We start from the raw sequence: 112,597 nt of genomic DNA, 5'->3' as shown, positions 1-112,597 counted from the left end.
CCGAGGGTGATGAGATCGTCGGCTACTGCTTCGGCGAGCGCGAGACCGGCGAAATCGCCGTGCTGGCGCTGCTGCCGGAGCACGAAGGACTGGGTGTCGGGAAGACCCTGCTGAACCTGGTCGTCGCGGAATTCAGGGAGCTGGGTCTCGCCAGACTGTTCCTCAGCTGCTCATCCGATCCGGCCGTGCGCTCCTATGGCTTCTACCGGCATCTGGGCTGGACCTCGACCGGCACCTTCGACGACCGGGACGACGAGATCCTCGAATATCGCTTGATCTGAGCCGGTTCGATCGCCTCCCACATCGCGCCGGTCCGCTTTGCAACATCGGTGCTTGGAACGGCTCCACGCTCGTGGTCTAAGGAATGGAAGTCTTGCACAAGACTTCCATTCCTCCTGCCCGACCTTTTAGCCTTGTCACCGCTCCTCGGCATCAGCCTCAAGCTGCTTTCGGCCCTGTCGTTCACGCTGATGTCGGCCGGCATCAAGACGCTGGCCTCGCGCTATCCGACGGGAGAGCTCGTCTTCTTCCGCTCGTTCTTCGCGCTGATCCCGCTGATGATCTGGCTGGCCTGGCGCCATGAATTCCCCGAGGCGCTCAAGACGAGCAATCTGCGTGGCCATCTCAAACGCGGCGTCATCGGCTCGACCGGCATGTTCCTCGGCTTCGCCGCCCTGCATTTGCTGCCGCTCTCGGACGCCGTCGCAATCGGTTACGCCGCGCCACTGATCGTCGTGGTGCTGGCGGCGCTGATCCTGAAGGAGCGTGTCCGCATCTACCGCTGGACCGCCGTCGCCGTCGGCTTCGTCGGCGTGCTCTTGATGCTCTCCCCGCATATGGGCGCACAGGCCTTCGGCCATGGCCTCTCCGGCGGCCCGGCCATCGGCGCGCTGCTCGCGCTCGCCGGCGCCTTCTGCTCGGCCTTCGCCTCGATCGAGGTCCGGCTCCTGACCCATACCGAGAAGACCGGCGCCATCGTCTTCTATTTCATGTCGCTGACCTCGCTACTCGGTCTGCTGACGCTCGCACTCGGCTGGACGGTGCCCGACCTGAAGGACTTCGTCCTCCTCGTCACCATCGGCGTGCTCGGCGGCCTCGGCCAGATGCTGCTGGTCCAGGCCTATCGCTATGGCGACGCCTCGCTGATCGCCCCCTTCGAATATTCGACGATGATCTGGGCGACGGCGCTCGGCTGGTTCGTCTTCGGCGAATGGCCGGTGATTGCCGTGCTCATCGGCTCGCTCATCGTGATCGCCTCGGGCATCTACGTCATCCTGCGCGAACAGCAGCTCGGCCTGCTCAAGAAGGAAACCCGCGAGGCCGGCCCGACCCGCTCCGTTTGAACCCACTCGACTTGCCGCTTGGAGCGATCCAAGGCATTGTCCGCTTAGACAAACAATCGTTCTCTTTCCCAAACGGGCCAATTCCGAAACGGGCAAGAGGCGACGGCAGGCAAGAGTGCAATGGGTATCGAAACCAGGGAACGTGGCGGCCGCGAAATAGAATCCGGCGCCCAGGTCATCTCCGGCCAGCTCGGCAAGACGATCCAGCGGTTGCGCAAGGCCTATAATCTCTCGCTCTCGGAGCTCGCCGAGCAGTCCGGCGTTGCCAAGTCGATCATCAGCCAGATCGAGCGCAACGAGACCAACCCGACCCTGGCGACGATCTGGCGGCTGTCGCAGGCGCTCGACGTCTCGATCGAGCGTGTGCTCTCGACCAATGAGGAAGAGGCGTTCATCGAGAAGATCGCCCGGCCCGACACGCCGATCCTGGTCTCGGAGGACGGCAAGCTGCGCCTTGCCATCATCGGCTGGATCAAGACCGTCGAATGGCTGCAATGGTACGAGGTCAGCGCCGAGCCCGGCGGCGAGCTCGATTCGGAAGGCCACCAGCGCGGCTCAATCGAATCGCTCTCGGTCAGCGCCGGTGAATTCGAGGTCGAGGTCGGCGGCATCACCCAGCGCGCCAAGGCCGGCGAGACCCTGCGTTATCGCTGCGACCGCCAGCACGTCGTCCGCTGCGTCAGCGGCCAACCAGGCACGGCCTTGATGGTCTGCATCCTCAAAGCGGCGGTGATGGACTAACGGCTGTCCGTCGAGACGGCCCGCCTACCCACCCGCTGCCTTCTGCGGCCGCGGCGGCCCCTGCACCGCCGGCAGCGACTTCAGATATTCGGCCATCGCCAGCCGATCGGCATCCGATAATTGCGCCATGTTGCGCACTACCGCTGACATTGTGCCGCCGACACTGTCGAAGCTCGGCGTGAAGCCGCTCTTGAGCAACTCGGCGATCTCGGGCTTCGACCATTTCCCAAGGCCGCCCTCGGCCTGGGTGATGTTCGGCACCCAGCCCTTGCCCTCCGGATCGGGACCGCCGGCAAAGCGCGTCGCCTGGACGATCGCGCCGAACTGGTTGCGGCTGGAATGGCATTCGGCGCAATGGCCCGGACCGTTCACCAGATAGGCGCCGCGATTCCACTCCTCACTCTTGCTCGGATCGGCCTTGAACGATGTCCCGTCGAAGAACAGCAGTTTCCAGCCGCCAACGGCACGGCGAATGTTGTAGGGGAAACCGAGCTCATGGCCGGGCGCCCTGCCCTCAACCGATGGCAACGTCCGGATATAGGCGAGGAGATCGGCAACGGCCTTGGGCGGCATCAGCCGGTATGAGGTGTAGGGGAAAGCCGGATAATAGTGCTGGCCCGAAGGTGAGACGCCGGCGGTCATCGCCTGGATGAAGTCAGCCGTGCCCCAGTTACCGATGCCGTCGCGCGTATGCGGCGAGATGTTCGGCACATGGAACTTGCCGAAGGGCGAGTCCAGCACCAGCCCACCACCGAGCCGTGTCTTGTCGTCCTGGCCCGGCGTGGCATGGCAGGAGGCACAGCCGCCGGCTGCGAACAGCAGCTTGCCGTTCTCCAGGTCGGGAGCCGGCAACGTGCCGATCTCGGGACCAGGCGAGACCACACGCGGATCGGTGAGGACGAAGAAGCCGGCAGCGCCGAGCGCAATGAAGACCAGGAGCGTGATCAGCAGGCGGCGCATCGGTTCCTCATCAAGTTGTCCCTGGCAAACAACGCTCGTATTGCGACCCGGTTCGCTCCGGATGCCATCGACACGAATAGAGCGGGCCTCTGCAAAGAAGCCCGCTCCTTAGATCAGGTCAAATCGGCTGGCGTCAGACCGCCATCACTTCTTGATGCGGTAGGTCTCGTGGCAGCCGCCGCAATTCTTGGTGGCGTCGCCGAAGGCGGTGCGGAAGCCGGCGAGATCGGTCACCGCAGCGCCCTTGCCAGCATCGCCCTCGAACTTGGCGAAGGCGGCCTTGAAGCCGGCCTGGTCTTCCCAGATCTTCGGTGCCGCCGTGGTCTCGCCGCCGGTCTTGGCGGTGTCCGGATAGAGGCCCGGCATCTTCTTGGCGGCATCGCCATAGGCCTTGAACACCGCCTGCGCCTTGGCGGCGTCGAACGGCGCCTCGCCCTTGGCCATCGCCGCACCATCGCGTGTCGCGGCGCCGACGGCCTTCATCGTGTCGCGCCGCTCGGCGATCGGATTGGCCTGGGCCAGAACGGCAGAGACACCGACGGCGAGGCCGAGGGCGACGAAAGCAGAACGAAGCATGCGCGGGAATCCTCCGGAAGACAGGCGCCGAACAGGCGCTGTTTTGAACTCTTCCAGATCAACGTATGGGCACGACAGCGCCAAGTCGCATTGTCGTGAATATCATTGCAGAAGCGCAATCAGCGCCTTGCGTCAAAGCGGATAGCCCGCCTGCTTCAGCGTCGCGAACACCTTGGCCGGCGTCGCCGGCATGTCGATCGCCTTGACGCCGGCAGCCCGATCCAGTGCATCGACCATGGCGTTCATCACCGCCGGGCAGGCGCCGATCGCACCGGCCTCGCCCGCGCCCTTCACGCCGATGGCGTTGGTGACGCAAGGCACGTTGCGCGTCTCGAAATGGAAGTTCGGGATGTCGATCGCACGCGGCAGGGCGTAGTCCATAAAGGTCGCGGTCAGCATCTGACCGGAATCGTCGAAACGAATCTCCTCCATCAACGCCTGGCCGATGCCCTGCGCCGCGCCGCCATGAACCTGGCCCTGCAGCATGATCGGGTTCAGCGTCACGCCGAAATCGTCGACCACGACATAGTTCTGGATCTCGGTGCCGCCGGTCGCCGGATCGACCTCGAGCTCGACCACATGGGTGCCGTTCGGATAGGTCGCCTCCGGCGGGGTCCAGCTCTGGTTGACGCTGAGCTGCTCGGCCTTGGCGCCCGGCAGATTGGCGATCGCCTTGAGATCGAGCTTCTTGTCTGTGCCGACGATGCGGACCGCGCCATCGACGATCTCGAGGTCGCCGGGGCTGGCTTCGAGCGCCTCCGAGGCGATGCTCTTCAGGTTGTCGGCGAGGATACCGGTCGCCGCATTCAGCGCCGCACCGCCCACGGGAATCGAGCGGGAACCGCCGGTACCGGAGCCGGTGGCGACCCGGTCGGTATCGCCCTGGATGACCTTGATGCGGTCCATCGGGATGTCGAGATGCTGCGAGACAAGCTGCGAATAGGCGGTCTCGTGCCCCTGCCCGTTCGACTGGGTGCCGATCAGCACGGTGACGGTGCCGTCCTTCTCCAGGATCACGGTCGAGCTTTCCGGCCCGCCGCCGCCGCAGGCCTCGATATAGCAGGCGAGCCCGATGCCGCGGATCTTGCCTGCCTTCTGCGAGGCTTTCAGGCGGCTCTTGAAGCCCTTCCAGTCCGCCACCTCCATGGCGCGGCGCATATGGCCCTCGAACTCGCCGGAATCGTAGACCGGGCCGGTCTGCGTCTTGTGCGGCATCTCGCTCGGCTTGACGAAGTTGAGCGCGCGCACCGCATCCGGCGTCTTGCCGGTCTCGCGCGCGATCGCATCGACCAGCCGCTCGATCAGATACGCCGCCTCGGGCCGGCCCGCACCGCGATAGGCGTCGACCGGCGTGGTGTTGGTGAAGACGCCGCGGAAGCGGACATGCACCGCCGGGATATTGTAGCAGCCCGGCGTCATCGTCGTGCCGACCCAGGGGATGAAGGGCCCATACTGCGAGAGATAGGCGCCCATATCCGCGGCGAGATCGACCTTGAGGCCGATGAACTTGCCGCGCTTGTCGAGCGCCATCGTCGCGGTGCTGAGATTGGCGCGGCCATGGGTATCGGCAAGGAAGTGCTCGGTGCGGTCGGCGACCCAGCGCACCGGCCGCTTCAGCATCTCGGCCGCGACCATGGTCAGCGGGTATTCGCGGTACATGAAGATCTTGGTGCCGAAGCCGCCGCCGACATCGGGGGTGATCACCCGGATGCGGGCCTGGTCGACCTTGAGGATGTAGTCGGCGAGGATCTCGCGCGTGCCATGGCTGCCCTGGCTGCCCAGCGTCAGGGTCCAGCGCTTGGTCGCCTTGTCGTATTCGGCGATGCAGGCGCGCGTCTCCATATAGTTGGAAGCGAGGCGGTTGTTGACGATGGTCACCGAGACCGTCCTGTCGGCCTTGGCGAAGGCGTCTTCGGTCTTCCTGGCGTTGCCCTGCTCGGCCTCGAAGGCGACATTGCCGTCGCGATCGGGCCAGACCTGCGGCGCCTTGGCTTCGAGCGCCTCGGCGATGCCGGTGATCGAGTGCAGCGTCTCGAACTCGATCTCGATCGCCTCGGCGGCGTCGCGCGCCTGGTCGAGCGTCTCCGCGACGATGAAGGCGATGGCTTCGCCGACATGGCGCACCGTGTCGGTAGGCAGCACCGGCACCGGATTCGGTTTCACATCCTCGCCGGCGATGTCCTTGATCAAGCCCTTGCAGGGGATGTCGCCGAGATGGGCGACATCCTCACCGGTCAGGATCAGCTTGACGCCCTTGCGCTTCCTGGCCGTCTCCTTATCGATGATCTTGAAGGTCGCATGCGCATGCGGCGAGCGCAGCACATAGGCGTGCAACGCGCCCTCGACGGCAGTGTCGTCGGTATAGCGGCCGGTGCCGGTGGTGAGGCGCTGATCCTCGACCCGCCGCACCGGCTGGCCCATCCCGAACTTCATCGGACGCATCGGCAAACTTCCTTCGGATCACTCGAATGAGAAAGACTGGCGCAGGATCGCCGCGCCGTCATCCCCGTCCACATATAGGGGCCGGGCTGCGCGGAATGCAGATGGATGGGTCTTGAAACTCAGCGGATCATGCGCGCTGCGCTGTCCGCCATGCTGACCATCATATTGTAGCTGGAGACGATCCGGTTGGCATCGCTCGCCGCCCCCTTGCGGACATCGCCCTTCGACTTGCCGAGCTTCTCGCGGAAGTCGCGCAGCGAGCCGAGCCAGGAGCTGGCCGAGGAATCGATCATCGGCACACCGGACGGGTTGCTGTCCTTGAAGCGATCCATCTCCTTGATCGCCCCGGAATAGCCGGCCAGCGCCGTGTCGAAGGCGGCGAGATCGACGATCGGCCGCTCATTGCTCGGCATCAAGTCCATCACGGCACGCGCATTGATCATGATGTTGCGCAGCTGCCAGCGGGCAAGGCGGCCCTCGCTCGCCTCGATCGCTGCGAGCTCGCGGGCGTCGATACCCTTCTTGTAGGCGTTGAGCTGCGCGTCGAACTGGGCCCGCTCGCGCAGGAAAGCCTCCGCCGCCGGCACCATCTTGCTGTGCAATTCGCGGCCCTCGGCGGCATTGTCGTCGCGATAGTCCTTGCGCTCGTAATAGCGCTCGGCCCGGGTGATCAGCGGCGCGAGCTCCTGATAGGCGGCGATGAAGCGCTTGACCGCGCCGTCGAGCTCCGGCTGAGCCGGCGCCTGGGCGGTAGCGGCCTCGGCCTTGGCGATCTCGTCCTTGACGTCATAGAGGCTGTAGAGCCCGTAGGAGATATAGCGCTCCTTGCCGGTCGGGCCCTTCTTCATGTCGACCCAGCTCTTGTAGCGATCCCAGGACTCGATCGCCCTGAGCGTCCGGTTGGCGAGCGAGGTATAGGCATTCGACTTGGCGATCGCCGCCTGCAGCTCCGGATCCTGCGCCGGTCGCTTCGCTCCGGTCTGCGGAGCAGCCTGCGCGAAGGCGAGCGGAGCTGCAGAAGCGGAGCAAAGCAGGGCTGCGAGAGAAAGGCTCAGCAGGCGGGAGGCCTTCATCAGGACACCTTCGGTCGATCGCGGCCGAGTTTGAGGCCGCGCCACGTTATCGGCGCTGGCGTGGCGGACTGCAACCGCAAGACGCGCTGGAAGCGCCTTAGTACTCCACCGGCTCGCCACGCATGGCCCAGTCCTTGAAGCCGCCGAGATAGTGGCTGTCGACGTCGAGCCCGGCGGCCTGCGCGAATTCCAGCGCCCGCAGCGAACGCACACCGGCAGCGCAAGAGAGCACGACGCGCTTGCCGGGCTCGTCCGGCAGGTCGGCCGGATCGAACTGCGACAGCGGCCGCGACACCGAGCCGGGGATATGTCCGGCTGCGAATTCGTGCGGCTCGCGCACGTCGACGAGCAGGATCGAGCCGTCGGCGAGCCCTGCCTTGACGGCGTCGATATCGAGGTCGTGTACGATCATGCCGGCTCTTCTCGTGCAGCTAGTTCAGGAGCTTCACCAGATAGAGGCTCAACGCCGGAAATGCCACGCAGATGCCGAGCCGGATCACGTCGGCGGCGACGAAGGGCAGCACGCCGCGATAGATCCGCGTCACCGGCACGTCGCGCGCCAGCGAGGCGACGACGAAGACATTGAGCCCGATCGGCGGGCAGGTCATGCCGATGCCGACCACGACCAGGACGAGGATGCCGAACCAGATCGCGATGTCGTCGCTCGGCATGCCGAAATCGAGCGCGGTCACGATCGGGAAGAACACCGGCAGCGTCAAGAGGATCATGGCGAGCTCGTCCATGACGCCGCCGAGCACGATGTAGAACAGCAGCAGGCCGACGAGCACGGTGTACGGCGCCCAGCCGGAGGCCGCGATCATCTCGGCCGCCGCCGTCGGCACCTGCGTCAGCGCCAGGAACGCGTTGAACACCTCGGCGCCAAGCAGGATCGCGAAGATCATGGCCGAGGTCTCGGCCGTCTGCAGGATCGCTTGCTTGATCTCCGCGAGGCCGAGCGTGCGCCTGAACAGGCCGATCGCCAGCATGATGAAGGCGCCGACCGATGCCCCTTCCGTCGGCGTGAAGACACCTCCATAGATGCCGCCGACCACGATCACCGCGACCGCCATCGCCGGGATGACGCCGACGAGCAGCGGCCAGCGCTCGCGCCACGGCGTGCGCTCATGCGCAGGACCGAGCGTGCCGTCGAGCCGCGTCATGATCGCGATGGTGATGCAATAGAACGCCGCCGCCATCAGCCCGGGGATCAGCGCCGCCTGGAACAGTTTGGCGATGTTCTGCTCGGTCGAGATCGCATAGACGACGAGGATGACCGAAGGCGGGATCAGGATGCCGAGCGTGCCGCCGACCGCGGTGACACCGCAGGCGAAGCCGGGGTCATAGCGGTAGCTGCGCAATTGCGGCAGCGCAGCGCGGGCGAAGGTCGCGGTGGTCGCGACCGAGGAGCCGCAGATCGCGCCGAAGCCGGTGCAGGCGCCGATCATCGCCATGCCGAGGCCCCCGCGGCGATGGCCGACGAAAGCCGAGGCCGCCTTGAACAAGTCGCCCGCCAGCCCCGAGCGCTCGGCGAAGGCGCCCATCAGCACGAAGAGCGGGATCACCGAGAGCGTGTAGTTGGCGAAGATCTGGTAAGGCGTGGTGCGGATATAGTTGAGGAAGGGCTCGAGCCCGTTGAGCTGGATGTAGCCGGCGCTGCCGACGACCAGCATGGCGAGGCCAATCGGAAGGCGCAGCGCCATCAGCGCCAGCATGACGGCAAAGCCGGCGGTCGCGAGGGAGAAGCCGCTCATTGGGGCTGCCTCAGCAGGCGGCTGGCGCTGACGAAGGCCGCAAGCGCAACGAAGCCAGCGAGCACCGCGCAGAGCGCGATCGGCAGATAGCTCGGCAGCTGCAGCACCATGGTGTTCTCGCCGCTGGCGAGCGCCGAGCGTGCCCCTACGCCGAGCCGCCAGGCGATCAGCGCCATGGCGAGGCCGTAGACGACGTCCCAGAGCGCATCGAGCCCGTCACGCCAGCGCTGCGGCAGCTTCAGCGTGAAGGTGTCGACGAAGATGTTGCCACGCTTCAATTGGCAGAGCGGCAGGAAGCAGAAGGCGGCAACGGCCGTCGCCATCTGCACCAGCTCGAAATCACCCGGCACGCCGGCAGCGCCGACGAGATCGCTGCGCAAGGTCACGCTGACGACGACCATGGTCGCGAGCGCGATCAGCAGTATCCCGCCGATGAGCGCGACCGTCTCCGCCACCGCGTCGATGCGCGATGGCGGCCTTTCCCCCATGTTCCCGGTCATCGCGGCGATCAGGCGGCGTTCTGGTGCTTGGTCAACGCGGCGCGGGCGGCGGCGAGCAGCTTGTCGCCGTCGAGGCCCTTGTCCTTGGCGGTCTTGATCCAGCCCTCGATCACCGGCTCGGTCGCCTTGCGCCAGCGTGCCGCTTCCGCCTCGTCGATGGTGGTGATCGTGTTGCCACGCTTCTTGACCATCTCGGAAACGACGACCGCCTGCTCGTCCCAGACCTTGCCGGCCATGGCGGAGGCGGCGGCGCCCGAGTTCTTGTCGATGATCGCCTTGAGGTCGGGCGCGAGGCCCTCATACTTCGCCTTGTTCATGGCGAGCACGAAGGTCGCGACATAAAGGGTCGGCGAGCCCGGGATCTCGGTATGGTTCTTGACCAGCTCCTGCACCTTGATCGAGGGCACGACCTCCCAGGGCACGACGCAGCCATCGATGACGCGCTGGGCCAACGATTCCGGCACCTGTGGAATCGGCATGCCGATGGCGTTGACGCCAAGCGCGCGCAGCGCCTCGCCGGCGAGCCGGGTCGGGAAGCGCAGCTTCAGACCCTTCAGGTCCTCCATCGTCTTGACCGACTTGTTGGCGTGGATCAGGCCGTGATCATGCGCCCAGAAGCAGATCGGATGGATGTCCTTGAATTCGTCCTTGAGGTGCTCCTTGGCGAAGTCGGTCAGCGCCAGCGAGTTCACCAGCGCCCGCTTGTTCGCGACGAAGGGCAGTTCGAACGCCTCGATGCCGGTGAAGCGGCCGGGCGTGTTGCCGGGCAGCGTCCAGACGATGTCGACGACGCCGTCGCGCGCCTGATCGTAGAGCTGCGGCGGGGTGCCACCGAGCTGCATCGACGGGAAGATGTCGATCTTGATCCGGCCGTTCGATTCGGCGCCGACCTTGTCGGCCCAGGGCTTCAGGAACTTGGAGTGCCCGTTCGCCACCGGCGGCAGGAAGTGGTGCATGCGCAGCGTCACTTCCTGCGCATTGGCGCGCGTGGCGCGCAGTACTGCCGGAGCGGCCACGGCCGAACCGGCCAGTGCCAGGAACTTGCGGCGATCAAAGCTCATTTGGGTCCCCTCCCCGGGAATTCTGCGTTGTGTCGTTCACCCTGCCGCGGGCCTTGCCGGCAAAAGGCCGGCTGGCCCGTCTCGCAAAGACGCAAGATGGATCAAACCGGCCCCGATGCAAACTGGCCGGAAGTCTCACGCCTTCCAGCCTTATAGTTTCATTCGTAACTAATTCGCAAGCCCGCCGGAACGTGCTCGGCGGGCTGCTCTCGCGAGCGTGATCAGGCCAGCGGCGGAATGCGCAGCACCCAGCCTGGCTGGATCAGGTCGGGATCCTTCACCGGCGGCGTGTTGGCCTTGACGATCTCGGTGTACTTGGCGCCCTTGCCCTTGCCGTAGTTCTCCTCGGCGATCTTCCAGAGCGTGTCGCCCTTCTTCACCGTGTAGAACACGGCAGCCGCCGCCTCCTTGTTGACGATCAGCTCCGATTCGACCGAGCCGACGCCGGCGGTGTTGCCGATCGCCAGGATGATCTTCTCGGCCTCCTCGGTGCTCAGCGCCTTGCCCGAGACTTTCACCTTGTCGCCCGAAACGTCGATCTTGACGTCCGAAGGCAGGCCATGGCCGGCCAGTTCCTTCTGCAACTGATCTGCCGTCGCCGCATTGGCCGAGCTCGAGCCGAAGATCTTGGCGCCGGCTTCCTTGATGAAACTGAACAGACCCATAGCATGTTCTCCTGACGCACTCGCCGTCCCGCCAGGATTGGCCGAACGATCGGGCTTCGCGTAGCTCCACAGCCTTGGAGCATGTTCTGGTCGCAAAAGTGGCGTCACCTTGCGGAACACATTCCGAGACGGGCAATCCATGAAGCCCATTCGGAACAACAACTGCAAGACGAAAACCTGCGAGCCTGCCCTTCCCTCGCGCTGCCGGCGCTGGCAGAACGGGGCCAAGCCCAAAAAACGCCCGTCATCGACACCGCGAAAGGCCAGCCATGACCGCACTTACCCTCGAACAGGCCAGCGTGATCATCGACGGCGCCCTGAAATACGCCCGGGACAATGCCCTGAAGCCGCTCGCCATCGCCGTGCTCGATGCCCGCGGCGCGCAGAAGTTCTTCCTCGCCCAGGACGGCACCAGCCTGAAGCGCGGCGAGATCGCGCTCGGCAAGGCCAATGGTGCGATCGCGCTCGGCGTCGGCCCGCGCACCCTCAACAAGATGGCGCTGGAGCGCCCGCACTTCATCAACGGCGTCGCACTCTCGGTCGGCGGGCCGGTGGTGCCGGTTCCCGGCGGGGCGCTGGTTCGCAATGCCGATGGCGACCTCATCGGCGTCGTCGGCATTTCCGGCGACACATCCGACAATGACGAGGCGGCGGCGCTCGCCGGCATCGCCGCGGCCGGCCTCGTCGCCGAAACCGGCGGCTGAATTCTGCTATCGTCGCATGCGACCCTGCCTGCCCGGCCTTGCGCCATGTCGCATTGCAAGGCCGGCGGATTTCCGGCAACGGGTGCGTGATCGGCGGCCCTTGAAGCCGTCTCAGGAACTGCGACCATGAACATCGCCGCCGCCATCGAGGGCGAAACCGTACAGACCGACGTGCTGATCATCGGCGCCGGGCCTTGCGGCCTGTTCGCCGTGTTCGAGCTCGGCCTGCTCGACATCAAGGCCCACCTCGTCGACATCCTGCCCAAGGTCGGCGGCCAATGCGCCGAGCTCTATCCGGAAAAGCCGATCTACGACATTCCCGGCTTCCCGCTCGTCACCGGCCAGGGGCTGGTCGACAATCTGATGGAACAGATCAAGCCCTTCGGCGCGACCTTCCATCTCAACCAGATGATCGAGCAGGTCGAGGTGCTCGGCACCGCGGAGGCCCCGCGTTTCCGCCTGCGCACCGATGCCGACACGGTTTTCGAAACCAAGGCGATCCTGATCGCCGCCGGTGGCGGCTCCTTCCAGCCGAAGAAGCCGCCGATCCCCGGCATCGAGGCCTATGAGGGCCGCCATGACGGCGGCGGCGTGCACTATGCCGTACGCAAGATGGAGGTCTTCCGCGACCGCGAGATCCTGATCGTCGGCGGCGGCGATTCGGCGCTCGACTGGACGCTGAACCTGCAGCCGATCGCCAGGCGCGTGACGCTGATGCATCGGCGCGATGATTTCCGCGCCGCCCCCCATTCGGTCGAGCAGATGCGCGCCCTCGTCGCCTCAGGGGCGATGGATCTCAAGCTCGGCCAGGTGCTGGGGCTGAAGGGCGAAGGCAACGACCTTCAGGGTGCGGTCTGCCGCGATAATGCCGGCGCCGAGTTCAAGGTCGCCTGCAATACGATGCTGCCCTTCTTCGGCCTGACGATGAAGCTTGGGCCGATCGCCGACTGGGGCCTGAACCTCCACGAGAACCTGATCCCGGCCGACACCGAGAAGTTCGAGACCAATGTGCCGGGCATCTTCGCCATCGGCGACATCAACACCTATCCGGGCAAGCTGAAGCTGATCCTGTCCGGATTCCACGAGGCGGCGCTCGCCGCCCAGAAGGTCCACCGCTACGTCTATCCGGAGAAGCGGCTGACCTTCCAGTACACGACCTCCTCGACTGCCCTGCAGAAGAAGCTCGGCGTGGCTTGAAGCTCCCGCGTCATTCTCGGGCGAAGCGAAGCGCAGACCCGAGAATCTCAGGACGAGAAGCCGCCGATGCGTGCCTCCTCCGACCTCAGATGCTCGGGTCAAGCCCGAGCATGACGTAGGCGGCCCTACCGCACTACCGACATGGCCGACGAGGCCGACATGTCGTGCGCGGCCATGTCCGGTGCCGGGCGCTTGACCGGCTCGGGCAGCACGGGCTGGAGCCGCGTCGCCAGAGCGCCGGACGGGCCGCTATGCGTCGGCGCCTCGGCGACGACGCCCTCTTCTTCCGGCGGCGTCACGCGGTCACGCAACTCGGCGATTGCGCCGTCGAGCGGGTGGAAGCTGAAGCGGATCTTGTGCGTGCCGGCCGGGACCTGCACGGCGCGGAACAGGACGTTGGCCTTGAGGATCTCGACCTCCTGCCCGTCGAGCTCGGCCTTCCACCAGGGATGCCAGATGTCGTTCAGCACGACGAAGCCAGGCTGCGCGGTCGTGACCTCGATCTCGACCACCGTATTGCGGTAGCGCTTCAGCTTGACCTCGGCATTGGTCGCGACCGGTCCATCCGGCACGCCCGGCTCGGGCTCCTGCTCGAGCAGGACGACGCGCTGGGGATCGGCCTCCGGCCATTGCCCGGCCGACTTCATCCCCTCGAAATCGGCGAGTTGCCAGCCGCCGACGAACATGACGCGCGGCAGTGCCCGCGGGTTCTCGTAGATGTAGCCGTCCTTGGTGTAGGCGACGAGCTTGAGATCGCCGGCGCGCAGCGAGCGGTCGACCTCGCCGATCGGCACCCGCGTCGCGATGTAGCGCAGGCCGAGGAAGTCGGCGAGGCGGCAGCGATAGGATGGGAACAGAGGCGTGAACACGCGCTCGCTCGGCGCGGCGATCGAGTCGCGCGTGCCGACCGCGTCGGAGAAGTCGGCGAGCCGCAGCGGGTTGTAGCCCAGTGTGTGGTCGAAGCCGTGGATCATGCCGGCATTGGGCCATTCGAAGCCCATGCCGAGCAATTCGACCCGGTCGCGCCGCGGTGAATCCGGCGGCTGCACGGTGAGCTTCTTCAGCACGGCGACGGTCTCGTTCTTCGTCTCCGGCCGCAGCACGTCATAGACCTCCGGCGCCAGCGCCGTGGCCTCGTTCGGACCGTTATTGGCGGCAAGGTCGGCAGCGACGACGCCGGTGACGATCAGGCTGGCGACCAGCGGAGCCGCGGCGCCACGCCAGCGCGTCAGCACGACGAGAAGCAGGAGCGCCGTCACGAACCAGGCCGCCGCCGTGGCGCTCGGCAACCAGGCCTGGCCGAGATGCCCGGCCTGGCGCGCCACCAGCAAAGCAAGGACGATGAGCAGGGCGATCACGCCGGCGCCGATGCCGAGATCGCGCCAGAGCGCGCCCGGCTTCTCCTCGCGGAGGATGCGGTGCAGCAGATAGCCCGAGAGCACCGCCCCGAGCCCACCGATCAGGAAGGTCGCATCGGCCGGCCGGCGGAACACCTTGACGCCTGGCAGATACTCATAGGCCAGGTGGAACAGCGGCGTGTAGCGTCCGAGCGCGAACAGCACCATCAGCACGAACAGGATGGTGTAGGGCCGGATCGCTCTGTCCCAGAGCCAGCCGCGCGTCAGCCCCGGTACGATCAGGAGCAGGAAGGGCAGCGCCCCGACATAGACCTGCCCCATGTTCTTGGAGAGAAAGAGCTCCTTGGCATTCCATTCCGGGCTGTAGGGGCCCCAGAATTCGATCGACGGATCGCGCACGCCGAAGAGGTCGCCGACGAATGCCGTCAGCAGCGAGGCCGGATGCAACGAGCCCCTGCCCGCCTCGACGAGATCGATCGCCGGCCGCGTCGTCGCCTCGGCGAAGAGCCAGGTCCAGAGCAAGGGCACGGCGATGGTGATGATGCCGGCAAAGCTCGCCGCCGCGATTGGCGCGAGGCTGGCGCGGAACCCCGCCCAGCCTTCCGAGAGCCAGTACGCCACCACCATGCCGATCAGGATATAGGCGCCGAGCAGCGCGACCTGGTCAGGCTCGAGCACCATCATGCCGGCGGCGAAGCCGGCGAGCAGCCCATGGCGCAGCGAGGCACGCTGCAGCATCCGCGCCGTCAGCCAGAAGGCGAGGCCGAAGAAGGCGAAGCTCGCGATCTGCCCGACATGCTGGATGCGCCACGCGGCCGAGGCGCCGAAGGCGAAGACCAGCGCCGCCAGCAGCGCGCCGGCCGGATGCCAGTTGCGATCGCGAAAGAACATCAGCATGGCGAGCCCGCCGACGAGCAGATGCGCCAGCACATAGGTGTCGACTGCGCGGAAGCTTGGCGACGAGTTGAACAGCGCCAGCAGAATCGCCGGCGAGAAGATCAGCGATTGCGGATCGGCGACTTGGGGTGAGCCGGCAAAGACATTATGCGTCCAGAACGGCGACTGCCCGGAATGCAGTGCCTGCGCCAGGAACTGGATCTGCGCCTGGAAATGCGCCTTGGCGTCGAACGGAATCGTCACCGCCCCCGACAGCCAGGGCCAGCACAGCGCCACCCAGGCGCAACAGAACAGCGCGGCCGCCAGCCAGTAGCTGGAGCCCGATCTCCAAACCGCTTTCAACTGGACCCCCAAGGCCCCTGGCGCTCCCGGCGCGCATGATCACGCGCCGATCACGCCGATGTGATCACGGTCGACGATGATGGTTCCGCGATGAACCGAAACTGAATGAAACTGAATGGCGCGGATCACGCGCCTGACTGTGGCATGGCAGCGTCACCATGCCGCTGTCGGCAGCGCGGAGTCAGCGCTTCTGCGCCACCCAGGCGGCGAGCACGCGCCGCTCGCCCTCGGTCATGCCCGAGAGGTTGTTCGGCGGCATGGCGTGGGTCAACACCGCCTGCATGCCGATGGCGCGGCGCTGGCGGGCGATCAGCTCGGGTTCGTGCAGGAAGACGCCTTTGGGCGCGATCCCGATGCCGGGCCAGGACGGCTCGGGCGCATGGCACATGGCGCAGCGCCCGGTGACGATGTTGGCGACTTCAGGCGTCGGCGGCACGAGCCCGACGAGCATGATCGGCTTCACCGGTTCGAGCGGCTTCAGGCCAAGCCGCTCGCGCCCGCCGGGCGAGGATGCCATCGCCACCCAGAAGGCGAGCCAGAGGGCGAGGGCCGCCACCGCCCAGGTCCACCAGGGCGATTTCGCATGGTCGGCATGGCGGACATTGTAGAAGTGCCGAATCAGCGCACCGGCGACGATGATCAGTGCGACCAGAGCCGGGATCACCGCCGAATTGGCGTAGGTCACCGGGTAGTGGTTCGCGAGCATCAGGAACAGCACCGGAAGGGTGATGTAATTGTTGTGCAGCGAGCGCTGCTTGGCCTGCTTGCCGTATTTCGGATCGGGCACCTCGCCCGCGACCATCGCGGCGATGGTCTTGCGCTGGCCCGGCATGATCACGAAGAAGACGTTGGCCGACATGATCGTCGCCATCAGCGCGCCGGTATGGATCAGCGCGCCGCGTCCCGAGAACACGCTGGCGAAGGCCCAGCTTGCCGCGACCACATAGCCGAAGCCGAGCAGGCCGAGCACGACGTCGTTCTTGCCCAGCGGCGACCTGCAGAGCAGGTCATAGAACAGCCAGCCTCCGGCCAGCGCCGCGATGCCGATCGCACCCGCCGCAAAGGGCGAAAGCGCCATCACAGCGGGGTCGATCAGATAGAGCTCGGACTGGGCGTAATAGACCCAGACCAGCAGGAAGAAGCCGGAGATCCAGGTCCAGTAGGCCTGCCATTTGTGCCAGGTCAGCTCCTTCGGCAGCACCTCCGGAGCGACCAGATATTTCCGCATCGCATAGAAGCCGCCGCCATGGACCTGCCAGGCGAGGAACTGCGTCGGCTGGCCGGCTTCGGTCTTCGGTGCGTCAGGCGCTGCCCGGAGCGAAGCGTCGAGATGGATGAAGAAGAAGGACGAGCCGATCCAGGCGATCGCCGCGATGACATGCAGCCAGCGCAAGAGCTGGCTGCCCCATTCCATCAGATAGGCCTCAAGCACGGACGGGCTCCAGGCAGAGCCGCATGCGGGCGAATTGACAGGGCGGAATCCGGGAGGGAACTTGCATCGCCTTCAAGACTAGGTTCGCGCCCTCGGAAGGCAAGCGGCATTCCGGCCGCACGGCGCGGCTTCAACGAGAGGTTCAAGGCATGGGGCGCCTGTCGACGCATGTGCTCGATACGGTCCACGGCAAGCCGGCCGCGGGCGTCGCGATCGCGCTCGATGCGCTGCTGCCAGATGGCAGCCGCGAGCGTGTGGTTGACACCGTGACCAATGCCGATGGCCGAACCGATGCGCCCTTGCTAACAGGCACGTTGCCGGTCGGCAGCTATGAGCTGACCTTCGCGATCGGCGACTATTTCCGCCATCTCGGAACAAAACTGCCCGAGCCCGCCTTCCTCGATCTCGTGCCGATCCGCTTCGCCATCGCCGAGCCGCAGGGGCATTACCATGTCCCCCTGCTCGCCTCGCCCTGGAGCTACTCGACCTATCGCGGCAGCTGAAACGACCCTGTCGCCAACGGCTTGCGAGCCGCACTTGAATCACCGTCGCATGGACTTGAATCGATCGATGAACACCTCCCCCTACCCACGCGATCTTGTCGGCTACGGCCGTAATCCGCCGCATCCGCACTGGCCGGGGCAGGCCCGCATCGCCGTGCAGTTCGTGGTCAACTACGAGGAAGGCGGCGAGAACAACATCCTGCATGGCGATGCCGCCTCGGAAGCCTTCCTTTCCGAGATCGTCGGCGCGGCACCCTGGCCCGGCCAGCGCCACATGAACATGGAGTCGATCTACGAATACGGCTCGCGCGCCGGCTATTGGCGGCTCTGGCGCATGTTCACCGAGCGGAACATGCCGGTCACGGTCTTCGCCGTCGCTTCGGCGCTGCAGCGCTACCCCGAGATCGTCGCATCGATGCAGGAGGCCGGCTGGGAGATCGCCACCCACGGCCTGAAATGGATCGACTATCGTGACCTGCCCGCCGAGACCGAGCGCGCGCATATCGCCGAGGCGATCCGCATCCAGAGCGAGATCGCCGGCGAACGCCCGCTCGGCTGCTACCAGGGCCGCACCTCGCAGAACACCATCCCCCTTACCATGGAGGAAGGCGGCTTTCTCTACACCGCCGACGTCTATGCCGATGAACTGCCCTACTGGCTCGAGGGCCCGCACGGCCCGCAGCTCGCCGTGCCCTATACGCTCGACGCCAACGACATGCGCTTCGCCACGCCGCAGGGCTTCAACGCCGGCGACCAGTTCTTCGCCTATCTCAAGGATTCGTTCGACACGCTCTATGCCGAGGGCGAGGCCGCGCCGAAGATGATGTCGGTCGGCCTGCATTGCCGGCTCGTCGGCCGGCCCGGCCGCGCCGCCGCGCTTGCCCGCTTCCTCGACTATGTCCAGAGCCATGATCGCGTCTGGGTCGCGACCCGGCTCGACATCGCTCGCCACTGGGTCAGGGCACATCCGCCTGCCGGCGGCTACAAGCCGTCGCGCCTGCCACAGGCGCTGTTCACCGAAGTCTATGGCCGCGTCTGGGAGCACTCGCCCTGGATCGCGCAGGAGACTCATGCAGCCGGTCTCTCGCCAGCGCAGGACAATGCGGAGGGCCTGCACCAAGCGATGGTCGCGGTGATGCGCAAGGCCACGCGCGAATGCCAGAAGGCGCTGCTCGACGCCCATCCCGACCTTGCCGGCAAGATCGCCGCCGCCGGCGAACTGACACCGGAATCAGCCAATGAGCAGGGCTCGGCCGGGCTCGATCGCCTGACATCGGACGAGCGCGCCCGCTTCACCGCGCTGAACGAGGCCTACAAGGCGCGCTTCGGCATCCCCTTCATCCTGGCGGTCAAGGGGCTGACGAAGGCGGATATCCTCGCCTCCTTCGAAGAGCGGTTGAAGAGTACGCCGGAACAGGAATTCGCGACGGCGCTGGCTGAGGTCGAGAAGATCGCCCTGATCCGGCTGAAGGACTTGCTGCCCGCCGGCTAGGATTTGTTCGTCCGCCTCCGCCCCTCGGGATCGACCTGCCGCGCCAGCCACCAGGTCGTCCCGGCCGGGTCCTTGACCCCGCCGCGGCGGTCGCCGTCGCCCTTCTCGGAGGGCGCCTGCACCAGCGTGCCGCCGGCCGCTACCCCCTTCTCGATCAGGGCATCGGGATCGGCGACATAGACATGGACATGGCACTCCAGCCCGCCCGGCGCCTGCCCGAGCATCACGATCGAATCGTCGATCCTGAACTCGGCATGCATGATCCCGCCATCCGCGCGCCGGGCGATGAAGCTCGGATCGCTGCCGAACACCGCCTTGGCGAAGACGAGCGCCTGTTCGGCATCTGCGACAAGGAGATAGGGCGAGACGGCGTTGTGCCCCTCGGGCTTGTGCATGGCGTCCTCCTGCTTCTTGCGAAGAAACGTAGACCGACTGCCGCTGTTCCTGCGCCGCCTACAGCCCGCTGACCAGATGGCCGCCATCGACGGCGACCACCGCGCCGGTCATGTAGCGCCCGGCATCGGAGCAGAGCAGCAAGAGCGGCCCGTCGAGATCGTCAAGCTCGCCGGCCCGGCGCATCGGGATGCGCTTCTTCAAGGCCTCGCCCGCCTCCCCGGCGAAGAACTCGCGGTTGATGTCGGTGACGATATAGCCCGGCGCCAACGCGTTGACCCTGATCGCATGCCGCGCCCATTCCAGCGCCAGCGCCTTGGTCATCTGGATCAGCCCGGCCTTGGAGATCGCATAGGGCGCGACCCTGCCCGCGACGCGCTCGCCCAGGATCGAGGCGATGCTGACGATCGCCCCACCGCCTTCCTGCTCCGCCATGACCTTCGCCGCTGACTGCGCGGCGAAGAAACAGCCCTTCAGGTTGACGTCGAGCTGCGCGTCCCATTGCGCCTCGCTGACCGAAAGCGCAGCTTCCGTCTCGCCGACGCCGGCATTGTTGACGAGCACATCGAGCCCGCCGAGCAGCTTGGAAGCCTCGGTGACGCCAGCCTCGATCGCCGCGACCGAACTCACATCGAGCGCAAGCGGCACAACTCGGCCCAGCAGTCCCTCGCATTCACGCGCAAGCTCCTGAAGCCGCTCGGTCCGACGCGCCGCGGCGGCGACCAGTGCGCCTTTGCCCGCAAGCAGCCGGGCGAAATGCGCGCCGAGCCCTGAGGAGGCGCCCGTCACCAGAACCCGCTTGCCCTTGAGATCGTCGAACATCCGATGCGCCTCCCCGCCGGTGGGAAGGGACAATGCCGCGCAGCAGCGGTCAACCTCGCCACGTCGGAACCCCGCCCCCGCCCGGGCGTTCCCTGCCGAGGGCCATTTGGACGGGGGATTTCCCATGTTTCGCATTCTGCTGGTGATCGCGGTCATTGCGATCGGCTACGACGCCATTGTCCATCAGGGCGCCTATACGCGCGACCTCTGGTACAAGGCGGTTGGAGCGACCGAGCGTGTCGTCGACCAGGCCAAGCGCGTCGGCGAGCGCACGCCGGACGAACAGCCGCGCTCGCAGATGAATTGAACGATCAGCGCTCCCACACCGTCATGCTCGCCCTTGTGGCGAGCATCCACGTCTTGAACACCGCACTTGATCAGCGAAGCGAAGACGTGGGTGGTCGGGACAAGCCCGACCATGACGGATAGAGCCGCGGCTAAGCCGCCTCCCGCGCCAGCGCAGCCCGCTCGACCTCCCCCGCGATCGCGTCGAGCATTGCGGTCTCATCGCCGGCAAGGCCTTCCATCGCCGCCATGCGGGCGAGCACGGTCGCGGCGACCTTCTCTTCCACCGTGTCTTCTGCATAGGCGTAGAAGATCGTCGCGTGCTGGCCGTCGCGATGGCAGCGACCCTCGATCTGCTGCAGCTGGATCGCGCTGTGGCGGAGGTCATGGACCACGAGCGCCCGCTCGCGCTCGCCGCCGGGAATCTCGGCCTTATGCAGCGAGATCGACTCGGTCACGGTGAAGACGACGGCGTCGAGCTTGCCGGTCTGGAAGGCGAGGCGCGTCGCCTCATTGGCTTCGCCGGAATACTCGCCGGTGATCGAGCCGACGCGCCAGCCCTTGCCTGAGAGCTTCTCGGCCAGCATCGCCCCGGTCTCCAGGAAGGCGACGGAGATCGCGACCTGCTCGTCATTCTCCAGCAGGTCCTGGCAGAACTCGGCCGTGCCGGCGGTGCGCAGCAGGCTCGCCTTCTGACGGAAGCGCAAATCGGCAGCCCAGCCGGCCGGCTTGCGGGTCGAGCCGCCGGCGAGGCCGAGTTCGCGCCGGAACTCACGCCATGTCGCCTCATAAAGCTTGCGCTCGGCGCTATCGAGCGCGACCGGTGCGAGCTCGCGCTGCACCTCCGGCCAGCCGGCGATCTCCTCCGGCCGGCGCCTGAGCCCGATGGCGTTGACGCCGCGATAGAGCAGACCTGCCATCACCTTGCGATCGCTCTCGTTCGGCTCCCAGCTCCAGTTCTTCCAGCGCCCCTTGGCCTTGCCCATCCTCAGGCGCTTCATCAGCGCCCGGAAGCCGTCGAGATCGCCGCCGGGCGCACCTGTCGCACCGGCGAGCAGCCGTGCGAGATAGGAAAGCTCATGCGGCGCCTGCCCAGCGGTCGCGCTCATATAGATCGTGAACTGCGCGGAGGCCGCCATCTGCCGGCAGACCAACCCCTGCTGCGAGTTCGGATTGCGGATGCGATGGGCCTCGTCGATCACGACCAGCGGCCAGACCCGCTTCGGCGTGCCGTGCTTGGCGAGTTCATTGTTCTTCGCCCGGGTCGAGCGCTTGCTGCTGGCCGGCGGCGGGGCGAGCAGCGACTTGGTCCGCTCGAAGTTCATCAGGGTGAGCTTCTTCGCCGGCAGTCCGGCATGGGCGATGGTGCGCCGCCATTGCGGGATCGCGCCCTTGGGGCAGATCACCAGAACCTCCTGCTCCGGCATCGCCGAGATGGCGAGCCAGGCCGAGAGCGTCTTGCCAAGCCCGGTCAGGTCGCCGAGCAGAAAGCCCGGCTTGCCCGCCGCCCGCGCCGCCAGGATCGCATCGCGCGCGACGAGCTGGTGCGCATGCGGCACCATGATCTCGGGCGCATTGCCCTTCGCTGGAACGCTCATGCCTGCCGGGCCTCGGGAGCCGCAGCCGGCTCGGTCGCCATCGCCGCGAGCACGTCGGCGCGCTGCAGTTCCTCGATCAGCACGCTCATGAAATTCGTCACCACCTTGGGCAGCGCCCGGCCCGACATGGTCTGGATCTGCAGGCTGCGCGGCGGCAGGTCGCCATCTCGCAGCGGCAGCGCCACCACCGAACCGTCTCGGATCGAGGCGCCGAAGGTAATCGAGCTTGCGAACATCACGGCGCCGCCGAGTTTACAGAAATGGCGCAGGCTCGCGACATTGGTCGAGGTCAGGACGGCGTCGACGGTCAGCCCGCGCGCTGAGAAATAGATATCGACGATCTTGCGCACCGTCGCCTCGCTGTCGAGCACCGCGACCGGGTGAACGAAGATGTCCTCGATCCTGACCGCGTCCTTGCCTGCCAGCGGGTGGTGCGGCGCGACGAAGGCATAGGTCCGCGCCGCGCATTGCCAGTTGATGGTGACGCCGCGCTCCTGCTGCAGCACGAAGGTCAGCCCCAGATCGATCGTGCCGGTGCGGACATGCTCGGTGACCACCTGCGGCGACATCACCTTGACGTCGAAGGCGACGTCCGGATGCTGCTGGCGGAAGGCGAAGATCACCTCGGGGATGAAGCTGACGGCGAAGCCCTCGGTGACGCCGAGGCGGATCAGCCCCTTGCTCGCGCCGCGCAATTCGCGGATCTCGCTGACGACCTGCTCGCTCTCCAGTTCGAGCCGCTGGGCATAGGCCGCAAGCGTCTGTCCGGCCTGGGTCAGGATCATGCCGTGCGAGCGCCGCTCGAACAGGGCTGCATCCAGCTCCTTCTCGAGATTGGCGATCTGGCGGCTGACGGCGGAGGCGGCGACGCGCAGGCGCTGCGCCGCGGCGCTGACCGAGCCGGTCCGCACCACCGCCAGGAAATACCGCAAGGCCGGAGTCTGCATGGGCGTGCAGTAGCCAACCATTGCCGTCCCGGCAACGATCCTTTCGATTCATTCTTATGGCGGCAAGCACGAAGCTGTGCAGAGTTTGTGTCGCCGGCGTGACGGTGGCCCATGGCTGCCCGCCGAAAGAAACAAGCGACAACGCTGTGAGGGGAAAACATGCGCTTCTTCGACAAGGCCTCAACGGCCCTGGCCGCAACCATTCTGGCTGCGACCGCTCTGGCGACGCCCGCCTTCGCCCAGAAGGCCGCCAACACCGTCCGCTTCGCCTATGACCAGGCGCCGGAAAGCGTCGATCCGTTCTTCAACAATGTCCGCATCGGTGTCATCATCGGCGCCAATGTCTGGGACACGCTGATCTACCGCGACCCGAACACCAACGAGTACAAGGGTCAGCTCGCCAAGAGCTGGAAGCAGGTCGACGACAAGACCATCGACTTCGAGCTGCGCGAAGGCGTGAAGTTCCACAATGGCGAGGAGTTCGACGCCGACGACGTCGTCTACACGCTGAACTTCATCTCCAAGACCGAGAACAAGGTTGTCACCCAGGGCAACGTCAACTGGATCGCCAAGGCTGAGAAGCTCGACAAGTACAAGGTCCGGCTGACCACCAAGGATATCTTCCCGGCCGCGATCGAGTATCTCGCCGGCCCGGTCGTGATCCATCCGAACGAGTATTACGAGAAGGTCGGCCCCAAGGGCCAGAACGAGAAGCCGGTCGGCTCGGGCCCCTACAAGGTCACCAACTACGTGCCGGGCAAGTCGATCTCGCTTGAGCTCAACAAGGACTATTTCAAGGATTCGCCGAAGCCGCAGCCCAAGATCGGCAAGTTCGAGATCCGCTTCATCCCGGATCGCCAGACCCAGATGGCCGAGATGCTCTCGGGCGGCGCCGACCTGATCATGCACGTGCCGAAGGACCAGGCCGACCAACTCCAGGCCGTGCCGACGCTGCAGGTCGTCTCCGGCGAGACGATGCGCATCGTCTTCATGCAGATGAACATCCTCGAGAACGGCCCGGCCCCGGCCCTCAAGGACGAGCGCGTCCGCAAGGCGATCATCCACGCCATCGACCGCGAGGCGATGGTCAAGAACATCGTCGGCACGGGCTCGCGCGTCATCAACACGATCTGCTTCCCCTCGCAGTTCGGCTGCACCGACGAGGGCGCGGCGCGCTACGCCTACGATCCCGCCAAGGCCAAGGCGCTGCTGGCGGAAGCCGGCCATCCCAGCCTGACCATGGACATCGTCGCCTATCGCGAGCGCAACCAGACCGAGGCGCTGATCGGCTATCTCCAGGCCGTCGGCATCAAGACCAATCTGCGCTTCCTGCAATACGCCGCGATGCGCGAGCAGATCGCCAGCAACAAGGCGATGCTGACGCACCAGACCTGGGGCTCGTTCTCGGTCAACGACGTCTCGGCCGCGACGCCGAACTACTTCGCCTTCCGCAGCGAGGACATCACCCGCGATCCGCAGGTGCGTGACCTGCTGGAGAAGGGCAACAACTCGGTCGATCCGGCGGTGCGCAAGGAGGCCTACAAGGCCGGCCTGAAGATCATCGCCGACAAGGCCTATGCCGTGCCGCTCTATTCGCTGCCGGTCTACTACGTCGCCAACAAGGACTTGAACTTCAAGGCCTATCCGGACGAGCTCGTCCGCTTCTGGGAGATGGGCTGGAAGTGACGCGCAAGCGTCATTCTCAGGCGCAGCGAAGCGCAGACCCGAGAATCTCCTGAAAGAGATGGTCGGCTCAAGGCCGACCATGACGCGCGGGCCTTCTCTTTGGCCCGCGTCGGCATAACCTCACATTTGGAAGCAAGCCAATGCTCGGCTTCATCGTCAAACGGCTCGGCCTGGCGCTACTCGTCGCGCTCGCGGTCTCGGCCATCGCCTTTTTCCTGTTGCGCCTTTCCGGCGACATCGCGGTCGCGATCGCCGGCGAGGGTGCGCAGCAGGCCGATCTCGACGTCATCCGCGAGACCTACGGGCTCGATCGTCCGCTCGTCGTCCAGTACCTCGACTGGCTGCTGAAGACGCTCTCCGGCGATTTCGGCACCTCGATCTACTTCAAGACCGACGTCGCCACGCTGGTCTTCGCCAAGCTGCCGGTGACGCTGATCCTCGGTGTCTCCTCGCTCGCCTTCGCGCTGGCGATCTCGATCCCGCTCGGCGTGCTCGCCGCGATCTATTCCAACAGCTGGATCGACCGGCTGGCCCTCGCCATCGCCGTCTTCGGCCAGGCGATGCCGAACTTCTTCTTCGCGCTGATCCTGGTGATGCTGTTCTCGATCACGCTGCGCTGGCTGCCGGTCTCCGGCTCGGGCAGCTGGCTGCATTACGTCATGCCGACGATCGCGCTCGGCTACTACACCGCGCCACCCTTCATGCGGCTGATCCGCGCCGGCATGGTCGAGGTGCTCTCGGCCGACTATATCCGCACCGCCCGCGCCAAGGGTCTCTCGCCCTATGCCGTCGTCATCACCCATGCGCTGCGTAACGCCGCCGTGCCGGTCGTGGCGCTGACGGCGGTGCAGCTCGGCCATCTGCTCGGCGGCTCAGTCGTCGTCGAGACGATCTTCGCGCTCGATGGGCTCGGCTACCTCGCCTATCAGAGCATCACCTACAAGGATTTCCCGGTCATGCAGGTCATCGTCCTGCTGCTCTCGGTCGTCTACGTCCTGCTGACGCTGCTTGGCGACATCGCCAATGCTTGGCTCGATCCGCGCATCCGGGTGGCCTGAGATGAGCGACGCGACCTCACTCCCCCTCGCGGCCAGCGACATCACCGGCGGGCGCCGTTTGCTGCGCCGGGCGCTGGCCCAGAAGTCCTTCCTGTTCGGCTTCGGCCTGCTGCTGCTGTTCGTGGTGCTGGCTCTGCTCGCGCCGGTGCTAGCGCCGCACGATCCCTATCTGCAGAACCTGACGGCGCGGAACGTCCCGCCGTTCTGGTACGAGAAGGGCAACTGGATCCACCCGCTCGGCACCGACCCGCTCGGGCGCGATTATATCTCGCGCCTGCTCTACGGCGCCCGCATCTCGCTGCTGATCGGCATCAGCGTCGTCGCCATCGCCGGGCTGATCGGCACGACCATGGGCCTGCTCGCCGGCTATTTCGGGGGCCGCATCGACATGGCGATGACCTTCATACTGACGACCCGCCTCGCCATGCCGGTGATCCTGGTGGCGCTCGCCGTCGTCGCCATCATCGGCTCCTCGCTCTGGATCGTCATCCTGGTGCTCGGCCTGTTGAAATGGGACCGCTTCGCCGTGGTGATGCGCAGCGCGACGCAGCAGGTCCGCTCGCTCGACTACATCACCGCGGCGCAGGCCTCGGGCGCGAGCACGACCCGCATCATCCTGCGCGAGGTCCTGCCCAACATCGCCCCGCACCTGATCGTGGTGGCGACGCTCGAAGCAGCAAGCGCCATCCTGCTCGAAGCCGCGCTCTCCTTCCTCGGCCTCGGCGTCCAGCCGCCGCTGCCGTCCTGGGGCCTGATGGTCTCGGAGGCCAAGGCCTACATGTTCTTCTCGTTCTGGCTGATCGCCCTGCCCGGCACGGCGCTGGCCCTGCTGATCTTCGCGATCAACCTCGCCGGCGACGGCCTGCGCGACGTGATCTCGCCCGAAAAGCGCAACTGATCCTGCAACGGAGTGACCACCATGACTCGCGCCAAGGCCATCGCCCATGCGCTCGACTATTTCGACTCCGGCAGCTTCAAGAGCGACCTGTCGCGGCTCATCGCCATGCCGACCGAGAGCCAGAATCCCGAGCGCGCCCCGGTGCTCACCGAGTATCTGGAAAAGGAAATGCAGCCGCTACTGGAGAGCCTCGGCTTCTCCTGCCAGACGCTGAACCACCCCAAGGCCAAGGGCCCATTTCTCTTCGCTCAGCGTATCGAGGCTGAAGGCCTGCCCACGATCTTCGGCTACGGCCATGGCGACGTCATTCGCGGCCTCGACGCGCAATGGGCCGAGGGTCTCTCGCCCTGGACCCTCACCGAGCGCGGTGACCGCTGGTACGGCCGCGGCGTCGTCGACAACAAGGGTCAGCACCTGATCAACATCAGCGCGCTGAAATCCGTGCTGGAGACGCGCGGCGGCACGCTCGGCTTCAACGTCAAATACCTGATCGAGATGGGCGAGGAATGCGGCTCGCCCGGCCTGCGCGAGCTCTGCACCGAGCAGAAGGAGCTGTTCAAGTCGGACGTGCTGATCGCCTCCGACGGGCCGCGCCTCAATGCCGAGCGCCCGACCATCTTCTTGGGCGCCCGCGGCGGCGTCACTTTCGACCTCACCATCAACGCCCGCGAGGGCGGCCACCACTCCGGCAACTGGGGCGGCATCCTGTCCGACCCGGCGATCCAGCTCGCCCACGCCATCGCCTCGATCACCTCGCCGACCGGCCAGATCCGCATCCATGAATGGGTGCCGAAGGAATTGCCGGCGGCTGTGCGCAAGGCCCTTGCCGATTGCGAGATCGACGGCGGCCCGGACGGCCCGACCATTGATCGCGAATGGGGCGAGCCCGGCCTGTCGCCGGCGGAGCAGGTCTTCGGCTGGTGCTCCTTCGACGTGCTGGCGATGAAGTCCGGCGTGCCGGAAACCCCGGTCAACGCCGTGCCGCCTAGCGCCTGGGCCCGCTGTGCGCTCCGCTTCGTCGTCGGCATCGATCCCGACGACGTCATGCCGGCGCTGCGCCGCCATTTCGACCGACACGGCTTCGGCATGGTCGAGATCACCAAGGCGCGCGATGCGGTCTTCAACGCGACGCGGCTCGACCCCGATGATCCGTGGGTCGAATGGGCGCTGGCCTCGCTCCAGAAGAGCACCAACAAGAAGCCGGCGCTTCTTCCCAATCTCGGCGGCGGCCTGCCCAACGACATCTTCGCCGATATCGTCGGCATGCGTACGATCTGGGTGCCGCATTCCTATCCCGGCTGCTCGCAGCACGCCCCGAACGAGCACGTCCCGGTCGCGATCCCGCGCGAGGCGCTGGGCCTGATGGCCGGGCTCTACTGGGACCTTGGCGAGAGCGACCGACCGGCGCTCTGAGGCGCGGCGGCCTGCCGGTCGCCCTCACCATACTCCCGATCAAAGACGGCAGCGTCCGGACGCTGCCGCTCCAGGCTCTCGCGATAGTGCAGGCAGCCGCGCAGAAATTTCGGCCAGGGCGGCACCGCGATCTCGGGATCGATCTGCTCGGGTAGCAGGCCCCAGAGCTGTGGGTGGTGCCAGCAGAGATCGTGCCCGGATGAATCGCGATGCGCGCGGATGCCGGCGCGCAGGCGCCTGACCTCCGCGATCAGTTGCTCCGGCGTCATGCCGGCGAGATCGTCATCCATAAAGCGCTCTCCTATCGGCCAGACTCCTGCGGCTCGCGCGGATCGCGCGCCGGCGGCAGATCGATCGGCGTCGCTGGCGGCCCTTCGGGCGGCGCGTTCGGCGGCAGTTCCGGTGGCGGATCGTTCGGAATGCCGTTCGGCTCGTTGTCCGGCGGGTTCTCGATCGGTGGCGCCGGCGCCACCTCGCCCGGGTTCATCGGCGGCAATTCCGGCGGCGGCGTCGGGCTCGTCGGCGCGCCGCCCGGCTGTCCTCCGGCCTGGTGAATAGCTGTCATCGCGTCATCCTCTTAATCTCTGAGGAAACGCTTGCGCCCCGCAAAGGTTCGGTCCGGGCTCAGACCACCGCAATGGCTGAAGCAGGCAACCATGCCAAACGTCAACAGATCGGATTCGTCGATGCAGATCGCCGCTTCAATGCTCCGGTTCGCGGCTCTTGCCCTGATCGCCGCGGCGAGCCCTGCTCAAGCTCAGACGGCCGACCTTCTCGCCTGCAACGGCCCCTTCGCCCGCGATGCCGACGAGGCGGCCTTGATCAAGGCTTTTGGCGCGGGCAACGTCCAGCGCGCCCGCATCGAGATCGGCGAGGGCGAGAAGGCGACCGGCGCCATCCTCTTCCCAAAGGACAAGAAGCGCCGGCTCGAACTGATCTGGCACGACGGCAAGAAGCGCCGTGGACCCGGCACGATCTATGTCCGCGAGGGCTCAGGCTGGGCGGTGGCCGGACCGGCGGGTGAGCGTCTCGGGATCGGCAGTGCGCTCGCGGCGGTCGAGGCCGCCAATGGCAAGCCCTTCAGCATCCTCGGCTTCGACTGGGACTATTCCGGCACCGCCGCCGACTGGCAGGGCGGCAAGCTCGCGAAGGCCTTCGGCGGCTGCAAGCTGACGATCCGCTTCGGCTATCCCAAGGGCGCTGATGCCAAGGCGCTCGACCGGCTCTCGGGCGACAAGGAATTCTCCTCGTCCAACCCGGATATGCGCCTGGTCAAACCGACGGCCTACGAGATCCTGCTGTCCTGGTCGGACTGAGCCCGCGCCTCAGTCCTCGTCTTCGCGTGCTCTACCGGCTTCGACGAGGATCTCGCGTTTGCCGGCGTGGTTGGCGGGGCCGACGATGCCTTCGTTCTCCATCCGCTCCATGATCGAGGCGGCGCGGTTGTAGCCGATCTGCAGGCGGCGCTGGATGTAGGAGGTCGAGGCCTTCTTGTCGCGCAGGACCACCGCGACCGCCTGCTCGTAGGGGTCGTCGCTTTCGGCGCCCATGGCGCTCTTGTCGAAGACCGCCCCGTCCTCGTCCTCAGCCGTGCCGGCCTCCTCCTCGGCGGTGACCGCGTCGAGATAGTCAGGCCGCCCTTGCGTCTTCAGATGCGCCACCACCTTCTCGACCTCGGCGTCCGAGACGAACGGGCCGTGCACCCGGGTGATCCGGCCGCCGCCGGCCATGTAGAGCATGTCGCCCTGGCCGAGCAGCTGCTCGGCGCCCATCTCGCCGAGGATGGTGCGGCTGTCGATCTTGCTGGTGACCTGGAAGGAGATGCGCGTCGGGAAGTTCGCCTTGATCGTGCCGGTGATCACGTCGACCGAAGGCCGCTGCGTCGCGAGGACCACATGGATGCCGGCGGCGCGGGCCATCTGCGCCAGGCGCTGGATCGTGCCCTCGATCTCCTTGCCGGCGACCATCATCAGGTCGGCCATCTCGTCGACGATCACGACGATATAGGGCAGAGGCGACAGGTCCATCGCCTCCTCCTCGTAGATCGCCTCGCCCGAATGCTTGTCGAAGCCGGTCTGGACCGTGCGGGTGATGACCTCTCCTGCCGCGGCCGCCTCCGCCACTCGTAAATTAAACCCGTCGATGTTGCGCACACCGAGCTTCGACATCTTCTTGTAGCGCTCCTCCATCTCGCGCACCGCCCATTTCAGGGCGACGACCGCCTTCTTCGGGTCGGTGACGACGGGGGTGAGCAGATGCGGGATGCCGTCATAGACGGAAAGCTCGAGCATCTTGGGATCGACCATGATCAGCCGGCACTCCTCCGGCTTCAGCCGGTAGAGGATCGACAGGATCATGGTGTTGATTGCGACCGACTTGCCCGAGCCGGTGGTGCCCGCCACTAGAAGGTGGGGCATACGTGCCAAGTCCGCGATCACCGGCTCGCCGCCGATGGTCTTGCCGAGGCAGAGCGCGAGCTTGTGCTTGGTGCCCTCGAAATCCTGGCTGGCGAGCAATTCGCGCAGGAAGACGGTCTCGCGCTTGGCGTTGGGCAGCTCGATGCCGATCGCGTTCTTGCCCTGCACCACCGCAACACGCGCCGACACCGCGCTCATCGACCGCGCGATGTCGTCGGCAAGCGAGATGACGCGCGAGGATTTGGTGCCGGGGGCCGGCTCAAGCTCGTAGAGAGTGACGACGGGGCCGGGGCAGGCCTGAACCACCTCGCCACGAACGTTGAAGTCCTCCAGAATCCCCTCGAGCAGTCCGGAATTCTGCTGGATGAGCTCGATCGGGATCGTTGCCGCGATCTGCGGCGGCTCGGCCAGGAACTCGATCGGCGGCAATTCGAAGCCATGGAATGCGGCCGGCCGCGGCTGCAGGGCGACGGCGCGCAGCTTTGGCGCAGAAGGCACGACTGAAACCTTCGGCTGCACGGAAGCGGGCACAGCCTCCGCCGCGACCGCCTTCGGCACGGGCGCTGCGGCTGGCGCGAGCTGCCCCATGATCCTGCGGCGCGGAGCCGGCGCCGGAGCCAAGGCCTTCGACGCGCGAACCGAGATCGCCGGCGCAGGAGCCGGTGCAACGACCTGTAGAGCAGGCGGCGTGAGGCTCAGCTCAAAACGATAGGGCTGCGTCCAGCCGAAGGTCATCGTCGCCGAGGCAGTCGCGGGAATCGGAGCAGGCGCCGGGCGCGCCGACTCGGCCACTGCCACCGGCGCGATAGGCTGGGCCATCGCCAGCGGCGCCCTGGATGCGCGGACCGGCGGCGCGGTCTCGAATGTTGCCTCGTCCTCCTGCTCGGCGTCCGGGATGAATTCCCAGAAGGCAGCGTCGGAGAGGAAGGCGAACGGGGTCGTGACCGCCTCGGCCGGGCTCTCATCCGGCAGCGGTACATCGACTGCCGGAGCGATCAGGGCATCCTCGCCCTCCTCCGCCATCTCGGCTTCGACCTGCGACGTGGCCTCGGGCAGCGGCGCCTCGGGCGACCCGCCTCCCCAGACCTGCTGGAGCATGTGCCGCGGGGTCCGCCAATAGCGGACGCGGTCGGGATCGACGGGCGCTTCCGGCGCAGGTCCTGGCAGCGGAGTCGCCGCCTCGACGGCAGCGCTCTCGACCTCCTGCCGGCGAACCTTGTCGGGCGTGCGCCCGAAGCGCACGAGCCCTGGCACACCCGGTGCTACGGATGTCCGGCGATCGACCGGAGCCGGCTCCGGAATGTCAGCGAAATCAGCGAGTTGATCCGAAATTCGGGCAGCGGGAGAGGCGCTGTTCGTCTGGAGATTGCGATGGATTTTACGCATGGATCAACGCTGGCCCGACACTCACTCGACTGAGCATCGAGAGGTACCGGCGCAGGGTTAACACCCCCTGAATCCGCGCCGGAGATAGCTGTGGATCGTGGCCTGCGCCCTGCCCTCTCAGTCGGCCTGGAAAGCCCCGATCATGTAGCTCTCATTGCCGATTTCGGTGACGCGGCCCTTCACCTCATAGCTCGCCAGATCGACGATCCAGACGACGCTGGAGTTGGATTTTCCCTTGGGCGCTCCGGTGATCGCCGCGTATTTTCCATCCGGCGTGATCGCGATGCCGCGCGGCCGCGACGGTTCACCGCCAGGCGTCTTGAGCTCGATGCGCTTGATCGTCGCGGGCTGCTTTGTGAGCGCCTTGGCGACATCGATGATGTCGATATTGTTCGAGCGGAACTGGGTCGAGAGGATGCGCTTGCCGTCCGGCAGGAAGGCGGCGACGAAGGGCCGCGTCGGCGTCTTCTCGTCATCGGTGCCGACGAGGACGCGCGCAACCTCGGCCTTGCCGGGATCGCTCAGCGCCTTCTCGACATCGACGATCGTGACGGTGTTGCCGGGCGTGTCGGTCTGGGCATTCTCGCGCGAGGCATGGGCAACGAGCTTGCCATCCGGGCTGGTCGAGATGCCGAAGCCGCCGGCCTGGACCGGGATGCGCGCGAGCTCCGCCCCGCTCTCGCCGGCGATCGCCTTGCTGAGGCTCATCACCGTGATATCGTCGGTGCCGCCATTGGCGCCGAAGATCGTGCCGCCGCCGAGCGGGCTGATGGTGACGCCATTGGTGTCGGGGAAGCAGCCGAACTTCGGATCGGGCGCGCGATGCGGCACCGGATTGGGCGGACAGGGGAAGCCGGGCTTGCCAAAGGCCTGCTCGACCTTGCGGATCACCTTGTTGGTCGCGAGGTCGACGATGCTGAGATGGCGCCCGCCATCCTCGTCGCCCTCCTGCTCGGCATGGGCGAGGACCGCATGCTTGCCGTCGGCGGCGATGGCAAAACCGGTCGGGCCGAAGCCGCCGGTCTCGATATAGCCTTCGACCGCACCGAGCGTGCCGTTGCTCGCCGGATCGAGCGCCTTCTTGAGATCGATGACCGTCACCGTGCCGGCATGGCCATGCTGGAAGGCGGCGGCCGCCTCGGGCGTCGAGCGGCCGGAATGATTGACGACATAGGCGCGGCGATGATCCGGCGCGATCGCGATGGAGATCGGCTGGCCGCTCGAAACCACGGTCTTGCCGTCGACCTGGATATCCGGGGTGACGCGCAAGCGATTGACGACCGCCTTCGCCGTGCCGTCATTGGCCGGGTCGATCGCCTTGTCGAGATCGATGACCAGGACGACATTGTCCCAGCGCCCGCTCGCGAGGAAATAGTCTTTCGCCATGGCCTGGTGTGCGCCTCCGATCGCGCAGAGCGCCAAAGTGCCGAGAAGCGTCGTCCGTAGCATGATCGTCCTCCCTCGGTTGTCCCGTTCTCCGGGTTTGTCGTTCTCTATGCCGGTGTGCTGTGCTCCTTCAGCGCGGCATCCAGCACCCTGACGACATGCACGGCCTCGCGGCCGGCGCCGTCATGGATCTGATGGCGGCAGCTGGTGCCGTCGGCGACGACGAGATCGTCAGGCCCAGCCTTGCGCACCGCCGGCAGCAGCGAGAGCTCGCCCATGGCGAGCGAGACATCGATCGTCGCGGCGCCATAGCCGAAGGCGCCGGACATGCCGCAGCAGCTCGATTCGATCGGCTTGACCTCGAGCCCCGGCACCGCCCGCAAAGTCTTCTCGACCGCACCCATCGCATCGAAGGCCTTCTGGTGGCAGTGCCCGTGCAGATGCGCGACGCGCCCGCCTTGGTCGCGCAACGGCAGGCTGGTCCGGCCCGCCGCCATGTCGCCAGCCAGCAATTCCTCGACCAGCAGCGCCGCCTTGGCCAAGGGCTCGACCTCGGCCTTCGGCAAGAGCGCGCCGAACTCGTCGCGAAAGCTCATCAGGCAGGACGGTTCGAGTCCGACGATCCGCGCGCCCTTGGCGACGAAGGGTGCGAGCGCATCGAGCGTGCGGCGCGCCTCGGCGCGGGCCTCCTCGACCAGCCCGGCCGAGAGGAAGGTGCGCCCGCAGCAAAGCGGCCGGCCTCCCCCCGCAGCTTCGACGCGATGCAAGCGGTAGCCGCCGGCCTTGAGCACGCGCTCGGCCGCTTCCAGATTCTCGCGCTCGAAATAGCGGTTGAAGGTGTCGCCGAAGAGCACGATGTCGCGGCCATCGCCCCGCACGGCGGACAGGTCTGACCGGCCGGCCGTCTCGCGCCAGGGCGTGCGCCAGACCGGCAGCGAGCGCCGCGCCGAGAAGCCGAGCCAGCGTTCGCTGAGCTTGGCCAAGAGCGGGATGCGATCGCGCAGGTTCATCAGCGGCGCGAGCGTCGCGGCGAACGGCGCATAGCGCGGCAGATAGGCGATCAACCGCTCCTTCAGCGGCAGGCCGTGCTTCGCATGATAGTGATGCAGGAACTCGACCTTCATCCGAGCCATGTCGACGCCGGTCGGGCAATCGCGCTTGCAGCCCTTGCAGGAGACGCAGAGATCGAGAGTTTCCTTCATCTCGGGCGAGGTGAAGGCGCCCTCGCCGAGCTGGCCGGAGATGGCGAGGCGCAGCGTGTTGGCCCGGCCGCGGGTGAGATGCTGCTCCTCGCGCGTCGCGCGATAGGACGGGCACATCGTGCCGCCGGCCATCTTCCGGCAGGTGCCGTTGTTGTTGCACATCTCGACCGCGCCGCCGAGGCCGCCCCAATCCGACCAGTCGAGCGCGGTCTCCATCGGCACCGGCGTGGCGTAGCCCGGCGGAAAACGCATCAGGCTGCGATCGTCCATATGATAGGGCCGGACGATCTTGCCGGGGTTGAGGTGGTTCCCCGGATCGAACCCGTCCTTGACCGCCTCGAAGGCGCGGGTGAGCGGCCCACCGAACATCGGCTCGACGAAATCCGAGCGCGAGATGCCGTCGCCATGCTCGCCCGAGAACGAGCCCTTGAAGCGCCGTACCAGCTCGCAGGCCTCCTCGGCGATGCCGCGCATCGCCTTCACGCCAGCTTCCGTCTTCATGTTGAGGATCGGGCGGACATGCAGGCAGCCGACCGAGGCGTGCGCATACCAAGTGCCGCGCGTGCCGTGCCGCTCGAACAGGGCCGTGACCGCGTCGGTATAGTCGGCGAGATGCTCGAGCGGAACGGCGCAGTCCTCGATGAAGGAGACCGGCTTCCCGTCGCCCTTCATCGACATCATGATGTTGAGGCAGGCCTCGCGCACCTCCCAGACCGGTTTCTGCCGGGCCGGCTCGATGACCTCGACCACCGCGTCAGAGAAGCCGTGATCGGCCATGCACTGGTCGAGCCGCCTGAGATCGGCCTTCAGCGCGGAAAGATTGTCGCCGGCGAACTCGACCAGCAAGAGGCAATTCGGCTTGCCCTTGGTGATGTCGGCGAGCGTGCGCACAAAGAGCGGGATGTCGGCGCCTAAGACCAGCACGTTGTTGTCGACGAGCTCGACCGCAGCCGGCCCGAGCGCGACGAGATGCTGCGTCGTCTCCATCGCCGCGCGGAAATTCGGAAAATGGCAGACGCCCATGACGCGGTGCTGCGGCAGGGGCGAGAGCTTCAGCGTCGCCTGCGTCGTCAGCGCCAGCGTGCCCTCCGAGCCCACCAGCAGATGCGACAGGTTCGGCCGTGGCACGATCAGCTCGTCGAGATTATAGCCGCCGACGCGCCGCTGCACCTTCGGGAAGATCGCCTCGATCTCGTCGCGATGCCGGTCGGCCAGCGCCAGCATCGTCTCCATCAGCGCTCGCGCCCGCGGCGAGGCATTGTCGTCGACCGGCCCCTCGCCGAGCGCGAAGGGCTCGCCGTCATGGAACAACGCTTTCAGCGCAACGACATTGTCGACCGTCTTGCCATAGCGCAGCGAGCGCGCGCCGGAGGAGTTGTTGCCGACCATGCCGCCGATCGTGCAGCGGCTCGCCGTCGAGGGCTCGACGGGGAAGAACAGCCCATCCTTCTTCACATGCGTGTTGAGCGCTTCCAGCACGATGCCGGGCGCGACCGAGACCGTGCGCGCGGCCGGATCGTAGTCGCGGACCGCGTTGAAATGCCGGCTCATGTCGAGGATCAGCGCATCGCCGATCGGCTGGCCGTTCTGCGAGGTGCCGCCACCGCGCGCGATCACCGGCACGCCGTGCTCGGCGGCGATCGTCAGCGCCGCCGCGATGTCGGCCTCGCTCTTCGGGAAGGCGACGCCCTGCGGGACGATCTGGTAGATCGAAGCGTCAGTGGCGTAGCGCCCGCGGGTGAAGGCATCGAAACGCACCTCCCCTTCCAGCGCCTGCGACAATTTCCGTTCGAAGCCGAGATTACGGCTATGCGGGCGCGGCAGCGCGGCCTGCGTCATCTGGTGGCCTCTGCGGTATCTGAATTTGGTCGGCCGCGCCCGCGCAGGGCGGCAATCGCATCGCTGGCCGGCCCCCAGCATAGCAGCAGCAGAGCGAGCACGACGAGCGTCGCGACCAGCCCATTCGCCCAGAAGACGCCGAGCGAGCCACCGGAGCCGAGCAGTGCCTGACGGAAGGCGTCCTCGGCCCGGTCGCCCAGCACCAGCGCCAGGATCATCGGGGCGAGCGGATAGTCGAGCTTCTTGAAGACATAGCCGACGACGCCGAAGATCAGCATCAGCCAGATGTCGAAGATCGAGTTCGAGATCGTGTAAGCACCGATCGCGCAAACGATCAGGATCACCGGTGCGACGAAGGAGAACGGAATCCGCATGATCGCGGCAAAGAGCGGCACCGTTGCCAGCACGATGATCAGGCCGGCGAGATTGCCGAGATACATCGAGGCGATCAGACCCCAGACGAAGTCCTTCTGCTCGACGAACAGCATCGGCCCGGGTTGCAGCCCCCAGACCAGGAGGCCACCGAGCAGCACGGCCGCCGTCGCGGAACCGGGAATGCCGAGCGCCAGCATCGGCAGGAGCGCGCTGGTGCCGGCCGCATGCGCGGCAGTCTCCGGCGCCAGAACGCCCTCGATCTCACCCTTGCCGAAGTTCTTGCCCTGCTTCGAGAACCGCTTGGCGAGGCCATAGCCCATGAAGGAGGCGGCGATGGCGCCGCCCGGCGTCACGCCCATCCACATGCCCACGACCGCGGAGCGCAGCAGCGTCGCCCAATAGCGCGGCAGGCCAGCCCAGGTCCGCAGCACGACCTTGAGGTCGATCTTCGCCTGCTTGCCCTTGAACACCAGCCCTTCCTCGACCGTCAGCAGGATCTCGCTAACACCGAACAGGCCGATCACCACGATCAGGAAGTCGAAGCCGCGCATCAGCTCGGTCGAGCCAAAGGTCATGCGCAGGTCGCCCGAGATCGAATCGAGGCCCACGGCCGCGAGCAGGAAGCCGATGCAGAGCGAGGCGATGATCTTGGCGCGGTTTTCCCGGCCCATGCCGATGAACGAGCAGAAGGTCAGCAGGAAGACCGCGAAGAACTCGGCCGGGCCGAATTTGAGCGCGAACTGGGCAACGAGCGGCGCGACGAAGGTGATCAGTACCACGCCGGAGAGCGCGCCGATGAAGGAGGCGGTGAAGGCAGCCGTCAGCGCTTCCGCCGCCTTGCCCTGCACCGCCATCGGATAACCGTCGAAGGTGGTCGCGACCGACCAGGCCTCGCCCGGGATGTTGAACAGGATCGAGGTGATCGCCCCGCCGAACAGCGCCCCCCAATAGATCGACGATAGAAGGATGATCGCCGAGGTCGGATCCATGCCGAAGGTCAGCGGCAAGAGGATCGCGACGCCATTGGGGCCGCCGAGGCCGGGCAGCACCCCGACGATGATGCCGAGGATGACCCCGACGGCCATGAAGCCGATATTGTGCCAGGACAGCGCGACCTGGAAGCCGGCGATGAGCGAGGAGAGGTCGTCCATCGTTTACCCTCAATAGCCGAGCGCAGCTTCCAGCGGGCCCTTCGGCAGGGGCACGCGGAACTGCAGTTCGAAGACCCAGAAGCAGACGACCGGTACGAGCAGCGCAGTCAGCCCGATCGACCACCAGCGCGAAGTGCCGACCACCGCCATGAAGGCGATGATGAAGACCGCCGAGGCGACATAGATCCCGAGCGGCTGGATCAGCGCCACGAACAGGACGAGCGGCCCCAGCACCCTGACGACCTGGCGCAATTGCTCATAGGTGACGAAGACCCCGTCCGGTCGGCGGAAGGACTGCCAGAGGATGAAGAGCGAGGCGGCGAGGAAGATCCAGCCGACGCGAGCCGGGAAGAAGCCGTTCTGCGGGCCGCCGTCCCAGCCGGCGCCACGCCCATGCGAGTCGTAGAGCACGATGCCGGCGAGGCCGATCAGCAGCAGCGCCGTGGCGATTTCGACGGGCCGGCGCGAGATGCCGGGCTCGGGTGTTTCGGTTTCGCTAGGGCTCGACATTATCCGTCCCCTCCCATGTCATCCCGGACAAGCCGCGTCAGCGGCGCTGATCCGGGATCCATGCCTGAACCGTTCCGGCATGGATCCCGGGTCTTCGCTTCGCTACGCCCGGGATGACCCGGGCTGGTGTCGGCAAAGACTCAGGTTCACTTCGCCATGAAGCCGGCTTCGGTCATCAGCTTCTCGTGCTTCGCCTCGTCCGCCTTCAGGAAGGAGACGAAGGCTTCGCCGTCGCGGTAATCCGCCGCCAACGCGTTGCGGGCGAGGTACTCTTTCCATTCCGGCGTCTCGGAGACCTTCTTGAACAGGTCGACATAGAAGGCCTGCTGCTCCTTGCTGACCTTGCCGGGCATGAACATGCCGCGCAGCATCTGGTAGCTGACATTCAGCCCCTGCGAGGCGCAGGTCGGAATGTCGGCCCAGGACTGCCCGTCCGCGACCTTCTCGGTATAGGCCATCTTCTGCTCGGCGAAGACGCAGAGCGGGCGCGTGGCGCCGCCACGCCAGTTGGCGAGATCCTCGGCCGGATTGTTGGTGGTGGCCTCGACATGCCCGCCCGAGAGCTGGGTCGAGGCCTGGCCGCCGGAGGTGTAGGGGATATAGGCGAACTTGGTACCGCCCTGCTTCTCCATGGCGAAGACGAGCAGGTTGTCCTCGCGCTTGGACGAGGTGCCGCCGATCTTCATCGCCGGATTGGCGCTCTTGGCCGCCGTCATCAGGTCGCCCGCGTTCTTGTAGGGCGCCTTGGCGTTGACCCAGAGCAGGAAGGAATCCTGCGCCAGCATCGCGACCGGAGTGTAGTCGGTCCAGTTCAGCGCCAGCTTGGTCGCCATCGGCGTCATGAAGATGCCGCTCGAGGTGGTGATCAGCTTGTGCGGGTCGCCAGCCGATTTCTGGATGTCGAGCATGCCCTCGGCGCCGCCGGCAGCCGGCTTGTTGACGACGATGATCGGCTGCTTGGTGAACTGCTGCTTCTGGATGATGCCCTGGATTGTCCGCGCCATCTGGTCGGACGCGCCGCCCGCCGAGAACGGCACCACGATCTCGATCGGCTTGTTCGGCTCCCAGGCGGCTGCGGGTCCGATGCCGGCAGCCATAATTGCGGTCGCGGCCAACCAGTGCTGCTTCATGATCGCTCCTCCCGATGATTGCGCTCTGACGGCGCCGTGGAGGAATCTTAGATCAAAAAATTTTGCATTCAATCCAAAATTTCAGAAATAAAAAAATGACCACGATTTTTGCAGTGCGGTCGTCGGCGAGAACTGGGCTGCCTCGTCATCCACTGCCGGCAACGCGGGCCCGGTAGCAATCAAGCTGAAGCCTGCGCCGCCTTCTGCTTGTTGCGCAGATGCACGAATAGAATGTCAGACAATTCCGAGCCGGCACGCCGGCGCAGCGCATCGAGGATCGCCTCATGCTCGCGCATGGCCTCGCCCCAGCGGTCGCGATCCTTGGCGAGATTGGCAGAATAGCGCACCCGCCGGATCCGCCCGGCCAAGCCGGCATAGGTCGCAGCCAACGTCGCATTGCCCGCAGCGGCAACGATCAACTGGTGGATCGCCTGGTTGCAATGGAAGTAGCCATGCATGTCACGGCGCAGGTAAAAACGGTACATTTCGTGGTGCACCTGCTCGATTTCGGTGAATTCAGCCTCCGAAATCCGCTCGCAGGCCAGCCGCCCGGCCAACGCCTCGAGCCCGCCCATCACATCGAAGAGCTCGCGGATATCCTCGGGGCTGAGCTGGCGCACCCGTGCCCCGCGGTTGGGTAGGAGCTCGATCAGCCCTTCCGCCGCCAGTACCTTGAGCGCTTCACGCAATGGCGTGCGCGAGATGTTGAAACGCTCGCACAGCGCCCGCTCCGGGACGCGTGCGCCATCGGCAAGGTTGCCCTCGACGATGAAGTCGCGCAGTGCGACCAGCAGCCCTTCATGCAGGGACGCAACCGGCTTCGCAGCCTCGGCTGGCACCGGGCCCTGCTCATCAATGGTATCGAGAAATGGCTCGTTCATGCATCATCGCTAAGTCGGCTTGAGCCCGCTGTCGAGCCCGATTGCACGTAATCAGTATACCAGAAGGCGATTGATCTTTCAAAAAATGAATGCAAAATATCAACCAGCGGCGCAGTAGCGCCCGGCCCCCTGGGAGGAAAAGAACATCATGCAAGGGCGTCACTTCCTGCACATTCCCGGCCCGAGCCCGATTCCGGATCGGATCCTGCGCGCCATCGCGATGCCGATCATCGACCATCGCAGCGCCGAGTTCGCCGCGCTTGGCAAGGCAGTGCTTGAGGGCAGCAAGGCCGTCTTCAAGACCAAGCAGCCGGTGGTGATCTACCCCTCCTCCGGCACCGGCGCCTGGGAAGCGGCGATCGTCAACACGCTCTCGCCGGGCGATACCGTGCTGATGGCCGAGACCGGCCATTTCGCGACGCTGTGGAAGAACATCGCCACACGCTTCGGCATCGAGGTCGAGTTCATCCCGGGCGACTGGCGCCGCGGCGCCGATCCGGCCGCGATCGAGTCACGCCTCTCCGAGGACAAGGCCCGCAGGGTCAAGGCGGTGATGGTCGTCCACAACGAGACCTCGACCGGCGCGACCAGCCGCGTCGCCGAGATTCGCAAGGCGATCGACGCCGCCGGCCACCCGGCCCTGTTCATGGTCGACACCATCTCCTCGCTCGCCTCGGTCGACTATCACCATGACGAATGGCAGGTCGACGTCACGGTTTCGGGCTCGCAAAAGGGGCTGATGCTGCCGCCCGGCCTTGGCTTCAACGCCGTCTCGGAGAAGGCGCTCGCAGCTTCGAAGACCAACACCCTGCCGCGCTCGTTCTGGGACTGGGAGGAGATGATCAGGATCAATGCCGGCGGCTTCTTCCCCTACACCCCGGCGACCAACCTCCTCTACGGGCTGAAGGAGGCACTCGCCATGCTGCAGGAGGAAGGGCTGGGCGAGGTCTTCGCCCGCCATCAGCGCCTCGGGAGCGCCTGCCGCGCCGCGGTCAAGGCCTGGGGTCTGGAAGTGCTCTGCGAGAACCCGGCCGAGCAGTCGCCGGTGCTGACCGGCGTGCTGATGCCGCCGAGCCATGACGCCGACCGCTTCCGCAAGATCGCGCTGGAGAAATACAACATCTCGCTCGGCTCCGGCCTCGGCAAGGTCGCCGGCAAGGTCTTCCGCATCGGCCATCTCGGCGAGTGCAACGAGCTTGCTTTGCTCGGCGCCCTCTCCGGCGTCGAAATGGGCCTTGCCGCAGCGGGCGTGCCCCATCGCAGCGGCGGCGTCGCGGCGGCGATGGCCGATCTCGAAGGCGCCGAGCCGAGCAATGAAGCGAAGGTCGCGGCGGTGGCGTAAGGGGTAAAAGCAGGCCCAAACTCTCAACGTCATGCTCGCCCTTGTGGCGAGCATCCACGTCCTGAACACCGCGTTCGTCAGAGGAAGACGTGGATGGTCGGGACAAGCCCGACCATGACGGCCGTACAAGGCTGAGACCTACTCGGCCTCGACCACTTCAACTGCTTTCGCCCCCTGCCCGCGCGCTGCTTTGAGCAGGTTGCTCCGCAACCTGACCACCGCCTTCTGCACCACCGGGAAATCCTCGCCGAGCCCGGCTGCCGCGACCAGATTCATCGGCAGTGCCTTCTCGCGCAGCTTCCGGCCTTCCGGAGTCAGGCTGACGCGCACCTGACGCTCATCGGCCGGGTCGCGCTGGCGGCGGATATAGCCGAGCGCTTCCAGCTTCTTCAGGATCGGGGTCAGCGTGTTCGATTCCAGGAACAGCTTCTCGCCGAGGCCGCCGACACTCTGATTGTCCTCCTCCGACAGCGCGATGATCGCGATGTACTGGGTGTAGGTCAGCCCCAGCTCGTCGAGGATCGGCTTATAGGCGCGGCCATAGGCCAGATTGGCCGAATAGATCGCAAAGCAGAGAAAGTTCGCCAGCTTGGGCACGTTCGGATCGTTCGGGGTCGGAGCGGGCATGGCCAGGCCTCGTCGTGAGCGCGTCATCGTCGCCCCAATATATATCGCATCCGATTAAATCGGAAGGCTTGACATCGAGTAAGTGGCTTACATATAAGATCGCATCCGATTAGATCGAACGCGATCTAAAAACATAAGGATGCTCGACATGTCCTCCACCGACAAGGTTCTCTACACCGGCCGCACCCACACCACCGGCGGCCGCGACGGCGCCGCCCGTAGCTCGGACGGCCGCCTCGAGGTCAACCTGACCTCGCCCGGCGCACCTGGCGCCGGCACCAATCCCGAGCAGCTCTTTGCGGCCGGCTGGTCGGCCTGCTTCATCGGCGCGATCGGTTTGGCGGCGCGCGAGCGCAAGGTCGCGGTTCCCGCCGAGACCGCTGTCGATGCCGAGGTCGACCTGCGCCATGGCGAGCGCGGCTATTTCCTGCAGGCCCGCTTGAATGTCGCCCTGCCGGGGCTGAATCGCGACACGGCTCGCGCCCTGGTCGATGCAGCGCATCAGACCTGCCCCTACTCCAAGGCGACCCGCGGCAACATCGAGGTCGAGATCAACCTCGTCTGACCCTACCGGACGGCGCCGCGCGGAGATTTCCGCCGGCGCCTCCCATTCTCCGTCACGTCTCCCGCGCAGAAGGCATCCCACCATGGACAAGACCAAGGCCCACGAAACCATCGACTCCAGCCGCCGCCTCTTCGTCGGCTCCGTGGCCACGGTGATTGCCGCGGCCGGGCTCGGCCTGAACCGGGCGGCTTTAGCGGCACCGACAGCGCTGTCCTCCTTCGGCCCGCTCAAGCAGGTCGATGCCGGGGTGCTCCGCGTCTCCTATGCCGAGCAGGGCCCAGCCGACGGCCCGGTCGTCATCCTGCTGCATGGCTGGCCCTATGACATTCACACCTATGTCGATGTCGCCCCGCTCCTGGCGGCCAAGGGCTATCGGGTGATCGTGCCGTCCCTGCGCGGCTATGGCGAAACCCGCTTCCTCTCGCAGGAAACGCCGCGCAACGGCCAGCAGGGCGCGCTCGCCGTCGACGTGATCGCGCTGATGGATGCGCTCAAGCTCGACAAGGTGCTGCTCGGCGGCTGCGACTGGGGCGCGCGCACGGCCTGCATCGTCGCCGCGCATTGGCCCGAGCGCGTCAAGGGCCTGGTCTCGGTCAGCGGCTACCTGATCGGCAGCCAGAAGCTGAACGAGGCCCCGCTGCCGCCCAAGGCCGAACAGCAGTGGTGGTACCAGTACTATTTCGCCACCGAACGGGGCGCGGCCGGCTACGCGAAGAACACCCGGGATTTCGCCCGCCTGATCTGGGAGACCGCCTCCCCCAAGTGGAAATTCGACGACGCGGTCTTCGCGCGCTCGGCGACAGCCTTCGACAATCCCGACCATGTCGCGATCTCGATCCACAATTACCGCTGGCGCCTCGGCCTGGCGCAGGGCGAGCCGCAGTTCGATGCGCTGGAGAGCAAGCTCGCGGCGTTCCCGGTCATCACCGTGCCGACATTCACCCTGGAAGGTGATGCCAACGGCGCGCCGCACCCCGATCCCTCAGCCTATGCCAGGAAGTTCTCCGGCTGGTACCGGCACCGGACCATCGATGGCGGCATCGGCCACAACCTGCCGCAGGAGGCGCCGGCCGCCTTTGCGGACGCCATCATCACGGTCGACCGCGCCTGAAAGCGGACTTCGTGGACATCGGCTCGGGATGGTTACCCGAGCCGTTTCCAGATGCCGACAAATGTGAGGGATTTCCGAAGGGCCGGCTTTACCCCTCCTCCCCTATGATCCACGCGATTTTAGGGAGGGATTGATGGCCTTGAAGATGATGCTCGCCGGCGCGGCCGCGATGATGCTGCGGCAGCTTCCGCTCGTCGCACCGGTCGAGCAGGCGCCGCTCGTGTCGGGGGCGCCAGACGACTTGCCGATGACGCCCGCCCCGATCGAGCCATCCTGGATCATCGCCGGCGATCCGGTTGCGCGCGTTGCCCTGCATTCACGCAGCAAGGACGAGGCGGCCTCGACCGCTCTCTGGGACTGCACCGCCGGCGAGTTCCGCTGGTTCTTCGACTGGGACGAGACCGTCATTATTCTCGAAGGCGAGGTCCACGTCACCGCGCAGGACGGCTCGCAGCGGACCTTGCGCAAGGGCGACATCGCCTATTTCGCCGGAAAGACCTGGGCGACCTGGCGGATCGACAATTACGTCCGCAAGATCGCCTTCTGCCGCAAGCGCTTCCCGGCGCCGGTGGCCCTGGCCTACCAGCTGCGCAACATGCTGCGCGGCGACAAGCCATCGCAGGGCGGCCTCGCCGCCTGACGCGGTCGGGACGCGTCCGCTTCCTGTACATCGACACTTGCACCGAGCCGGCGCGCACCGCCAGCTCGCTTACGCGTGCTCGCGCCTCAGCCCTATATTACCTAACGTCAGATAGGCAAATTCAATCCAAGAATAAACAACCGAAAACCCCAAATCAAATGAAAACATAAGCATGAGCTGTATGCGTAGGTTCTCATAAAACGAATTGCCTCATGATAACCATTCGTTAACCGCGTTTGCCCATTCTTGGACCTTGAGCACGCGCAATGAGAGAGACGGCCACGACTGACCGCCGCTGACGAAAATGGAGGGAAGCATGCGCTCCACGTGGATCTTGCTGTTCATCGGCATGCTGGCGGGCGACGCGAATGCCGCGACCGCGACGGGCACCTTCCAGGTTCAGATCAACATCCAGGCCGCCTGCACGATCGCCAGTGCCACCGACATGAACTTCGGAAACGTCGGCGTCCTCGCCACGAACATCGATAGCACCAGCACGATAACTGTGCAGTGCACGGCAACCACGCCCTACAATATCAGCCTCAATGCCGGCCTTACTGGCGGCGCCGTGACGACACGGCAGATGAGCGGTGCCGGTGGCACGGTGAACTACTCCCTGTTCCGCGACCCCGCCCGGACGCTGAACTGGGGCGAAACGATCGGCACCGATACCTCGGTCGGAACCGGATCCGGCTCGACGCAAGCCTATACCGTCTATGGCCGGGTGCCGGCACAAGCGACACCGAGCCCGGCTCTCTACACCGATACGATCACCGTGACCGTCACCTACTGACCGCTGCCAGCATTGCCGGCGCCAGGAGCTCTTCACGCATTCAACTCGGGCAGGCCACGACCCCGTGGCCAACGGCGAACTGCGCCCGTCGCCATCAACGGAGGACGCGATGAGATATGGCTTCGCCTTGGCCATCGCCTGCTGCCTGCCAGCACCGATGGCTTCTGCCGCCTCCCTGCAGGTCGCTCCTGTCCTGCTGAGCGTGCCCGCTCCGGGCGCCGCCACGACGATCACTTTGCGCAACACGGACACCCAGCCCATCACGGCGCAGATCCGGGTCTATCGCTGGGTTCAGGCCGACGGCGTGGAGCGGCTCGAACCGACCAATGACATCGTCGCCAGCCCACCGCTCGTCGATCTGCGCGCGCGCCAGGATTATACGGTGCGCGTCGTCCGGACCGCAAAGCAGGCCGTAACCGGCGAGGAGGCCTATCGCCTCGTCATCGACGAGTTGCCGAAACCGCAGCAACGCACCGGCACGGTCTCGCTCGTGTTGCGCCATGTCGTCCCGGTCTTCTTCGCTAGCCGCGGCACCTCTCCGCCGGACGTGACCTGGAGCATCAGCAAACAAGGCCAGCGCCTTGTGCTCAGCGCCAGGAACCGCGGCGATATCCATTTGCGGCTCTCTGCCGTCAGCATCCGCGATACGTCAGGCAACCTCGTCGGCGCCAACAAGGGGTTGGTCGGCTATTCGCTCGGACAGGGCACGATGAACTGGTCAGTGCCGGCCTCGGGGGCCCTGCCACGCCCGGGCAGCAAGGTCTCGATCAGCGGCACCAGCGAAATCGGTCCCTTCAATGCGACCGCGCTTGTTCAAACGGCGCCTTAGCGGCTGGCTGGTTGTCATGCTCGTCAATGCCGGCTTGCTCCTGGCGTTTCACAGCGAGGCGGCGGCAGAAGGCCGGGCACGGGAGCTTCAGCTCGATGTCTCCATTGGCGGCTATTCCGTCGGCCTCATCGGCGCTTTCCATCAGAGTGAGACGGGTGCCCTGTCGGCCCGTCGCAAGGAGCTCGAGGAGCTCGGCATCAAGGTCCCGCAGCATTTCCGGCCCGATGATGACGTGCCGCTCTCAGCCATCCCCGGTCTGAGCCATCGCTACGACGAAGCCGCACAGCGGATCGATTTGAAGGCGCCCGTGGGGCTCCGGATGGCGAAGATCTACGATGCCACGCCGCAACCGGACACTGCGCCCGGCGCAGGCCGGGCGGCAACCGGCGCGGTGCTCAACTACACCCTCTTCGGCAGCTCCAGCGGGGCGCGGTTTTACGATTTCTGGCGCTATCCCAGCCTCTCGGCCAATCTGGACGGGCGCATCTTCAGCGACTTTGGCGTGTTGTCGCAGACCGGGATCGTCGCCAACCGCTCGCTCGCCACGGACAAGGCCGACATCCTGCGGCTCGACACCAGCTGGAGCTATTCCGATCCGGCCACGCTGCTGAGCTATCGGGCCGGCGACACCATTTCCGGCGGCCTGCCCTGGACGCGGCCGATCCGCCTCGGAGGCTTGCAGATCCAGCGCAATTTCGGGCTGCGGCCCGATCTCGTCACCCTGCCCCTGCCGAGCATCGACGGCAGTGCTGCCGTGCCTTCCACGGTCGATGTCTTCGTCAACGGCATCCGCACCGTTTCACAGGATGTCGGCTCGGGGCCGTTCCGGATCAACAATGTCCCCATCCTCTCCGGCAACGGCAACGCCAGCGTCGTCGTGCGCGATGCCGCCGGCCAGCAGACCGAGACGACCTTACCGTTCGCGGTCTCGAGCAAGCTGCTGCGGCCGGGCCTGAGCGATTTTTCCGCCGAGATCGGCATGCCGCGCCTGCAATACGGATTGCGTTCGAGCCTCTATGCCGAGCAGCCCGCAGGCTCGGGCAGCGTACGCTACGGGCTGAGCGACCGCGTCACGCTGATGGCCCATGGCGAGGGCGCCCGCAGCTTCGGCAACGCCGGGGCCGGCGCCGTGCTCGGTCTCGGATCGCTCGGCATCGTCAGCGCTGCGGGTGCCGGCAGCTGGCGGAACGGCGCGACCGGCGGCCTGGCCTACCTGGCCTTCGAGACTCGCCTCGGCGGCATTTCCGTCTTCGCCTCGAGCCAGCGCAGCTTCGGCAACTATCACGACCTCGCCTCGGCGACTGCTTCGCCGACGGCGCTCGGCACGCTCGCCTTCGACCTGCCGAGCCGCATTGCCGCCTCCGCCACCGATCCGCACGCCTGGTCCTGGCTGCAGCTGCCGCCGCGCGCAGTCGAGCGCATCTCCATCGGCCTCCCCGCGCCGTGGCTCGGCGGCGGACTCAATCTCGGCTTCGCCCATCTCAAGGAGGCCAGCGGCCGCTCGAGCCGGATCGTCAATGCGAGCTACTCGCGCCCGCTGCCGCTGGGCGGCTCGTTCTACGCCACCGTCTTCGCGGACCTGGCGACGCGCGGAACCGCGGGCATCTTCGCTGGCCTGTCCTTCCCGTTCGGCGGCAACATCACCGCTTCATCCGGCTTCACCCGGTCCGGCGGCGCCTGGGCGCTCGCCGCCGACATCGCCAAGCCGATCGGGCAGGAGCCGGGCAGCGTTGGTTGGCGCCTGCGTGACGTCGAAGGCGCCAGTTACCAGCGCCGCCGTTCGGCATCCGTCGCTTATCGTGGCAACTACGGTCAGGTCGAAGGCGGCGTCGAGCAGGGTGCGGGGCGCGTCTCCGGGACGGCACAGCTCGACGGCGCGCTGGTCGCGGCTGGCGGCGGCCTCTTCCTCGCCAACCGCATCGACGATGCCTTCGCCATCGCCAGGGTCGGCGCCCCCGATGTCGATGTGCTCCATGAGAACCGCGTCGTGGCGCGCACGGGCGCCAACGGAACGGCCCTGATCCCCAATCTGCGCTCCTACCAGTCCAACCGCATCTCGATCGACCCACGCGGACTGCCGGTCACAGAGCTGGCGGAGACGACCCAGGAGGTCGCGGCTCCACCGGACCGCGCTGGCATCGTTGTCGATTTCGCGGTCCGCTCGGCGGTCACCGCCGCGATCGTCATTCTCCACGGGCGCGACGGCAAGCCGCTGCCGGCTGGCGTGCCCGGCGCACTCCAGCCGGGCCTGCGCGGCGTCACCAGCCCGGCCCCGGATTTCATCGTCGGATATGACGGCCGCGCTTTCGTCGAGCATCTCGGCGCCGACAACGAAATCCGCATCCGCCTGCCTGGTGGCGAATGCAGCGCGCGCTTCCCCTTCGCGCCCCAGGAGGGAACTCAGATCACGATCGGGCCGATCCCATGCCGGTAAGGTTCCTGCTCTGTCGCATGATGGCCTGCGCCATGCTCATGCTGGCCGGCTTGCTCGCCGCAACCGGGCATGTCGCGGCCCAATCCTGCACGCTCAGCGTCACGCCGATGATATTCAACCCGATCGACGTCACCGCCAATGCCCAGGTCGATGCCACGGCAACCGCGACCGTCAACTGTTCCGGGCTGCCGCTGCAGCTCGTCGGGGTCTGCATCGACCTCGGCCCGGGCTCTGGTGGTGCGACCGATGCGACGAGCCGCTTCATGGTCAATGGCGCCCAGCAGCTGCGTTATGGCCTTTACGCGACCGGCATGGTGCCGTGGGGCTCGAGCACCTGGGCCGGCGGCGCGGCCAATCCGGTAGGCTTCAACATGGTGCTCACGGCCGGGGGAACCGGCAGCCGTGCGGAAATCATCACCGGCCGCGTCTATGGCGGCCAGCCGACCGCGGCCCCGCTGGCCTATGCGAGCACCTTCACCGGCCTTGAGGCTCGCATCCGTTACGGGCTTTTGTCATTCCTGCTCGGCTGCAATCTCCTGACCAGCTCGCAGACCACGACGTTCACCGTGACCGCCAACGTCCCGCCGACCTGCCGGGTGACGACGAACCTGCTCGACTTCGGCTCGGCCGGCATTCTCGGCAGCAATCGGGACGTCGCGAGCAACCTGACGCCGACCTGCACCAATGGAACGGCCTACCAGGTCGGGCTGGACGGCGGTCTTACTGGCGCAACCAACCCGGCGCAGAGGCGGATGTCGAAGGGGGCTGAATTCGTCACCTACGGGCTCTACCGCGATGGCGGCCGAACGCTGCCTTTTGGCAGCACAGCGGGGGTCGACACGCTGGCCGGGACAGGCACCGGCCTGGCTCAGGCCGTCACCATTCACGGCCGCGTCCCGTCGCAGGCGACACCGTCTCCCGGCCTGTACACCGACACCATCGTCGCCACTGTCGTGTACTAGGTGAAAGCGGCCGCGTGCGCCGAACAAGAGCCCGTCCCCGAGCTCGGCACCGTGCCAAGGCGAAGAGCGAAAGCCACCCCGAGCGCGATCAAGCACTCAGGTCCAGGCATCCAACGATTTCAAGGAGTTCCGTGGTGGGTGATGTAGGGCTCGAACCTACGACCCGCTGATTAAGAGTCAGCTGCTCTACCAACTGAGCTAATCACCCATACGCCACGAAGACGTTGCCGAGGCGACGGAGCGCGTCGGCAGGCGGGCGTATAGCAACCGCCCCTGCCCCTGTCCACCTGTTTGCGACAGAAATATGCAAACTGGTCTCGCGGTCATCGGACGGCCTGTGTGCAAGGCCCTGAAAAGGCCTGCCGCGAGGCGTGCGGCAGGCCCTTTTCCTGCCCTCACGCAGCGGTGCGGCGGTTGAGCAGATGGTAAAGCGCGATCGCGGCGAAGGTCGCCGTGCCGATGCCGCCGAGCTCGTAGCCGAAGATCGGCAGCTTGAGATCGCCGGCGCCGAGAATCAGCGCAGTCGCCACCGTCAGCAGGTTCTTCGGCTCGGAGAAGTCGACCTTATTTTCGACCCAGATACGGCCGGCGGTCGCGGCGATCAGGCCGAAGACGACGACAGCGAGGCCACCCAGCACCGCAACCGGGATCGTGCCGATCACCGCCCCGAACTTCGGCGAGAAGCCGAGCAGGATGGCGATCACACCGGCGGCGACGAAGACCAGCGTCGAATAGACCCGCGTCACCGCCATCACGCCCATGTTCTCGGCATAGGTCGTGACGCCGGTGCCGCCGCCCGAGCCCGCGATCATCGTGCCGACGCCGTCGGCGAAGAAGCCGCGCCCGATCAGCCCGTCGAGATTGCGCCCGGTCATCACCGAGATGCCCTTGATGTGTCCGAGATTCTCCGCGACCAGGATGATCGCGACCGGCACGATCAGCGCGATCGCCTTCGGGTCAAACACCGGCGAGACGAAATTCGGCAGGCCGAACCAGGCCGCGGCCGCGACCTTGCCGAAATCGACCGGCGGCGCGCCGAAGCTCGTCGCCGTCGCGGCATAGAGGATGTAGGCGGCAAGCCCGCCGATCAGCACCGGCAGGCGCTGCACCAGGCCGCGGCCATAGACCGCGATCAGAGCGACCGCCACGACCGTGAACAACGCGATCCACTTGGTGTAGGGGCTGGCCGAGATCATGTTCATCGCCACCGCGGTCAGGTTGAGGCCGATCGCGGCGACGACGGCACCGGTCACGACCGGCGGCAGCAGCGTCTCGATCCAGCGCGTGCCGACGCCCTGAACGATGAGGCCAATCACGGCATAGACCGCGCCGCAGGCGATGATGCCGCCGAGCGCGACCGGCAGGTTGGCGTTCGGGCCGGTGCCGGCATAGCCGGTCGCAGCGATGACGACGCCGATGAAGGCGAAGGAGGAGCCGAGATAGCTCGGCAGCCGCCCGCCCGTGATGACGAAGAACAGCAGCGTCGCGATGCCGGAGAAGAGGATCGCGACATTCGGGTCGAAGCCCATCAGGATCGGCGCCAGCACGGTCGCGCCGAACATGGCGACGACATGCTGCAAGCCGGCGATGATCGTCTGCCCGGTCGGCAGGCGTTCATCCGGCATCACCTCGCCCGAGGTCTTCAGCGTCCAGTTCGGAAAATAGCCAGCCATCGTCCCCGCTCCCAGCCACCGCGCGCATGCGCATCGGAAGCGAATAGTGGCAAGAATCGGGCCTGCGCCAAGCGAACAGCGCGCGCCGTCCACCGCAAACAGCGCAAATCTACGCTTGATAAGCTACCCGCGGAGAAACCCGTCCGTCAGGGCGCCATACCGAAGGCGCGGTAGCGCTCCTCGGCCCGCGCATCGAGCGCCTTTGCCTTAGCGAAGTCGGCCGCCGCTTCGGCCGCGTCGCCGCGGCGCTGATGCGCGATGGCGCGGCCATACCAGGCCTGGCCGAGGCGGGCATCGAGCGAGAGCGCCCGGTCGAAATCGGCGATCGCCGCTTCGTTCTGGCCGAGTGCCGTCCGCAACGCGGCGCGCGCCACCCAGCCATCGGGATCGGCCCGATTGGCCGCGACGGCAGCGTCGAGGTCGGCCAGCGCACGATCGTATTCGCGGGCATGCTGCAGCAGCAGCGCACGATTGAGCAGGGCAGCAGCATTGGCAGGCGCGACCGCAACGACATCGTCATAGGCCTTCAGCGCAGCGCTCAGCTGGCCGCGCACTGTCAGCGCCCTCGCCCGCTGGAACAGCGCCTCGACGGAGCGCGGCTCGCTGCGCAGCGCCGCTTCGGCATCGGCCTGGGCCGCGGCATAGGCACCGTCCCGGAAACTCAGCCGGGCGCGCTGCACTAGAGCCGCCGGATTCTCCGGCTCGAGCAGCAGGGCAACGGCGAGATCGGCCCGCGCCTGCGCCTCCCGCTGCGACTGGCCAATACTGAACTGGGCCCGGCGGATCAGGCGCGGAACATCGAAGGCGTCGAGAGCGAGCGCCGCGTCGAGCGCCGCGAGCGGGTTCGGCGGGGCTGGCGAGACAAGAGCTGGCTGCGGCTGCGGCCGCAGCGCGCGATAGAGGCCTTGCACCGCCTCGCGCTCCCGCCCATAGGCGCCGCTCACGCCCCGCAGCAGTCCAGCGAGCCGCGACGGCCAGACCTCGATCGAGCGACCGAGCGCCGGCAGCAGCTCTTCCCGACGCTCAAGCGCCCCTTCATGCTCCGGATCGACCGCGAGCAGAGCGCCATAGGCCGCGGCTGCCGCGCTCCGGTCGCCCCGGACCTCCTGCGCCAGCCCGAAGCCGAACAATGTGGCGCGATCCTGCGGTCTCAGCGCGAGTGCCGCGCGATAGGCGTCCAGCGCCGGTAGCGGCCGGCCGAGCGCGAGCAGCGCATCGCCGCGCATGCCCTGCCAGGCTCCGGCGTCATGGCCGGGACCGGCCCGATCGAGATCGCGCAGTGCCTGATCATTACGGCCGAGCTGCAGCAGGAGCTGCGCGCGGTTGCGCAGCGCGTTGCCGTCGCCAGGAACGAGCGCGACGGCGCGGTCGAGATCGCGCAGCGCCTCCTCGCGCCGACCAAGCCCAGCGAGCAGGCCAGCGCGATTGTTCAACCCGAAGGCGGTGGCTGGCTGGACTGCGAGCAGCCGGTCATAGGCGGCTATCGCCTCCTCGAGCCGGCCTGTGCGCTGCAGGAGAAAGGCGCGCCGTGACAGCGACGCCTCATGGCGCGCATCGAGACGCAGTGCCCGCTCGTAGCTGGCAAGCGCGGGGCCTTCATGGCCTAGCGCCTCGAAGGCGCGCCCACGCTCGAGCCAGACCTGGGCGACGGCCGGCTCCAGCCGCAGGGCGCCGTCGAAGGCGGCGATCGCCTCGCGAGGCCGCGCCAGCGCAGCGAGCGAGAGGCCGCGGCGGTAGTGATAGGAGGTGACCTCCGGTTCGAGCGCGAGCGCAGCGTCGAAATCAACCAGGGCCGCTTCGTGCTCGCTTTCGACCTGCAGGAACCGCCCCCGCGCGCCGCGCGCCCAACTATTCGACGGATCGAGCGCAATGGCGCCATCGAGATCTGCGCGGGCTCCGGCGACGTTGCCGGCGCGCTCGCGCAGCAAGGCGCGGTCAGCCAGCAGCGTCGCGCGCCCGCCGAGGACCATCGCCCGCTCGATCAGCGTCGCGGCCTCGGCATGCCGGCCGAGTTCGGACAGGGTATGTGCCCGGCCCCGCAAGGCGGCCAGGTGATTCGGCACCGCCTTGAGCGCCGCATCGAAATCGCGCAGGGCGTCGTTGAGAGCGTTCTCGGCTTCGGACAACCAGCCGCGGCTGGCGAGGAGATCGGCACGGACGGTGCGGTTGAATTCGCTGCTCAGGGCCTCATCGCAGGCGGCGCGCCGCTCCCTGCCCCCGGCCTCGATCGCGCCCATGCAGAGACGGACGCGTTCCTGCGCGCGCTCTGCCTGCTCCGGCACGGAGGCGGGCGCATAGGCTGCGACGGGCTGCGCGCTCAGCACTGCCAGCACGCCCATCGGCAATAGGCGCAGCAACTTCATCGAGAATGTCTCGCGGTGATCCCCACGCACATGAGAGCGACACCCGTTTTACGAATCCAGACTTTGTTCCCTCGCCCAAGCAAAAAATGAGCCGGTGTGCCGCGCTGGTCACAGCACGGCACAACGGCTCATCGAGAAGCCAAGTCTGGAAGTTTACTCTGCCGCCTGCGCGTGCATGCGGCTGCCGCGGACGACCAGCTTGTTGAGCGCCGCCAGATAGGCCTTGCAGGAGGAGACCAGCGTATCGGGATCGGCCCCGCGACCGGTCACCGCCGCGCCGTCATGCGAGAGGCGGACGGTGACCTCGGCCTGGGCATCGGTACCCTCGGTGACAGCATGGACGTCGTAGAGCTCGAGCACCGCCTCATGCGGGACCAGCGCCTTGACCGCGTTGAACACGGCGTCGATCGGCCCGTTGCCCTCGGCCTCCTCGGCCGCGACCCGGCCATCGATATCGAGCTTCAGCATGGCGCGCTGCGGGCCGCGCGTGCCGGCGATCACCGTCAGCGAGACCAGTTTCACCCGGTCATGGGCGGTGGCGAGGTTCTCGTCGACCAGCGCCTCGATATCCTCGTCGTAGACATGCTTCTTGCGGTCAGCCAGCGCCTTGAAGCGGGTGAAGGCGTCCTCCAGCTGGTTGTCGCCCAGCTCGTAGCCCATCTCCTTCAGCTTCGAGCGGAAGGCGGCGCGGCCGGAATGCTTGCCCATCACCAGCGAGGTCTTGGTCACGCCGACCGAGGCAGGGGTCATGATCTCGTAGGTCTGCTGGTGCTTCAGCATGCCGTCCTGGTGGATGCCGCTCTCGTGGGCGAAGGCGTTCCGGCCGACGATCGCCTTGTTGTACTGCACCGGGAAGGAGCAGGCGCAGGAGACTGCCTTCGAGGCGCGCATCAGATAGGTCGCATCGATGCCGGTGTCGTAGGGCAGCCGATCGCCGCGCACCCGCAGCGCCATCACGATCTCCTCGAGCGCCGCATTGCCGGCGCGCTCGCCGATGCCGTTGATGGTGCACTCGACCTGGCGCGCCCCGCCCTCGACCGCCGCCAGAGAGTTGGCGACGGCGAGGCCGAGATCATTGTGGCAATGCGCCGAGAAGATCGCCTTGTCGGCATTCGGCACGCGCTCGCGTACCACCCTGAACATGGCGCGGTACTCGTCCGGCGTGGCGTAGCCGACGGTGTCGGGCAGGTTGATCGTGGTCGCACCGGCCTTGATCGCAGTCTCGACCGCGCGGCAGAGATAGTCGATCGGCGTGCGGGTCGCATCCATGCCCGACCATTCGACATCGTCGACCAGATTGCGCGCCTGCGTCACCGTCCTGGCGATGATCTCCAGCACCTCGTCCTCGGTCTTGCGCATCTGGTGCTGTAGATGGATCGGCGAGGTCGAGACAAAGGTGTGGATGCGGGGCTTCGCCGCATGACGCACCGCCTCGCCGGCGCGGGCGATGTCGGCGGGAATCGCGCGGGCGAGGCCGGCGACGCTCGCGCGCCTGATCCGGCTGGCGATGGCCGAGACCGCCTCGAAATCACCGTCCGAGGCGATCGGGAAGCCGGCCTCGATGATGTCGACGCCCATCGCATCCAGCATGTCGGCGACCTCGAGCTTCTCCTCGAAGGTCATGGTCGCGCCGGGGCATTGCTCGCCGTCACGCAGGGTGGTGTCGAAGATCAGAACCCGGTCCTTGGCGGACACGGTATTGCCTGCATTGCTCATGGTCTTGGTCCTTGGGTCAGGACGCGCCGCGCATCGATTCAGGCAGGCGCGAAGGGTCTAGGGCTTGGTTCCCGTCATCCCCTGAGCGCCCAGGCACACGTGCCCGGCCGGCCCTCAGGGGCTGGTAAGAAGAAGCAGCTGACCAAGGAGCGAGGGAGCGCGCAAAGGAGCGCACATGCCGGCCGTCCGCGCAGCGGCGCGGTTCTGGCTCTCGGCATGGGTGGCGAATGCGGCCACGAACGATCCTCTCGTCGACGGAAGCTGTCTACCGGATCGCAGCCTAGGAAGGCAAGCCTCGGAGGTCTTGAATGTTCGTGCGCAGAGTCAGCCCGCAGCGCTTGCCCGCTCCTTCAGCGTCCTGGTGACGGCGAGCGGCGCTGGCCAGACCTGCAGTCGATAGAAGTCGTCCCCCTCCAGCCCGTCCTCGCTCAGGCTGTCGAGACCGACATAGGAGACCCGCACCCGATAGGGTCCAGGAGCGAGCGAAAAGCGCGCACGCTCCTGGGGACTGCCCTCTGTGCAGCCGATCACCATCACCTGCCCCGAGCGCACGCGGAAGGAGCATTCATTGACCAGCTCCCATTCGTCGAAATCGGGCTCCGGCGCCGCGTCATGCACCGAGACCACGACCGGGACATTCATGTTCCTGGCAGTGGCGATGCCGACCGAGCATTCGCCGACGGCGAGCATCCGCTCCACCGTCTCGTCCGTCCAGAAAGCTCCCCAATCCTCGTTGACCGCCTCGTCCTGGAGATAGAACTGGAAGTAGTCGGCGAAGATTTCGAGCTCGGTGGTGTGCAGCAGGGTCATGTCGGCCAGCGTTCCGTCGAATTGTGACGGGAGTAAGTGCGCAAAGCTCCGGCGCGCGGGAATGACGGATGAGGTGCGTGGATTAATCTGATGACGTGATTCGGCCGACGATGACGCATTGGGCCGGTCCGCATAACCGGAGTGCCGTATCGATGCTGCGCTACGACCGCCCCGCCATCGGGCTTGCCATCGGCCTCTCGGGGCTGGCCGGCTTCGTCGATGCCCTCGGTTTCCTCAGCCTCGGCGGCTTCTTCGTCTCGTTCATGACCGGCAACACCACCCGCCTCGGCATCGAGCTGGCGGAGGGCCGCATGGGCGGCATCCTGCTGGCGGGCATGATCGTCGCCCTCTTCGTTTTCGGCGTGGTCTGCGGCTCGCTCGCCGGCCATGTCGGCAGGCGACGACGTCAGGCCGCGGTGCTCGCCTTCGTGACCTTGGCACTGGCCCTGTCGGCCGGGCTCGACACGATCGGATTTAGCATCGCCGCCGCGGGCATCCTCGCTCTGGCGATGGGCGCCGAGAACGCCGTCTTCCAGCGCGACGGCGAGGTCACGATCGGTCTGACCTACATGACCGGCACCTTGGTCAAGATGGGGCAGCGCCTCGCCGGCGCCCTGCTAGGCGGACCGAAGCTCGCCTTCCTGCGCCATCTCACGCTGTGGCTCAGCCTGCTCGTTGGCGCGATCCTCGGAGCCTTCGCATATCGCCAGATCGGCTTGCACGCGATCTGGCTAACGGTCGCGGCGGCAGGCTGCTTCACCGTCGTCGCCCTCTTCATGCCCATTGAGGACTGAGCGGCCCTTCCTTCTGCGAGGAGACTTTGCCTTGAAGACGGAATCGACCATGGTTCCGTCCCTACCCGCCGGAGCCTTGCCCATGCGCACCACATCGATCCTCGTACCGGCTCTCACCGTGCTGCTGCTAGCCGCCTGCCAGACGCCGTCGGGCGGACCGCCGCCGGCGCCCTCGCCCGAGCAGGCACCGACCGGGGTCACGCCGAACACCTTCCGCATGCCGACCGGCACGGGCTGCGCCGGCGAGGTCGATCGCTTCCAGGCGGTGATGGACAACGATCTCTCGACTGGCCACACCACCAAGGGCGTCCACACCCGCGTCAGCGCCGAGATCGACACCGCGCGCAAGAGCTGCGCCGCCGGCAATGATGGCGGAGCGATTTCCCAGATCCGCGCGACACGGACGAAGTTCGGCTATCCGTGACAACAAGACAAAACTACCGAGAAACATGACACAAGATATCAAACAGAAAAAGAAGCACCACTATATACCAATTGCATATTTGGAAAGATTTACTGATAATAAAGGAAAGGTATTTGCATACAAAAAAGATACACCAAACCAGCCACTATATCTCAAACCAAACGCAATCGGATTCGAACGATACTATTATTCGCAGCCGATCGAAGGGGGCCGCCAAGACAATAATAGGCTTGAAGATTTCTTCTCGGAACTCGAAACTCACTGGCCTCCAATTGTAGACAGCTTTTCTCAAGGAAAATCCGCAGAGGGAAGAGTTGAAGAGTTTTTTCAGTTCGTAGCGCTGCAAAGGGCCCGCGTCCCTGCAGCAAGAGATGGGATTGAGCTTTGGCTTGCCGCATTAGTTCAAAAGCGTTTCGAAGAACTAAAGCGATTGAAGCAGATACCAGAGCCGCCAGAGGGATTTGAAGATATTCTAGATAATGTTCAAATCTCGATAGACCCACATCGCTCCATACATGCAATTCCGCAATTAATGAAGGAATTCGCTGAATTATATGAGATTGCTGGACTCGAGATTGTTCATAATAAAACAGACATTGATTTTATAACCAGCGACAATCCAGTTTGTTATTATGGCTCAAACAGAATGAATGATAAAATTGTTCCGTATCCAAATCCACCAATTCAAAAGTATTTGAATATAATTTTTCCGATAACGCCTAAAATTGCTATAATTGGATCTAGAAAAACTCCTGTCCTGCGATCAGGAATGCATCTTCGCCATTCCGATATGATAGAGAAAAATTCAGTCAATCGAAACAACAGAACTATTGCTCAATTTGCATATCGATTTGTATTCTCAAAAACGAAAACAGTCGAGGATCTGGTAAAAAACTACTCCGCAGTTTGCCCGATTTCTTTCTTCAAGGAGGACAATTTTGTCTTTAACGGCACTCTCCCAAGAATAGAAACCGTGTTTGGGTCGCGCCGCGAAAAAGCCAAATGGCGCAACTCACAATCTGGGACTGATGATAGCTGAGGTAAACGCAAAACATGGCCAGGCAGAACAGCGTCTAATCGTCGCCAGAGTTCATGGTAGAGTTCCATCATGATCACCCGTCGCATCTTCGCCGCCGCGCCCCTCGCATTGGCCGCGCTGCCGCTGCCGGCGCTCGCCGCGCCACGCACGCTCTCGGGCACGGTCGTCTACCGAGAACGCATCGCGCTGCCTCCCGGCGCCATCGTCGAGGTGAGCCTGCTCGACATCTCGTTGGCCGACGCTCCGTCCCGCACCATCGCCCGCACGCGGATCGTCCCGCGCCGGCCGGTGCCGATCGCCTATCGGCTGCGCTTCAACGACGCCGTCGTCCGGCCCGGCCACCGCTACGCCCTGCGCGCCGAGATCAGGGTCCGTGGCCAGCTCTGGTTCACCACGACGGAACACCACGCCGCCCTCGTGCCGGAGGCGAGCGGCGAGATCGTCGTCCAGCGCGTCGCGCCGCCGGCAGAGGTCGGCGGCCCCACGGGTTCCTGGCGCGTCGAAAGCCTGCGTGGCCGGCCGCTGCCGGCCGGCATCCGCGCTACGCTGAAGATCGAGTCGGACGGGCGTGTCTCCGCCCATAGCGGCTGCAACGGCATGGGCGGCCAGGCGACCATCCGCGACAAGGCGATCCGCTTCGGACCGCTGGTCGGCACGATGATGGCCTGCCCCGAGCCGCGCATGCAAGTCGAGCGGCATTTCCGCGAGTCACTGGAGGCGACGCGGAGCTGGCGCATCGAGCGCGGCGCGCTCTTTCTTCTGAGCGGGCGCGGCGCGCGTCTGGTCGTGCTGACGCGGGAGTAGAGGCGGCGGCTACGCCGCCAGCCCCCGCTTCTCCAGCAGCGCATCCGGCGTCGGCAGGCGTCCCCGGAACAGCGTATAGGCTTCGGCCGGATCGCGCGTGTCGCCGGCCGAATAGATGTAGCGCTTGAGCTTGCCTGCGACCTCGGCGGCGAAGACATCGCCCGCCTCGATGAAGGCGTTGAAGGCGTCGGCGTCCATCACCTCCGACCAGAGATAGCTGTAATAGCCGGCCGAATATCCGTCGCCCGAGAACACATGCGAGAAATGCGGCGTGCGGTGGCGCATGGTGATCTCGCTGGGCATCCCGATCCGGGCAAGCTCCTTCGCCTCGAAGGCGAGCGGATCGACCTCGGCCGGGGCCTCCAGCGAGTGGAAGGCGAGATCGACCAGCGCCGAGGAGGTGTATTCCACCGTGGCGAAGCCCTGGTTGAAGGTCTGCGCCCGCTTGATCTTCTCGATCAGCGCATCCGGGATCGGTTCCCCGGTCTCGGCATGCAGGCAGAAGCGCTGCATTACCTCTCTCGTCAGGAACCAGTGCTCGTAGAGCTGCGAGGGCAGTTCGACGAAATCGCGCGAGACCGAGGTGCCGGCGAGCGAGCCGTAATGCACATCCGAGAGCAGGCCGTGCAGGGCATGGCCGAATTCGTGGAAGAGCGTGCGGGCATCGTCGATCGAGAGCAGCGCCGGCTTGCCCTCCGCGGGCTTGGCGAAATTGCAGACATTGACGATGATCGGCCGGACCTCGCCGTCGAAATTGCGCTGGCCGCGATAGGCGCTCATCCAGGCGCCCGAGCGCTTCGAGGCGCGGGCGAAATAGTCGCCGAGGAAGAGGCCGATATGCCGGCCGCTCGCGGTCTCGGTCACCTCGAAGACGCGCACATCCGGATGGTAGCCCTTGAGCTCCGGCCGCTCGGCGAAAGACAGCCCAAACAGCTTGCCAGCGGTGTCGAAGGCGGCGGCGATGATCCTGTCGAGCTGGAGATAGGGCTTCAGCACGGCTTCATCGAGGGCATAGGTCTTCTGCCGGACCTTCTCGGCGTAGTAGCGCCAGTCGGACGGGCGGATCGGAGCGTTCTCGCCCTCGCTCTGGGCAAGCGCGGCGAGATCGGCCGCCTCCTGCCCAGCGCGGGCGCGGGCGGGCTTCCAGACCAGTTCGAGCAGGTTGCGGACGTTCTCCGGCGTCTTCGCCATGGAGTCGTCGAGCTTGAAATGGGCGAAGGTGGCAAAGCCCAGCAGCTTCGCCTTCTCGGCCCGCAGGCTCACCATCTCGGCGACGATGGCGCGGTTGTCGGTCTCGCCGCCATTCTCGCCGCGCTTGCTCCAGGCGGTGAAGGCCTGCTCGCGCAAGTCGCGCCTTGTCGAAAAGGTCAGGAAGGGCTCGATGATCGAGCGCGCCAGCGTCACCGCATGCTTGCCGTCCTGGCCGCGGTCGGCGGCGGCGCGGGCCATCGCCGCGATGACGAAGGACGGCAGGCCGTCGAGATCGGCCTCGTCCTCGATGATCAGCGCATAGCTCGCCTCGTCCTTGAGCAGGTTCTGGCCAAAGCTAGTGCCGAGGCCCGCCAGCCGCTCGTTGATGGCGGCGAGCCTGGCCTTGGCCTCGCCTTCGAGCTTGGCGCCCGAGCGGATGAAACCGCGATGCGTCCGCTCCAGCAGGCGCGATTGCTCTTCGTTCAGCCCCAGGCCCTCGCGCTGCGCGAACACCGCATCGACCCGAGCAAAGAGCTCGTGATCCATCATGATCGCCGACCAGTGCCGCGACATCACCGGCGACATCTCGCGCTCGATCGCCTGCAGCGCTTCGTTGGTGTCGGCCCCGGCGAGATTGTAGAACACGCCGCCGAGCCGGCTCATGCCGCGGGCCGAGCGCTCCAGCGCCTCAATCGTGTTTGTGAAGTCGGGCGCCGCAGCTTCGGTCTTGATCGCCTCGATCTCGGCCCGGTGCTTCTCCAGCGCGGCCGGATAGGCCTCACGGATATGCTCGGGTGTGATCTCGGCGAACGGCGGCAGGCCGAACGGCGTCTCCCAGGCACGCCCGAACGGGTTGCCGGCAGGCAGGGCAAGAGCTTCGGACGCGTCGGCCATCGGCAACCTCGATCGGTAAAGGGTCAATCCCGCCCGAAGATATGGACAAGATAGGACGTCATGAAGGGCGGCATGTCGTAAGCCGCACAATCGGCGAGATTGCGGACGATCACGATGTCGGACAATTCCGGCTCCGCCTGCGTTTCGATCCGCTCCAGCATGAGCGCGCGGGCCTCCTCGGCGCTCCAGGAAACTGCCACCGGTCGCATGAAGGCGACGCGGCCGGGCACGATCACCGCCGTCCAGCGCTCTTCGACTGAGATCTCGTCGAGCGTGAGCCCAGTCTCCTCGCAGAGTTCGCGGGTGACGCTACCGGCGAGGTCGAGCGAGCCATCCGGGCGGGCGTCCTCCTTGTCCGGCGTGCCGGCCGCGAAATACACCTTCCCCGGATTAGCGGTGTGATCGCCCATGCGGCCGAGTAGGAAAGCTCCATCATTCGACCGTAGCGCAGCCATGGCGAAGCCGTTGCGGATCGTCGGCTGCGGCAAGGAACTCTGAACGCCGAAATCGCGCCAGCTCAGGAAGGCCGCGTAGTCGGCCTCGAAATAACCGGCATGGAACACGCCGTCCTCGATCGCGGCGCGATGCTGCAGCATGACCCGGCCGTTGAACATCGCCGGCTTGCCGACCGTGAGCTTGTCCCAATGCGTCGCGATCTCGTCAGCGCGCTCGCGGGCAAAGGCCCAGTCGAACACCTCGACTCGCGCCTCGACGCGATCGAGCGCGACGATCTCGCCGTCGACGACGCCATTGCCGCTCACAGCAGCACGCCCTCGCTCATCACCACGGCTCCGCCGCCGATCGTCGCCGAGGCCAGTGCGCCGCCTGCAACCGTCAGCGTCAGTTCGATCTGCGAGGGTCGTCCCATCTCGTAGCCCTGCTCGATGACGAGGCGGTGCACGCCATCGCCCGGCTGGTCGAACGCCATGATCGCGCCGGCGAAGGCAGCGACGGCCGAGCCGGTCGCCGGATCCTCGCTGATCCCGCTCTCCGGCCAGAACATCCGGGCATGATAGTGATGCCCGGCCTCCTCCGTGTCGCGGCAATAGACGAAGGCATTGCCGTTCTGGGCCGCCGCCATCGCCCGCTCGAACGTTCCGGCGACACGCGCCTTTGCTACCGCCTCGCGACTGGCGACCGGCACCGTCGTATAGGCGACGCCGGCCGAGAAGGCGCTCGGCCGATGCGCGTCGAAGCCGAGATCGGCCAGTTCAAGCCCGAGCGCCTCAGCCAGCGCGGCATCGTCAATCGGCTGCGCGATCGTCTCCGGCAGCTTCGGCAGGGTGAAGGTGGCGCGGGCGCTGCGCGCATTGCCGAGCGCGACGACGCAAGGCACCAGCCCGACCTTCTCTTCCAGGACGAGACTGTCCGCCGCCCGCCCCTCCGCCGCATCGCGCAGCGCCAGCAGCACAGCGGTGCCGACGGTCGGATGCCCAGCGAAGGGCAGTTCCTGCCCGGGCGTGAAGATGCGGACCGCGGCGCGATGGGCCGGGTCGGCCGGTGGCGCGACGAAGACTGTTTCCGACAGGTTGAACTCGCGGGCGATGGTCTGCATCGCCGCGGTATCGAGCCCCTCGCTGTCGAGCACGACGGCGAGCGGGTTGCCGGCATGCGGCCTGGTCGTGAACACGTCGAGCGTGACGAAGCGGCGGCTCATGCGGTCTCCTTCGGGATCGAGAGCTCGATCGTCAGTGGGCAATGGTCGGAGGCTTTCGGCCGGTCCCAGCCGACGCGCGGATAGCGGTCGCTGGTCAAAGCGAGCTTGGCCATGGAGCGATCGGCCTCGCGCGGATCGAGCGGGACACGGTAGGGCAGCCCGCGCCGGATCATCTGCATCGTCGGGTTCGGATTTGCCGCGGCGAGCGCCGGCGAGAGCAGGATATGGTCGAGCGGCATATGGCTGTCGACCAGCGCTTGGCGCTCCTCTGACCAGTAGCGCCGGAAATGCGTCCAGCGCTCATGCGGCGGCAACGCCTCCATCGGATCGACGGCAAAATCCTCGAGCAGCGGCTCGATGCCGCTGTCGCCCTCATCGACCGGCGCCGCCAGCGGGCCGAGCCCGATGCGGTAGCCGTTGAGATCGCCGAGGATCGCCCAGTTCGCCTCGCGCCAGCCCGGCCCGAACCAGTCCTTGATGATCTTCCTGACCGCCAGCGCCTCGGCCCGGCGGATCGGCAGGGTCGCCTGCCTGCCATCGTCGCGGCCATTGTTCATCGATTTGAGATGGCAGCCAAACAGGGTCAGCCGGCAGTCGCCGAGATCGAGCTCGACCGCAAGGCAGTCACGGGCGAAGACCTTGTCGCGCGGCTCGATGCCGAAGGCCGCAACCTCGGGCGAGAACGCCTCAGCGTCGGCGAAGCTCATGCCCTTATAGGAGCGCACCGTGACCTGCGGCGGCTTCACCAGATCGCGCCGTGCCGCGAAGCCGATATCGATATTGCGCCGGTCATTGCCGTCGAGCAGCGTGAAATGGCCGTAGCGATGGTCGGCGATACGGTGGACGTAATTGGCGAAGAAGGCCTGCAGGCTCGCCAGCGAGTCGACCTCCTGCAGCATCCAGATGTCGGCATTGGCCTCGGCGATAGCGAGCGCCGTCATCTGGCGCTTGTCGTCCTCGAGCGCGACCGCAAGCGAGCGCTCGACCGCATCGCGCTCATCGGCGCGCGGGAAATGAAACAGCGACATCGCCGCCGCCGTCTCGGTGCGTCCGCCGGGCTCGAAACGATGGCGCGTCAGCAGGTTCTCGACGTTGAAGGTGCCGAGGCGCAGCTTCATGCGCGTCAGACCGCTTCGGCTGTGAAGAGCTGCGAAGGCGTCACGAACTCGTCCTGCGCCGCGACCGTCAGGATCTCGCGCGAGCCGGCCTCCTTGGTCCGCTTCAGCAGGCCGTAGATCGAGGATGCCGCCTTGCCGAGCGCACTCGCAGCCGAGCCGTCGCGCAGATAGTGCACGAAGAACAGCGCCGCGATCGCATCGCCTGCACCGTTGATGTTGATGTCGATCTTCGGCGTGCGCACGCGATAGATGCCCTGCACGTCCGCCGCCATCAGGTCGATCGAATCCGCCGGCGTCTCGTTGGTGATCAGCGACGTCACGAGCACGACCTTGGGCCCGGCATCGCGCAGCGCCTCTACGGCGCGATGCGCATCGGCCAGCGTCCTGACCTCGACATCGGTAAGCAATTCCAGCTCGAACTGGTTCGGCGTGACGATATCGGCGGCCGGCACCGCCTGCTCACGCATGAACTCCGGAATACCCGGCCGCACGAACACGCCGCGGCCGACATCGCCGATCACCGGATCGCAGCAATACATCGTCTTCGGGTTGGCTTCGCGCACCTTCGCTACGGCCGAGAGGATGGCGTGGCCGATATCGGCGGAGCCCATATAGCCGGAGAGCACGCCATCGCATCTGCCGAGCACGCCGCGCTCGCCGATGCCCGCCATCAACTCATCGATCGTGGCGCCATCGAAGACCTGCCCCTTCCAGGCGCCGTAGCCGGTGTGGTTCGAGAACTGCACGGTATGGATCGGCCAGACCTCGACACCGAGCCGCTGCATCGGGAACACGGCCGAGGCATTGCCGACATGGCCATATGCGACATGGGACTGGATCGAGAGGATGTTCATGTGGGTAGGCCAGCCTTCGACGACACGACGCGGCGAACCTAGCGGCTGGTGCGGCCCGCGCCAATCGAAAGCCGTGATGGGAGCGATCAGTGCGGTGCGCGGGGACCTGTCGTAGCCCCGCTCGGCAAGCCGCCTCAGGCCGCCGTGCCCATGATGTAGGGAGCGCTGACGATGACGACGGCAAGCTGGATCGCGTTGCACAGCATGCCGCCGTAATGCAGCCGGCGCAGCCGGCTGCCGACATCGGCCGGCCAGGCGTCGATCTGGGCGTCCATTCGCTGCAGGAACCAGCGGCGCGCCATGAGCGTGGACGCCAGAACGGCAACGCCGATGACGAAGGTCCATCGACCCGTCACGGCGAAAACCAGCGTTCCGACGATGGCGGTGATGGTCAGCACCTGGAAATAGGCCCCGAACATCATGCGCAACAGACGGGCGACGGGCAGAATGTCGAGCTTCACGAACAGAAAGCCCGGCGCAGCCAGCAGGAGATAGCCCATCGGAAGGATCAGGATGACGACAGCGAACAAGGCGGCGGGATTCGGCATCGTACGGGCGCTCTTGTCGTTGGCTGCCGGAACATGCCGCCAGCAGAAGCCGCCACAATATCCGTCCGGTTTCGAACACAAAACAATTGAACTTTAGTCGAGCAAAATCGAGCCAACTACCAGGCGAATACATGACTGCGTCGACTCAATACGGCCCGCTCCGCTCTTCCCGCAGGCGCACACCAGAATCCGAGCGCCTACCTGAGGCGTCACTGCGTCTAAGGTCTACTTGTGCAGAATTGAATTCCTTACCACAACAAACATCACGAGGCACTTCCTCAACGAAATTTAACAGAGAGTGATAAAATAAAGCAATAGCAAGAAATAAATCAATGGGGGGAAACAAATGAGCAAATTCTCTTGGTTCCGGCGATCGCGAAACAAGAACAAAGCCTCCAACGATATAGAGCAAGCCGAAGGTAGCGATCGGCGTCATCTACTCCAGGCGCTTTCCGCCATGGTCGGCGGTGGTGCCTTAGCCTCGATATCGCCACCGGCCGTGGCCAAGGATTCGAGCGAGCTGCCCCCGCCGAAGCGGGCGCTGACCGGCCGCGATGCAGCCGGCAAGTCGGTGTTCAAGTCGTTCGACGTCACGTCCAAGGTGGTGGAGATCGACTCCAACCCGGGGCTGACTTTCTACGAACTCTACATGACCGAGGGCGTGCCGCAGCTGACCGGCCTGGAACCCGATCCGATGCTGAAAGGCACGGTCGCCTTTCCCGGCCCCGGCGGCACGATGTTCCGCCTGATCTCCTATCCGCCGCGGCGGCCCGAGGGCTGGAAGCCGCCGGCCGGCGTCACTTTCAAGAGCGCGCTGGAGGAAATGTCGGAGAAGGTCCCGCGCATGGGCGACCATTTCGACCTCAGCGCACCGGGCATGCACACTTCGGACACCATCGACTACGGCGTCGTGGTTCGCGGCGAGATGACGCTCGAGCTGGACGACGGACAAACCGTCCATCTGCGCCAGGGCGACTGCATCGTGCAGAACGGCACCCGGCATCGCTGGCGCAACCCGCTGCCGGAGCCCTGCCTGATGGCCTTCATCTCGGTCGGCGGCAAGCGGGGCTGAAAGGCGGATCCGTTCTGGGGGAAGCCCACAGCCCGGCGACTGACGCGTACCGCCATCGCCCGCAACACGAGCGATGGCGGGGCCTGATCAGCCTCGCCTCAGATGCTGCTCAGCCGCGCCACGCCGGCGGTGTCGGTGAATTGCGTCACGCTCTTCAGCTTGCCGTCAGAGACGGTAAAGACGTCCATGATCTCGAAAGAGCCGCTGCGGCCCGTCGGTTTGCATGCGACGTCGGCGCGCCAGTGCAGTGTGGCCGTCTCGCCGTCGACCGTCATCGCCAGCTCCTCGACATTGCTGAAGACATACGTCGCGATGAGCCCGGCCATCTGCTCGCGAACAGCTTCGATACCATCCGGCTGCACGAAGACTTCGGCGGCCTGCGGCCCTCCCGCGAGACGGTAGCTGCACTGCGGGTGGAAATAGTCCATCAGCGCATCGAGATCGCCGCGATGACGGGCGGCATACGCATCCCGAATGAGGGTTTCGATCGCAACACGCTCGATCATGTCGCCTCTCCTTGCGTCAAGGGCACAATCTCGCGCCGCGGGAACTGCAAGTCCAGCGCGCGTTTTGAATGGCCCGCCAAAGAGAATGGCGCCGCTATGAAGCGACGCCATCATCAGCATGACGAGCGAGCTGAACCGGATCAGGACCCGGCGGCCGCCTTCTTGGCGAACGAATCGATGAAGGTCTTGCCCAGGTCGACATTCGAGTTCGTCAGCTCGGGGTCGAGCAGCTTGAGCGAGTCGTACATGCTCTTCATCGCGTCGGCGGTCGGGATGCCGGTGCGCGAATAGCTCTCCTGCGAGTTCTTCACCGCGGTCAGATAGAGCGGCTTGTCACCGAGATGGTACTCAGCCGGGACGAGATCGGCGACATCCTCGGGCTTGGCCGTCTCCAGCCATTTCAGCGACTTCATCAGCGCGTTGACGAGCTTCTGCGTCGTCACCGGGTTCTTCTCGGCGAAGTCGTTCTTGAGATAGAGCACCGCCGCCGGGTTAGAGCCGCCGAACAGCGCCTTGGTGCCGGCTTCGGTCCGAGTATCGATCAACGAGATGACGTCGCCGTCCGATTCCAGCTTCGAGGTGACGGGGTCGAGATGCGAGATCAGGTCGACCTGCTTCTGCTTGATCGCCGCGACTGCGCTGGCGCCGGCGCCGACGCCGATGATCGCAGCATCGCTCGCCTTCAGCCCGGCTTTGACCATGGCGTATTGCGCCGTCAACGCCGTCGAGGAGCCGGGCGCGGTGACGCCGATCTTGAGGCCCTTGAAGTCGGCGGCCGACTTGACCTTGTCGGCGAGGTCCTTGCGCACCGCGATCGTGATCGCCGGGAATCGGCCGAGCTCGATCACCGCGCGGATGTCCTGGCCCTTGGCCTGCATCCGGATGGTGTGCTCATAGGCCCCGGTGACGACGTCGACCGAGCCGCCGACCAGCGCCTGCAGCGACTTGGCGCCGCCGCCGAAATCATTGATCTCGACGTCGAGCCCCTGGTCCTTGAAGAAGCCCTTCTTCTCCGCGACCGTCAGCGGGAGATAGTAGAGCAGCTGCTTGCCACCGACGCCGAGCGTCAGCTTGGGCTTTTCGGCGTTCTGGGCGAAGGCAGGCGAAAGGCCGAGCGCCGTAGTGAAGGCGAGCGCAGCGAGCGCCGCGCGGCGATTGAAAAACATAGGTTTCCTCCGGTTGATCGATGACGCGCTTCGTAAAAGGCGCGATTTCGCGACGAAGATAGGCGCATTGCCGCAAGCTGGGCAAGCGCAGGCACGAGGTCGCGCAACGCACGAAGCCGAGGCCGATCGACGCGGAAGCAAGGCGAAAGATTCAAGGCTCGTTAAACACGGCCTCCCATACTGCTTGCGGGCTACGCCTCGACAGGGACCTTCGACCAGAACGGGCGAAACAGGAGACGGTCATGGTGGACGCGGTGGCGACCCGGATTGCGCCTTCCGCGCTTGCGCTCCTGCAAAACGCACCGTCATCGAGCTCGCCGGCCGCAGACAGTCGAGGCATCTCGCCTGCCGGCACGGCATCGGCAGCGCCTGATCAGAATGAAGCCGTCATCCTCGATCTGTCGGAGCAGGCTCGGACCGTTCTGGCGCAGGCGAGCGCTGGCGTTCAACCCGCCCCATCGACCAAGTCCGCCGATGATCTAACCGGACTGATCCGGTTCGAAGAGCGCTTTAGGCTCATGACCGAATACACCGCGCTTCAGCAGGAACTGGCCTGGCTCAGCGACCGGACCGCAGCCTATGCGCTCGACAAGACGTTTGGAGGCGCGGCGGCACAGCAGGACCAGAGCGGCAGCGACGCAAGCGGACAGGCGGAGGTCGATCGCTATGTCCAACGGCGTGAGGAGCTGATGCCGCGTTTCGCCGAGCTAACGCGGAAGCTCAAGGCCCTGCCGGGCCAGGAGAGCTAACGGAAGACGCGGCTCGCATAGAGCGCGATGGCGAAACAGGCGAGCGCGACGCCGAGCAGGATCCAGTTCGTTTCCGTCGGGCTTTCCAAAGCCGCATTCGACGGGTCCTGCGGATCATAGTGTACGTCGACCGGCGCTCCGGCCGGATAGCGATCGACAAGCGTCTGCGCGAAGCTCTCCGAGCCCGATACCTCCAGGCCGAGCTTCACCTGCCGGCTGTGCAGGCGATTGCCGGCGACCGTGTAGGCGAACTCGATAACCGGAAGATAGGTCTTGCTCGTCCTGCCATTCTCCGTCGAGCGGCGCTGCTCGACGGCGCTGGAGACGATCTCGCCCTGCGTGACCGGCCAGGCATTGGCGCGCGCCAGATAGCGCCGGTGCCCGACGAAGAACAGCAACGCCGCCAGGCCGAACAGCGCGGCGAACAACATCACCGGGACATCCGCATCCGGCATGCTTGCCTTGAGACCCTCGGCTCCCTGCGTGACCGCCCAGTAGAACCCGCCAGCTAGCAGCGCCAGGACGACCAGCAGGAGGCCGCAGCCTTTCACCGCTCCCTTGGGCGCATCGCGCTCCAGCACGCAATCCTCTGGATCGGCCGGATCGTAGAAAACGGTCACCATCTTACCGACCGGGTAGCGCGCCAACGCCTCCTCGGCATATTTGCCGCTGATGTCACCGAGACTGACGCGCGTGCCGCGATAATCTTGTCCGCCGACCTTGAAGGCGTAGGCGACGTCGGGGACGTTCACGACCGTGCCGATCTCGTTGCCGGCCGGCGGGCGGCGCGCTGCCATCTTCGACAGGGTGATACGGCCCTTCGCCTGCACCCAGCCCTTGGCACGCCGCACCTTGAGCACGGCATTGATGATCATCGCAGCGACCATCACCACCATCGGCAACCCGATCAGCAGGATGCCGCCGAAGGTCGTCCCGGCGAAGGGCAGCCGCTCAACCCAGCTCTCCGGCAGCACCTCCGCGATCACGAAGATCAGCGCGAGCGAGGCGACGACCGCCACGATCGCCCAGACCGGCGGCTCGCCCGAGGCTGCCGCGGCTTTGGCCGGCGAGGCCTTGCGCAGCCAGTTCCGATTAGCGCGCCAACTGTCATTGCCGTCGAGATAAGCGAGGAAGATCGTCTTCAGCGCCGCGGCGTCGACCGTCTCGGCGGCATCGAACCTTGCCTTGCCCGAATGATAGGCCAGCCGGAACCGGCCGCGCTCGTCACGCTCGGCTTCGACATAGCCGTCATCGTCGGAGAGGTTCATGAACCAGTCGGGATCATCGCCGCGCTGATCGATAGCGCGAGCGATGTCCTCAGGCGTCGGATCAGCCGTGATGCGATCGCAGACGTCGAGCTCCATGATCGCCCCCCGATGATGGAAGGGCGAGGATGGCGCTCATTCGCGCCAGGAATCAAGCGGAGCTTACGTTACGTCGTCGTCGTGCTGCTCTGTCCTGGTCGCCAGACCAGCAGGCGGTTCTCGACCAGCGTCACGATCGAATCGATCAGGATCACGAAGATCGCCAGGATCAGCATGCCGGAGAACACGCCGGTGACGTCGAAGACGCTCTCGGCCTCGTGGATCTTGTAGCCGAGGCCGGCCGAGGAACCGAGATATTCGCCCACGACCGCGCCGACCAGCGCAAAGCCGACCGAGGTGTGCAGGGACGAGAACATCCAGGTCAGCGCCGAGGGCCAGTAGACATGGCGGAAGAGCTGGCGCTCGTTCATGCCGAGCATGCGCGCATTGGCCAGCACCGTCGGCGAGACCTCCTTCACGCCCTGGTAGACGTTGAAGAAAACGATGAAGAACACCAGCGTGAAGCCGAGCGCCACCTTCGACCAGATGCCGAGCCCGAACCAGAGCGCGAAGATCGGCGCCAGCACGACGCGCGGCAGGGCGTTCGCGGCCTTGATGTAAGGGTCGAACACTGCCGCCAGCAGCGCGTTCCGTGCGAAGGCGAAGCCGAAGAAGACGCCGGCGGTCGAGCCGATCACGAAGGCGAGCACCGTCTCGGTCAGGGTGATGCCGAGATGATAGTAGATGTCGGCGCCGGTGAGCTGCTTCCAGGTCCGCGCCAGCACCTCGCCAGGCGTCGAGAAGAAGAACTGCGTGGTCTTGATGTCACCGAACAGGCTGGTGGTGGTGACGACGTGCCAGATCGCCAAAAACACGACCATGACCAGGATCTGCAGGGCGAGGAGCTTGACGCGGTTCATGACGCAGCTCCCTCGACCAGTTCCTTGCCCTCGCCCATGGCATAGGCCTTCTGCACCTCGACCCGAAGTGAGGTCCAGATGTCGCGGTGGATCTCGTGGAAGGTTTTCTCCAGCCTGATCTCGGCGATGTCGCGCGGCCGCGGCAGCGGCACCTTGTAATCGGCGACGATGCCGGCGGCCGGGCCGGCCGACATCACCACCACCCGGTCGGACAGCGCGATAGCCTCCTCGAGGTCGTGCGTCACGAAGATCAGCGCCTTGCGATCCTTTGACCAGAGATCGAGCAGGAGATTGCCCATGATCTGGCGGGTCTGCGCATCGAGCGGCCCGAAGGGCTCGTCCATCAGCAGGATCTCGGGATCGCGGATCAGCATCTGCGCCAGCGCCACGCGCTTGCGCTGGCCGCCCGACAGCATGTGCGGGTAGCGCTCGACGAAGGCGCGCAGGCCGACGCGCGCCAGCCAGTCGCGGGCCTGCTTGTCGGCCTGTGCATCCGAGACGCCCATCGGCTCGAGCGCGACCTTGACGTTGTCGAGCGCCGTCTTCCACGGCATCAGCGCGTCCTGCTGGAAGAGATAGCCGGCGCGGCGGTTGAGGCCCGAAAGCGGCTGGCCGAAGATCGTGACCTTGCCTGCGGACGGCGTCAGCAAACCGGCTGCAGCGTTGAGCAAGGTCGACTTGCCGCAGCCAGTCGGCCCGACGACGGAGACGAACTCGCCGGGCGCCACAGCAAGGTCGATCTTCTTCACCGCCTGGTAGCGCTGGCCGCCCTGTAGATGGAAGGTGATGTCGATGCCGGAGAGGCTGACCGCCGGCAGTTCTGCTGCCGCGCCCGCATCGCCTGGCGGGCTGACCTTGGACTCCATGGATATCCCGTCCCCTGCCGTCGGCGCCGTCCCGGCGCGCGGCCTATTTCCGCTCGTCGCGAACACTAGGCAATCATCGGGCGAAGGCAACCCGCCCTGCGACACCGGGGCCCGTCAGCCAGCGGGTTGTAGTAGCGAAAAGTCGACGCTTCTGCTCTATCGCTCGCGATATCGTTCGCCGCTCTCAGGAGAATTCCCGGCCCATGCCCCCGCTTGAGCAATGGATGCACGAGCTCGTCGCGTTCATGCGCGCCAACCAGTACTGGGCGGCCCCGATCGTCTTCCTGATTGGCTTTGCCGAATGCGTCGCGATCCTGTCCTGGCTCGTGCCGGCGACGGTGTTCTTCACCGCGTTTGGCGCGGTTGCCGGCGCTTCGGGCCTCAATCTCATGCCGCTCTCGCTCGCAGCGGCGCTCGGCGCGGCCTCCGGCTTCTGGCTCTCCTACTGGATCGGCCTCGTCCTCGGCCCTCGCGTCGGCGATCACTGGCCACTGCGCAATAATCCTGCGCTACTCCAGCGCGGACATGACTTCTTCGAGAAATGGGGCGTGTTCGGCGTCGCCATCGGCCATTTCTTCGGCCCGATCCGGGCGGTGATCGCGCTCGTCGCCGGCATCGTGAAGATGCCCTTCTGGCCCTTCCAGCTGGCGAACTTCGCCGCCTCCTTCGCCTGGGGCTTCGGCCTGATCTACGGCGCCGGGCGCTTCTCCGAATACATGATGCAGTTCACCGGGAAGTAGCCTCGGCATCGGACCGAAAAGTGGATTCCACTTTTCGGAAAAATCCGATGCGACAACCAATAGATAGATCGCTTTTTTTCGCGTCCGTTCGGACGCACGGCGATCTAGCCAATCGCGGCGAAAACCCGGCGAAAAGCACAACGCCAGCTGAACGAGCGTCTCAGATCGCGTTCAGCCGCACCAGCCGAAAGTCTGGCCATCGCGTCGAGACCGGATCCTCCGGTTCACCACCGGCGCGGCGGCGCGGACGGCCCGGCATCCGCGTATCGCTCAAGCTCCACCGGGCAGGACTTACAGGAGTCGAGATCATGACCATGTCTCGTTTCGCCATCGGCCTTGCTGCGCTCGCTCTCGCCGCCGGCCCGGCCCTCGCGCAGACCGCAACCCAGCCGACGACTCCGGCCAAGCCGGCCGCTCCCGTGACCACGCCAGCCGCGCCGGCTGCTCCCACTGCTAAACCGGCTACGCCCGCAACCCAGGCCCAGACCAAAAAGATCAACATCAACACCGCCAGCGCCAGCGAGCTCGAGCAGCTCAAGGGCATCGGCGAGGCCCGCTCCAAGAAGATCGTCGAGGAGCGTGCCAAGGCGAAGTTCAAGAACTTCGACGATCTGGTGAAGCGCAGTTCGCTGCCCTCCAACGTCGAGGCCGAGATCAAGGACCACGTCACCTTCTGACCTCGATCAAACTAGACGAGCCGGCCGCTTCCCGCGGCCGGCTCTTTCGTTTTGCAGCAAGCTAGCTACCGCTCTGCGTCTGCGAGGCATCCGCCTCGCGCAGCGCCTGGGCGCAGTCGTCGCAGCAGACCTCGACCGTATTGCCGCCGATCGTGACCTTGATCGGGGTCTCGTCGAGCTCGCAATCGCAGGCGGCGCAAGTTCCACTCATGGCATTCCTCCGTCTCAGAGGCCGCTCATTCGGCCGCCCTGAGAAAGACCACCCGGCTGCTTACGGCGCTGTCGGATTCTTTAGCGATCCGCTCCGGCCGGGCCGGTGTTCCCGCGCTCAGGCCGCGCAGGACCTGGTCGACGCTTTCCCCGCCCGCAAGGCCGCGCCGCTCTTCGACGCGCAGCGAGATGATCGCGGTCGGGTCCCCGAAAAAGGGAGCGGCCGTCGCGTCGCGCAGATCGCTGTCGCGCAAGCCGAGATCGCGCAGGTCGCGCTCGGTCATATCGCAGAGAGTGCGATAATCGCGGCGCGATTGCAGCCAGTGGCTGATCCCGCCAAGAATCCGGCCGAGCCCGTCGACCATTGCGAGCACGGGCTTGGCCGATCCGATGATGAAGCTGATCATGACCTGTCTCCGTCGTTGTGATGACGACAGAGAACGCCTTCGGGCTGACAGCTGCTGTCAGAATCTTTCGCGATCAGTGACAGCTTCTGTCAGCGGAGATTGAGCGAGCGCTGAAACTCAGCCGGCGTGCGGCCATAGGCCTGCCGGAAGGCGGCGCTGAAATGACTGTGACTGGAGAAACCGAGTTCGAGTCCGAGCTGGGTCAGGTCGTCGTAATCGCCGAGGAGGTCGAGCGCCCGCGCCAGCCGCAGGCGCAATTGATAGCGATAGAGCGGCACGGCCTCGACCTGGGCGAAGACCTGGGTGAGGTAGACCGGCGAGACCCCGACCTCGCGCGCGATCGCGGCCAACGTCCAGCGCCTGGCGAGATCGGAGGCCATCACCAGCTTCGCCCGGTCGACCAACTTGCGCCGGCCAGATGTCGCGCCCGCCGCATGCGAGGTCCGTTCGCCGAGCGCCCGCCGTACCAGCGTCAGCGCCAGCGTCTCCGCTTCGAGCGGCTCGGCGACGCCGCGCTGCAGGCTATGCCGCAGCAGGGCGACGAGCACCTGCGCGCGCGGATCGATTCGACGGTGCTGCGTCAGGAAAGAGGTCGTGCCCTCCCGCAGCAGCTCGGCCTGCACAAGCTCGTGGAGAGCGTCCTCGCCAAAGCGCAGGTCGAGGCAAGCATCGCCGCCCGCAACCGGGTGGCTGACCTGGTAGCACTCATGCGGATTGAAGAACAGGACCTGGTTGCTCTCCGCGACCACATCCTCGCGCCCGACATGGCGCACGAAGACGCCGCGATACGGGAAGACGAGATGGGTCGCGTGAGCGCATTCCTCGCGGCTACGATGCCGGCACTCGCCGGAGCAAACGACATCGCGCACCAGCACGATCTCGCTGTCGAGCAGCTTGCTTACCGAGAACTGCGACATGCCTGCCTTTCGCTGCGCCGGTTGACGCCGCGAAGAACTACAGCAGGCCGAGGACGACCATTGTCAGCAGGGCGAACGAGGCGCCCAGCGCCAGATGCGCGATCTTGAACTGAAAACCTTGGGACGCATGCATCGATCGGATCGGTGTCATCATCGCCTCCATCTGTTCAGCTTCGGTCAGCTTCGTCGTTGAATTCTGCCGTCGTGGCCGGGCCGCGATGGGCTCAATAGGCCAACATTCCAGCGACGCCCCAACCGACGATCGCGAGGGCAAGCCCAGCCACCAGAACGACCAGCACAGGCCGGTCCAAGAAGCCTTGCCTGGCCTCAACCGGGGTCTCCACTGCGGGATCGCTATCGGAATGGACATCCGCTCGCATTGGCGGGATCGGCTGGCCACCGTTCTCAGGAATACGCGCCTCACGCTCTTTCACGTCGTCGTGCATCGTCGCCTCCTGCTCGTTTGAGCCGTGTCAGCCGCCGACGGCGCGCATCAGCACATTCGCCAGCAGCGTCACCGCGAGAAAACCGCCCAGCAGCAGGACGGGGAGCTGGTCGCCCCATGACACAGGCTTGGCCACATCGGCGAGCCCGTGACGAGCGTGGCGCTGATGCAGCCGTTCGATCGCCCTATGTCTCAGTTCGTCTTCGCGGGTCATCGCACGCTCCTGCAGATATCGACTGGAGCATCAACGCCCGCCGCGGGGCGCGGTTCCCCAAGCTCGCCCCCTCAACGCGAAACGGGCGCCCTGCCGGGCGCCCGTTTCCTTGATTGTCAAACAGTTGCAAGCGTTTCCGGAGTCAGCTTCGCAGGGATCTGAATCCGCGTGCGAAGTCTGGCGCCGGCCTCAGTTCTTGGTCTTGTCGACCAGCGCCTTGGCCTTGATCCAGGGCATCATGTCGCGCAGCTTGGCGCCGACTTCCTCGATCGGGTGAGCGGCGTAGCGGGCGCGGGTCGCCTTGAACGAGGTCTGGTTGACCTTGTTTTCCAGCATCCAGTCGCGGGTGAACTTGCCCGACTGGATGTCGGTGAGCACGCGCTTCATCTCGGCCTTGGTCTCGGCGGTGATGATACGGGGACCCGTCACATACTCGCCGAACTCGGCGGTGTTCGAGATCGAGTAGTTCATGTTGGCGATGCCGCCCTCGTAGATCAGGTCGACGATCAGCTTCACTTCGTGCAGGCACTCGAAATAGGCCATTTCGGGGGCATAGCCGGCCTCGGTCAGCGTCTCGTAGCCAGCCTTGATCAGCTCGACCAGACCGCCGCAGAGCACGACCTGCTCGCCGAAGAGATCGGTCTCGCACTCTTCCTTGAAGGTGGTCTCGATGATGCCGGCGCGACCGCCGCCATTGGCCGAGGCGTAGGAGAGGCCGAGGTCATGGGCGTTGCCGGTGGCGTCCTGGTGGATCGCGATCAGGGTCGGCACGCCGCCGCCGCGCTGATACTCGGAACGGACGGTGTGGCCAGGGCCTTTCGGGGCGACCATCAGCACGTCGAGGTCCTTGCGCGGCTCGATCAAGTTGAAGTGGACGTTGAGGCCGTGCGCGAACAGAAGGGCGGCGCCCTCCTTCATGTTGCCGTGCAGTTCGTCGCGATAGATGTCGCCCTGCAGCTCGTCGGGGGTCAGCATCATCATGATGTCGGAGACCTTGGCGGCCTCGGACGGGGTCATGACCTTGAAGCCGGCCTCTTCGGCCTTCTTGCGGGTTGCCGAGCCGGCCTTCAGCGCGATGATGACGTCCTTGACGCCAGAATCGCGCAGGTTGAGCGCATGGGCATGGCCTTGGCTGCCGTAGCCGACGATGCAGACCTTCTTGCCCTTGATCAGGTTGATGTCGGCGTCGCGATCGTAATAAACGCGCATTGGATGCGTCCTTCCTTGGGTTGGATTCTTGGCTTCAGGCTTTCGGTACGGCGCCCTGCCGTCCGTGAAGGGTGAGGAACTGGTCGGTGGCGCGCGCCGCGTCGCGCTGGATCTCGGCTTTGCCCGAGACGAGCGCATCACCGAGCAAAAGCCTGATCTGGACGTCGCGGCCGACCAGGCCGAAGAAAGTGCGGAACGCCGTCTCGGCGTCGTCGAAATCGAGGAGCCCCGCGGCGCGGCCAGCCTCCAGGACCGGCTTCAAGCGCTCACCAATGGCGAAGCGCCCGTTCGCCAGAACGATGCCGCCAAGATTGCTCTTGCCCGAGGCAGCATGGCCGATGGCGGCACGATTGAGCGCGATCGAGGTTTGGCTCGTGATCACGCTGAGCCAGTTCTCGGCGAAATCCCGCAGGCTCTTGCGCAGCGTCGCCGCATCGAGCGCCTGGCGATCGTAGTTGTCAGCCCGGACCTTCGACGCTTGCCATTGCACCGTCGCAGTCAGCAGACCGTCGCGGTCGCCGAACCATTTGTACAGCGTCTCCTTGGAGCAGCTCGCCCGCCGGGCGACGGCCGTCATCGTGAGCTGGTCGCCCTGCTCCACCATCAACGCCAGCACGGCGTCGAGCACGGCCTGCTGCCGCTCGCTCAGCGCTTCGCCTTGGCTATGGGTTGCGGGTTCGCTCATCGATCCGGAGAGTACCGTACGTTACGGTTCTGGCATCTACCGCACGGCTTGCCGGGGCGCAAGGGCCCGCGGGAGAAAATTCATCGCCCGCACGCCATCAGGGCACCTATATCTTCCCCCGAGAGAATGCCTGATCCGGAGCGAGTTATGACACAGCCTACCCCGCCTGCGGCCGCCGAAGTCCTCGCCTTCTGGCGCGAGGCCGGCCCGGACAAATGGTTCGCCAAGGACGATGCCTTCGACGCCGAGATCGCCCAGCGATTCCGGCCGCTGGTCGACGCAGCCGCACGCGGCGAACTCTCCAATTGGGAAGAGACGCCGGAGGGCGTCTATGCGCTGCTGATCCTGCTCGACCAGTTCCCGCGCAACCTGCATCGCGGCTCGGCCCACGCCTTCGCGGCCGATGGGCTGGCGCGCGAAGTCGCCGGCCGTGCGGTCGCGCGCGGCTTCGACGAGGCCTTCGATAATCCGGAACGCCGTTTCCTCTACATGCCGTTCATGCACTCCGAGGACCTCGCCGACCAGGAGCGCTGCGTCGCCCTGAGCGAGGCCTCGGGCGATGACGACTCGGTCAAGTACGCCGTCATCCACCGCGACATCGTCCGCGATTTCGGCCGCTTCCCGCACCGCAACGCCGTCCTCGGCCGCGAAAGCTCGGCCGAGGAGCAGCGTTTTCTCGATGATGGCGGCTTCAGCGGCTGATCAGCTGCCGACCGCGTTCCGATGAGCCTCGGCCAGTTCGGCCATGCTCTTGAAGTGGAAGTCGACCTTCGGCTGGTTCGCGGGGATCTGCGTCGCACCACCGCCTGCCATGCCGAAGCGCCGGTCGATCCAGGCCCGCGCCAGCCCGGCCCGCTCCGCCGGGACATGATCGTGGAACAGGCTCTGCGCGGTATGCAGGACATCGCCGGCCTTGAGGCCGAGATCGGTCTCAAGATGCGCCAGCAGATAGTCGAAGTTGCGCGGGTTGGGCTTGTAGGAGCCGACATCCTCGGCGGTGTAGATCGCGTCGAAGGTGACGCCGAGCTTGCGGTTGCTGGCGGCGAAGCTCGTCCGATCGACATTGGAGAGGATCACCAGCCTGTAGTACCGCTTGAGATAGGCGAGCGCCTCGGCTGAGTCTGGAAAGGCCGGCCAGTCCGGCACCGAGCCGCCGAAGCGCTCGTTCAGATCGGCGTGGATGTTGACGCCCAAATCCTTGGCGAGGCGGGCATGGACGGCGGCGAGCAGCGTCGAATAGCGCAGCGACGGTCCCGCCTCCTCCAGCTCGCTCTCGATCCGGCCAAAGCGCGCCAGCGCCTCCTCGCGGTCGAGTTTGAGCTGGCCGGCGCTGATCAGCGGCTGCAGCGCGTTCCAGATCCCGGTCTCCCAGTCGATCAGCGTGCCGTAGCAGTCGAAGGTCAGAACTTTGAAATCGGTGAGTTTCATCGCGAGCGGTCCTCATGGGTGCGCAGTCGTATGGACCATAACGACCACCCGCACCGCCGTGATGAGGCGAAACTCCGAACGACTTGACCGAAACTGCGCTTAACGGCTCAAGCCGCTCTGGCTCGCTGCGCGGAACTCGGACGGCGTCAGGCCGAAGCGCCGCTTGAACTGCCGGTTGAAGGACGAGGCGTTCTGGTAGCCGAGGCGGTAGGCGATCTCCGAGATCGGCAGCGCCGTCGCGACCAGCTGCCCGGCGGCCTCGTCAAACAGCCGGGTCAATTGCGCTTGCTTCGGCGACTGCCCCGTGGTCGCCCGGAACAGCGCGTGGAACCGGCTTTGGCCGAGGCCGGCAATCCTCGCCATCTCGACCACGCTGCCGGCTCTGCCGTCACGGGCGATATCCGCGACACGGCCTTCCGCACGCGACAACGGCCGAGGCATGGCACTCGGCGCAACCAGTTGCAGCCCAGCCATTGCCATATGGGCCGCATCGCTCGGGCGGCAGGTACCGGCTTCGACCTCGGCGCCCAGCTGCCGGAACATCCGCCAGAGCCAGGGCTCGATCCGTGTCAGCGACGGAACGAGATTGCGCAGCAGCGCCGGTTCGGCCTCGCCCGCGAAGGCTCCCGCCTCGACATCGAGGATGAGCATGCTGCAATCGGCCGTCGGCTCGAAATCATGCTCGTGGTCGCGCGGGATGATCGCGACGCATTGGCTCGACACGACACTGCGATGCCCCTCGACATCGAGCCGCATCGCGCCCTGCATCGGCAGCAGGATCTGGCTGTAGTCGTGGCGGTGGCGGTCGCCGCCGCGATAGCTGCGGAGTTCGAGTTGGATCGACATCACCTGCTCACGCGCAAGAGATCATCATGCAGCCCATTTGCCGCCGATCGGCGCAGGCGATCAAGAGCCTCAGCCGCCCGCCGCCTGCTGCGCCGCGATCCGCTGCAGGAAGATCGCCGCGACCGTGAGCACGAAGCCGGCCCACCACAGCGGCGAGCGCAGGCTCTTGCCCGAGCCGAGCGGCTCGGCCGCGGCCTTGCCGGACAGGCGCTGATAAATCGGCCAGACGAAACAGGCGAAACCGAGGGCGCCGAGGCCGAGCGAGATTTCATTCAGTCCGATCGTCACGGCTCTGCCCCCTTCCCGGCCAGCGCCGGACGATCGCTTTCACCAGCAATCGCAGGTTCCTTCAACCCCAGCCTTCGCAAGGGATCGCCGATCAGTCCCGAGACCAGGAGCGCCAGCATCCGGTCGATGCCAGGCAACCGCGCCAATGGCGGCACCACGCGATCGCGGATCACCGGCAGCACGGCACTGTCCGACTGGTAGAACGGCGTGAACATCCGGCTCGCCGCCTGGTAGAGCCGGACATGCCAGCGGCGCAGCTGCGCATAGCGGCGCAGCGCGCCATCGAGATCGGCGGCCTGATTGAGCGCCACCGCCAGCGCATAGGCATCGAGCAGGGCCATGTTCGCCCCTTGCCCGAGCTGAGGACTGGTCGAATGCGCGGCGTCGCCGATGAAGGCGATCCGCTGGCCGTAAGGTCGCGGCAGCGTCTGGTGGCGATAGCTCGCGAAGGTAAGTTGCTCCGGATCGGCGATATGGGCGAGCAGCGGCGCGGTCGCCGGCCAGGTGCGCTCGACCTCGGCTTTCCACGCTGCAAGTCCGGCGCTGCGCCAGCCGTCGAGCGCATCCGCCTTCAGACTCCAGAACAGCGCCGCTTGCGGCTCGCTCTGCTCGCCATGACGCCCGATCGGCAGCACCCCGACCATGACGCTGGCGCGCCGATAACGCTGTTCGAGCGCGTGGCGATCAAAGCCGGTCTCGCCAAGCGGGACATTGGCCCAGAGCGCACCATAGCGCAGCGGCACCTGCCTCACTGGTCGAACGGCATGGCCGAGCAGCGGCGAGCGCGTGCCCGACGCATCGACGACGAGATCGAAGGGGCCGATGCGGCGACCGCTCGCGGCGATCAACGAGACCTTGCCGCCAGCAGAGGCATCGATGTCGCCGACCTCGACCCCGGTCTCGATCGCGATGGATTGCCGCTGCACAGCGGTAAACAGCTCTTCGAACAACGCCGCACGATGGATGCCAACGCCGAAACGCTCCCGCTTCAGCGCGGCATAGCGCACATCGAGCACCACCGAGCCGGTCGCGGCGTTCAGGCCGAACAGCCTGTCGATCCGGCTGCCGGTGGCGATCAATGGCGCGGCGAGGCCGAGTTCAGCGAGAACAGCGAGCCCGCTCGGCTGCAGGATCAGGCCGGAGCCGAGCGGCTGCGGCTCGCTGAAGCGCTCGACCAGCGTGACCTTGTGGCCCGCCCGTTCGAGCAGAAGCGCGGCCGCCAGTCCGGCGGTGCCGCACCCGATGATCGCGATCGATAGGCTGCGACTCATGCCGCAACCAGCCTACCGGCTCACATCGCCTCCGGGCCGCGGCTCATCGCCGCGATGCCGGTACGCGACACCTCGGTCAGGCCGACCACCGTCATCAGCTTGATGAAGCGCTCGATCTCCTCGGTCGAGCCGGTGAGCTCGAAGACGAAGGAGGTCAGCGTCGCATCGAGCGTGCGCGCCCCGAAGGCGGCAGCGAGCCGCATCGCCTCGACGCGATGGTCGCCCTTGCCGACGACCTTGACCAGGCAGAGTTCGCGCTCGATCGCCTCGCCCTGCAGGGTGAGATCGACGACGCGATGCACCGGCACCAGCCGGTCGAGATGCGCCTTGATCTGGTCGATGACGTTTGCGGTACCCGAGGTGACGACGGTGATGCGCGAGAGGTGCTTCTCGTGCTCAGTCTCCGAGACGGTGAGGCTCTCAATGTTGTAGCCGCGGCCGGAGAACAGGCCGGCGATGCGCGCGAGAACGCCGGGCTCGTTGTCGACGATCACCGCCAGGGTGTGGCGGGCGATCGGCTGCGCGGTCGGGGCGCTGGGATAATGCGTCGTGTTCATCGCTGGGCCTTGCTGCGGCTGAGATTTGGGCGGAAATCGGTCAGGACAGGTTCGTCGACCTCGTCCTCGGATACGATCCAGGGTTCGGCCAGCGCAGCCTCGCGCCAGGTCTTGAAGCCGGCGGTGCCCTGCACGGCCGCGACATAGGCGGCGCTGACAGGATCGAGCGCGATCGAATAGGTAGTGAAGCGGGTCGCCACCGGAGCAAACATCGCGTCGGCCGCGCTGAAATCACCGAACCGGAAATCGCCGCCCGCACCAAACCGCTGCCTCGCATCGCGCCAGATTTCGGTGACGCGGGCGATATCGGCAGCGACAGCCGGGCCGCGATCGCGCGCCGGATGCACCCAGGCGAGGTTCATCGGGCAGGCGCTGCGCAAAGCCGCGAAGCTGGAGTGCATTTCCGCGCAGATCGAACGCGCCAGCGCACGCGCCGCCTTGTCGCGCGGCCAGATCGGCAGTTCCGGATGAGTTTCGGCAAGGTATTCGATGATGGCAATCGAATCCCAGACCGCAATCGCTCCGTCGACCAGTGACGGCACTTTGCGGGCGGGCGTGTACTCGGCAACGGTGCGCTTCCACTCCGGATCGTCGAAGGTCGGCCCGAACGGCACCAGCACCTCCTCGAACGGAATGCCGAACTCAGCCAGCACCAGCCACGGCCGCAGCGACCAGGAGGAATGGGTCTTGTTGGCGATGATCAGCTTCACGCCGCCTGCTCCATCGCCAGCGTGAAATCGAGCGCCGCCTCGACATGCAGCGCGGTGGTGTCGAAGACCGGCAATTCGAAATCCGCCTGCGAGACCAGGAGGCCGATCTCGGTGCAGCCAAGGATGACGCCGTCGGCGCCCTCCTCCCGCGCCGCCCGCGCGACGATCTCGCGATAGCGCGCCTTGGAGGCTGCCTCGACGCGGCCCTGGCAGAGCTCCTCATAAATGATGCGGTGGACATCAGCCCGCTCCGCCTCGTCCGGCACCAGCGCCTCGACGCCAAAAGCGCCGAGACGATCGCGATAGAAGCGCTGCTCCATGGTGAAGCGCGTCGCCAGCAGCAGCGGCCGACGGCTCGTGCTCTTGCGGATCGCCTTGGCGGTGACGTCGGCGAGATGCAGGAAAGGCAGGTTCGTCGCCTGGGTGATGTGGTCGGCGAGCTTGTGCATGGTGTTGGTGGCGAGCACGATGCAGACCGCCCCGCCCTGCTCGAGCCGCCGGGCGCTCGCGGCCATCGCCGCCCCGGCACGATCCCAGTCACCCTTCGCCTGCATCTCGGCGATCGACGAGAAGTCGACCGAGTGCAGCAGGACATCAGCCGAGTGCAGCCCGCCCTGGCGCGCCCGCACGCCCTCATTCAGCAGCCGGTAATAGACCGCCGTCGATTCCCAGCTCATTCCGCCGATCAGGCCGATGGTCGCCATGTGGTCCCCCATGCTGTGCCGATGCCGTCATTCTCGGGCAGCGCGGAGCGCAGACCCGAGAATCTGGTGCAGGATGAAATGCCCATCCGACTGGAGATGCTCGAGTCAGGCCCGAGCATGACGATGCCCGATCAAACGAGCTGCTTGCCCTTGGCGTCGATGATCTCGCCGGTATCGCCTTCGAAATCGGGCAGGATCATCTCGTTATGCGCCTTGCCCGACGGGATCATCGGGAAGCAGTTCTCTTCCTTCGCCACCAGGCAGTCGAAGATCACCGGGCCGGGCGTCTCGATCATCTGCATGATCGCGGCATCGAGATCGGCCGGGTCGGAGCAGCGGATGCCGTGGCCGCCATAGGCCTCCGCCAGCTTGACGAAGTCCGGCAGCGAGGCCGAGTAGCTCTCCGAATAGCGCCCGCCATGCAGCAATTCCTGCCACTGGCGCACCATGCCCATGTACTCGTTGTTGAGGATGAAGACCTTGACCGGCAGCCGGTACTGCACCGCCGTCGACATCTCCTGCATGTTCATCAGGATCGAGGCCTCGCCCGCGACGTCGATGACGAGCGCGTCGCGGTGCTTCATCTGCACCCCGATCGCCGCCGGCAAGCCATAGCCCATGGTGCCGAGCCCGCCGGAGGTCATCCAGCGGTTCGGCTCCTGGAAGCGCAGATACTGCGCCGCCCACATCTGATGCTGACCGACTTCGGTGGTGAAGTAGGTGTTGCGGTCCTTGGTCAGCTCATAGAGCCGCTCGAGTGCATATTGCGGCTTGATAACCGAGCCGGACTGCTTGTAGCCGAGGCTGTTCCTCGCCCGCCAGCCGTCGATCTGTGTCCACCAGGCGGTGAGCGCGGTCTTGTCGATCTGCGGCGAGGTCTCGCGCCAGACGCGGACCATGTCCTCGAGCACATGGGCGCAGTCGCCGATGATGCCGATGTCAACCTTGACGTTTTTGTTGATCGAGGACGGGTCGATGTCGATGTGGATCTTCTTCGAGTGCGGCGAGAAGGCATCGAGGCGGCCGGTGATCCGGTCGTCGAAGCGCGCGCCGATATTGATCATGACGTCGCAGTCATGCATCGCGAGGTTCGCCTCGTAGGTGCCGTGCATGCCGAGCATGCCGAGCCACTGCCTGTCGGCGGCCGGGAAGGCGCCCAGACCCATCAGCGTCGAGGTCACCGGATAGCCGGTCAGGCGCGCGAGCTCGCGCAGCAGCGCCGAGGCGTGCGGGCCAGCGTTGATGACGCCGCCACCGGTGTAGAACACCGGCTTCTTCGCCTTGGCGATCAGCTCGACCGCGGCCTTGATCTTGTTCAGGTCGCCCTTGACCGTCGGACGATAGGTCTTGTGCTGGTTGTCGCGCGGACGGCTATAGGAGCCGGTTGCGAACTGGATGTCCTTGGGAATGTCGACCACGACCGGGCCTGGCCGACCATTGGCGGCGACGTAGAAGGCCTCGTGCAGGACGCGCGGCAGGTCGGCGATGCTCTTCACCAGGTAGTTGTGCTTGGTGCACGAGCGGGTGATGCCGACCGTGTCGCATTCCTGGAAGGCGTCCGAGCCGATCAGATGCGTCGGGACCTGGCCGGTGATGACGACGAGCGGGATCGAGTCGAGCAGCGCATCGGTCAGCCCGGTGACGGCGTTGGTCGCACCGGGGCCGGAGGTGACCAGCACGCAGCCGACCTTGCCCGGCGCCGAGCGGGCATAGCCCTCGGCGGCGTGGACCGCGCCCTGCTCGTGGCGGACGAGCACGTGCTTGACCTTGTCCTGCTGGAAGATCGCATCGTAGATCGGCAGCACGGCGCCGCCGGGATAGCCGAAGAGATGCTCCACGCCCTGGTCCTGGAGGGCGCGAACGACCATCTCGGCGCCGGTCATCATCTCGCTCATAACGGTCTCCTGCGGAGGTCTTGGTCAGTTTCAGTCGGAAAAAGGCAATAAAAAAGGCCCTCGGAGGGGCCTGGGCGTGCGCTGGCGTCGGGGACGCCCGGTTGTAAAACCGGCCCCTACCAGCGCACCTGTACGATAATAAGCTTGCGCATGTCGCAGCCCTGTCGAAACGAAAGTTGCCGGACGCTAGCCGAGCAACACCGCATGGTCAAGCGCGATTAAAGCCGGCAAGCGAAGGCCCGCCCGCGCAGGCGGCCAGCGCGACGCCGAGCGCCGCCTCCGGCGCAGCCGCCGTCCAACCTTCCATCTGGTGGCGGAACCAGGTCATCTGCCGTTTGGCATAAGCGCGGGTGTCGGCCTTGCCGCGTGCCACTGCCTCGTCGAGCGAAAGCTCGCCGTCGAGATAGGCGATCAGCCCCGGCACGCCATGGGCGCGCATCACCGGGAGCAGCGGATCGAGCCGGCGCTCGCGCAGGGCCGCGACCTCTTCGAGCGCGCCTTGCGCCATCATCGCATCAAAGCGCTGGTCGATCCGGGCGCGCACCAGTTCCCGCTCCGGCGCGAGGAAGAGCTTGAGCAGGCTTTGCCCCGCCAGCCGCCCCGGCCGCCTCGAACCCTGGAAGCTCGCCAGTGAGCGCCCGGTCGCCTGCAACACCTCCAGCGCCCGCATCACCCGCAGCCGATCGCTCGGCCGCAGGCGCGCCGCCATCTCCGGATCCTTGCCGGCCAGCTCGGCATGCAACTCGCTGGTCTCGCGCTGCTCCGCCCGGGCCCGGAAGGCAATGCGAACCTCCTCGGGCACTGGCGGGATGTCCGAAAGCCCCTCGGTCAGCGCCTTGAAGTAAAGCCCGGTGCCGCCGACCAGCACCGGCAGGGCGCCCTGCCCGGCCAACTCCTGCAAAAGCGCCGTGACCTCGGCCGCATAGGCCGCGGCGGAATGGTTCACCGCGCCGTCGATGTGGCCATAGAGCCGGTGCGGTACCTCGCCCATCTCCTCCGGCGTCGGTCGCGCGGTGATGACCTGGAGGTCGCGGTAAACCTGCATCGAGTCGGCATTGACCACGACGCCGCCGAAACGGCGCGCCAATGCGACCGCCAGCGCCGACTTGCCGCTCGCGGTCGGACCTGCGATGAGCACCGCGCTGTATTTCACTTCGCTTCCGGCTCCCTCATGACGCTCGTCGCCACCTTCGTCTCCGCCCATGGTCAGGCCCTGCTCGGCGACGGCCTGCTCGCCCGCCTGCGCGCCGCTTCGCCGGCGCCGGCAAAGGTCGAGCGCCTCGATGGCGAGATCGCGGCCGACCTCTTCGCGGAAGCGGACGATGCGCGCAAGCTCGAAGCGGCGCTGCGCGAGGCGCTTGGCGGCGCTCAGGTCGACATCATCGTCCAGCCTGCGCAAACGCGCCGCAAGCGCCTGTTCCTCGCCGACATGGATTCCACCATGATCGGCCAGGAATGCATCGACGAACTCGCGGCCTATGTCGGGCTAAAGGAGAAGGTCTCTGATATCACCGAGCGCGCCATGCGCGGCGAGCTCGAATTCGAGCCGGCCTTGCGTGAGCGCGTCGCGCTGTTGAAGGGCATTGCGCTCGGCGTCGTCGACGAGATCATCGCCAGGAGCATCACGCTGACGCCGGGCGGCAGTGCCTTGGTGCGCACCATGCGCGCCAATGGCGGCTACACGGCCCTGGTCTCGGGCGGTTTCACCGTCTTCACCGGCCCGATCAGCCAGACGATTGGCTTCGACGAGCACCGCTCCAACATCCTGCTCAGCGAAGGCGCCCTGCTCTCGGGACTGGTCGCCGAGCCGATCCTCGGCAAGCAGGCCAAGCTCGACGCGCTGATCGAATTGCGCGCCCGCTTCGGCCTGCCGGATGAGGCGACCCTCGCGGTCGGCGACGGCGCCAACGATCTCGCCATGCTGGGCGAAGCCGGGCTCGGCGTCGCCTTCCGCGCCAAGCCGACGGTGGCAGCCGCAGCCGATGCCCGCCTCGACCATGCCGACCTCACTGCCTTGCTCTACGCCCAGGGCTATCGCGGCGACGAGATCGTCAGGGCCTGAGCCTCAATCGACGATGAACAGCCGCGCTCCGTTCGGCGAGCGCGAGCGATGCGGCTCGGCCTTGTCGGCGACCTGGTAGCTCATCCCGGCCCGCAGCAGCATGGCCCGGCCGTCAGCCAGCGTCGTCTCGAGCTCGCCGTCGAGACACAAGAGAATGTGCCCCTTCTCGCACCAATGGTCGGAGACATAGCCGGCCGAGTATTCGACCATCCTGACCCGGATCGGATTCTCCGCCGGCCCGAAGCGCCTTGTGCGCCAGGTCGCCTGGCCCTCTTCGCCAGGGAAATGCTCCGGCTCGACAGAGGACCAGTCGGTCGTGCCGAAGGGGATGTCGCTCATACGCATTGGATGCCTCTCTGATTAGGAAAGGAACCTTGTCGGAGCCGTGATCGCGTTTCCAACGCAAAAACCTGATGGCGCCAATCAGCGGCAACAAAAAAGGCGGCCCGGAGGCCGCCTTTTCGTCGATCCATCAATGAGGAGCGGTCAGCTCATCGTCACCGCGACGAAGCGGACTTCGCCCTGGCCGTTCGAGACCAGCAGCAGGGCAGATTTCTTACCCTCCTTCTTGAGGGCGTCCAACCGCTTGGTGACGTCCTCGGGCGAATTCACCGCCTCCTGGCCGACCTCGACCACGAGTTCGCCGACGAGGATGCGCTTGTCGGCAGCGTTCGAGTTGCTGTCGACCTTGGTGATGACGACGCCCTTCAGCCCGTCCTTGATCGAGTAGCGCTTGCGCAGCTCCTCGTTCTGGGCCGAGAACTCAAGGCCGAGCGCCGAGGCGGTGGCCGGCTTGGCGGCCTCGCCTGTCGGCTTGTTGGCCGAAGCCTGCTGGACCTTCTCGCCATCCTCGAGCCGGGCCAGCTTGACCGTCTTGGCCAGCTCTTTGCCCTTGCGCATGACCTGGATCGGCACGTCCTTGCCGACCGCCGTGCTGGCGACGATGCGCGGCAGCTCGCGCGAATCCTTCACGTCCTTGCCGTCGAACTTGACGATCACGTCGCCGATCTCAAGGCCGGCCGGCTTGGCCGGGCCCTTGTCGTCGATGCCGGCGATCAGCGCGCCGCGCGCCGTGCCGAGGCCGAGCGCTTCCGCGGTGGCGTCATCGACGTTCTGGATGCGTACGCCGAGCCAGCCGCGGCGGGTCTCGCCGAACTCCTTGAGCTGATCAACGATGTTGGTCGCAAGCGAGGACGGCACGGCGAAGCCGATGCCGACCGAGCCGCCGGTCGGCGACAGGATCGCGGTGTTGATGCCGATCACCTCGCCGGCCATGTTGAACAGCGGGCCGCCCGAATTGCCCTTGTTGATGGCCGCGTCGGTCTGGATATAGGTGTCGTAGGGGCCCTGGTTGATGTCGCGATTGCGGGCCGAGACGATGCCCGACGAGACCGAGCCGCCGAGGCCGAACGGGTTGCCGATCGCCATGACGGGGTCGCCGATGCGGGCCTTGTCGGAATCACCGAACTTGACGAAGGGCAGCGGCTTGTCGTGCTTCACGCGCAGAACGGCGAGGTCGACCTTGGTGTCCTTGCCGACGACCTCGGCCTTGAGGCGCAGGCCATCGCTGAACACCACGGTGATTTCGTTGGCGTCGCCGATGACGTGGTTGTTGGTCACCACCAGGCCGGACGGATCGATCACGAAGCCCGAGCCGGCCGATTGCGAGCGGCGCTGCTGCGGCGGCTGTTGCGGCTGGTTCTGACCCTGTTCGCCGCCACGGCCGCGGCGATTGAAGAATTCCTCGAACAGGTCACCGAACGGGGTGTCGGGGCCGAGCTGCGGAAGTTGCGGCAGGGTGCGGCCGCGGTTCTCGCTGGTCGTCACCGCGGCGATGTTGACCACCGCCGGCATCACCCGCTCGGCGAGATCGGCCAGCGAGATGGTGGTGCCATGGACCTGCGGCACGGCCTGGACAGGTCCGGGCGCCGGCGTCGCCTGGCCGAACGCAGGCACAGTCGCGAAGGCCATGCCGGCGACAGTCGCGACCCGCGCCAGACGGTAGGCATGGGATTGTGTGAGTGCCATCGATGTCCTCATGATCATGAGTTGCCGCGCCAAGTGATCGGCCTTGACGACATTGCAGCGCAGCCGGAATCCGAACGCAACTTAAGAACGCCAAAATGCGGCGGAAGGGCGACGCAAGATTGCGTCATAACGCCGTGATCGCCCAAAAAGGGGCGTCAGCCTCTCGCTAGCCAGACCAGGGCGACACCGACGACCGCCGAGACGATGCCGATCAGCCGCATCCGCTCGGCGGGTGTCTCGGAGGCGCTGCGCAGCGCCTCCTTGGCGATCTCCGGAATCGACGCGAAAAGCAGTCCCTCGATGGCGAAGACCAGGCCGAGCGCCGCGAGGAAATCTGTCATGCGCAGCGCTCGGTCATAGGTCAGGGCTTGGGAGCCGCCGGCGTCGCCGGGGTAGCATCGGTTCCCGCTCCGGCCCGTCGGCCGGACGGGTCGTTGAAGAAGCGGAAGAACGGCGAATCCGGCGTCAGCAGCATCCGAGTATCACCGGACTTCAGGCTCGCTTCATAAGCCTGCATCGAGCGGTAGAAGGCGAAGAACTCCGGATCCTTGCCGAAGCCCTCGGCGAAGATGCGGTTGCGCTCACCCTCGCCCTGGCCGCGGGTCTCGTCGGACTTCCGCTGCGCCTCGGCGACGATGATGATCGCATCGCGCTCAGCCTTTGCCCGAATCTCCTGCGACTGCTGGCCACCGAGCGCGCGCGCTTCCGCCGCCTCCCGCTGGCGTTCGGTCTGCATGCGCTGGAACACCGCCTGCGAGTTGGCCGCCGGCAGGTCGACACGGCGCAACCGGACGTCGACCACGGTCATGCCGAAGCGGCCCGCCTCGCGATTCACCTCGTCGCGGATGCGGTTCATCAGCCGCGAGCGATCGTTGCGGACCATCGACGTGAACGTCGCCTCGGCGAGAACCGAGCGGACATTACCGTTGACGATCGAGGCGAGCTGCGAATTGGCACGCGGGATGTTGTTGACCGCCTGGTAGAAGCGCAGCGGATCGGAAATCCGGTAACGCGTGAAGGCATCGACCACGAGACGCTTCTGGTCCGAGGCGATGATCTCCTGCGACGGCAGGTCGAGATCGAGGATGCGGTTGTCGAGGAAGACGACCTGCTCGAACGGTGCCGGCAGCTTGAGATAGAGCCCCGGCGCGGTCGCGACGGTGCGCACCGCGCCGAAGCGCAGCACGATGGCGGAGTCGGTCTGGCGCACCACGAAGGTGCAGGCATAGAAGACGACCGCGGCGATGGCGACGAGCGCCAGCAGACCCACACGAAGGATGCCGCTCATCGCACCGCTCCCTGGGTCTGGCCGGCCGGACGGCGCTGCTGCTGCCCAAGCTCGCCGAGCGGCAGATAGGGTACGACACCGCTGCCGGAGCCGTTCTGGTCGAGGATCACCTTGTCCATACCACCGAAGACGCGTTCCATGGTTTCGAGGAAGAGCCGCTCGCGCGTGACGGCGGGCGCGTTCTTGTACTGCTCGTAGACCGAGTTGAAGCGGCTGATCTGGCCGAGCGCCTCGTTGACCGTCTGGTCCTTATAGGCCTCGGCCGACTGGAGGAGCTGCGCAGCCTTACCGCGCGATTCCGGCACGACGCGGTTGGCGTAGGTTTCCGCCTCGTTGCGCAGGCGCTCCTGGTCGGCGCGCGCCGCCTGGACGTCGCGGAAGGCGTCGATGACCTGCTGCGGCGGGTCGACCTTCTGAAGCTGGACCAGATTGATCTGCACGCCGGCCCGGTAGGTGTTCAGCGTGTCCTGCATCAGCTGGCGCACTTCGGTCTCGATCGCGCCGCGGTCGGTGGTCAGCACCGGCTGGATGTTGCGCCGGCCGATGATCTCGCGCATCGCGCTCTCGGCGACGGCCTTCACCGTGCCCGGCGGATCCTGGATGTTGAAGACATAGTTCTCGGGCGCGCCCGCATCGATCTTCCACTGCACGATCACATCGATGTCGACGATGTTCTCGTCACCGGTCAGCATCAGGCTTTCCTCGGTGACGTCGGTCTGGCGCGACGTGCGCACCGACTCGACGGTCCGGAAGCCGACTTCGGTGGTGATGACGTTCGTCACCTGCGGCTTGACCACGCTGCCGATCGGATAGGGCCAGTTGTAGTTGAGGCCTTCGCCGGTCTTGCCGATGTATTTCCCGAAGACGAGATTGAGGCCGACCTCGTTCGGGCGGACGATGTACCAGCCGGTCATGAACCAGACGAAGATCAGGAACAGGACGCCGATGATCAGGCCGGGCCCGCCGAGATTGCCGCCCGGCAGGAAATTCTTGAGCCGGTCCTGACCGCGCCGGATGATTTCCTCGAGATCGGGAGGCGTGTTGCCGCCCGAAGGACCGCCGCCCCAGGGACCGCCGCCATTGCCGCCGCCACCGCGCTGGCCCCAGGGGCCACCACCGCCGCCACCGCTGCCGCCACTCCCGCCGCTCTGGTTACTCCAAGGCATGCCTCAGCCGTTCCTCACTCTTTGCTTCGACCGTGCATAGCTGAACGGCAGAACGCTGTCAGCGCCAAGCGGCGCAATGCGCGTTGAATTGGGCATCGGCCACGGATTCGTCAACGACGCAAGCCCCTTTGGTCGTAGACCGTTCGTCGCAGTTCGCCGTTTGGCCTTTAGGATACCCGCTCGAAGGTCGCGAAGGCGAAGGAAAACTCGTCGTCAGCGCCGGCCGGGTGCTCGCTACGGGTGCTCTCGTGGAAGACCGCACGGTCGAAATCCGGGAAGACCGCGTCACCCTCCGGCCGGGCGTGGACGAGGGTCAATTCCAGCCGGTCCACGACCGGCAACGCCTGAGCATACACCTCGCCGCCGCCAGCGACGATGACGGCGCGCGCGCCCATCGCCTTACCGAGCCCCTGCCCCGTTGCGAGCGCCTGATCGAGCGAGGGCACGATATAGACGCCTTCCGGCTGGAAGTCCGGATCGCGCGAGAGCACTACGGTCTGGCGTCCCGGCAGCGGCTTGCCGATCGACAGGAAGGTCTTGCGCCCCATGATGATCGGGCAGCCCATGGTCAATTCTCGGAAGCGGCGCATGTCGGTCTTGAGCCGCCATATCAGCTGGTTGTCGCGGCCGATCACGCCGTTCTCGGCGATCGCCGCGATCAGGACAATGGGGAGCTTCGCCACGGCTCAGCCTCCGGCAGCGAGCTTGTGCAGCGCCTGCCCGTCGAGGCGCTTTACCGTCCACTCGTCCTGCGCCACCGCGCCGATCGAGCGATAGAACACCCGCGAGGGCTCGTTCCAATTCAGCACCCACCAGGCGAAGCGCGACAGGCCTTCATCGACGCAGCGCTTCGCCAAACGCACCATCAGCGCCTTGCCGATGCCGCGGCCGCGATGCTCCGGCCGGACATAGAGGTCCTCGAGCCAGATGCCATGCCGGCCGGTGAAGGTCGAATAGGTGTAGAACCAGATCGCAAAGCCTGCCGGAGCGCCGTCCCATTCGGCAATGTCGCAGAAGACCTTGGGCTCCGGGCCGAACAGGGCGGCCGCCATATCGGCCTCGCTGGCCTCGACCTCGTGCAGCAGTTTCTCGTATTCGGCGAGCTCGCGGACGAAGCCGAGCACGAGCCCGGCCTCATCGGGCCGCACGGGGCGAATCGTCAGCGTCATACGGCATCTCCGACTACAGCGGCGCGGCCGACGGAATCGGCGCGAATAATGCAGCCCGCTTACATCATGACCGGAGCCGGCGCACATAGGCTCGCGCATCCCCGTCAGGCCTCGGGCGGCTCCTCCGGCATGCCCCTGAGCAGATAACCCGCCGCGCCGGCGCTCATCAGCGCGAGGCAGAACCAAGTCAGCGCGTAGACTAGGTGGGTGTTGCGGAAGCCGACCTGGGTCATGCCGCCCTGCGGCAGCGGGCCGGGCTCCGTGGCCGCATCGGCATCGACGAAATAGGGTGCGACCTGGCCGAGCCCCCGCGCTTGCGCGATCGCTGCAACATCGCGGGAATACCAGCGGCCGGCGGCCAGATCGTTGGCGCGCAGGAAGCCACCGCCCGGCTCGCTTAGTCGCAACAGCCCGACCACCCTCGCCTCTCCGCCGGCGACCTTGCGACGTTCCGCGGCTCCACGCTGTCCCTCCGGCACGAAGCCGCGATTGACGAGCGCTGTGAAGCCGGCATCCGCCTGGAACAGAGCCAAGACCCAGAAGCCGGGGCCGCGCTCCGTCACCGCCATAGTCAGCGTCTCCGGTGCATCGGGATAGCGGCCCTGCAGGGTGATGCGGCGATATTCGTCCGCTGCGACGGTGATCCCGTCCCATTGCGCCGGCCCCGGTGCAGCGACGGGCGGAGCCTTGAGGCGCAGCTCAATACGGGCGATCAGGTCGAGCTTCCAGCTCCGCCTCTGGACCTGCCAGATGCCGAGGCCGGCGAAAATCAGAGTGGCCAGGCAGAGCCCCGCGATGAAGATGCCCCGCGCGACGCCACCCTGTCGCCTTCTCTCCGCGTCCGGCCACACGGCTCGTGCCTCACATCTTGTGCAGGTCGGGCATCATGTTGGCGTTGAGGTGGAACATCACCCAGAGCGAGCCCGTGAGCGCGATCGCCACGATGATGATCGTGAAGATCAGCGCCATCATCGTCCAGCCCCCTTCAGAGCGGCCGTTCATGTGCAGGAAATAGACCATGTGAACGACGATCTGCGCGGCGGCGAAGAGCATGATCACGATCGCCGTCAGCAGCGAGTTCGGCAGCACGTCGTTCATGACGAGCCAGAACGGGATCGCGGTCAAGACAACGGAGAGCAGGAAGCCGGTGACGTAGCCGCGCAGGCTGCCATGTGCCGCGCCGTGGGCGTCGTGCCCGTCATGATGGCTGTCGTGATGACCGTTCTGGGCCTTGGCGTGGTTCTGGCTCATTTCAGCACGCCCATCAGGTAGACGAAGGTGAAGACGCCGATCCAGACGACGTCGAGGAAGTGCCAGAACATCGAGAGGCACATCAGCCGGCGCCGATTGGCCGCGATCAGCCCATGCTTCGACACCTGCGTCATCAGCACCGCGAGCCAGACCAGGCCGAAGGTGACGTGCAGTCCGTGCGTGCCGACCAGGGTGAAGAAGGACGACAGGAAGGCGCTGCGCATCGGCGTCGCGCCCTCGTGGATCAGATGTGCGAATTCGTAGAGCTCGATCCCCAGGAAGGCGAGGCCGAAGAGCGCCGTGACCACGAGCCAGCCCTGCACCGCCGCCTGCCGGCCCTTGTCCATCGCCAACATGGCAAAACCATAGGTGATCGAGGAGAACAGCAGCATGGCGGTGTTGACCGCCACCAGCTTCAGGTCGAACAGGTCGGCGCCGGACGGCCCTGCCGCATAATTGCGCCCGAGCACGCCGTAGGTCGCAAAGAGCACTGCGAAGACCAGGCAGTCGCTCATCAGATAGAGCCAGAAGCCGAGCATCGTCGAGCCGCCGGGGTGCGCGTGCTCCTCCTCGGTGACGTAGAATGCCGGAACGCCGTTCGCGGTCTGCGCTGTCGCCTTAGCCATCATCGCCCCTCAGGCCCGGCCCAGAAGCTGGGTGCGCGCATCTTCCGCCTGCACGACCTCATCGGCCGGGATGTGGAAGTCGCGGTCGTAGTTGAAGGTGTGGATGATCACGGCCGCGATCACGCTGACGAAGGAGAGCGCCGCCAGCCACCAGATGTACCAGATCAAGGCGAAACCGCAGATCGTCGCCAGTCCGGCGATGATTAGACCGGCGCCGGTATTCCTCGGCATATGGATCTGCCGGTAACCCGCGAGCGGACGCCGATAGCCGCGCTTCTTCATGTCCGCCCAGGCATCGAGATCGTGGACGATTGGAGTGAAGGCGAAGTTGTAGGCCGGCGGCGGCGAGGAGGTCGACCATTCCAGCGTGCGCCCGTCCCAGGGATCGCCGGTCGTGTCGCGTAGCTGCTCCCGGCGCAGGATGCTGACGCCGATCTGGATCAGGAAGCACAGGATGCCGAGCGCGATCAGCACCGCGCCGAACGCCGCGACCACGAACCAGATCTGCAGCGAGGGATCCTCGAAGCGGCTGAGACGGCGGGTCACGCCCATCAGGCCGAGGATGTAGAGCGGCATGAAGGCGACGTAGAAGCCAACCACCCAGAACCAGAAGGAGAGATGCCCCCAGAACGGCTCGAGCTTGAAGCCGAAGGCCTTGGGGAACCAGTAGGCGATGCCGGCGAAGACCCCGAAGACCACGCCGCCGATGATGACGTTGTGGAAATGGGCGATCAGGAACAGGCTGTTGTGCAGCACGAAATCGGCCGGCGGCACCGCGAGCATGACGCCGGTCATGCCGCCGATGACGAAGGTGATCATGAAGGCAAGCAGCCACATCATCGGCAATTCGAAGCGGATGCGGCCGCGATACATCGTGAACAGCCAGTTGAAGATCTTCGCCCCGGTCGGGATCGAGATGATCATCGTCGTGATGCCGAAGAAGGAGTTCACGCTGGCGCCCGAGCCCATCGTGAAGAAGTGGTGCAGCCAGACCAGGTAGGACAGGATGGTGATGACCACCGTCGCATAGACCATCGAGGCGTAGCCGAAGAGGCGCTTGCCGCAGAAGGTCGAGGCAACCTCGGAATAGACGCCGAAGAGCGGCAGGATCAGGATGTAGACCTCCGGGTGGCCCCAGATCCAGATCAGGTTCACGTACATCATCGGGTTGCCGCCGAGATCGTTCGTGAAGAAGTTGGTGCCGACATAGCGGTCGAGCGTGAGCAGCGCGAGCGTCGCCGCCAGGATCGGGAAGGTCGCGACGATCAGCACGTTGGTGCACAGCGACGTCCAGGTGAAGATCGGCATCTTCATCAGGTCCATGCCGGGCGCGCGCATCTTGACGATGGTCGCGATCAGGTTGACGCCCGATAGCGTCGTGCCGATGCCCGCGATCTGCAGCGCCCAGAGGTAATAGTCCATGCCCACCCCGGGCGAGTAGGCGGCCCCGGACAGCGGCGGGTACGCGAGCCAGCCGACCTTGGCGAACTCGCCGATGAAGAGCGAGGCCATCACCAGGACGGCGCCGCCGACGGTCATCCAGAAGCTGAAATTGTTGAGGAAGGGGAAGGCGACGTCACGCGCGCCGATCTGCAGCGGCACGACATAGTTCATCAGTCCCGTGACGAACGGCATCGCCACGAAGAAGATCATGATCACGCCATGGGCGGTGAAGATCTGGTCGTAATGGTGCGGCGGCAGGTAGCCCTCATTGCCGGCGAAGGCGATCGCCTGCTGGCCGCGCATCATCAGTGCATCGGCAAAGCCGCGCAGCAGCATGATGACGCCGAGGATCATGTACATGATCCCGATCTTCTTGTGGTCCACGCTGGTGAACCACTCGTGCCAGAGATAGCCCCAGAGCTTGAAGCGGGTGATCAGCGCGACGAGCCCGAGCCCGCCGAGCACGACGGCAGCGAAGGTCGCGATCAGAATCGGCTCGTGATAGGGGATCGCTTCGAGGGTGAAGCGTCCGAAGATGAGCTTCCACCAGTCGGGATAGGAGGTCATGCTTCCCTCGGCTCGCGGATGCGGCTCAGTTGACGGCGCGGGCGGACATGCCCGCAGCGCCATAGACATCGGTCGGGGTGCAGATCGCCGTCACGAACGGACGCGGCGGCAGCGGTTGCCCGCCGCGGCGCACGCTCTTGTCGTATTCGAGCGCGACGACAGTATGGATACCCTCCTTGCCACCGCCGCCCTTGGCGTCCATCGCCATCATGTCGCGCATGCACATCTTGGTGCGGTCGACGCACATGTTCAGGATGGCGGTGAAGAGGTCGGACGGGATGTCGCGGAAATAGCGGACCGGCTCGCGTTCGCTCGGCCGCTCCAGCACGAGATATTCGTCGCGCCCGAGCGTGCTGCCGCCGCGGATCGCGCCCTGCACCCACTCGCCGAAGGCCTTGTCGTCGACGCCGCGGAAGCGGAAGCGCATGTCGGAGAAGCCGGCGCCGCTGTAATTGGCGGAGAAGCCCTCGAACTCGCCGGGGCGATTGATCACGGCGTTGAGCTTCGTCTGCATGCCCGGCATCGCGTAGATCTGGCCGGCGAGCGCGGGGATGAAGAGCGAGTTCATCACCGAGGACGACGTGATGCGAAACTCGATCGGCTGGTCGACCGGCGCCACCACCTCGTTGAGCGAGGCGATGCCCTGCGCCGGATAGAGGAAGAGCCATTTCCAGTCGAGCGCCACGACCTGGATCACCAGCGGCTGCTTCCTGATCCCTGTACTACCCGCTCTCGCCTCGACCACCGGCTTGCCGGCGGCGATGCGGTTGAGCGGGCGATAAGGATCGAGCAGATGCGTGCCCATCCAGGTCATCGCGCCGAGGACGACGATGATCAGCAGCGGCACCGACCAGATCACCACCTCGAGCGGCAGCGAATGGTTCCACTCCGGATGATAGGTTGCCTTGGCCGAGGCGCGGTAGCGCCAGGCGAAGAAGATCGTCAGCGCCATCACCGGGATGATGACGAGCAGCATCAGCGCGACGGATGCGAGCATGAGGTTGCGTTGCTGCAGCGCAACATCACCTGATGGCGAAAGCAGCACCATCTGGCACCCGCCGAGCAGGGCGAGGATCGGTAGAACCGTTAAAAGTCGAAAGATCCGCAAGAGACTTAAGACCTCCCTATCGGGGGAACAGCCGTTGTCTATGTCCATTCTTTCGCACCGCACATAAGACAATCTGTCTCATTGCGGCAGTTTGACGGGTCGCTTCTATCCACCGTATCCATTTGCACGAGGTGCGGGCAAGCCCGGTTCTCCGGCGCGCCCGCCAGCTTAGGAATTCGCGGTCATGAGCGCTGACGCGGCGAGCCATTCATCGGGGCACCTGACGGACGAGCACGGGCGCGACCATGTCAGCCCCGCCGACATCGCGCTCGGCGTCATCATCGGGAGGACGTCGGAATATTTCGACTTCTTCGTCTTCGGCCTCGGCTGCGTGCTGGTCTTCCCCGAGCTGGTCTTCCCGTTCGTCGACCGGCTCACCGGCACGCTCTACAGCTTCGGCATCTTCGCATTGGCCTTCGTCACACGCCCGATCGGCTCGGTGCTGTTCTTCTCGATCGACCGCCACTATGGCCGAACGACCAAGCTCACCGTCGCGCTCTTCCTCCTCGGCGGCTCGACCGCGGCCGTCGCCTTCCTGCCGGGCTATGCGACCATCGGCATCTGGTCCTGCGTCATCCTCGCCGCCTTCCGCCTGCTGCAGGGCATCGCGCTCGGCGGCGCCTGGGACGGCCTGTCCTCGCTGCTGGCGCTGAACGCTCCAGCCAACCGGCGCGGCTGGTACACCATGCTGCCGCAGCTCGGCGCGCCCTTCGGCTTCATCCTCGCCGCCGGGCTGTTCGCCTATTTCGAGGGCGCGCTCTCGAAGGAGGATTTCCTCGGCTGGGGCTGGCGCTATCCCTTCTTCGTCGCGCTGACGATCAACGTCGTCGCGCTGTTCGCCCGTCTGCGCATGGTCGCGACCCACGAATTCGCAGAGCTGATGGAAACGCGCGAGCTGGTGCCGATGCCGGTATCTGAGCTGATCCGCGCCCATGGCCGCACGATCGTCCTCGGCGCCTTCGTGCCGCTGGCGAGCTTCGCGCTCTTCCACCTCGTCACCATCTTCCCTGTCAGCTGGATCAATCTCTTCACCGATCGCTCGGTCGCGGAGTTCCTGCTGGTGCAGGCCGCTGGCGGCGTGGTCGGTGCCGGTGCGATCGTCACCTCCGGACTGATCGCCGACCAGATCGGGCGCCGCAACACGCTGCTGCTCTCCGGCGGAATGATCGCGCTCTTCAGCCTGTCGAGCATCGTGGCGCCGCTGCTCTTCGGCGACAGCCTGGCCGGGCAGACGATCTATGTGATCATCGGCTTCGGGCTGCTCGGCCTGGCCTATGGCCAGACTGCCGGCGCGGTCGCGAGCAGCTTTGGCACGCAATACCGCTACACCGGCGCGGCGCTGACTTCCGACCTCGCCTGGCTGCTCGGCGCCGGCTTCGCCCCGCTGGTGGCGCTGACCGTGTCGAGCACGTTCGGCCTCGCCTGGGTCGGCATCTACCTGCTCTCCGGCGCGCTCTGCACATTGGCAGCGTTGGCGATCGATCGGCGGTCGGAAGCCCGCTACGAGTGACGCGGCTGCACGGCTACCGCTGCCGACCAAGGGCAGCGAGGCCGCTTGGTCAGACCGCGACATCGACCTTGATCGCGGCATGGGGCGAATAGCCCTCGACCTCGAAATCCTCGATCCGATAGTCGTCGATGCTTGATGCCTGGCGGGTCAACCGCATCGTCGGGAATGGCCGCGGCTCCCGCTCCAGCTGCCCCTGCGCCTGCTCGATATGGTTGAGGTAGAGGTGAACGTCGCCGCCGAACCAGACGAGGTCACTCGGCTGCAAACCGGCCTGCTGGGCGAGAGCCAGAGCTGCCGGGCTTGCGCCCCATTTTCCACTTCCGCAGCGGTCGTCGGTGGCGGTCGGCCACAGGAAGACCGGGCCAAAGCCCCAGATCAACCCTTTCTTATTGGGCGTGGGGGTGAAGAGGAACTTCTGCGTGATGTCTCGCCAATGCCGGTTCCATCGGCCGCGCCGTTGCGGTCACGGTGAACCACCGGCAACACCTTGCGGATGATCAGGCTCCAGTCCTGATTGAGCGGCACGGAACGACCGGTTGGATATTCTTGGTCGAGGCGAGGCCATTCCGATGCGGCCCGCCTGAGAAATCGAAATTTCCCTGAAGCGGAATGCTGATCATCTTAGCGATCGGATTGGCGAGCTTCTTCGAAAGCTCCTCCGCGTCTTCGCCGTGGGCAAGCGAACTCGATGCGACCAGCGCGGCCACGACCGCTATCCGCTTTCCCCGTCGGTGCATGGCCGTCCTTTTCCTTCGCGATCAGCGTTCGGACGGTGTGGGCGTCATGCGCCGGCTCGGGAAGCGGACGCGATAGAGGAAAACTAAACGAGATTCGCGAGTTCCAGAGGATCGGGTAAAGCCCTGAAAGCGAGCGAGCCGATGGCACGAAACTGCCATCGGCTGGGCTAACACGCCCGGCGAGCCTCACTGGCGGCTAAGCCCCCTTCCCGGCCGGACCTCCGCTGGAGATGGCGCCCATAAGGGAAAACCCTCAGGCTGTAAGGCGATGGCTCTCCCGGTCAGGCCGCCTTCGGCACGAGACGCAACTTCGCCGACAGGATGGCCCCCTCGTTGGAAACGCGAAACGTGAGCGTTCCGTCGAATGCGATCAGCCTCTCGCGCATGCCGGAGATGCCGACGCCCTCCCGGACTACGGTCTTTCCGCTTGCGCTCCGCGCGGCTGTGCCATCGTCCTCAACGCGAAATTCCAACATGCCGTGCTCATCGATATCGAGCGAAAGGCGTGCCGCGCTGGCATCGGCAGGGCGGTGGACGTTCGCGAGCGCCTCCTGCGCAACGCGGAACAGGGCCGTCTCCACCTCCCCGGGCAATCTCAGATCGTTGAGAGCGCCTCCGATCCTCAACTCCAGATGAATGTTGCTTCGGCGCTTGAAGCCATCGACCAACCAATGCAGAGCGTTGGGAAGCCCGGATTCATCCAGCATTGGCGGGTGCAGCAGATAGGACACCCCCCGGATTTCCTTTTGCGTATTCTCGATGAAGTCCCGCATCCGGCCGAGATGGGCATGCCATGGGCCGTGACGCTGTGACAGCGCATCAGCCGCAAGCTTCAGCTCGAGACTGGCGGCCAGTAAATTCTGAGCGGCAGAATCGTGGAGATCGCGCGCGATCTGTCGCCGCTCTTGATCCTGCCGCTGCAACAGGCGGACGGTGAGGTCGCGCAGCGACGCCGTCAGGTGCTTCTGCTTTGCAATGTTCCGGATGCTGCCGATGGCAGTTCCAGTCTGCCCCGGAAGCGGGGCTATCCGAATTTCCCAATGGCCAGGATTCGAGCTCGACTCGACCCGGTGTTCACGTTGCACAATGCCGCGCGATTGCTGGCAGCAATGGAAGCACGACGAGATGAACGCCACCTCGCTTGACTGAAGAACGTCATGCACGTTCTTTCCGACGAGCCCGTCGGCGCTCAGGCCGAAGATCGGCTCCGTGTTCTGATTGACCTCGAGAAAGACCAGCGCGTCCGCGGCCGCACCGGATCCAATCAGGAAGTTGCAGTCCGGTGAGCTATTGAAGATCGCCCGATATCTGGCGCGATTGGAGGCAAGAGCTGCCAACAGATCCTTGAAGCTGTGCATTTGCCGCTCGGCAAGGTAGACCGCCAGCGCAAGTCCGGCGATCGGCAGCATCAGCAGCATGAGGACCTCGCGAGCCTTGAGCCACCAGGCGGCGCGGATGGCGCTCTGCCTCAAGCTCGCGAAGGCATAGAGCCCATAGTCACCGACCGCCCTGAGCGCCACGATGTTCGACTCGCCATCGGCGTCGTCGACGTCGAGATAGGCCTGCCCGATGCTTTCAGGTCGAGTCTGCTCGATCCGCACTGCGAGCGTCCGTCGACGGTCTGGGCCGACGGTTTCGTTGCCATGCTCGGCAATCAGAGCCCCCGATGCCGACAAGAGGCCGATCACCTCGACCGAAGGTCCCGAGATCCTCTCGAAGAACTGCCCCACATAGCCGCGATCGAGCGCCATGAACGCTACCCCGGCGAATGTCCCCGCCGCGTCGTTGATCGCGCGGCTGACCGGCACGCTGAAGGCGGTATCTTTCGAGCCGAGGATCGGCGCCCCGACATAAAGGCTGCCGCGGACGGTCCCATCGCGATGGGCCTTGAAGTAATCCCGCCACGAAACATTCATGGAGTTGCGCCACGGCGCCGAAATCTTGATGTCGCCGCTGCCGTCGGTCACGCCGAGGATGCGCACAGGCTGCCGCGAGTTAACAATCGCGGTCATCCGTTCGAGCGATTTCTCGTACTCGCTCGGTACATCGATAGGCAGCTGGGAAATCTCGGAGAGCGCCGAATCCGCGCCTTCGAACACGCGCAGACTGTGCTCGGCCGCCAGAACGGCAGTGCGACCGAGCAACTCGCGGGCTTCTGCCGACGCCTGGCGGTAGCTCGACTGCGCGTAGATGAGACCGGCGATGATGGGAATCGCCGCACTGAGAAACAGGGCGATCCGGACTGCCCGAACGAGCCTCCGGCGCTCCCCTTTGACCAGCCCCAGCGAGGCCGTTTCTCTCTGCATGATTCCAGCCCCAGCCCCGTCGCCGCCCCTCGGCTGCTGCCTTTACATGTCATCGCCTCGCAAACGCCGCCGCATCACCAGCCGTATCGTCTCCGAATCCCGTCCGAAAAACCCCTAAGGGCTTCTCCGCCCTGATTGTGCAATTTCAGACAAGGGTTGCAAGACCGCAGTCACGCACTGGTTAAGCGTAGAATTGCACGAATTGCGAAAGGCTGCCGTCCTGCCGGCCGGTGGGGCCTGAAGATTTGGGCCTTCGGTAGGTTGAGTGGCTGACCACGCCGACTATGCTGCCCTTACGGAATGCCTTCTAAACACCGATGAAAACGGCCTTCCGACTTCCTCGAGGCGTTCGCGAAACTGTCCGACATTGGTGCCAAAGGGGACGATCTCGGCAGCGAAGGGCGGACTTCTATCAGGGAAAACCCGGGGATTCCTTTTTGAAGGCCGCGATATCGCTCCAGCGTGAAGCAGCGCCGGAATCGATCGCCGGGACGGTCGGCTTTGGATTTTCGAGGCAGGAAGCCTGCCACGGCCTCTGCGTCCGAATACAGGGTTCCTCGCAGCGATCCCAGGGTTCCACCGCCTATTCGTTGCTCGACCGGCCCGCTAAGGTGATGCAATCGTCCGTCCAGAGAGATCCGTGGGCAGCTAGCGGGTAGAAACATGAATTCGCCGCCCGATTGGCGCGAAAGCGCGCGGCCCGGTCGAAAACCGGTGCGTGTGCTGATCGCCGACGATCACGACATCGTCCGCCGCGGCGTCCGCTCGGTCATCGAAAGCCGAGCGGGGTGGGAGGTCGTTGCGGAAGCCCAGGATGGCCGGGAAGCGCTTGATCTGGCGATCGAAACCAAACCGGACATCGCTATCGTCGATTATTCCATTCCGGTCATGAATGGCGCACAGCTCACGCGCCATATCTGCGCGCAATCGCCTGGAACGCAGGTGCTGATCTTCACGATGCACGACAGCGACGTGCTGATCCGCGAGGTGCTCACGGCAGGCGCTCGCGGCTTCCTCGTCAAATCGGATGCCGATCGCACCTTGCTCGCTGCGCTCGATGCGCTGGCGCGGCGCCAGCCCTATTTCACGGGGCAGATCAACGAGTCGCTGCTCAAGCTCTACCTGTCCCAGCCGGGTGGAAGCGAAACGAGCACGCTGACGCCGCGCGAACGTGAGATCGTGCAGCTGATCGCCGAAGGCAATTCCAGCAAGGAAGCGAGCCGGATACTCAACATCAGCCTGAAGACGGTCGAGACCCACCGCGCCGCCGTCATGCACAAGCTGAATCTGAACACCACCGCCGCTCTCGTGCGCTACGCAGTCCGAAACAAGATCGTCGAGCCCTGACCCTCGAGCGGATCTGAGGCCGACGCCCCCAAACGGTCCGTATCAGGGTTTGCCCCGATACACCTTCGCCCTCGCCTTCCAGACAATCGGCGCCGTCATCGCGCTGGAGGATGGGCGACGTGAGCGGATTGGACATTTTCGCCTGGATCGTTCTGGTCGTTCTGGCGGCGAGCACGATTTTCGTCATCGTCTTCATGGCGATGCTGCCCGGGATGGTCGCCAGGCGACGTAACCATCCCTGGGCCGACGCGGTCGCCGTCGGTGGCTGGGTGACGCTGTTCTTAGGCTTCGTGCTCTGGCCCATCGTCCTGATCTGGGCCTATGTCGACGTGCCGTCGGTCCCCGTCCGCCGCTCCGCTGAGCAGGAGGCGGCACGATGATCGTCGTTCTGCTCAACACCTATCTTGCGCTGCTATTCATCCTGGTGAAGCTCAGGATCGTTCCGTTCAACCTGTTCTGGAAGGTTTCGCCGGTCCTCGTCCTGCTGCTGCTGCTGGTCGGCCTGTTCATTCCGATGAACTGGGGTGCGCCACAGGGGCCGGCGCTGGTCGTGCGGCAATCGATCGCCATCGTGCCGGACGTCGCCGGCGAAGTCGTCGATGTGCCGGTGGCGGCGAATGTCCCTCTGAAAGCTGGCGACGTCCTCTTCAAGATCGATCCCAAACCCTACGAGTCGCAGCTCAAGGCGCTGGAGGCGCAATACAAGCTGCAGGAGCAGCGGCTTGCGCAGATGACGCAGCTGCAGAGCACAGGATCGGGCCGCGCCTTCGACGTCGAGCAGCGTCAGGCTGAGGCCGACCAGCTCAAGGCGCAGCTCGAGGGCGCGCAGTGGAACCTGGACAAGACCGTCGTCCGCGCTCCCGCCGCTGGCTATGTCACCAATCTCGCTCTGCGCAAGGGCGCGCGCGTCGCGAACCTGCCGCTGTCGCCCGTAATGGCCTTCGTCGACACCGCCAACACGATCATCGGCGTCGAGATCAACCAGATCGACGCCCGCTACATCGCGCCTGGGCAACCGGTCGAGCTGACCTTCAAATATGCGCCCGGCCAGGTCTTCCCCGGCAAGGTCGAAAGCGTGCTGCAGGCGATCTCGACCGGCCAGACCCAGGTCTCAGGCGCAGCGGTCACGCCGAAGGCGATCCAGTCGGCTCCCTTCGTCGTGCGCGTCAAGCTCGACGACCAGGCCTTTGCGGCCTCCCTGCCGGCCGGCGCGACGGGAGACGCGGCGATCTTCACCGACCGGGTCAAGGCCGCGCACATCATCCGCAAGGTGCTGCTGCGCCAGATCGCCATCACCAACTACATCAACCCTTTCTGACGAACGACCACGGCCAACGCGAACCGCATAGAGGTTGCAATGCAAGTCAGTCTGAAGGCCCGGCTCCGCAACACCGTCGCCGTCATTGTTACTGCCGGCATGCTCGTGCCGCCGCCAACCGTTTCCTGGGCCCAGGCGCCGCGTGCCGCCGCGACGGCCACGGCGGCGCAAGCCGCTCCCGATCAGACCTGGCCGCGCGTCATTGCCGACACGGGCCAGGACATCACGATCTACCAGCCGCAGATCGAGCGCTGGCGCGACAGCGTCATCGAGGCGCGCGCGGCCGTGTCGATAAAGCGCCCGGCCAGCGAAGCGCCGACGCTCGGCGTGGTCTGGTTCAAGGCGCGCACCTCGATCGACAAGCAGAGCGATCTGGTCACGCTCGACAATATCGAGGTCACGAAAGCGAACTTCCCGTCGGATGCCGGCAGCGCCGATACCGTGCTTGCGAGCCTGCGCCAGCATGCGACGGGCGGCCTGCGCAGCATTTCCCTGTCGCGCCTTCAATCCAGCCTTGCCGTCTCGGAGGCCGAGACGAGCCAGAGCGTCGCGGTGCGCAATGAGCCGCCGAAGATCATCTTCAGCGAAAGCCCGGCGCTGCTCGTCCTGGTCGACGGCAAGCCGGAGCTGCGGCAGGTGGCCGGCAGCAAGCTGCTGCGCGTGATCAATACGCCGGCACTGATCCTCTTCGACGAAGCGGGCGCCACCTATTATCTGCGCGCGCTCAAAAAATGGTGGAGCGCCAAGGCGCCCGAGGGTCCGTGGGCGGTTGCCGCCAACCCGCCCGCTGCGCTGGCCGCGGCCCAGAAGGCCGCCGGCACGCATGTCAACCTGATGGATGAGCCCCCTGCCGACATCGCCCAGGCCGTCGCGGCCGGCGCCGTTCCACGCCTGCATGTCAGCCTGTCGCCGGCCGAGTTGATCCAGACCGCTGGGCAGCCGGAGTATCTGCCGATCCCGGATACCCAACTGCTCTACATCAAGAACACCAGCGGCCACGTCATCGTCGACGTCGCCAGCCAGGACAATTACGTCCTGGTCGCCGGACGCTGGTTCCAGTCGAAATCGCTTGCAAACGGCCCGTGGAACTTCGCCGCGAGCGACAAGCTGCCCGCCGACTTCGCCAAGATCCCGGACAGTCACCCCAAGGGCGAGGTTCTGGCTTCCGTCAGCGGAACGGTGCAGGCGCAGGATTCGCTGATCGACAACCAGATTCCGCAGACAGCGACCGTCGACCGAAAGAAGGCCAAGCCCACCGTTCACTATGACGGCAAGCCGCAGCTCAAGCCGATCGAAGGCACCAGCCTCGACTATGTCGTGAACGCCGCCGTTCCGGTCATCAAGGCGGGTGCTGCCTACTATGCCGTCCAGAGCGGCGTCTGGTTCGTGGCCAGCGGCGCGAGTGGCCCCTGGGCGGTCGCGACCGAGGTGCCAGCGGCGATCTACACGATCCCGCCGAGCTCGCCGCTGCATTTCGTCACCTACGTCAAGGTCTACAGTGCGACGCCCGAGGTGGTCTATGTCGGCTATACGCCGGGCTATTACGGCACCGTCGCCGCGCCCGGCGGCGTGGTGGTCTACGGCACCGGCTATGTCTATCCGGCCTGGATCGGCGCGGCCTGGTATCCGGCGCCGTTGACCTACGGCTATGGCGCGGCCTTTGCCTGGGGGGCCGTCACTGGCTTCACGCTCGGTGCCATCGCCGGCGCGGCCTGGGCGGGCGGCGCCTGGGGTTGGGGCGGTGGCTGGGGCTGGGGCCACAACAATGTCGTGATCAACAATTTCAACCAGTTCAATCAGTTCAACTTCAACCACGCCAACATCTACAATCGCTGGACCAACAATGCCGTCCACAGCCGGATCGACAACCGGGCGACCGGCCGGTTCGACAACCGACTGACGGGGCGCGGCGGGCTTGCGCCCGGCGAGCGGGCCAACGCGCGCGCCAACTTCACCCAGAACCACCCGCTGGCGAACGACCACTATGCCGGACGCAACGGCGAGGTCTTCCGGCGCGGCGCGCAGGGTTGGCAGCAAAACCAGAACGGACGCTGGGCCAATGCCGGCGGAGGCGAGATCGGTCATCTCGACCGCGAGCAGATCGGACGCTTCCATGGCGAACGGCTGGAAGGATTCCGCGGCGGTAGCGGTGGCTTCGGCGGCGGACGCTTCGCCGGCGGCGGGTTTAGCGGAGGCGGTTTCCAGGGTGGCGGCTTTGGCGGCTTTCACGGCGGCGGAGGCTTCCGGGGAGGCGGATTCCACGGCGGCTTCCGCCGATAGGGCGTAGCCGCAGGTCATCCCATCAACGCCTCCCGCACCAGCCGACGTCGGCGCGGGGCATTCCAATCCCTCGGATCGCCCGACCGTTTGAAAGGCAGACGAAGCATGAGTGTCAGAACAACCGCCCTGGCGGCCATCGCAGCTTCGCCACTCCTGCTCGCCGCGAGCGCAGCCTTCGCCTCACCCGATCGCCTTCAGGGCGCCTGGGTCAGCGATGCGGCGCAGTGCGACCAGGTGTTCGTCGCGCGTCAAGGCCGCCTGACCTTCAAGAAGCAGAAGGGCGACGTCTGGTCCGGCTTCATCGTCAGCGGCAAACATGTCCGCGGCGTACGTTCGACCTGTGATCTGATCTCGTCGAAGCAGAAGGGCGATGTCCTGAGCTTCCTCCTGAGCTGCAAGGACGCCATCACCTTCGACACCATGAGCGTCTCCGTCCGTTTCAAGGACGACAACACGCTGGTCCGCTTCGATCCGGACTTTCCGGAGGTCGAGACGCGCTACAACCGCTGCAATCGATAAGCCGCCGAGATGATCTCACGGACGATTGGGCGCTTGCTGGCTGCACGGTCGCTCTTGGCACGTTTTCCGGACGGGCAAGGAGCCGGCTCAGTAATTCCGGAATAGCGGGCTCGGCGCAGTCCACCTGTGCCGGCCTAGGGTTTTCCCTGATGGAGGCTGCATCACGCCTTGCCTAAGGTCACGGCCATGACATTGGACGCAGGCCTCGCCCCCCCCGACGACGCGCAGCGGGAACATGCTCCGCCACGCGATGGCATGGTCTGGATTCCCGGCGGCACCTTCCGCATGGGCTCCGAGGCGCACTATCCCGAAGAATCGCCTGTCCATCGGGCGTCCGTCGACGGCTTCTGGATCCAGTCGACGCCGGTGACGAACCGCCAGTTCCGTGCCTTCGTCGAGGCGACCGGCTATCGCACCTTCGCGGATATCCCGCCCGATCCGAAGGACTATCCCGGCGCCCAGCCCCATATGCTCAAGGCCGGCTCGCTCGTCTTCCGCTCCCCGGGCCGTCTCGTCGACCTGCGCGACTGGAGCCAATGGTGGTCCTTCGAGTTCGGTGCGAACTGGCGCCGCCCGAACGGGCGCAACTCCACCAATCGCGGCCTCGACGACCATCCCGTCGTCCATGTCGCCTATCGCGACGCGCTCGCCTATGCGCAGTGGATCGGTGGCGATCTGCCGACCGAGGCCGAATGGGAATATGCCGCACGCGGTGGCCTCGACGGCGCCGAATACGCCTGGGAAGGCAATGAGCTCGCTCCCGACGGCCGCCAGCTGGCCAATACCTGGCAAGGAAACTTCCCGAACAAGAACCTGAAGCTCGACGGCTATGAGCGGACCTCGCCGGTCGGCTCCTTCCCGCCCAACGGATACGGTCTCCATGACATGATCGGGAACGTCTGGGAGTGGACGAGCGACTATTTCTCCGCCCGTCACGAGCCCGACGCGGCCAAGGCTTGCTGCATCCCGAAGAACCCGCGCGGCGCCCGTGAGGAAGACAGCTTCGATCCTCGCCAGCCGCGGATCCGCATCCCGCGCCGCGTGATCAAGGGCGGCTCGTTCCTGTGTGCCCCCAACTACTGCCGGCGCTACCGGCCGGCGGCCCGCCATGCCGAGCCGGTCGACACCTCGACCTGCCATCTCGGTTTCCGCTGCGTGATCCGGCCAGATGCCGGCCCGGCGCGGCAAAATGACTGACCCCGGTGCGCGGCGCACCTGCAGCAGAGGAGAAGACAGCCATGATCGGACTGCCAGATCTCGTTTCCCAGGCGGGGCCACCGCCTGAAAAAGCGACGCTGAAGCGGCGCCTGCTCCTTGCTTGTGCCGCTGTCGCTGCCGTGGTGACGGTGGGGGCCGCTCTCGTCATGCCCGCCGAGGCACAACCGCGTCCGACGCCGGCGCAGGGCCAGGCCAAGCCGAACATCCTCGTGATCTTCGGCGACGATGTCGGCCAGTCGAATATCAGCGCCTATACGCACGGTCTGGTCGGCTACAAGACGCCGAACATCGACCGCCTTGCCAAGGAAGGCATGCTGTTCACGGACTACTATGCCGAGAACTCGTGCACTGCGGGGCGTTCCACCTTCATCACCGGCCAGTCCTGCCTGCGGACGGGTCTCTGCAAGGTCGGTATTCCCGGCGCGACGGTCGGCCTGCAGAAGGGCGACATCACCATCGCCCAGGCGCTCAAGCCGCTCGGCTACGCGACCGGCCAGTTCGGCAAGAACCATCTCGGCGATCGCGACGAGTATCTTCCGACCGCGCATGGCTTCGACGAGTTCTTCGGCAATCTCTACCATCTGAACGCCGAGGAAGAGCCCGAGCGGCCCTACTGGCCAAAAGATGACACAGCCTTCGTCAAGGCGATGTCGCCGCGCGGCGTGCTCAAGACCTCGGCCGACGGCAAGATCGAGGACACCGGGCCGCTGACCCGCAAGCGCATGGAAACCGTCGACGACGAGACGACCGGCGCCGCGATCGATTTCATGCAGCGCCAGGCGCGGGCCAACAAGCCGTTCTACACTTGGATGAACTTCACCCGCATGCACGTCTTCACCCATGTGCGGCCGGAGTATCGTGGCAAGAGCGGCATGCCCGGCAATGAATATGCCGACGGCATGTGGGAGATGGACCAGAATGTCGGCAAGCTCCTGAAGGCGCTCGACGACATGGGTGTTTCCCAGAACACCATCGTTATCTTCGCCACGGACAACGGCCCCAACGCCTTCACCTGGCCGGATGCGGCGACGACGCCGTTCCGCTCGGAGAAGGACACCAACTGGGAAGGCGCCTTCCGGGTGCCGGCGATGATCCGCTGGCCGGGCCAGGTCAAGGCCGGCGAGATCAACAACGGCATCGTCTCCGGTCTCGACTGGTTCCCGACGCTGCTCGCCGCCGCTGGCGACACCGAGGTGAAGGAACGCCTGCTCAAGGGCTGGCAGCCGCAGGGCAGCACGACCACCTTCCGCAACCATCTCGACGGCTACAACCAGCTCGATTTCCTGACAGGCAAGACCGACAAGAGCGCGCGCAACGAGTTCTACTATTTCAATGACGACGGTGACCTCGTCGCGATGCGCTACGGCAACTGGAAGATGGTCTTCGAGAAGCAGCAACAGCAGGGCCAGATGGATGTCTGGGCGAACCCCTTCACGAAGCTGCGCCTGCCCAAGATGTTCAACCTGCGCATGGACCCCTACGAGCATGCCGAGATCTCGGGCAGTGGCTACGATCAGTGGCGGACCGAGAACGCCTACATGGTCGGCGTGGCGCAGATGAGGGCGGGAGCCTTCCTGGAGACCTTCGCCGAATATCCGCCGAGCCAGCGCCCGGCGACCTTCAGCATCGAAGGCATCCGCAAGTCGGTCGACCGGAAGATCGACGAGTCCTTCAAGAAGCGCGGTCTGGAGTGATCGCTTTGCCGGCCGCCTCGACCGTGGCGGCCGGCACGTTTCCCTGCCTAACCCAATGAGGCTCTTCTCATGACCATGACCCGTATTCTCACGTCTACCGCCGGCGCTGCCGCGCTGGCTGCGGCCATGTCCTTTTCCGCCAGCGCCCAGACCGAGCTTTCCGCCTATGCGGACAAAGAGGGCTTCATCAACGTGCAGGAACTGACCTGCGCCCAGCTCGCCAACACCTATCAGGAGGACGCCGATATGCTGGCGGCCTGGTATAGCGGCTGGTATAACGGCCTCGCCAAGAAGCACTTCGCGCATTTCACCCGCGCCAAGGCCGGCGAGCACAAGCTCATCGTCTACTGTAAGGCCAATCCCGACAAGAAGATCATCCAGGCGCTCGACGTCCTGCTCAAGGACGAGAAGACCAAGAAGTGACCTTGGCACGCACCGAGCAGGCCCCGGTGCCACCGCGTCCCGGCCGGAGAACCAGGCGTTCCCCGGCCGAAACCTCGCAATCGCGCGCAGGCGGCAACGCCGTCCCCGCGCTCCTGCTGTTCCTCTCGGGTCTGGCGGCGCTGATCTGCCAGGTGCTCTGGATCAAGCAGCTCACGCTCGTGGTCGGCATCGATGTCTATGCCGTCACCACCGGCGTCAGCGCCTTCTTCGCCGGCCTTGCCATCGGCGGCCTGCTCTTCGGCCGCATCGCCGACCGCAGCGCCCGCCCCTTGCGCCTCTACGCCGCGCTCGAGTGCGGCGTCGCAATCCTCGCCGTCCTGACGACGCTTTGCCTGTCGCGGGCCGGCCCGCTCTTCGCCCGTCTCGAAGCGACCAACCCGTTGCTCGGCTGGGCGATGGTCTTCCTGCTCATAGGCCTTCCCGCGGTGCTGATGGGTGGCACCTTGCCGGCGCTGACGCGCTTCGCGGCCAGCCTGCGCGAGGATGTCGGCCGCGTCGGCGGCGGCCTCTACGCCGCCAATACGGCTGGCGCCATCGCCGGTGCCCTGCTGGCTTCGTTCCTTGTCATTCCGGCTGCGGGTATTCGCGGCTCGGCTCTCGTTGCGGCAGCGATCTGCCTGATCGCGGCCCTTCTGGCGCTCGCCTCGAGCAGGGGCGCCGCGGTTTCTGTCTCCACATCACCCGAAGCCACGGAAAGCCGCTTCTCCGCTTCCGCGCTGCTCGCGATCGGTCTCTATGCGATCGCGGGCGGCATTGCCCTCGGCTACGAGGTGGTCTGGTCGCAGACCATCGTGCCGTTTATGAGCACGCGCAGCTTCGCCTTCTCCGTCCTGCTGGCGACCTATTTGACCGGCCTAGCGCTCGGCGCCGCCATCTACGCCCGCTGGGCCGATCGCGTCAGAGATCCATGGAGCGTGTTCGGGCTGCTCATCGCCGGAGCCGGTCTTTCGGCCGCACTCGCGATCGCCGCGCTCGGGCCCTGGCTGATCCAGTTGCAAGGCGTGGTCGAAGCGATTGTCGTGCAGCTGACCGGAAATGCGTTCGCTGGCATGTCCGCTCGCTTCGCCGTCGCCGCCATTTGCGTCGTCCTTCCGGCGACGCTGTTCCTCGGTGCGGCATTCCCCTCGG

112 protein-coding genes, 1 tRNA gene and 1 pseudogene (2 of these 114 only partly in view) are annotated in these 112,597 nt (G+C 65.8%); 41 read left to right on the top strand and 73 right to left on the bottom strand.

All coding sequences use genetic code 11. The features are described from left to right. The 3 genes from BLM15_RS02225 to BLM15_RS02215 all read left to right on the top strand — a co-directional run. Positions 1–281, top strand: partial view of a GNAT family N-acetyltransferase gene (locus BLM15_RS02225; RefSeq protein ID WP_126109968.1) — the 3' portion only. It extends 172 nt beyond the left edge of the window; only the last 281 of its 453 coding nucleotides appear in the window; the start codon falls outside the window, past its left edge; it ends in the stop codon at positions 279–281. Between the two features lie 132 nt (positions 282–413). After that, on the top strand, positions 414–1,343 hold the full coding sequence (locus BLM15_RS02220) for a DMT family transporter (protein WP_126109966.1): 930 nt from the start codon (positions 414–416) through the stop codon (positions 1,341–1,343). 120 nt (positions 1,344–1,463) lie between these two features. Then, positions 1,464–2,084, top strand: coding sequence for a helix-turn-helix domain-containing protein (locus tag BLM15_RS02215; protein ID WP_126109965.1), 621 nt, complete (start codon positions 1,464–1,466; stop codon positions 2,082–2,084). Positions 2,085–2,108: 24 nt separating this feature from the next. On the opposite strand, the gene BLM15_RS02210 is transcribed toward BLM15_RS02215, so the two are convergent. The 9 genes from BLM15_RS02210 to lysM all read right to left on the bottom strand — a co-directional run bounded on the left by BLM15_RS02210 (position 2,109) and on the right by lysM (position 11,112). Further along, on the bottom strand, positions 2,109–3,044 hold the full coding sequence (locus BLM15_RS02210) for a cytochrome c (RefSeq protein ID WP_126109963.1): 936 nt from the start codon (positions 3,042–3,044) through the stop codon (positions 2,109–2,111). 144 nt (positions 3,045–3,188) lie between these two features. Beyond that, a complete protein-coding gene (locus tag BLM15_RS02205; RefSeq protein WP_126109961.1) occupies positions 3,189–3,620 on the bottom strand; it encodes a c-type cytochrome in 432 nt (143 codons plus the stop codon). A 132-nt stretch (positions 3,621–3,752) separates the two neighbouring features. Continuing rightward, positions 3,753–6,062 (bottom strand): xanthine dehydrogenase family protein molybdopterin-binding subunit, encoded by a 2,310-nt coding sequence (locus BLM15_RS02200; protein ID WP_126109959.1) that lies wholly within the window; start codon positions 6,060–6,062, stop codon positions 3,753–3,755. A gap of 119 nt (positions 6,063–6,181) precedes the next feature. Continuing rightward, a complete protein-coding gene (locus BLM15_RS02195) occupies positions 6,182–7,135 on the bottom strand; it encodes a YiiG family protein (protein WP_126109957.1) in 954 nt (317 codons plus the stop codon). A 97-nt stretch (positions 7,136–7,232) separates the two neighbouring features. Continuing rightward, positions 7,233–7,547: a rhodanese-like domain-containing protein gene (locus BLM15_RS02190; RefSeq protein WP_126109955.1), complete on the bottom strand. Its 315-nt coding sequence runs from the start codon at positions 7,545–7,547 to the stop codon at positions 7,233–7,235. A 19-nt stretch (positions 7,548–7,566) separates the two neighbouring features. Beyond that, positions 7,567–8,886, bottom strand: a complete 1,320-nt coding sequence (locus BLM15_RS02185) for a TRAP transporter large permease (protein WP_126109953.1) — start codon at positions 8,884–8,886, stop codon at positions 7,567–7,569. After that, positions 8,883–9,386, bottom strand: coding sequence for a TRAP transporter small permease (locus BLM15_RS02180; RefSeq protein WP_126109951.1), 504 nt, complete (start codon positions 9,384–9,386; stop codon positions 8,883–8,885). Before BLM15_RS02180 ends, BLM15_RS02185 begins: the two co-directional genes overlap by 4 nt. 8 nt (positions 9,387–9,394) lie before the next feature. Further along, positions 9,395–10,447, bottom strand: a complete 1,053-nt coding sequence (locus BLM15_RS02175; protein ID WP_126109948.1) for a TRAP transporter substrate-binding protein — start codon at positions 10,445–10,447, stop codon at positions 9,395–9,397. 221 nt (positions 10,448–10,668) lie between these two features. Then, complete coding sequence (gene lysM / locus BLM15_RS02170) at positions 10,669–11,112, bottom strand: peptidoglycan-binding protein LysM (RefSeq protein WP_126109946.1); 444 nt, start codon at positions 11,110–11,112, stop codon at positions 10,669–10,671. 269 nt (positions 11,113–11,381) lie between these two features. On the opposite strand from lysM, the gene BLM15_RS02165 reads away from it, so the two are divergent. Together BLM15_RS02165 and BLM15_RS02160 are read left to right on the top strand one after the other, a co-directional pair. After that, positions 11,382–11,816, top strand: coding sequence for a GlcG/HbpS family heme-binding protein (locus BLM15_RS02165; RefSeq protein ID WP_126109944.1), 435 nt, complete (start codon positions 11,382–11,384; stop codon positions 11,814–11,816). A 126-nt stretch (positions 11,817–11,942) separates the two neighbouring features. Then, positions 11,943–13,013: an NAD(P)/FAD-dependent oxidoreductase gene (locus BLM15_RS02160; RefSeq protein WP_126109941.1), complete on the top strand. Its 1,071-nt coding sequence runs from the start codon at positions 11,943–11,945 to the stop codon at positions 13,011–13,013. A gap of 125 nt (positions 13,014–13,138) precedes the next feature. On the opposite strand, the gene BLM15_RS02155 is transcribed toward BLM15_RS02160, so the two are convergent. Together BLM15_RS02155 and BLM15_RS02150 are read right to left on the bottom strand one after the other, a co-directional pair. After that, positions 13,139–15,610, bottom strand: a complete 2,472-nt coding sequence (locus BLM15_RS02155) for a hypothetical protein (protein WP_126109939.1) — start codon at positions 15,608–15,610, stop codon at positions 13,139–13,141. A 181-nt stretch (positions 15,611–15,791) separates the two neighbouring features. Beyond that, positions 15,792–17,024, bottom strand: a complete 1,233-nt coding sequence (locus BLM15_RS02150; RefSeq protein ID WP_126116019.1) for a urate hydroxylase PuuD — start codon at positions 17,022–17,024, stop codon at positions 15,792–15,794. A gap of 167 nt (positions 17,025–17,191) precedes the next feature. On the opposite strand from BLM15_RS02150, the gene uraH reads away from it, so the two are divergent. Both uraH and puuE read left to right on the top strand, forming a co-directional pair. Then, entirely contained in the window at positions 17,192–17,545 is a 354-nt protein-coding gene (gene uraH, locus BLM15_RS02145) for a hydroxyisourate hydrolase (RefSeq protein ID WP_126109936.1), read from the top strand. Positions 17,546–17,612: 67 nt separating this feature from the next. Next, positions 17,613–19,037: an allantoinase PuuE gene (gene puuE / locus BLM15_RS02140; RefSeq protein WP_126109934.1), complete on the top strand. Its 1,425-nt coding sequence runs from the start codon at positions 17,613–17,615 to the stop codon at positions 19,035–19,037. Here puuE and BLM15_RS02135 read toward each other — a convergent pair. Next, positions 19,034–19,432: a VOC family protein gene (locus tag BLM15_RS02135; protein WP_126109932.1), complete on the bottom strand. Its 399-nt coding sequence runs from the start codon at positions 19,430–19,432 to the stop codon at positions 19,034–19,036. The two genes, puuE and BLM15_RS02135, sit on opposite strands and share 4 nt — an antisense overlap. A gap of 58 nt (positions 19,433–19,490) precedes the next feature. After that, positions 19,491–20,252, bottom strand: coding sequence for an SDR family NAD(P)-dependent oxidoreductase (locus tag BLM15_RS02130; protein ID WP_126109930.1), 762 nt, complete (start codon positions 20,250–20,252; stop codon positions 19,491–19,493). Between the two features lie 124 nt (positions 20,253–20,376). Between BLM15_RS02130 and BLM15_RS02125 the strand changes: the two genes are divergently transcribed. After that, a complete protein-coding gene (locus tag BLM15_RS02125; protein ID WP_126109928.1) occupies positions 20,377–20,559 on the top strand; it encodes a hypothetical protein in 183 nt (60 codons plus the stop codon). 130 nt (positions 20,560–20,689) lie between these two features. Here BLM15_RS02125 and BLM15_RS02120 read toward each other — a convergent pair whose 3' ends face one another. Together BLM15_RS02120 and BLM15_RS02115 are read right to left on the bottom strand one after the other, a co-directional pair. Then, positions 20,690–22,135 carry an SNF2-related protein gene (locus tag BLM15_RS02120; RefSeq protein ID WP_236846494.1) on the bottom strand — a complete coding sequence of 482 codons (1,446 nt, stop codon included), beginning with the start codon at positions 22,133–22,135 and terminating at the stop codon, positions 20,690–20,692. Beyond that, positions 22,132–23,082: a LysR family transcriptional regulator gene (locus BLM15_RS02115; protein WP_164547362.1), complete on the bottom strand. Its 951-nt coding sequence runs from the start codon at positions 23,080–23,082 to the stop codon at positions 22,132–22,134. The genes BLM15_RS02120 and BLM15_RS02115 overlap by 4 nt, the downstream gene beginning before the upstream one ends. A gap of 159 nt (positions 23,083–23,241) precedes the next feature. Between BLM15_RS02115 and BLM15_RS02110 the strand changes: the two genes are divergently transcribed. The 4 genes from BLM15_RS02110 (at position 23,242) to BLM15_RS02095 (ending at position 28,137) form a co-directional block, all read left to right on the top strand. Further along, positions 23,242–24,768 (top strand): ABC transporter substrate-binding protein, encoded by a 1,527-nt coding sequence (locus BLM15_RS02110; RefSeq protein ID WP_126109924.1) that lies wholly within the window; start codon positions 23,242–23,244, stop codon positions 24,766–24,768. A gap of 140 nt (positions 24,769–24,908) precedes the next feature. Next, positions 24,909–25,826: an ABC transporter permease gene (locus tag BLM15_RS02105; RefSeq protein ID WP_126109922.1), complete on the top strand. Its 918-nt coding sequence runs from the start codon at positions 24,909–24,911 to the stop codon at positions 25,824–25,826. Between the two features lies 1 nt (position 25,827). Beyond that, positions 25,828–26,724: an ABC transporter permease gene (locus BLM15_RS02100; RefSeq protein WP_126109920.1), complete on the top strand. Its 897-nt coding sequence runs from the start codon at positions 25,828–25,830 to the stop codon at positions 26,722–26,724. 21 nt (positions 26,725–26,745) lie between these two features. Further along, complete coding sequence (locus BLM15_RS02095; protein WP_126109918.1) at positions 26,746–28,137, top strand: M20 family metallopeptidase; 1,392 nt, start codon at positions 26,746–26,748, stop codon at positions 28,135–28,137. Here the strand turns inward: BLM15_RS02095 and BLM15_RS02090 are convergent. Together BLM15_RS02090 and BLM15_RS02085 are read right to left on the bottom strand one after the other, a co-directional pair. Next, positions 28,098–28,427: a hypothetical protein gene (locus BLM15_RS02090; protein WP_126109916.1), complete on the bottom strand. Its 330-nt coding sequence runs from the start codon at positions 28,425–28,427 to the stop codon at positions 28,098–28,100. The genes BLM15_RS02095 and BLM15_RS02090 overlap by 40 nt on opposite strands. 11 nt (positions 28,428–28,438) lie before the next feature. Then, entirely contained in the window at positions 28,439–28,702 is a 264-nt protein-coding gene (locus BLM15_RS02085) for a hypothetical protein (RefSeq protein ID WP_126109914.1), read from the bottom strand. A gap of 121 nt (positions 28,703–28,823) precedes the next feature. On the opposite strand from BLM15_RS02085, the gene BLM15_RS02080 reads away from it, so the two are divergent. Next, positions 28,824–29,453 (top strand): hypothetical protein, encoded by a 630-nt coding sequence (locus tag BLM15_RS02080; protein ID WP_126109912.1) that lies wholly within the window; start codon positions 28,824–28,826, stop codon positions 29,451–29,453. 9 nt (positions 29,454–29,462) lie between these two features. Here the strand turns inward: BLM15_RS02080 and BLM15_RS02075 are convergent, their stop codons facing one another. The 7 genes from BLM15_RS02075 to BLM15_RS02045 all read right to left on the bottom strand — a co-directional run bounded on the left by BLM15_RS02075 (position 29,463) and on the right by BLM15_RS02045 (position 40,414). Next, complete coding sequence (locus BLM15_RS02075; RefSeq protein WP_335904816.1) at positions 29,463–31,808, bottom strand: DNA translocase FtsK; 2,346 nt, start codon at positions 31,806–31,808, stop codon at positions 29,463–29,465. 249 nt (positions 31,809–32,057) lie between these two features. After that, entirely contained in the window at positions 32,058–33,389 is a 1,332-nt protein-coding gene (locus BLM15_RS02070; RefSeq protein ID WP_126109908.1) for a YncE family protein, read from the bottom strand. 44 nt (positions 33,390–33,433) lie between these two features. After that, positions 33,434–36,367, bottom strand: a complete 2,934-nt coding sequence (locus BLM15_RS02065) for an FAD-binding and (Fe-S)-binding domain-containing protein (RefSeq protein ID WP_126109906.1) — start codon at positions 36,365–36,367, stop codon at positions 33,434–33,436. Beyond that, complete coding sequence (locus BLM15_RS02060; RefSeq protein WP_126109905.1) at positions 36,364–37,893, bottom strand: tripartite tricarboxylate transporter permease; 1,530 nt, start codon at positions 37,891–37,893, stop codon at positions 36,364–36,366. The genes BLM15_RS02065 and BLM15_RS02060 overlap by 4 nt, the downstream gene beginning before the upstream one ends. Before the next feature lie 9 nt (positions 37,894–37,902). Next, on the bottom strand, positions 37,903–38,403 hold the full coding sequence (locus tag BLM15_RS02055) for a tripartite tricarboxylate transporter TctB family protein (protein WP_126109903.1): 501 nt from the start codon (positions 38,401–38,403) through the stop codon (positions 37,903–37,905). A gap of 146 nt (positions 38,404–38,549) precedes the next feature. After that, entirely contained in the window at positions 38,550–39,533 is a 984-nt protein-coding gene (locus BLM15_RS02050) for a Bug family tripartite tricarboxylate transporter substrate binding protein (RefSeq protein WP_126109902.1), read from the bottom strand. Between the two features lie 179 nt (positions 39,534–39,712). Beyond that, positions 39,713–40,414, bottom strand: coding sequence for a GntR family transcriptional regulator (locus tag BLM15_RS02045; protein WP_126109900.1), 702 nt, complete (start codon positions 40,412–40,414; stop codon positions 39,713–39,715). A gap of 148 nt (positions 40,415–40,562) precedes the next feature. On the opposite strand from BLM15_RS02045, the gene BLM15_RS02040 reads away from it, so the two are divergent. After that, on the top strand, positions 40,563–41,756 hold the full coding sequence (locus tag BLM15_RS02040; protein ID WP_126109898.1) for a pyridoxal-phosphate-dependent aminotransferase family protein: 1,194 nt from the start codon (positions 40,563–40,565) through the stop codon (positions 41,754–41,756). 138 nt (positions 41,757–41,894) lie between these two features. Here BLM15_RS02040 and BLM15_RS02035 read toward each other — a convergent pair whose 3' ends face one another. Continuing rightward, positions 41,895–42,383 carry a MarR family winged helix-turn-helix transcriptional regulator gene (locus BLM15_RS02035; protein ID WP_236846493.1) on the bottom strand — a complete coding sequence of 163 codons (489 nt, stop codon included), beginning with the start codon at positions 42,381–42,383 and terminating at the stop codon, positions 41,895–41,897. 148 nt (positions 42,384–42,531) lie between these two features. On the opposite strand from BLM15_RS02035, the gene BLM15_RS02030 reads away from it, so the two are divergent. From BLM15_RS02030 to BLM15_RS02000, 7 genes are all read left to right on the top strand, one after another. Then, entirely contained in the window at positions 42,532–42,948 is a 417-nt protein-coding gene (locus BLM15_RS02030; RefSeq protein ID WP_126109894.1) for an organic hydroperoxide resistance protein, read from the top strand. Positions 42,949–43,030: 82 nt separating this feature from the next. Then, a complete protein-coding gene (locus BLM15_RS02025) occupies positions 43,031–44,059 on the top strand; it encodes an alpha/beta fold hydrolase (RefSeq protein ID WP_126109892.1) in 1,029 nt (342 codons plus the stop codon). 133 nt (positions 44,060–44,192) lie between these two features. Further along, the gene (locus tag BLM15_RS02020) at positions 44,193–44,699 is read left to right on the top strand and encodes a cupin domain-containing protein (protein ID WP_164547361.1); all 507 of its coding nucleotides are present in this window, start codon (positions 44,193–44,195) and stop codon (positions 44,697–44,699) included. A 316-nt stretch (positions 44,700–45,015) separates the two neighbouring features. After that, on the top strand, positions 45,016–45,492 hold the full coding sequence (locus BLM15_RS02015) for a Csu type fimbrial protein (RefSeq protein WP_236846492.1): 477 nt from the start codon (positions 45,016–45,018) through the stop codon (positions 45,490–45,492). Positions 45,493–45,601: 109 nt separating this feature from the next. Further along, a complete protein-coding gene (locus BLM15_RS02010) occupies positions 45,602–46,321 on the top strand; it encodes a fimbrial biogenesis chaperone (protein ID WP_126109888.1) in 720 nt (239 codons plus the stop codon). Between the two features lie 16 nt (positions 46,322–46,337). Beyond that, positions 46,338–48,755: a fimbria/pilus outer membrane usher protein gene (locus BLM15_RS02005; RefSeq protein ID WP_164547360.1), complete on the top strand. Its 2,418-nt coding sequence runs from the start codon at positions 46,338–46,340 to the stop codon at positions 48,753–48,755. Beyond that, positions 48,746–49,717 (top strand): Csu type fimbrial protein, encoded by a 972-nt coding sequence (locus BLM15_RS02000; RefSeq protein ID WP_164547359.1) that lies wholly within the window; start codon positions 48,746–48,748, stop codon positions 49,715–49,717. The genes BLM15_RS02005 and BLM15_RS02000 overlap by 10 nt, the downstream gene beginning before the upstream one ends. A 132-nt stretch (positions 49,718–49,849) precedes the next feature. On the opposite strand, the gene BLM15_RS01995 is transcribed toward BLM15_RS02000, so the two are convergent. From BLM15_RS01995 to BLM15_RS01975, 5 genes are all read right to left on the bottom strand, one after another. Beyond that, positions 49,850–49,925, bottom strand: a tRNA-Lys gene (locus BLM15_RS01995). Positions 49,926–50,112: 187 nt separating this feature from the next. Beyond that, positions 50,113–51,390 (bottom strand): solute carrier family 23 protein, encoded by a 1,278-nt coding sequence (locus BLM15_RS01990; protein ID WP_126109883.1) that lies wholly within the window; start codon positions 51,388–51,390, stop codon positions 50,113–50,115. 146 nt (positions 51,391–51,536) lie between these two features. Beyond that, a complete protein-coding gene (locus tag BLM15_RS01985; RefSeq protein WP_126109881.1) occupies positions 51,537–53,753 on the bottom strand; it encodes a tetratricopeptide repeat protein in 2,217 nt (738 codons plus the stop codon). Between the two features lie 153 nt (positions 53,754–53,906). Continuing rightward, entirely contained in the window at positions 53,907–55,469 is a 1,563-nt protein-coding gene (locus tag BLM15_RS01980; RefSeq protein WP_126109879.1) for a 2-isopropylmalate synthase, read from the bottom strand. 324 nt (positions 55,470–55,793) lie between these two features. After that, positions 55,794–56,279 (bottom strand): hypothetical protein, encoded by a 486-nt coding sequence (locus tag BLM15_RS01975; protein ID WP_126109877.1) that lies wholly within the window; start codon positions 56,277–56,279, stop codon positions 55,794–55,796. 152 nt (positions 56,280–56,431) lie between these two features. Between BLM15_RS01975 and BLM15_RS01970 the strand changes: the two genes are divergently transcribed. The 4 genes from BLM15_RS01970 (at position 56,432) to BLM15_RS01955 (ending at position 59,340) form a co-directional block, all read left to right on the top strand. Continuing rightward, positions 56,432–57,073: a YoaK family protein gene (locus tag BLM15_RS01970; RefSeq protein WP_126109875.1), complete on the top strand. Its 642-nt coding sequence runs from the start codon at positions 56,432–56,434 to the stop codon at positions 57,071–57,073. Between the two features lie 82 nt (positions 57,074–57,155). Beyond that, positions 57,156–57,497 (top strand): hypothetical protein, encoded by a 342-nt coding sequence (locus tag BLM15_RS01965; RefSeq protein ID WP_126109873.1) that lies wholly within the window; start codon positions 57,156–57,158, stop codon positions 57,495–57,497. Positions 57,498–57,522: 25 nt separating this feature from the next. Then, complete coding sequence (locus tag BLM15_RS01960) at positions 57,523–58,536, top strand: DUF4238 domain-containing protein (protein WP_164547358.1); 1,014 nt, start codon at positions 57,523–57,525, stop codon at positions 58,534–58,536. A 69-nt stretch (positions 58,537–58,605) separates the two neighbouring features. After that, positions 58,606–59,340 (top strand): YbaY family lipoprotein, encoded by a 735-nt coding sequence (locus BLM15_RS01955; RefSeq protein ID WP_126109869.1) that lies wholly within the window; start codon positions 58,606–58,608, stop codon positions 59,338–59,340. 9 nt (positions 59,341–59,349) lie between these two features. Here the strand turns inward: BLM15_RS01955 and BLM15_RS01950 are convergent, their stop codons facing one another. The 7 genes from BLM15_RS01950 to BLM15_RS31235 all read right to left on the bottom strand — a co-directional run bounded on the left by BLM15_RS01950 (position 59,350) and on the right by BLM15_RS31235 (position 66,038). Beyond that, complete coding sequence (locus BLM15_RS01950) at positions 59,350–61,425, bottom strand: M3 family metallopeptidase (protein WP_126109867.1); 2,076 nt, start codon at positions 61,423–61,425, stop codon at positions 59,350–59,352. 23 nt (positions 61,426–61,448) lie between these two features. After that, a complete protein-coding gene (locus BLM15_RS01945) occupies positions 61,449–62,186 on the bottom strand; it encodes an NUDIX hydrolase (RefSeq protein ID WP_126109865.1) in 738 nt (245 codons plus the stop codon). Then, complete coding sequence (locus BLM15_RS01940; protein ID WP_126109863.1) at positions 62,183–63,082, bottom strand: PhzF family phenazine biosynthesis protein; 900 nt, start codon at positions 63,080–63,082, stop codon at positions 62,183–62,185. Before BLM15_RS01940 ends, BLM15_RS01945 begins: the two co-directional genes overlap by 4 nt. Further along, on the bottom strand, positions 63,079–64,200 hold the full coding sequence (locus BLM15_RS01935; protein WP_126109861.1) for an endonuclease/exonuclease/phosphatase family protein: 1,122 nt from the start codon (positions 64,198–64,200) through the stop codon (positions 63,079–63,081). The genes BLM15_RS01940 and BLM15_RS01935 overlap by 4 nt, the downstream gene beginning before the upstream one ends. A 5-nt stretch (positions 64,201–64,205) precedes the next feature. Next, entirely contained in the window at positions 64,206–65,054 is an 849-nt protein-coding gene (gene pdxY, locus BLM15_RS01930; RefSeq protein WP_126109859.1) for a pyridoxal kinase PdxY, read from the bottom strand. A gap of 134 nt (positions 65,055–65,188) precedes the next feature. After that, complete coding sequence (locus BLM15_RS01925; protein WP_126109857.1) at positions 65,189–65,602, bottom strand: hypothetical protein; 414 nt, start codon at positions 65,600–65,602, stop codon at positions 65,189–65,191. Between the two features lie 145 nt (positions 65,603–65,747). Then, entirely contained in the window at positions 65,748–66,038 is a 291-nt protein-coding gene (locus tag BLM15_RS31235; RefSeq protein WP_164547338.1) for a hypothetical protein, read from the bottom strand. Between the two features lie 63 nt (positions 66,039–66,101). Between BLM15_RS31235 and BLM15_RS01920 the strand changes: the two genes are divergently transcribed. Continuing rightward, a complete protein-coding gene (locus BLM15_RS01920) occupies positions 66,102–66,674 on the top strand; it encodes a cupin domain-containing protein (protein WP_236846491.1) in 573 nt (190 codons plus the stop codon). 98 nt (positions 66,675–66,772) lie between these two features. Here the strand turns inward: BLM15_RS01920 and BLM15_RS01915 are convergent, their stop codons facing one another. Beyond that, positions 66,773–67,180 (bottom strand): nuclear transport factor 2 family protein, encoded by a 408-nt coding sequence (locus tag BLM15_RS01915; RefSeq protein ID WP_164547357.1) that lies wholly within the window; start codon positions 67,178–67,180, stop codon positions 66,773–66,775. 140 nt (positions 67,181–67,320) lie between these two features. Next, positions 67,321–68,346 carry an ABC transporter substrate-binding protein gene (locus BLM15_RS01910; protein ID WP_126109851.1) on the bottom strand — a complete coding sequence of 342 codons (1,026 nt, stop codon included), beginning with the start codon at positions 68,344–68,346 and terminating at the stop codon, positions 67,321–67,323. 245 nt (positions 68,347–68,591) lie between these two features. Here BLM15_RS01910 and BLM15_RS01905 point away from each other — a divergent pair, with 245 nt between their 5' ends. Next, positions 68,592–69,095, top strand: coding sequence for a hypothetical protein (locus BLM15_RS01905; RefSeq protein ID WP_126109850.1), 504 nt, complete (start codon positions 68,592–68,594; stop codon positions 69,093–69,095). On the opposite strand, the gene BLM15_RS01900 is transcribed toward BLM15_RS01905, so the two are convergent. The 3 genes from BLM15_RS01900 to BLM15_RS01890 all read right to left on the bottom strand — a co-directional run bounded on the left by BLM15_RS01900 (position 69,092) and on the right by BLM15_RS01890 (position 72,185). Then, a complete protein-coding gene (locus BLM15_RS01900; RefSeq protein WP_126109848.1) occupies positions 69,092–70,459 on the bottom strand; it encodes a DUF3592 domain-containing protein in 1,368 nt (455 codons plus the stop codon). The two genes, BLM15_RS01905 and BLM15_RS01900, sit on opposite strands and share 4 nt — an antisense overlap. A gap of 68 nt (positions 70,460–70,527) precedes the next feature. Further along, a complete protein-coding gene (locus BLM15_RS01895; protein WP_126109846.1) occupies positions 70,528–71,319 on the bottom strand; it encodes an ABC transporter permease in 792 nt (263 codons plus the stop codon). Continuing rightward, positions 71,316–72,185 (bottom strand): ABC transporter ATP-binding protein, encoded by an 870-nt coding sequence (locus BLM15_RS01890; RefSeq protein ID WP_126109844.1) that lies wholly within the window; start codon positions 72,183–72,185, stop codon positions 71,316–71,318. Before BLM15_RS01890 ends, BLM15_RS01895 begins: the two co-directional genes overlap by 4 nt. Before the next feature lie 203 nt (positions 72,186–72,388). Between BLM15_RS01890 and BLM15_RS01885 the strand changes: the two genes are divergently transcribed. Both BLM15_RS01885 and BLM15_RS01880 read left to right on the top strand, forming a co-directional pair. Next, positions 72,389–72,925 (top strand): DedA family protein, encoded by a 537-nt coding sequence (locus tag BLM15_RS01885; RefSeq protein ID WP_206438591.1) that lies wholly within the window; start codon positions 72,389–72,391, stop codon positions 72,923–72,925. 308 nt (positions 72,926–73,233) lie between these two features. Then, positions 73,234–73,602: a ComEA family DNA-binding protein gene (locus tag BLM15_RS01880; protein ID WP_126109842.1), complete on the top strand. Its 369-nt coding sequence runs from the start codon at positions 73,234–73,236 to the stop codon at positions 73,600–73,602. Between the two features lie 61 nt (positions 73,603–73,663). Here the strand turns inward: BLM15_RS01880 and BLM15_RS31230 are convergent, their stop codons facing one another. The 7 genes from BLM15_RS31230 to BLM15_RS01850 form a co-directional block, all read right to left on the bottom strand. Further along, positions 73,664–73,813, bottom strand: coding sequence for a hypothetical protein (locus tag BLM15_RS31230; protein WP_164547355.1), 150 nt, complete (start codon positions 73,811–73,813; stop codon positions 73,664–73,666). Positions 73,814–73,838: 25 nt separating this feature from the next. Beyond that, positions 73,839–74,219, bottom strand: coding sequence for a DUF1127 domain-containing protein (locus tag BLM15_RS01875; RefSeq protein WP_126109840.1), 381 nt, complete (start codon positions 74,217–74,219; stop codon positions 73,839–73,841). Between the two features lie 89 nt (positions 74,220–74,308). After that, positions 74,309–75,136 carry a helix-turn-helix transcriptional regulator gene (locus BLM15_RS01870; RefSeq protein WP_126109838.1) on the bottom strand — a complete coding sequence of 276 codons (828 nt, stop codon included), beginning with the start codon at positions 75,134–75,136 and terminating at the stop codon, positions 74,309–74,311. Between the two features lie 224 nt (positions 75,137–75,360). Then, positions 75,361–75,582 carry a hypothetical protein gene (locus BLM15_RS01865; RefSeq protein WP_126109836.1) on the bottom strand — a complete coding sequence of 74 codons (222 nt, stop codon included), beginning with the start codon at positions 75,580–75,582 and terminating at the stop codon, positions 75,361–75,363. A gap of 27 nt (positions 75,583–75,609) precedes the next feature. Then, on the bottom strand, positions 75,610–75,795 hold the full coding sequence (locus BLM15_RS01860; RefSeq protein WP_126109834.1) for a hypothetical protein: 186 nt from the start codon (positions 75,793–75,795) through the stop codon (positions 75,610–75,612). Between the two features lie 189 nt (positions 75,796–75,984). After that, positions 75,985–77,004, bottom strand: a complete 1,020-nt coding sequence (ilvC, locus tag BLM15_RS01855; protein WP_126109832.1) for a ketol-acid reductoisomerase — start codon at positions 77,002–77,004, stop codon at positions 75,985–75,987. Between the two features lie 34 nt (positions 77,005–77,038). Then, a complete protein-coding gene (locus BLM15_RS01850; protein WP_126109830.1) occupies positions 77,039–77,689 on the bottom strand; it encodes a TetR/AcrR family transcriptional regulator in 651 nt (216 codons plus the stop codon). A 147-nt stretch (positions 77,690–77,836) separates the two neighbouring features. Here BLM15_RS01850 and BLM15_RS01845 point away from each other — a divergent pair, with 147 nt between their 5' ends. Further along, the gene (locus tag BLM15_RS01845; protein WP_126109828.1) at positions 77,837–78,391 is read left to right on the top strand and encodes a DUF924 family protein; all 555 of its coding nucleotides are present in this window, start codon (positions 77,837–77,839) and stop codon (positions 78,389–78,391) included. Here BLM15_RS01845 and BLM15_RS01840 read toward each other — a convergent pair whose 3' ends face one another. From BLM15_RS01840 to miaA, 9 genes are all read right to left on the bottom strand, one after another. Then, positions 78,392–79,117: a haloacid dehalogenase type II gene (locus BLM15_RS01840; protein WP_126109826.1), complete on the bottom strand. Its 726-nt coding sequence runs from the start codon at positions 79,115–79,117 to the stop codon at positions 78,392–78,394. 99 nt (positions 79,118–79,216) lie between these two features. After that, positions 79,217–79,963, bottom strand: coding sequence for a helix-turn-helix domain-containing protein (locus BLM15_RS01835; protein ID WP_126109824.1), 747 nt, complete (start codon positions 79,961–79,963; stop codon positions 79,217–79,219). A 69-nt stretch (positions 79,964–80,032) separates the two neighbouring features. Further along, positions 80,033–80,251, bottom strand: a complete 219-nt coding sequence (locus BLM15_RS01830) for a hypothetical protein (protein ID WP_126109822.1) — start codon at positions 80,249–80,251, stop codon at positions 80,033–80,035. Further along, complete coding sequence (locus BLM15_RS01825; RefSeq protein ID WP_126109820.1) at positions 80,248–81,522, bottom strand: FAD-dependent oxidoreductase; 1,275 nt, start codon at positions 81,520–81,522, stop codon at positions 80,248–80,250. The genes BLM15_RS01830 and BLM15_RS01825 overlap by 4 nt, the downstream gene beginning before the upstream one ends. 20 nt (positions 81,523–81,542) lie before the next feature. Continuing rightward, positions 81,543–82,079 carry an acetolactate synthase small subunit gene (gene ilvN, locus BLM15_RS01820; protein WP_126109818.1) on the bottom strand — a complete coding sequence of 179 codons (537 nt, stop codon included), beginning with the start codon at positions 82,077–82,079 and terminating at the stop codon, positions 81,543–81,545. Further along, positions 82,076–82,789 carry a glutathione S-transferase family protein gene (locus tag BLM15_RS01815; protein ID WP_126109816.1) on the bottom strand — a complete coding sequence of 238 codons (714 nt, stop codon included), beginning with the start codon at positions 82,787–82,789 and terminating at the stop codon, positions 82,076–82,078. Before BLM15_RS01815 ends, ilvN begins: the two co-directional genes overlap by 4 nt. Further along, on the bottom strand, positions 82,786–83,493 hold the full coding sequence (locus tag BLM15_RS01810; RefSeq protein ID WP_126109814.1) for an aspartate/glutamate racemase family protein: 708 nt from the start codon (positions 83,491–83,493) through the stop codon (positions 82,786–82,788). The genes BLM15_RS01815 and BLM15_RS01810 overlap by 4 nt, the downstream gene beginning before the upstream one ends. A gap of 131 nt (positions 83,494–83,624) precedes the next feature. Then, positions 83,625–85,388, bottom strand: coding sequence for an acetolactate synthase 3 large subunit (locus BLM15_RS01805; RefSeq protein WP_126109811.1), 1,764 nt, complete (start codon positions 85,386–85,388; stop codon positions 83,625–83,627). A 208-nt stretch (positions 85,389–85,596) separates the two neighbouring features. Further along, positions 85,597–86,592, bottom strand: a complete 996-nt coding sequence (gene miaA, locus BLM15_RS01800) for a tRNA (adenosine(37)-N6)-dimethylallyltransferase MiaA (protein WP_126109808.1) — start codon at positions 86,590–86,592, stop codon at positions 85,597–85,599. On the opposite strand from miaA, the gene serB reads away from it, so the two are divergent. Further along, a complete protein-coding gene (gene serB, locus BLM15_RS01795) occupies positions 86,560–87,450 on the top strand; it encodes a phosphoserine phosphatase SerB (RefSeq protein ID WP_126109805.1) in 891 nt (296 codons plus the stop codon). The two genes, miaA and serB, sit on opposite strands and share 33 nt — an antisense overlap. Before the next feature lie 3 nt (positions 87,451–87,453). On the opposite strand, the gene BLM15_RS01790 is transcribed toward serB, so the two are convergent. The 12 genes from BLM15_RS01790 to cyoA all read right to left on the bottom strand — a co-directional run bounded on the left by BLM15_RS01790 (position 87,454) and on the right by cyoA (position 98,036). After that, a complete protein-coding gene (locus tag BLM15_RS01790) occupies positions 87,454–87,795 on the bottom strand; it encodes a DHCW motif cupin fold protein (protein WP_126109803.1) in 342 nt (113 codons plus the stop codon). A 141-nt stretch (positions 87,796–87,936) separates the two neighbouring features. Then, the gene (locus tag BLM15_RS01785) at positions 87,937–89,478 is read right to left on the bottom strand and encodes a Do family serine endopeptidase (protein ID WP_236846490.1); all 1,542 of its coding nucleotides are present in this window, start codon (positions 89,476–89,478) and stop codon (positions 87,937–87,939) included. Between the two features lie 155 nt (positions 89,479–89,633). Continuing rightward, a complete protein-coding gene (locus tag BLM15_RS01780; protein ID WP_126109801.1) occupies positions 89,634–89,819 on the bottom strand; it encodes a DUF2065 domain-containing protein in 186 nt (61 codons plus the stop codon). Positions 89,820–89,839: 20 nt separating this feature from the next. Next, a complete protein-coding gene (gene hflC / locus BLM15_RS01775; protein WP_126109799.1) occupies positions 89,840–90,766 on the bottom strand; it encodes a protease modulator HflC in 927 nt (308 codons plus the stop codon). After that, positions 90,763–91,932: an FtsH protease activity modulator HflK gene (gene hflK, locus BLM15_RS01770; protein ID WP_126109797.1), complete on the bottom strand. Its 1,170-nt coding sequence runs from the start codon at positions 91,930–91,932 to the stop codon at positions 90,763–90,765. The genes hflC and hflK overlap by 4 nt, the downstream gene beginning before the upstream one ends. A gap of 167 nt (positions 91,933–92,099) precedes the next feature. After that, a complete protein-coding gene (locus BLM15_RS01765; protein WP_126109795.1) occupies positions 92,100–92,615 on the bottom strand; it encodes a dihydrofolate reductase in 516 nt (171 codons plus the stop codon). Positions 92,616–92,618: 3 nt separating this feature from the next. Then, positions 92,619–93,101, bottom strand: a complete 483-nt coding sequence (locus BLM15_RS01760; protein WP_126109793.1) for a GNAT family N-acetyltransferase — start codon at positions 93,099–93,101, stop codon at positions 92,619–92,621. Between the two features lie 104 nt (positions 93,102–93,205). Further along, positions 93,206–93,952: an SURF1 family protein gene (locus BLM15_RS01755; protein ID WP_236846489.1), complete on the bottom strand. Its 747-nt coding sequence runs from the start codon at positions 93,950–93,952 to the stop codon at positions 93,206–93,208. A gap of 10 nt (positions 93,953–93,962) precedes the next feature. Continuing rightward, positions 93,963–94,352, bottom strand: coding sequence for a cytochrome o ubiquinol oxidase subunit IV (gene cyoD, locus BLM15_RS01750; RefSeq protein ID WP_126109791.1), 390 nt, complete (start codon positions 94,350–94,352; stop codon positions 93,963–93,965). Further along, positions 94,349–94,978, bottom strand: a complete 630-nt coding sequence (gene cyoC / locus BLM15_RS01745; RefSeq protein WP_442859414.1) for a cytochrome o ubiquinol oxidase subunit III — start codon at positions 94,976–94,978, stop codon at positions 94,349–94,351. The genes cyoD and cyoC overlap by 4 nt, the downstream gene beginning before the upstream one ends. Before the next feature lie 9 nt (positions 94,979–94,987). Then, on the bottom strand, positions 94,988–96,988 hold the full coding sequence (cyoB, locus tag BLM15_RS01740; protein ID WP_126109787.1) for a cytochrome o ubiquinol oxidase subunit I: 2,001 nt from the start codon (positions 96,986–96,988) through the stop codon (positions 94,988–94,990). Between the two features lie 25 nt (positions 96,989–97,013). Continuing rightward, complete coding sequence (cyoA, locus tag BLM15_RS01735) at positions 97,014–98,036, bottom strand: ubiquinol oxidase subunit II (protein ID WP_442859413.1); 1,023 nt, start codon at positions 98,034–98,036, stop codon at positions 97,014–97,016. Between the two features lie 244 nt (positions 98,037–98,280). Between cyoA and BLM15_RS01730 the strand changes: the two genes are divergently transcribed. Beyond that, positions 98,281–99,606 carry an MFS transporter gene (locus BLM15_RS01730; RefSeq protein WP_126109783.1) on the top strand — a complete coding sequence of 442 codons (1,326 nt, stop codon included), beginning with the start codon at positions 98,281–98,283 and terminating at the stop codon, positions 99,604–99,606. A gap of 49 nt (positions 99,607–99,655) precedes the next feature. Here the strand turns inward: BLM15_RS01730 and BLM15_RS31745 are convergent. From BLM15_RS31745 to BLM15_RS01715, 3 genes and pseudogenes are all read right to left on the bottom strand, one after another. Further along, positions 99,656–99,889: pseudogene (locus BLM15_RS31745) on the bottom strand (thymidylate synthase); the annotation flags it as partial. A gap of 214 nt (positions 99,890–100,103) precedes the next feature. Next, a complete protein-coding gene (locus BLM15_RS01720; RefSeq protein ID WP_126109779.1) occupies positions 100,104–100,313 on the bottom strand; it encodes a hypothetical protein in 210 nt (69 codons plus the stop codon). A gap of 311 nt (positions 100,314–100,624) precedes the next feature. Beyond that, the gene (locus BLM15_RS01715; RefSeq protein ID WP_126109777.1) at positions 100,625–102,649 is read right to left on the bottom strand and encodes a histidine kinase; all 2,025 of its coding nucleotides are present in this window, start codon (positions 102,647–102,649) and stop codon (positions 100,625–100,627) included. Positions 102,650–103,312: 663 nt separating this feature from the next. Between BLM15_RS01715 and BLM15_RS01710 the strand changes: the two genes are divergently transcribed. The 9 genes from BLM15_RS01710 to BLM15_RS01670 all read left to right on the top strand — a co-directional run. Further along, complete coding sequence (locus BLM15_RS01710; RefSeq protein WP_126109775.1) at positions 103,313–103,996, top strand: response regulator transcription factor; 684 nt, start codon at positions 103,313–103,315, stop codon at positions 103,994–103,996. 119 nt (positions 103,997–104,115) lie between these two features. Next, positions 104,116–104,376 carry a DUF3302 domain-containing protein gene (locus tag BLM15_RS01705; protein WP_126109773.1) on the top strand — a complete coding sequence of 87 codons (261 nt, stop codon included), beginning with the start codon at positions 104,116–104,118 and terminating at the stop codon, positions 104,374–104,376. Next, entirely contained in the window at positions 104,373–105,314 is a 942-nt protein-coding gene (locus BLM15_RS01700) for an HlyD family secretion protein (protein ID WP_126109771.1), read from the top strand. The genes BLM15_RS01705 and BLM15_RS01700 overlap by 4 nt, the downstream gene beginning before the upstream one ends. A 39-nt stretch (positions 105,315–105,353) precedes the next feature. Beyond that, positions 105,354–107,594, top strand: coding sequence for a hypothetical protein (locus BLM15_RS31225; protein ID WP_164547354.1), 2,241 nt, complete (start codon positions 105,354–105,356; stop codon positions 107,592–107,594). 105 nt (positions 107,595–107,699) lie between these two features. Continuing rightward, a complete protein-coding gene (locus BLM15_RS01690) occupies positions 107,700–108,113 on the top strand; it encodes a hypothetical protein (RefSeq protein ID WP_126109769.1) in 414 nt (137 codons plus the stop codon). Positions 108,114–108,299: 186 nt separating this feature from the next. Continuing rightward, positions 108,300–109,310: a formylglycine-generating enzyme family protein gene (locus tag BLM15_RS01685; RefSeq protein WP_442859412.1), complete on the top strand. Its 1,011-nt coding sequence runs from the start codon at positions 108,300–108,302 to the stop codon at positions 109,308–109,310. 167 nt (positions 109,311–109,477) lie between these two features. Then, positions 109,478–111,025 carry an arylsulfatase gene (locus tag BLM15_RS01680; protein ID WP_236846672.1) on the top strand — a complete coding sequence of 516 codons (1,548 nt, stop codon included), beginning with the start codon at positions 109,478–109,480 and terminating at the stop codon, positions 111,023–111,025. 75 nt (positions 111,026–111,100) lie between these two features. Then, positions 111,101–111,448, top strand: a complete 348-nt coding sequence (locus tag BLM15_RS01675) for an HdeA/HdeB family chaperone (protein WP_126116012.1) — start codon at positions 111,101–111,103, stop codon at positions 111,446–111,448. Then, positions 111,445–112,597: the start of a fused MFS/spermidine synthase gene (locus BLM15_RS01670; protein WP_236846488.1), read on the top strand. The gene runs 1,412 nt beyond the window's last position; 1,153 of the gene's 2,565 nt are visible here — the first part of the coding sequence; it begins with the start codon at positions 111,445–111,447; the stop codon falls past the right edge of the window. Before BLM15_RS01675 ends, BLM15_RS01670 begins: the two co-directional genes overlap by 4 nt.

The sequence above is a fragment of the Bosea sp. Tri-49 genome (genome assembly GCF_003952665.1).
Lineage (GTDB): Bacteria > Pseudomonadota > Alphaproteobacteria > Rhizobiales > Beijerinckiaceae > Allobosea.
This window is presented reverse-complemented; position numbering and strand designations above follow the sequence as displayed.

Coding starts and splice junctions, on each gene's coding strand:
- BLM15_RS01925 (WP_126109857.1), bottom strand. CDS start 65,602: ATGCCGAATCCCGCCGCCTTGTTCGCTGTCGTCATCCTGATCCTTCCG.
- BLM15_RS02120 (WP_236846494.1), bottom strand. CDS start 22,135: ATGAGCGTTCCAGCGAAGGGCAATGCGCCCGAGATCATGGTGCCGCAT.
- BLM15_RS02215 (WP_126109965.1), top strand. CDS start 1,464: ATGGGTATCGAAACCAGGGAACGTGGCGGCCGCGAAATAGAATCCGGC.
- BLM15_RS02060 (WP_126109905.1), bottom strand. CDS start 37,893: ATGGACGACCTCTCCTCGCTCATCGCCGGCTTCCAGGTCGCGCTGTCC.
- BLM15_RS01690 (WP_126109769.1), top strand. CDS start 107,700: ATGAGTGTCAGAACAACCGCCCTGGCGGCCATCGCAGCTTCGCCACTC.
- lysM (WP_126109946.1), bottom strand. CDS start 11,112: ATGGGTCTGTTCAGTTTCATCAAGGAAGCCGGCGCCAAGATCTTCGGC.
- BLM15_RS01955 (WP_126109869.1), top strand. CDS start 58,606: ATGATCACCCGTCGCATCTTCGCCGCCGCGCCCCTCGCATTGGCCGCG.
- BLM15_RS01810 (WP_126109814.1), bottom strand. CDS start 83,493: ATGGCGACCATCGGCCTGATCGGCGGAATGAGCTGGGAATCGACGGCG.
- BLM15_RS01675 (WP_126116012.1), top strand. CDS start 111,101: ATGACCCGTATTCTCACGTCTACCGCCGGCGCTGCCGCGCTGGCTGCG.
- BLM15_RS02195 (WP_126109957.1), bottom strand. CDS start 7,135: ATGAAGGCCTCCCGCCTGCTGAGCCTTTCTCTCGCAGCCCTGCTTTGC.
- BLM15_RS02185 (WP_126109953.1), bottom strand. CDS start 8,886: ATGAGCGGCTTCTCCCTCGCGACCGCCGGCTTTGCCGTCATGCTGGCG.
- BLM15_RS01880 (WP_126109842.1), top strand. CDS start 73,234: ATGACCATGTCTCGTTTCGCCATCGGCCTTGCTGCGCTCGCTCTCGCC.
- BLM15_RS01835 (WP_126109824.1), bottom strand. CDS start 79,963: ATGTCGATCCAACTCGAACTCCGCAGCTATCGCGGCGGCGACCGCCAC.
- BLM15_RS01850 (WP_126109830.1), bottom strand. CDS start 77,689: ATGAGCGAACCCGCAACCCATAGCCAAGGCGAAGCGCTGAGCGAGCGG.
- BLM15_RS01685 (WP_442859412.1), top strand. CDS start 108,300: ATGACATTGGACGCAGGCCTCGCCCCCCCCGACGACGCGCAGCGGGAA.
- ilvN (WP_126109818.1), bottom strand. CDS start 82,079: ATGAACACGACGCATTATCCCAGCGCCCCGACCGCGCAGCCGATCGCC.
- puuE (WP_126109934.1), top strand. CDS start 17,613: ATGAACACCTCCCCCTACCCACGCGATCTTGTCGGCTACGGCCGTAAT.
- BLM15_RS01825 (WP_126109820.1), bottom strand. CDS start 81,522: ATGAGTCGCAGCCTATCGATCGCGATCATCGGGTGCGGCACCGCCGGA.
- BLM15_RS02015 (WP_236846492.1), top strand. CDS start 45,016: ATGCGCTCCACGTGGATCTTGCTGTTCATCGGCATGCTGGCGGGCGAC.
- BLM15_RS02205 (WP_126109961.1), bottom strand. CDS start 3,620: ATGCTTCGTTCTGCTTTCGTCGCCCTCGGCCTCGCCGTCGGTGTCTCT.
- cyoB (WP_126109787.1), bottom strand. CDS start 96,988: ATGACCTCCTATCCCGACTGGTGGAAGCTCATCTTCGGACGCTTCACC.
- BLM15_RS01975 (WP_126109877.1), bottom strand. CDS start 56,279: ATGACCCTGCTGCACACCACCGAGCTCGAAATCTTCGCCGACTACTTC.
- BLM15_RS02200 (WP_126109959.1), bottom strand. CDS start 6,062: ATGCGTCCGATGAAGTTCGGGATGGGCCAGCCGGTGCGGCGGGTCGAG.
- BLM15_RS02160 (WP_126109941.1), top strand. CDS start 11,943: ATGAACATCGCCGCCGCCATCGAGGGCGAAACCGTACAGACCGACGTG.
- BLM15_RS02095 (WP_126109918.1), top strand. CDS start 26,746: ATGACTCGCGCCAAGGCCATCGCCCATGCGCTCGACTATTTCGACTCC.
- BLM15_RS02005 (WP_164547360.1), top strand. CDS start 46,338: ATGCTCGTCAATGCCGGCTTGCTCCTGGCGTTTCACAGCGAGGCGGCG.
- BLM15_RS02055 (WP_126109903.1), bottom strand. CDS start 38,403: ATGTCGAGCCCTAGCGAAACCGAAACACCCGAGCCCGGCATCTCGCGC.
- BLM15_RS01780 (WP_126109801.1), bottom strand. CDS start 89,819: ATGACAGATTTCCTCGCGGCGCTCGGCCTGGTCTTCGCCATCGAGGGA.
- BLM15_RS01805 (WP_126109811.1), bottom strand. CDS start 85,388: ATGAGCGAGATGATGACCGGCGCCGAGATGGTCGTTCGCGCCCTCCAG.
- BLM15_RS01910 (WP_126109851.1), bottom strand. CDS start 68,346: ATGTTTTTCAATCGCCGCGCGGCGCTCGCTGCGCTCGCCTTCACTACG.
- BLM15_RS01980 (WP_126109879.1), bottom strand. CDS start 55,469: ATGAGCAATGCAGGCAATACCGTGTCCGCCAAGGACCGGGTTCTGATC.
- BLM15_RS01700 (WP_126109771.1), top strand. CDS start 104,373: ATGATCGTCGTTCTGCTCAACACCTATCTTGCGCTGCTATTCATCCTG.
- BLM15_RS31235 (WP_164547338.1), bottom strand. CDS start 66,038: ATGACGCCGATCGCTACCTTCGGCTTGCTCTATATCGTTGGAGGCTTT.
- BLM15_RS02045 (WP_126109900.1), bottom strand. CDS start 40,414: ATGAACGAGCCATTTCTCGATACCATTGATGAGCAGGGCCCGGTGCCA.
- BLM15_RS02025 (WP_126109892.1), top strand. CDS start 43,031: ATGGACAAGACCAAGGCCCACGAAACCATCGACTCCAGCCGCCGCCTC.
- BLM15_RS02000 (WP_164547359.1), top strand. CDS start 48,746: ATGCCGGTAAGGTTCCTGCTCTGTCGCATGATGGCCTGCGCCATGCTC.
- BLM15_RS02020 (WP_164547361.1), top strand. CDS start 44,193: ATGGCCTTGAAGATGATGCTCGCCGGCGCGGCCGCGATGATGCTGCGG.
- BLM15_RS01860 (WP_126109834.1), bottom strand. CDS start 75,795: ATGACCCGCGAAGACGAACTGAGACATAGGGCGATCGAACGGCTGCAT.
- BLM15_RS01895 (WP_126109846.1), bottom strand. CDS start 71,319: ATGAACCGCGTCAAGCTCCTCGCCCTGCAGATCCTGGTCATGGTCGTG.
- BLM15_RS01710 (WP_126109775.1), top strand. CDS start 103,313: ATGAATTCGCCGCCCGATTGGCGCGAAAGCGCGCGGCCCGGTCGAAAA.
- BLM15_RS02035 (WP_236846493.1), bottom strand. CDS start 42,383: ATGCCCGCTCCGACCCCGAACGATCCGAACGTGCCCAAGCTGGCGAAC.
- BLM15_RS02110 (WP_126109924.1), top strand. CDS start 23,242: ATGCGCTTCTTCGACAAGGCCTCAACGGCCCTGGCCGCAACCATTCTG.
- BLM15_RS01960 (WP_164547358.1), top strand. CDS start 57,523: ATGACACAAGATATCAAACAGAAAAAGAAGCACCACTATATACCAATT.
- BLM15_RS02030 (WP_126109894.1), top strand. CDS start 42,532: ATGTCCTCCACCGACAAGGTTCTCTACACCGGCCGCACCCACACCACC.
- BLM15_RS02190 (WP_126109955.1), bottom strand. CDS start 7,547: ATGATCGTACACGACCTCGATATCGACGCCGTCAAGGCAGGGCTCGCC.
- BLM15_RS01885 (WP_206438591.1), top strand. CDS start 72,389: ATGCCCCCGCTTGAGCAATGGATGCACGAGCTCGTCGCGTTCATGCGC.
- BLM15_RS02090 (WP_126109916.1), bottom strand. CDS start 28,427: ATGGATGACGATCTCGCCGGCATGACGCCGGAGCAACTGATCGCGGAG.
- cyoA (WP_442859413.1), bottom strand. CDS start 98,036: ATGGTGCTGCTTTCGCCATCAGGTGATGTTGCGCTGCAGCAACGCAAC.
- BLM15_RS02135 (WP_126109932.1), bottom strand. CDS start 19,432: ATGCACAAGCCCGAGGGGCACAACGCCGTCTCGCCCTATCTCCTTGTC.
- BLM15_RS02180 (WP_126109951.1), bottom strand. CDS start 9,386: ATGACCGGGAACATGGGGGAAAGGCCGCCATCGCGCATCGACGCGGTG.
- BLM15_RS01680 (WP_236846672.1), top strand. CDS start 109,478: ATGCCCGCCGAGGCACAACCGCGTCCGACGCCGGCGCAGGGCCAGGCC.
- BLM15_RS01990 (WP_126109883.1), bottom strand. CDS start 51,390: ATGGCTGGCTATTTTCCGAACTGGACGCTGAAGACCTCGGGCGAGGTG.
- BLM15_RS01875 (WP_126109840.1), bottom strand. CDS start 74,219: ATGATCAGCTTCATCATCGGATCGGCCAAGCCCGTGCTCGCAATGGTC.
- BLM15_RS02115 (WP_164547362.1), bottom strand. CDS start 23,082: ATGCAGACTCCGGCCTTGCGGTATTTCCTGGCGGTGGTGCGGACCGGC.
- cyoC (WP_442859414.1), bottom strand. CDS start 94,978: ATGGCTAAGGCGACAGCGCAGACCGCGAACGGCGTTCCGGCATTCTAC.
- BLM15_RS01785 (WP_236846490.1), bottom strand. CDS start 89,478: ATGGCACTCACACAATCCCATGCCTACCGTCTGGCGCGGGTCGCGACT.
- BLM15_RS01865 (WP_126109836.1), bottom strand. CDS start 75,582: ATGCACGACGACGTGAAAGAGCGTGAGGCGCGTATTCCTGAGAACGGT.
- BLM15_RS02165 (WP_126109944.1), top strand. CDS start 11,382: ATGACCGCACTTACCCTCGAACAGGCCAGCGTGATCATCGACGGCGCC.
- BLM15_RS01970 (WP_126109875.1), top strand. CDS start 56,432: ATGCTGCGCTACGACCGCCCCGCCATCGGGCTTGCCATCGGCCTCTCG.
- BLM15_RS01950 (WP_126109867.1), bottom strand. CDS start 61,425: ATGGCCGACGCGTCCGAAGCTCTTGCCCTGCCTGCCGGCAACCCGTTC.
- BLM15_RS31225 (WP_164547354.1), top strand. CDS start 105,354: ATGCAAGTCAGTCTGAAGGCCCGGCTCCGCAACACCGTCGCCGTCATT.
- BLM15_RS01935 (WP_126109861.1), bottom strand. CDS start 64,200: ATGAAGCTGCGCCTCGGCACCTTCAACGTCGAGAACCTGCTGACGCGC.
- BLM15_RS02010 (WP_126109888.1), top strand. CDS start 45,602: ATGAGATATGGCTTCGCCTTGGCCATCGCCTGCTGCCTGCCAGCACCG.
- BLM15_RS02150 (WP_126116019.1), bottom strand. CDS start 17,024: ATGGAATGGGGCAGCCAGCTCTTGCGCTGGCTGCATGTCATCGCGGCG.
- BLM15_RS01760 (WP_126109793.1), bottom strand. CDS start 93,101: ATGACGCTGACGATTCGCCCCGTGCGGCCCGATGAGGCCGGGCTCGTG.
- BLM15_RS01790 (WP_126109803.1), bottom strand. CDS start 87,795: ATGCGTATGAGCGACATCCCCTTCGGCACGACCGACTGGTCCTCTGTC.
- BLM15_RS01845 (WP_126109828.1), top strand. CDS start 77,837: ATGACACAGCCTACCCCGCCTGCGGCCGCCGAAGTCCTCGCCTTCTGG.
- BLM15_RS01840 (WP_126109826.1), bottom strand. CDS start 79,117: ATGAAACTCACCGATTTCAAAGTTCTGACCTTCGACTGCTACGGCACG.
- BLM15_RS01965 (WP_126109873.1), top strand. CDS start 57,156: ATGCGCACCACATCGATCCTCGTACCGGCTCTCACCGTGCTGCTGCTA.
- BLM15_RS01870 (WP_126109838.1), bottom strand. CDS start 75,136: ATGTCGCAGTTCTCGGTAAGCAAGCTGCTCGACAGCGAGATCGTGCTG.
- miaA (WP_126109808.1), bottom strand. CDS start 86,592: ATGGGCGGAGACGAAGGTGGCGACGAGCGTCATGAGGGAGCCGGAAGC.
- BLM15_RS02040 (WP_126109898.1), top strand. CDS start 40,563: ATGCAAGGGCGTCACTTCCTGCACATTCCCGGCCCGAGCCCGATTCCG.
- BLM15_RS02105 (WP_126109922.1), top strand. CDS start 24,909: ATGCTCGGCTTCATCGTCAAACGGCTCGGCCTGGCGCTACTCGTCGCG.
- BLM15_RS01890 (WP_126109844.1), bottom strand. CDS start 72,185: ATGGAGTCCAAGGTCAGCCCGCCAGGCGATGCGGGCGCGGCAGCAGAA.
- BLM15_RS02085 (WP_126109914.1), bottom strand. CDS start 28,702: ATGACAGCTATTCACCAGGCCGGAGGACAGCCGGGCGGCGCGCCGACG.
- BLM15_RS02125 (WP_126109928.1), top strand. CDS start 20,377: ATGTTTCGCATTCTGCTGGTGATCGCGGTCATTGCGATCGGCTACGAC.
- uraH (WP_126109936.1), top strand. CDS start 17,192: ATGGGGCGCCTGTCGACGCATGTGCTCGATACGGTCCACGGCAAGCCG.
- BLM15_RS02175 (WP_126109948.1), bottom strand. CDS start 10,447: ATGAGCTTTGATCGCCGCAAGTTCCTGGCACTGGCCGGTTCGGCCGTG.
- BLM15_RS02080 (WP_126109912.1), top strand. CDS start 28,824: ATGCAGATCGCCGCTTCAATGCTCCGGTTCGCGGCTCTTGCCCTGATC.
- pdxY (WP_126109859.1), bottom strand. CDS start 65,054: ATGAACATCCTCTCGATCCAGTCCCATGTCGCATATGGCCATGTCGGC.
- serB (WP_126109805.1), top strand. CDS start 86,560: ATGACGCTCGTCGCCACCTTCGTCTCCGCCCATGGTCAGGCCCTGCTC.
- cyoD (WP_126109791.1), bottom strand. CDS start 94,352: ATGAGCCAGAACCACGCCAAGGCCCAGAACGGTCATCACGACAGCCAT.
- BLM15_RS01915 (WP_164547357.1), bottom strand. CDS start 67,180: ATGATCGAGCGTGTTGCGATCGAAACCCTCATTCGGGATGCGTATGCC.
- BLM15_RS31230 (WP_164547355.1), bottom strand. CDS start 73,813: ATGAGTGGAACTTGCGCCGCCTGCGATTGCGAGCTCGACGAGACCCCG.
- BLM15_RS01715 (WP_126109777.1), bottom strand. CDS start 102,649: ATGCAGAGAGAAACGGCCTCGCTGGGGCTGGTCAAAGGGGAGCGCCGG.
- hflK (WP_126109797.1), bottom strand. CDS start 91,932: ATGCCTTGGAGTAACCAGAGCGGCGGGAGTGGCGGCAGCGGTGGCGGC.
- ilvC (WP_126109832.1), bottom strand. CDS start 77,004: ATGCGCGTTTATTACGATCGCGACGCCGACATCAACCTGATCAAGGGC.
- hflC (WP_126109799.1), bottom strand. CDS start 90,766: ATGAGCGGCATCCTTCGTGTGGGTCTGCTGGCGCTCGTCGCCATCGCC.
- BLM15_RS01985 (WP_126109881.1), bottom strand. CDS start 53,753: ATGAAGTTGCTGCGCCTATTGCCGATGGGCGTGCTGGCAGTGCTGAGC.
- BLM15_RS01940 (WP_126109863.1), bottom strand. CDS start 63,082: ATGAGCCGCCGCTTCGTCACGCTCGACGTGTTCACGACCAGGCCGCAT.
- BLM15_RS02070 (WP_126109908.1), bottom strand. CDS start 33,389: ATGCTACGGACGACGCTTCTCGGCACTTTGGCGCTCTGCGCGATCGGA.
- BLM15_RS01730 (WP_126109783.1), top strand. CDS start 98,281: ATGAGCGCTGACGCGGCGAGCCATTCATCGGGGCACCTGACGGACGAG.
- BLM15_RS01900 (WP_126109848.1), bottom strand. CDS start 70,459: ATGGAGCTCGACGTCTGCGATCGCATCACGGCTGATCCGACGCCTGAG.
- BLM15_RS02210 (WP_126109963.1), bottom strand. CDS start 3,044: ATGCGCCGCCTGCTGATCACGCTCCTGGTCTTCATTGCGCTCGGCGCT.
- BLM15_RS02050 (WP_126109902.1), bottom strand. CDS start 39,533: ATGAAGCAGCACTGGTTGGCCGCGACCGCAATTATGGCTGCCGGCATC.
- BLM15_RS02065 (WP_126109906.1), bottom strand. CDS start 36,367: ATGACGCAGGCCGCGCTGCCGCGCCCGCATAGCCGTAATCTCGGCTTC.
- BLM15_RS02100 (WP_126109920.1), top strand. CDS start 25,828: ATGAGCGACGCGACCTCACTCCCCCTCGCGGCCAGCGACATCACCGGC.
- BLM15_RS02130 (WP_126109930.1), bottom strand. CDS start 20,252: ATGTTCGACGATCTCAAGGGCAAGCGGGTTCTGGTGACGGGCGCCTCC.